This window comes from Bartonella sp. AP11XZML, assembly GCF_042196445.1.
In the GTDB taxonomy this organism is placed as follows: domain Bacteria; phylum Pseudomonadota; class Alphaproteobacteria; order Rhizobiales; family Rhizobiaceae; genus Bartonella.
In genome coordinates, this window is record NZ_JBHIQF010000090.1 from 1 (window position 1) to 115,343 (window position 115,343).

At 36.4% G+C, this 115,343-nt stretch carries 79 protein-coding genes, 3 tRNA genes and 5 pseudogenes (1 of these 87 running past the window's edge); 40 read left to right on the forward strand and 47 right to left on the reverse strand.

Annotation, left to right across the window (positions count from 1 at the left end; genetic code table 11):
- Nucleotides 1-1,970: 1,970 nt before the first annotated feature.
- From ACFIMG_RS08700 to ACFIMG_RS08720, 5 genes are all read right to left on the reverse strand, one after another.
- Nucleotides 1,971-2,047, reverse strand: a tRNA-Arg gene (locus ACFIMG_RS08700).
- A 39-nt stretch (nucleotides 2,048-2,086) separates the two neighbouring features.
- Nucleotides 2,087-2,392 (reverse strand): ETC complex I subunit, encoded by a 306-nt coding sequence (locus ACFIMG_RS08705; RefSeq protein WP_375611556.1) that lies wholly within the window; start codon nucleotides 2,390-2,392, stop codon nucleotides 2,087-2,089.
- 89 nt (nucleotides 2,393-2,481) lie between these two features.
- A tRNA-Pro gene (locus ACFIMG_RS08710) sits at nucleotides 2,482-2,558 on the reverse strand.
- A 711-nt stretch (nucleotides 2,559-3,269) separates the two neighbouring features.
- Nucleotides 3,270-3,959, reverse strand: coding sequence for a DnaA regulatory inactivator HdaA (gene hdaA / locus ACFIMG_RS08715; RefSeq protein WP_375617798.1), 690 nt, complete (start codon nucleotides 3,957-3,959; stop codon nucleotides 3,270-3,272).
- Nucleotides 3,956-5,167 carry an AI-2E family transporter gene (locus ACFIMG_RS08720; protein ID WP_375632188.1) on the reverse strand — a complete coding sequence of 404 codons (1,212 nt, stop codon included), beginning with the start codon at nucleotides 5,165-5,167 and terminating at the stop codon, nucleotides 3,956-3,958. The genes hdaA and ACFIMG_RS08720 overlap by 4 nt, the downstream gene beginning before the upstream one ends.
- A gap of 158 nt (nucleotides 5,168-5,325) precedes the next feature.
- Between ACFIMG_RS08720 and purM the strand changes: the two genes are divergently transcribed.
- Both purM and purN read left to right on the forward strand, forming a co-directional pair.
- Nucleotides 5,326-6,435, forward strand: coding sequence for a phosphoribosylformylglycinamidine cyclo-ligase (gene purM, locus ACFIMG_RS08725; RefSeq protein ID WP_375679240.1), 1,110 nt, complete (start codon nucleotides 5,326-5,328; stop codon nucleotides 6,433-6,435).
- Nucleotides 6,432-7,043: a phosphoribosylglycinamide formyltransferase gene (gene purN, locus ACFIMG_RS08730; RefSeq protein WP_375679239.1), complete on the forward strand. Its 612-nt coding sequence runs from the start codon at nucleotides 6,432-6,434 to the stop codon at nucleotides 7,041-7,043. Before purM ends, purN begins: the two co-directional genes overlap by 4 nt.
- Nucleotides 7,044-7,323: 280 nt before the next feature.
- Here purN and ACFIMG_RS08735 read toward each other — a convergent pair whose 3' ends face one another.
- Nucleotides 7,324-9,858, reverse strand: a complete 2,535-nt coding sequence (locus tag ACFIMG_RS08735; RefSeq protein WP_375679238.1) for a response regulator — start codon at nucleotides 9,856-9,858, stop codon at nucleotides 7,324-7,326.
- A gap of 217 nt (nucleotides 9,859-10,075) precedes the next feature.
- Here ACFIMG_RS08735 and ACFIMG_RS08740 point away from each other — a divergent pair, with 217 nt between their 5' ends.
- On the forward strand, nucleotides 10,076-10,552 hold the full coding sequence (locus ACFIMG_RS08740; RefSeq protein WP_375679237.1) for a hypothetical protein: 477 nt from the start codon (nucleotides 10,076-10,078) through the stop codon (nucleotides 10,550-10,552).
- A 52-nt stretch (nucleotides 10,553-10,604) separates the two neighbouring features.
- Here the strand turns inward: ACFIMG_RS08740 and dksA are convergent, their stop codons facing one another.
- Complete coding sequence (gene dksA, locus ACFIMG_RS08745) at nucleotides 10,605-11,021, reverse strand: RNA polymerase-binding protein DksA (protein ID WP_015856486.1); 417 nt, start codon at nucleotides 11,019-11,021, stop codon at nucleotides 10,605-10,607.
- Between the two features lie 307 nt (nucleotides 11,022-11,328).
- Entirely contained in the window at nucleotides 11,329-11,868 is a 540-nt protein-coding gene (locus tag ACFIMG_RS08750) for a flavin reductase (protein ID WP_375611549.1), read from the reverse strand.
- A gap of 146 nt (nucleotides 11,869-12,014) precedes the next feature.
- On the opposite strand from ACFIMG_RS08750, the gene rpe reads away from it, so the two are divergent.
- From rpe to ACFIMG_RS08800, 10 genes and pseudogenes are all read left to right on the forward strand, one after another.
- Nucleotides 12,015-12,701, forward strand: a complete 687-nt coding sequence (gene rpe / locus ACFIMG_RS08755) for a ribulose-phosphate 3-epimerase (protein WP_375679236.1) — start codon at nucleotides 12,015-12,017, stop codon at nucleotides 12,699-12,701.
- Nucleotides 12,701-14,008: an adenylosuccinate lyase gene (purB, locus tag ACFIMG_RS08760; RefSeq protein WP_375679244.1), complete on the forward strand. Its 1,308-nt coding sequence runs from the start codon at nucleotides 12,701-12,703 to the stop codon at nucleotides 14,006-14,008. Before rpe ends, purB begins: the two co-directional genes overlap by 1 nt.
- Before the next feature lie 69 nt (nucleotides 14,009-14,077).
- A complete protein-coding gene (locus tag ACFIMG_RS08765) occupies nucleotides 14,078-14,626 on the forward strand; it encodes an RBBP9/YdeN family alpha/beta hydrolase (RefSeq protein WP_375611547.1) in 549 nt (182 codons plus the stop codon).
- Between the two features lie 173 nt (nucleotides 14,627-14,799).
- Nucleotides 14,800-15,564, forward strand: coding sequence for a phosphoribosylaminoimidazolesuccinocarboxamide synthase (gene purC / locus ACFIMG_RS08770; RefSeq protein WP_375679243.1), 765 nt, complete (start codon nucleotides 14,800-14,802; stop codon nucleotides 15,562-15,564).
- 78 nt (nucleotides 15,565-15,642) lie between these two features.
- Nucleotides 15,643-15,882, forward strand: a complete 240-nt coding sequence (gene purS / locus ACFIMG_RS08775; RefSeq protein ID WP_273791180.1) for a phosphoribosylformylglycinamidine synthase subunit PurS — start codon at nucleotides 15,643-15,645, stop codon at nucleotides 15,880-15,882.
- Between the two features lie 11 nt (nucleotides 15,883-15,893).
- Nucleotides 15,894-16,565, forward strand: coding sequence for a phosphoribosylformylglycinamidine synthase subunit PurQ (purQ, locus tag ACFIMG_RS08780; RefSeq protein WP_375613086.1), 672 nt, complete (start codon nucleotides 15,894-15,896; stop codon nucleotides 16,563-16,565).
- 292 nt (nucleotides 16,566-16,857) lie between these two features.
- Nucleotides 16,858-19,067 (forward strand): annotated as a pseudogene (gene purL, locus ACFIMG_RS08785) (phosphoribosylformylglycinamidine synthase subunit PurL).
- Nucleotides 19,068-19,126: 59 nt separating this feature from the next.
- Complete coding sequence (locus ACFIMG_RS08790; protein WP_273791183.1) at nucleotides 19,127-19,360, forward strand: BolA family transcriptional regulator; 234 nt, start codon at nucleotides 19,127-19,129, stop codon at nucleotides 19,358-19,360.
- Between the two features lie 98 nt (nucleotides 19,361-19,458).
- On the forward strand, nucleotides 19,459-19,791 hold the full coding sequence (grxD, locus tag ACFIMG_RS08795) for a Grx4 family monothiol glutaredoxin (protein ID WP_375606638.1): 333 nt from the start codon (nucleotides 19,459-19,461) through the stop codon (nucleotides 19,789-19,791).
- Nucleotides 19,792-19,862: 71 nt separating this feature from the next.
- Nucleotides 19,863-21,119, forward strand: coding sequence for a multidrug effflux MFS transporter (locus tag ACFIMG_RS08800; RefSeq protein WP_375679234.1), 1,257 nt, complete (start codon nucleotides 19,863-19,865; stop codon nucleotides 21,117-21,119).
- Nucleotides 21,120-21,596: 477 nt separating this feature from the next.
- Here the strand turns inward: ACFIMG_RS08800 and parC are convergent, their stop codons facing one another.
- Both parC and aspS read right to left on the reverse strand, forming a co-directional pair.
- Nucleotides 21,597-23,846, reverse strand: coding sequence for a DNA topoisomerase IV subunit A (parC, locus tag ACFIMG_RS08805; RefSeq protein WP_375679233.1), 2,250 nt, complete (start codon nucleotides 23,844-23,846; stop codon nucleotides 21,597-21,599).
- 776 nt (nucleotides 23,847-24,622) lie between these two features.
- The gene (gene aspS, locus ACFIMG_RS08810; protein WP_375679232.1) at nucleotides 24,623-26,416 is read right to left on the reverse strand and encodes an aspartate--tRNA ligase; all 1,794 of its coding nucleotides are present in this window, start codon (nucleotides 26,414-26,416) and stop codon (nucleotides 24,623-24,625) included.
- A gap of 132 nt (nucleotides 26,417-26,548) precedes the next feature.
- Between aspS and rnd the strand changes: the two genes are divergently transcribed.
- Nucleotides 26,549-27,703: a ribonuclease D gene (gene rnd / locus ACFIMG_RS08815; RefSeq protein ID WP_375679231.1), complete on the forward strand. Its 1,155-nt coding sequence runs from the start codon at nucleotides 26,549-26,551 to the stop codon at nucleotides 27,701-27,703.
- 644 nt (nucleotides 27,704-28,347) lie between these two features.
- Nucleotides 28,348-28,533 (forward strand): annotated as a pseudogene (locus ACFIMG_RS08820) (helix-turn-helix transcriptional regulator).
- Between the two features lie 274 nt (nucleotides 28,534-28,807).
- Here the strand turns inward: ACFIMG_RS08820 and ppx are convergent.
- Together ppx and ACFIMG_RS08830 are read right to left on the reverse strand one after the other, a co-directional pair.
- On the reverse strand, nucleotides 28,808-30,325 hold the full coding sequence (gene ppx, locus ACFIMG_RS08825; RefSeq protein ID WP_375611538.1) for an exopolyphosphatase: 1,518 nt from the start codon (nucleotides 30,323-30,325) through the stop codon (nucleotides 28,808-28,810).
- 6 nt (nucleotides 30,326-30,331) lie between these two features.
- The gene (locus tag ACFIMG_RS08830) at nucleotides 30,332-32,512 is read right to left on the reverse strand and encodes an RNA degradosome polyphosphate kinase (RefSeq protein ID WP_375679230.1); all 2,181 of its coding nucleotides are present in this window, start codon (nucleotides 32,510-32,512) and stop codon (nucleotides 30,332-30,334) included.
- 325 nt (nucleotides 32,513-32,837) lie between these two features.
- On the opposite strand from ACFIMG_RS08830, the gene ACFIMG_RS08835 reads away from it, so the two are divergent.
- Together ACFIMG_RS08835 and ACFIMG_RS08840 are read left to right on the forward strand one after the other, a co-directional pair.
- Nucleotides 32,838-33,086 (forward strand): zinc-finger domain-containing protein, encoded by a 249-nt coding sequence (locus ACFIMG_RS08835; protein WP_375611536.1) that lies wholly within the window; start codon nucleotides 32,838-32,840, stop codon nucleotides 33,084-33,086.
- A 52-nt stretch (nucleotides 33,087-33,138) separates the two neighbouring features.
- Entirely contained in the window at nucleotides 33,139-34,386 is a 1,248-nt protein-coding gene (locus ACFIMG_RS08840) for an FAD-binding protein (protein WP_375679229.1), read from the forward strand.
- 192 nt (nucleotides 34,387-34,578) lie between these two features.
- Here the strand turns inward: ACFIMG_RS08840 and dnaE are convergent, their stop codons facing one another.
- Complete coding sequence (dnaE, locus tag ACFIMG_RS08845; protein ID WP_375679242.1) at nucleotides 34,579-38,046, reverse strand: DNA polymerase III subunit alpha; 3,468 nt, start codon at nucleotides 38,044-38,046, stop codon at nucleotides 34,579-34,581.
- A 402-nt stretch (nucleotides 38,047-38,448) separates the two neighbouring features.
- Here dnaE and recG point away from each other — a divergent pair, with 402 nt between their 5' ends.
- Complete coding sequence (gene recG, locus ACFIMG_RS08850) at nucleotides 38,449-40,557, forward strand: ATP-dependent DNA helicase RecG (protein ID WP_375679228.1); 2,109 nt, start codon at nucleotides 38,449-38,451, stop codon at nucleotides 40,555-40,557.
- Nucleotides 40,558-40,911: 354 nt separating this feature from the next.
- Here the strand turns inward: recG and glmS are convergent, their stop codons facing one another.
- The 5 genes from glmS to ACFIMG_RS08875 all read right to left on the reverse strand — a co-directional run bounded on the left by glmS (nucleotide 40,912) and on the right by ACFIMG_RS08875 (nucleotide 46,457).
- On the reverse strand, nucleotides 40,912-42,735 hold the full coding sequence (glmS, locus tag ACFIMG_RS08855; RefSeq protein WP_375679227.1) for a glutamine--fructose-6-phosphate transaminase (isomerizing): 1,824 nt from the start codon (nucleotides 42,733-42,735) through the stop codon (nucleotides 40,912-40,914).
- 173 nt (nucleotides 42,736-42,908) lie between these two features.
- Entirely contained in the window at nucleotides 42,909-44,258 is a 1,350-nt protein-coding gene (gene glmU, locus ACFIMG_RS08860; RefSeq protein ID WP_375679226.1) for a bifunctional UDP-N-acetylglucosamine diphosphorylase/glucosamine-1-phosphate N-acetyltransferase GlmU, read from the reverse strand.
- 14 nt (nucleotides 44,259-44,272) lie between these two features.
- Nucleotides 44,273-45,061, reverse strand: a complete 789-nt coding sequence (locus tag ACFIMG_RS08865; protein ID WP_375610470.1) for a cytochrome c biogenesis CcdA family protein — start codon at nucleotides 45,059-45,061, stop codon at nucleotides 44,273-44,275.
- A gap of 43 nt (nucleotides 45,062-45,104) precedes the next feature.
- Nucleotides 45,105-46,094: a carboxypeptidase regulatory-like domain-containing protein gene (locus ACFIMG_RS08870; RefSeq protein ID WP_375679241.1), complete on the reverse strand. Its 990-nt coding sequence runs from the start codon at nucleotides 46,092-46,094 to the stop codon at nucleotides 45,105-45,107.
- Nucleotides 46,095-46,133: 39 nt separating this feature from the next.
- Nucleotides 46,134-46,457 (reverse strand): iron-sulfur cluster assembly accessory protein, encoded by a 324-nt coding sequence (locus ACFIMG_RS08875; protein ID WP_273791197.1) that lies wholly within the window; start codon nucleotides 46,455-46,457, stop codon nucleotides 46,134-46,136.
- Nucleotides 46,458-46,565: 108 nt separating this feature from the next.
- On the opposite strand from ACFIMG_RS08875, the gene ACFIMG_RS08880 reads away from it, so the two are divergent.
- The 3 genes from ACFIMG_RS08880 (at nucleotide 46,566) to ACFIMG_RS08890 (ending at nucleotide 52,224) form a co-directional block, all read left to right on the forward strand.
- Complete coding sequence (locus tag ACFIMG_RS08880; protein ID WP_375679225.1) at nucleotides 46,566-47,768, forward strand: deoxyguanosinetriphosphate triphosphohydrolase; 1,203 nt, start codon at nucleotides 46,566-46,568, stop codon at nucleotides 47,766-47,768.
- 30 nt (nucleotides 47,769-47,798) lie between these two features.
- Nucleotides 47,799-49,556, forward strand: coding sequence for an arginine--tRNA ligase (argS, locus tag ACFIMG_RS08885; protein ID WP_375679224.1), 1,758 nt, complete (start codon nucleotides 47,799-47,801; stop codon nucleotides 49,554-49,556).
- Between the two features lie 151 nt (nucleotides 49,557-49,707).
- A complete protein-coding gene (locus ACFIMG_RS08890) occupies nucleotides 49,708-52,224 on the forward strand; it encodes an SPOR domain-containing protein (protein WP_375679223.1) in 2,517 nt (838 codons plus the stop codon).
- A 177-nt stretch (nucleotides 52,225-52,401) separates the two neighbouring features.
- Here ACFIMG_RS08890 and ACFIMG_RS08895 read toward each other — a convergent pair whose 3' ends face one another.
- On the reverse strand, nucleotides 52,402-52,677 hold the full coding sequence (locus ACFIMG_RS08895) for a hypothetical protein (RefSeq protein WP_375611528.1): 276 nt from the start codon (nucleotides 52,675-52,677) through the stop codon (nucleotides 52,402-52,404).
- 310 nt (nucleotides 52,678-52,987) lie between these two features.
- On the opposite strand from ACFIMG_RS08895, the gene ACFIMG_RS08900 reads away from it, so the two are divergent.
- On the forward strand, nucleotides 52,988-54,094 hold the full coding sequence (locus ACFIMG_RS08900; protein ID WP_375679222.1) for a branched-chain amino acid aminotransferase: 1,107 nt from the start codon (nucleotides 52,988-52,990) through the stop codon (nucleotides 54,092-54,094).
- A 105-nt stretch (nucleotides 54,095-54,199) separates the two neighbouring features.
- On the opposite strand, the gene glpX is transcribed toward ACFIMG_RS08900, so the two are convergent.
- Both glpX and ACFIMG_RS08910 read right to left on the reverse strand, forming a co-directional pair.
- A complete protein-coding gene (glpX, locus tag ACFIMG_RS08905) occupies nucleotides 54,200-55,186 on the reverse strand; it encodes a class II fructose-bisphosphatase (RefSeq protein WP_375679221.1) in 987 nt (328 codons plus the stop codon).
- A gap of 141 nt (nucleotides 55,187-55,327) precedes the next feature.
- On the reverse strand, nucleotides 55,328-56,644 hold the full coding sequence (locus ACFIMG_RS08910; RefSeq protein ID WP_375679220.1) for a homoserine dehydrogenase: 1,317 nt from the start codon (nucleotides 56,642-56,644) through the stop codon (nucleotides 55,328-55,330).
- A 1,342-nt stretch (nucleotides 56,645-57,986) separates the two neighbouring features.
- Here ACFIMG_RS08910 and ACFIMG_RS08915 point away from each other — a divergent pair.
- The 3 genes from ACFIMG_RS08915 (at nucleotide 57,987) to ACFIMG_RS08925 (ending at nucleotide 61,612) form a co-directional block, all read left to right on the forward strand.
- Nucleotides 57,987-58,061 (forward strand) — tRNA-Glu (locus tag ACFIMG_RS08915).
- 790 nt (nucleotides 58,062-58,851) lie between these two features.
- The gene (locus tag ACFIMG_RS08920; RefSeq protein WP_375679219.1) at nucleotides 58,852-60,066 is read left to right on the forward strand and encodes an NADP-dependent isocitrate dehydrogenase; all 1,215 of its coding nucleotides are present in this window, start codon (nucleotides 58,852-58,854) and stop codon (nucleotides 60,064-60,066) included.
- A gap of 118 nt (nucleotides 60,067-60,184) precedes the next feature.
- Entirely contained in the window at nucleotides 60,185-61,612 is a 1,428-nt protein-coding gene (locus tag ACFIMG_RS08925; RefSeq protein WP_375629058.1) for an MFS transporter, read from the forward strand.
- 44 nt (nucleotides 61,613-61,656) lie between these two features.
- Here ACFIMG_RS08925 and ACFIMG_RS08930 read toward each other — a convergent pair whose 3' ends face one another.
- The 7 genes from ACFIMG_RS08930 to ssb all read right to left on the reverse strand — a co-directional run bounded on the left by ACFIMG_RS08930 (nucleotide 61,657) and on the right by ssb (nucleotide 71,890).
- On the reverse strand, nucleotides 61,657-62,856 hold the full coding sequence (locus tag ACFIMG_RS08930) for an MFS transporter (RefSeq protein WP_375679218.1): 1,200 nt from the start codon (nucleotides 62,854-62,856) through the stop codon (nucleotides 61,657-61,659).
- A gap of 1,284 nt (nucleotides 62,857-64,140) precedes the next feature.
- Nucleotides 64,141-65,259 carry a tRNA guanosine(34) transglycosylase Tgt gene (gene tgt, locus ACFIMG_RS08935; RefSeq protein ID WP_375679217.1) on the reverse strand — a complete coding sequence of 373 codons (1,119 nt, stop codon included), beginning with the start codon at nucleotides 65,257-65,259 and terminating at the stop codon, nucleotides 64,141-64,143.
- A gap of 1,453 nt (nucleotides 65,260-66,712) precedes the next feature.
- Entirely contained in the window at nucleotides 66,713-67,225 is a 513-nt protein-coding gene (locus ACFIMG_RS08940) for a peptidylprolyl isomerase (protein WP_375679216.1), read from the reverse strand.
- A gap of 18 nt (nucleotides 67,226-67,243) precedes the next feature.
- On the reverse strand, nucleotides 67,244-67,837 hold the full coding sequence (locus ACFIMG_RS08945) for a peptidylprolyl isomerase (RefSeq protein ID WP_375679215.1): 594 nt from the start codon (nucleotides 67,835-67,837) through the stop codon (nucleotides 67,244-67,246).
- Nucleotides 67,827-68,345, reverse strand: coding sequence for a pantetheine-phosphate adenylyltransferase (gene coaD / locus ACFIMG_RS08950; RefSeq protein WP_375679214.1), 519 nt, complete (start codon nucleotides 68,343-68,345; stop codon nucleotides 67,827-67,829). Before coaD ends, ACFIMG_RS08945 begins: the two co-directional genes overlap by 11 nt.
- A gap of 24 nt (nucleotides 68,346-68,369) precedes the next feature.
- Nucleotides 68,370-71,153 (reverse strand): DNA gyrase subunit A, encoded by a 2,784-nt coding sequence (gene gyrA, locus ACFIMG_RS08955; protein WP_375679213.1) that lies wholly within the window; start codon nucleotides 71,151-71,153, stop codon nucleotides 68,370-68,372.
- Nucleotides 71,154-71,383: 230 nt separating this feature from the next.
- A complete protein-coding gene (gene ssb, locus ACFIMG_RS08960) occupies nucleotides 71,384-71,890 on the reverse strand; it encodes a single-stranded DNA-binding protein (RefSeq protein ID WP_375611516.1) in 507 nt (168 codons plus the stop codon).
- A gap of 330 nt (nucleotides 71,891-72,220) precedes the next feature.
- Between ssb and uvrA the strand changes: the two genes are divergently transcribed.
- The 4 genes from uvrA to ACFIMG_RS08980 all read left to right on the forward strand — a co-directional run bounded on the left by uvrA (nucleotide 72,221) and on the right by ACFIMG_RS08980 (nucleotide 78,709).
- On the forward strand, nucleotides 72,221-75,136 hold the full coding sequence (gene uvrA, locus ACFIMG_RS08965) for an excinuclease ABC subunit UvrA (protein WP_375679212.1): 2,916 nt from the start codon (nucleotides 72,221-72,223) through the stop codon (nucleotides 75,134-75,136).
- Nucleotides 75,137-76,199: 1,063 nt separating this feature from the next.
- Nucleotides 76,200-76,538, forward strand: coding sequence for a P-II family nitrogen regulator (locus ACFIMG_RS08970; RefSeq protein ID WP_375606671.1), 339 nt, complete (start codon nucleotides 76,200-76,202; stop codon nucleotides 76,536-76,538).
- 59 nt (nucleotides 76,539-76,597) lie between these two features.
- Complete coding sequence (glnA, locus tag ACFIMG_RS08975) at nucleotides 76,598-78,007, forward strand: type I glutamate--ammonia ligase (RefSeq protein ID WP_375679211.1); 1,410 nt, start codon at nucleotides 76,598-76,600, stop codon at nucleotides 78,005-78,007.
- A 156-nt stretch (nucleotides 78,008-78,163) separates the two neighbouring features.
- Nucleotides 78,164-78,709, forward strand: coding sequence for a hypothetical protein (locus ACFIMG_RS08980; protein WP_375679210.1), 546 nt, complete (start codon nucleotides 78,164-78,166; stop codon nucleotides 78,707-78,709).
- Nucleotides 78,710-78,743: 34 nt separating this feature from the next.
- On the opposite strand, the gene ACFIMG_RS08985 is transcribed toward ACFIMG_RS08980, so the two are convergent.
- Nucleotides 78,744-79,526, reverse strand: coding sequence for an ATP12 family chaperone protein (locus ACFIMG_RS08985; protein WP_375679209.1), 783 nt, complete (start codon nucleotides 79,524-79,526; stop codon nucleotides 78,744-78,746).
- Between the two features lie 665 nt (nucleotides 79,527-80,191).
- Between ACFIMG_RS08985 and ACFIMG_RS08990 the strand changes: the two genes are divergently transcribed.
- The 4 genes from ACFIMG_RS08990 (at nucleotide 80,192) to ACFIMG_RS09005 (ending at nucleotide 84,147) form a co-directional block, all read left to right on the forward strand.
- Complete coding sequence (locus tag ACFIMG_RS08990) at nucleotides 80,192-80,752, forward strand: prephenate dehydratase domain-containing protein (RefSeq protein ID WP_375679208.1); 561 nt, start codon at nucleotides 80,192-80,194, stop codon at nucleotides 80,750-80,752.
- The gene (locus tag ACFIMG_RS08995; RefSeq protein ID WP_375679207.1) at nucleotides 80,739-81,944 is read left to right on the forward strand and encodes a DUF6421 family protein; all 1,206 of its coding nucleotides are present in this window, start codon (nucleotides 80,739-80,741) and stop codon (nucleotides 81,942-81,944) included. The genes ACFIMG_RS08990 and ACFIMG_RS08995 overlap by 14 nt, the downstream gene beginning before the upstream one ends.
- An 80-nt stretch (nucleotides 81,945-82,024) precedes the next feature.
- Complete coding sequence (locus tag ACFIMG_RS09000; RefSeq protein ID WP_375693603.1) at nucleotides 82,025-82,888, forward strand: DMT family transporter; 864 nt, start codon at nucleotides 82,025-82,027, stop codon at nucleotides 82,886-82,888.
- Nucleotides 82,885-84,147, forward strand: a complete 1,263-nt coding sequence (locus ACFIMG_RS09005) for an acetyl-CoA carboxylase biotin carboxylase subunit family protein (RefSeq protein WP_375679205.1) — start codon at nucleotides 82,885-82,887, stop codon at nucleotides 84,145-84,147. The genes ACFIMG_RS09000 and ACFIMG_RS09005 overlap by 4 nt, the downstream gene beginning before the upstream one ends.
- Nucleotides 84,148-84,417: 270 nt before the next feature.
- Here ACFIMG_RS09005 and ACFIMG_RS09010 read toward each other — a convergent pair whose 3' ends face one another.
- From ACFIMG_RS09010 to ACFIMG_RS09060, 11 genes and pseudogenes are all read right to left on the reverse strand, one after another.
- Nucleotides 84,418-87,171, reverse strand: a complete 2,754-nt coding sequence (locus tag ACFIMG_RS09010; protein WP_375679204.1) for an autotransporter outer membrane beta-barrel domain-containing protein — start codon at nucleotides 87,169-87,171, stop codon at nucleotides 84,418-84,420.
- 948 nt (nucleotides 87,172-88,119) lie between these two features.
- Nucleotides 88,120-88,569: a hypothetical protein gene (locus ACFIMG_RS09015; RefSeq protein WP_375679203.1), complete on the reverse strand. Its 450-nt coding sequence runs from the start codon at nucleotides 88,567-88,569 to the stop codon at nucleotides 88,120-88,122.
- Nucleotides 88,570-88,729: 160 nt separating this feature from the next.
- Nucleotides 88,730-89,131, reverse strand: coding sequence for a hypothetical protein (locus ACFIMG_RS09020; RefSeq protein ID WP_375679202.1), 402 nt, complete (start codon nucleotides 89,129-89,131; stop codon nucleotides 88,730-88,732).
- 363 nt (nucleotides 89,132-89,494) lie between these two features.
- Entirely contained in the window at nucleotides 89,495-89,899 is a 405-nt protein-coding gene (locus ACFIMG_RS09025; protein WP_375679201.1) for a hypothetical protein, read from the reverse strand.
- Entirely contained in the window at nucleotides 89,896-90,639 is a 744-nt protein-coding gene (locus ACFIMG_RS09030) for a filamentous hemagglutinin (RefSeq protein WP_375679200.1), read from the reverse strand. The genes ACFIMG_RS09025 and ACFIMG_RS09030 overlap by 4 nt, the downstream gene beginning before the upstream one ends.
- A 36-nt stretch (nucleotides 90,640-90,675) precedes the next feature.
- Nucleotides 90,676-91,078: pseudogene (locus tag ACFIMG_RS09035) on the reverse strand (hypothetical protein).
- 113 nt (nucleotides 91,079-91,191) lie between these two features.
- A complete protein-coding gene (locus ACFIMG_RS09040; RefSeq protein ID WP_375617748.1) occupies nucleotides 91,192-91,353 on the reverse strand; it encodes a hypothetical protein in 162 nt (53 codons plus the stop codon).
- Between the two features lie 958 nt (nucleotides 91,354-92,311).
- A complete protein-coding gene (locus ACFIMG_RS09045; protein WP_375632398.1) occupies nucleotides 92,312-93,688 on the reverse strand; it encodes an amino acid permease in 1,377 nt (458 codons plus the stop codon).
- Between the two features lie 448 nt (nucleotides 93,689-94,136).
- Entirely contained in the window at nucleotides 94,137-94,496 is a 360-nt protein-coding gene (locus ACFIMG_RS09050; protein ID WP_375693602.1) for a hypothetical protein, read from the reverse strand.
- 399 nt (nucleotides 94,497-94,895) lie between these two features.
- Nucleotides 94,896-96,434 (reverse strand): histidine ammonia-lyase, encoded by a 1,539-nt coding sequence (gene hutH / locus ACFIMG_RS09055; RefSeq protein ID WP_375679199.1) that lies wholly within the window; start codon nucleotides 96,432-96,434, stop codon nucleotides 94,896-94,898.
- 1,334 nt (nucleotides 96,435-97,768) lie between these two features.
- A pseudogene (locus tag ACFIMG_RS09060) lies at nucleotides 97,769-98,546 on the reverse strand (class I SAM-dependent methyltransferase).
- A 422-nt stretch (nucleotides 98,547-98,968) separates the two neighbouring features.
- On the opposite strand from ACFIMG_RS09060, the gene ACFIMG_RS09065 reads away from it, so the two are divergent.
- The 4 genes from ACFIMG_RS09065 (at nucleotide 98,969) to parE (ending at nucleotide 103,478) form a co-directional block, all read left to right on the forward strand.
- Nucleotides 98,969-99,595: a LemA family protein gene (locus ACFIMG_RS09065; protein WP_375617744.1), complete on the forward strand. Its 627-nt coding sequence runs from the start codon at nucleotides 98,969-98,971 to the stop codon at nucleotides 99,593-99,595.
- Complete coding sequence (locus ACFIMG_RS09070) at nucleotides 99,595-100,446, forward strand: TPM domain-containing protein (protein ID WP_375679198.1); 852 nt, start codon at nucleotides 99,595-99,597, stop codon at nucleotides 100,444-100,446. The genes ACFIMG_RS09065 and ACFIMG_RS09070 overlap by 1 nt, the downstream gene beginning before the upstream one ends.
- A gap of 146 nt (nucleotides 100,447-100,592) precedes the next feature.
- Entirely contained in the window at nucleotides 100,593-101,330 is a 738-nt protein-coding gene (gene lipB, locus ACFIMG_RS09075) for a lipoyl(octanoyl) transferase LipB (RefSeq protein ID WP_375679197.1), read from the forward strand.
- Between the two features lie 81 nt (nucleotides 101,331-101,411).
- The gene (parE, locus tag ACFIMG_RS09080) at nucleotides 101,412-103,478 is read left to right on the forward strand and encodes a DNA topoisomerase IV subunit B (RefSeq protein WP_375621422.1); all 2,067 of its coding nucleotides are present in this window, start codon (nucleotides 101,412-101,414) and stop codon (nucleotides 103,476-103,478) included.
- 17 nt (nucleotides 103,479-103,495) lie between these two features.
- On the opposite strand, the gene recJ is transcribed toward parE, so the two are convergent.
- Nucleotides 103,496-105,280: a single-stranded-DNA-specific exonuclease RecJ gene (gene recJ, locus ACFIMG_RS09085; RefSeq protein WP_375679196.1), complete on the reverse strand. Its 1,785-nt coding sequence runs from the start codon at nucleotides 105,278-105,280 to the stop codon at nucleotides 103,496-103,498.
- A 296-nt stretch (nucleotides 105,281-105,576) separates the two neighbouring features.
- Between recJ and rplM the strand changes: the two genes are divergently transcribed.
- Together rplM and rpsI are read left to right on the forward strand one after the other, a co-directional pair.
- Nucleotides 105,577-106,041 carry a 50S ribosomal protein L13 gene (gene rplM, locus ACFIMG_RS09090; RefSeq protein ID WP_015856544.1) on the forward strand — a complete coding sequence of 155 codons (465 nt, stop codon included), beginning with the start codon at nucleotides 105,577-105,579 and terminating at the stop codon, nucleotides 106,039-106,041.
- 2 nt (nucleotides 106,042-106,043) lie between these two features.
- The gene (gene rpsI, locus ACFIMG_RS09095) at nucleotides 106,044-106,529 is read left to right on the forward strand and encodes a 30S ribosomal protein S9 (protein ID WP_015856545.1); all 486 of its coding nucleotides are present in this window, start codon (nucleotides 106,044-106,046) and stop codon (nucleotides 106,527-106,529) included.
- Between the two features lie 311 nt (nucleotides 106,530-106,840).
- On the opposite strand, the gene ACFIMG_RS09100 is transcribed toward rpsI, so the two are convergent.
- The 6 genes and pseudogenes from ACFIMG_RS09100 to ACFIMG_RS09125 form a co-directional block, all read right to left on the reverse strand.
- The gene (locus ACFIMG_RS09100) at nucleotides 106,841-107,206 is read right to left on the reverse strand and encodes a response regulator (RefSeq protein ID WP_273724078.1); all 366 of its coding nucleotides are present in this window, start codon (nucleotides 107,204-107,206) and stop codon (nucleotides 106,841-106,843) included.
- A gap of 545 nt (nucleotides 107,207-107,751) precedes the next feature.
- Complete coding sequence (locus ACFIMG_RS09105) at nucleotides 107,752-108,111, reverse strand: hypothetical protein (protein WP_375613153.1); 360 nt, start codon at nucleotides 108,109-108,111, stop codon at nucleotides 107,752-107,754.
- Between the two features lie 2,436 nt (nucleotides 108,112-110,547).
- Nucleotides 110,548-111,326: pseudogene (locus tag ACFIMG_RS09110) on the reverse strand (ABC-2 family transporter protein).
- Nucleotides 111,310-112,134 (reverse strand): ABC-2 family transporter protein, encoded by an 825-nt coding sequence (locus ACFIMG_RS09115; protein ID WP_375679195.1) that lies wholly within the window; start codon nucleotides 112,132-112,134, stop codon nucleotides 111,310-111,312. The pseudogene ACFIMG_RS09110 and the gene ACFIMG_RS09115 overlap by 17 nt, the downstream one beginning before the upstream one ends.
- Nucleotides 112,109-113,128, reverse strand: a complete 1,020-nt coding sequence (locus tag ACFIMG_RS09120; RefSeq protein WP_375679194.1) for an ATP-binding cassette domain-containing protein — start codon at nucleotides 113,126-113,128, stop codon at nucleotides 112,109-112,111. The genes ACFIMG_RS09115 and ACFIMG_RS09120 overlap by 26 nt, the downstream gene beginning before the upstream one ends.
- Before the next feature lie 795 nt (nucleotides 113,129-113,923).
- Nucleotides 113,924-114,907 (reverse strand): RluA family pseudouridine synthase, encoded by a 984-nt coding sequence (locus ACFIMG_RS09125; protein WP_375679193.1) that lies wholly within the window; start codon nucleotides 114,905-114,907, stop codon nucleotides 113,924-113,926.
- A 196-nt stretch (nucleotides 114,908-115,103) separates the two neighbouring features.
- Between ACFIMG_RS09125 and ACFIMG_RS09130 the strand changes: the two genes are divergently transcribed.
- Nucleotides 115,104-115,343, forward strand: the 5' portion of a protein-coding gene (locus ACFIMG_RS09130; protein WP_375679192.1) for a glucan ABC transporter ATP-binding protein/ permease. Its footprint extends 1,548 nt past the window's final position; 240 of the gene's 1,788 nt are visible here — the first part of the coding sequence; it begins with the start codon at nucleotides 115,104-115,106; its stop codon lies beyond the right edge, outside the window.

Here is a 115,343-nt window from a genome sequence, read left to right on the forward strand (position 1 = left end):
AAAAAACTCAATAGAATCAAGATTCACCTATTCCCTTATATTAGACATAACTATTTTATTTTACTTGCTTTTTATTTGCCTGTCACGCCCACCATTCAACTTTATAGTATAAATAAATTATCGAATTATCGTATTCTTCCAAGGTACGGGATGCGTAAATAAAGATTCGGAAATAAGATTTTGCAACATGCCTCTACAAAGGGCATACTTTACGGAGTGTTTCTAATATTTTTTACGTTCTGATAGCGCCTCTTAGGGGAAGCCATCTAAAAGTATCACAAACGTAATAACAGCCTCATTTTGCAACAGATTAGAAGTTTGATTTTAAAATTCTTTCCACAAGCATAGGCTTCCGTTCTAAAAAATATTGTTTGTTTCCTGATCTATCCCCTGTTTTTTTTAATTCTTTCATGTCTATTGGTATACAACTTGTTGTCCAAACAGTTAGATATAACCACAGTCACTTCGATAGATATAAAACACTTAACCTTAGAGCTGTATTTTGAGTTTACCAATTACAGATTATAATAAAATATTAAAAAGAGTAAAAAACACGATAAAAGCAAATTTTTTCATTCTAAAAATACATTTGATTTATAATCATGTTTTATTGTTTGCCATGTTGAATGAGAAATCCGAATATCGTAATGTTTTCTCATTTCAAACCTATTTATATTGAATTAAACAAAACCGTCTCTCTTACACGTCATAAGAGGAATTAGTATTAAGTAAAAATTGTATAAAAAAGCACAAAAATGCCGATAAATGCCTCAAGTGCTGAGATCTATTGCAACATCGGAGGCTGACAAATAGGCAAAGTGTATGATAATGTCAGCTTATTTCATCATAAGTGTAAAGATGATGGAGCTCAATGGATTTATCATTGTACCATTCACGAGCGCCAGCGTGAAGTGAGCTTTAAGAGATATCTCTTAAAATAAAGCCTGTAAAATGGCATTCTCCTCACACTGTATTCCTATTGAAATAATGATCACCTTGAACCGTGTGAGTTTAGATCTTCAAAGCTCATCTACATAACATTTTAATGTGATTGTTATCCAATATTAAAATACTTCTAACATGATGTACAAACTATTAAAGAAATAAGAAAAAACATTTGAAAATGTAAATATGAAATCTAAAAATTTAACTCTAAGATACAATCTATCTTCATTCATATAAATATACAGTATACATTCTTAAACCTATAAGACTAAGAAAACCTAAACATTGATGAAACCTATAACCCTACCTGAGAAACAGTGACAATCATGTTAAATTAAATTGTCCGCAAGTGTCTCTCATTGAAAAAAACAATATCTTATCTGGACGGCACATATAACATCTTTTTATACGAAAAAACTATAAAGAATTAATTCGTTATGAATCACAGCTTCCAAGACAAGAAGATATTTTCCACCTCTTGTGCCATCTGTAAATTCTCATCATAAACAGATATCGTTTTTATTCTTCAATGTTTCATAAACTGTTCTAAATCGAATCCATCATGCCTTGTATATAATCAAAGTCGATTTTACTAAAGATCATGCTGAAAAACATAATAATATTATTCATAAAAAATAAAAAAATTACAATAGATGTTTTTTTTTGCAATTTCACCAGCATTAACCGCAATGCTTAAATCTAATCTAAGAAATAAAATATTCATTTTCAGAAAGATGAAAAGAATCTCTTAAAAAAGAATTTTTACAATCTGTTTCCTAAAGCATGTAATGTAGTAGCAACACGCGGCAAGAAAACGCAATGCCACAAGTTTCAGTAATCAAAAGCAATTTTTACTGAAAAAGAGAAAACAGCATCATTTTATACTAAAACAGTCAACAGAAAACGTGTAGCAACAAAATAAACCAAAAAACATCAAAAAGGTTCGGGATTATACAGAAAAATAAGCTAGTAGAATAAAAGGAAAACTCTTTAACTTTTTATAGCCTATAAATATCATTTAAACATGGTGATCCCGACAGGATTCGAACCTGTGACCCACGGCTTAGAAGGCCGTTGCTCTATCCAGCTGAGCTACGGGACCCAACTGATTATTTTCTCAATTCAAAATAGCATCTTCAATTCAATGTGTCCAAGAATGCTGCCGATCACTGCGAAAATTATCAGAATAAGAAATAGCACGTCGAATCGATGTATGTTTCTTTTCTACACGGTAAGAGATAGCATTCTTACGTGCAAAAGCAATCGCTTCTTCCTTCCTATTAAATCGAATCTTTACCTGATTATTCATATCAGACGTTGCCGTGTAGCCCATAAGAGGTTCAAGCATTTTTGCTTTCATTGGCTCATACTCTAGAATCCAAAAACCTGTATTCCCCTTACCTGACTGCATAGCTGTCTTAGCAGGACTATAAATACGTGCGATCATGCCTTTTTCCTTCAGATTACACAACGCTTGGATGATAGTTTCTCACCACACGTACCCAATTGGGTCATTCTCACACACTCAATCAAATATGGTCGGAGCGATAGGATTCGAACCTACGACCCCCTGATCCCAAATCAGGTGCGCTACCAGGCTGCGCTACGCTCCGCCATTTACATTTACTTGATGCACATTTCCTAAAATTTTCACAACAGAAGTGCAAGAGAAAAACACACTTTTTTTTAATTTTGTTGCATTTCTTTACAAAAAAGCACATTTTTTAATTTTTCCCCCTACTCAATAACAAATTTATTGACAAATAGTAGAAAATAACTTCCGTAAGAAAATCCAATCTATATTAAAAAATAACGAATTTCTTTATAAGGATTTCATAATTTTTATCCTGTTTTAAGCAAGCTCTCATTGTATCAAAACACATTCCACAGATACAATTTTAGAAAAAAATGACTTAAATATCATAGAAAAACTTTCCCAAAGAAAACATAAGCCAAAAAACTCAGCTGTATTAAGCTTTTTTCCCCTCTTTTTCTATCTTCCCAAGGATTCTTTTATTAAAAATTCTAGAATCTTCTACAATCCAAACCCATAAACAACAAACATTTTTTCAAAGCACAAAGGTTTTATTATAAATAAAATAAAGCGCTCTTTTTAGAAAAATTTTCAAATGCGAAGATGGTAAGAATTCAACATCATACAATAAAATCTCAAAGCTATTTAAAATAAAAACACGATAAGAGTAAAAAACACTATTTTTTACTCTTATATAGATATCCCAAAAGAAGAAAATTTAAATGACTTGTCTTCCACATATTGAAACGATAATAGAAGGACAGAATAAGTAAGCCATGATAAGGAGTATTTACGGATTTCTTCTATTTAAAACTTCAGCAATAACAGCACGTGTTATTTTTCTTTTTCTTTGTAATGCCAACTGATCAACAGAATCAATAACACGCTTCAATGAAAATAAAGAACGTTCACAACGGCTTACAAGATAATAAACCGTATCTGGATGTACAATAAGTTGCCTATCGGAAAAAAGCTTAAATGCAACAGCTGTTAACAATGCATCATCAGGCTGATTAATTTCAACGAACATCACCGAATTAAGACGACTTTTTAGATCATTTAACATTAAATTCCAAGCGGAAGGAAGTGTTTGTGCCGTCATCAATAAAGTAGCCTGTCGTGCATCAAGATTTGCTTGCTTAATACTGTTAATTAAATGAAAAAGTTCTGTCTCATTGATTTCACCTGTATCAATATCCTCTATTAAAAATGATCTGCCTAAAGAAGCCATAGTAACAGCCTGATCAAGTTCATTGTGCTGAATCCTGAAAGCATCTGCTTTTTGGAGCCATATATTAGAAAAATGCGTTTTTCCAGATCCTTCTTTACCAACCAAAACTGCAATAGGTAAGCTCCAATTGGGCCAGTGATCAATAAGCTGAAAAGCCATACGATTGCTTTCCGTTACCACTAAATCCTCAAATTGAAAAATCGGATCATAAGGAAAATTTAAAGATAATTGCGTTTCACGCCCATTCATTTTAGCGGCTCCGAATTTCCGCTTCGCGAATACATCTGAGAACTCAGATAAGTATGAAGAGCAAAACGAACTAAAACGCCAACAGCCGCTGCCGCAGGAACAGCAACAAGCATACCAGTAAAACCAAAGAGTGAAGAAAAAGCAAAAAGTGAAAACATCAACCATACGGGATGTAATCCCACTGATGAACCTACAAGCTTGGGTTGAAGAATATAACCTTCAATAAATTGACCAATTAAAAAAAGTGCCATCACAACAATGATTCCCCCCCAATTATTGGGATAAAACTGGACCCATGCAATACCAACAGAAAGGACCAAACCACTCATTGTGCCGATATAAGGAACAAAGCTAATAAGACCAATAAACATACCAATCAAAAGACTAAAATTGAGTCCTGCAATCGTTAAACCAATAGCATAATAGCCTCCCAATATGAGACAAACTGTTCCTTGTCCACGAACAAAGCCTGCAATAGCTCTATCCATTTCATGAAAAATACTACGAACGGTTTCCAGATGATCCCGCGGTATTAACGAATCGATTGCTGTTACCATACGTGGCCAATCTAATAACATATAAAATGCCACCACAGGTGCCACAACAAATAGGCTAACGATATTAACGATTGATTTTCCTGACTTTAAAAGTGAATTCAAAAGAGACGTGATAAAATCCGAACCTTCTCCCAAAAATCCTTTAATATTATTCCGTAATTCATTTGGATCACTTCCAAAATAGCGCCTTAACCAATCAAAATCATGCTCAACAAAAAAGGTTTGAATACGATTAATATAGACAGGTAAACCATCACTCATAAATTGCTGTATTTGCCAACTAATAACAGGAATCAAAATAACTAAAGCAGCAACAAAGGTAATAACAATAAATAAGGTAATAAGGACAGTCCCAAACACACGACGAATACCAAATTTTTCAAGTAATTGAACAATGGGATTGAGAAAATAAGCCAACACAATCCCTGCCACAAAAGGAAGCAAAATCGATCCAAAAACAAACATAAAAAGAATGAAAAAAATTAGCGTACCAAGCCAAAAAAAGATTTGCCTTTTCATATTATTCGGCAACGGTAATTGAGTATACGCTGGCACATAAGTCTTATAACGATCACGAGATGTATTCTCACTCACTTTCTTTTTCATAAGTTGCCAAGAAGACTGTCCGTGATTATCTGATATCTTGCTCATAAAATATCCTAAAAAAATCTTCACAAAAAATTATAAACAACTTCAAAATAAGGTACAAGAAAAGTTGCTTATTTTCTTATCAATATCTCTTGCAGAGAGAACTCTATCATGGCATTGCATAATATCAAAACCTGATTTTCCATTAAAGGAAGGCTCCAATGAGCAATCAAGATCTTACAAATAATAAATCCAAGGCTGGGGATAAATTAAAAGCTGGTCTTACCTACGCAAAAGCCGGTGTAAACATCGATATGGGTAATGCTATGGTAGAAAAAATCAAACCTTTTATACGCGCGACAAAACGAGCCGGAGCAGATGCAGAAATTGGCGGGTTTGGTGGCCTTTTTGATTTAAAAGCAGCTGGCTTTACAGATCCTATCCTAGTAGCAGCCAATGATGGTGTGGGAACAAAATTAAAAATTGCCATTGAAGTGGGGCACCATAACACTGTAGGTATTGACCTTGTAGCTATGTGTGTCAATGATTTACTCGTACAAGGAGCTGAACCTCTCTTTTTTCTGGATTATTTTGCAACTGGAAAGCTCGACCCTGAACAAGGTGCTGCGATTGTTTCTGGTATTGCAGAAGGATGTAAACAAGCCGGTGCTGCTCTTATTGGAGGAGAAACTGCAGAAATGCCAGGAATGTATGCAGAGGGAGATTATGATCTAGCCGGTTTTGCTGTAGGAGCATGCGAACGCAGCAAGCTACTCCCTTCAAAAGATTTGATAGAAGGTGATGTTATATTAGGTCTAAGCTCCTCTGGAATTCATTCCAATGGCTTTTCGCTTGTTCGACGAATCATCCAGCAAAATTATCTCAAATGGAATGACCCTGCCCCTTTTTCCCCCGAAAACAGCCTTGGTATAGCACTTCTTACACCAACACGCATTTATGTAAAATCGCTTCTTCCCATCATGCGAAAATATGAAGGGATTAAAGCTCTTGCTCATATTACGGGTGGAGGCTTTCCTGAAAATATTCCACGTGTCCTTCCATCCTCTCTCTGCGCTGAAATTAATCTTTCTAGCATCAATGTTCCAGCAGTATTTTCATGGATTGCCAAACAAGGTAAAATAGAAGAAACAGAAATGTTAAGAACATTTAATTGTGGTATTGGCATGATCATTATCGTAGCACAGCATGCAGCTGAAACAATTACACAAGCTCTTGAAAGAAAAGGAGAGACTGTAACTCCCCTTGGCATTTTAACAAAATGCCAAGATCAAAATAAAGGAATACTTTATAAAGGGGTACTGCATTTATGAAAAAACAAATCGTCGTTTTCATTTCTGGTAATGGGTCCAATATGGTCGCCCTTGCTCAAGCTAGTCAACAAACGGAATATCCTGCTGAAATCGTCGCGGTTATTTGCGATAATCCGCATGCAAACGGTATTGAAAAGGCGCAAAACCATAACTTACCTATTCATATTGTTGATCGTAAAATTTACAAAACAAAAGAAGAGCATGAAGAAAATATTTTTACAATTTTAAATCAATATAAACCGGATTTTCTCTGCTTTGCAGGGTATATGCGCCTTATCTCACCACGTTTTGTAAAACTTTATGAAGGACGAATTTTAAACATTCATCCTTCTCTTTTGCCTTCATTTAAAGGCTTAAACACACATGAAAAAGCTTTACAAGCAGGTGTAAAAATCACGGGTTGCACTGTTCATCTTGTTACAGAAGACATGGATGCAGGAAAAATCCTTGCCCAAGCAGCCGTTCCAGTCTATCCCCATGATACTGCTGAGTGCTTAGCACAAAGAGTTCTTAAAGCAGAGCATAAACTCTATCCCGAAGCCTTAAAAGCATTTATTGAAGGAAAGAGCAAAATGATAGATACGCAACAACAGCTTTTATCTCTTTGAGTGTATCAACAATCTATTAATCAGCATATTTCAATGCTTTACACATAGTTTTTGCTCAGTATCTACAATTGAAAATCTCTATGAAATGTTGACATAATAGAGTCCATCTCTTCATAAATTTTTGCACAAAACATATGATTTTTTTGAATTTTAGTTCATTTTCAAAATTCTTCTTTATTCAGTTCTATGACATTATCATAAACACTATTTATCAAAATGCTCTGGTATTTAGCCTAAAAAATCTTAAAATACGCAATTTTTCTACTGCATAAATTTTTACTCATGATGAAAGTGTTTCTTTAACTGTTACAGCTAACTGTTTGAGTGTAAAAGGTTTAGATAAAAAACCAAAAACAGCATCTTGTGGAAGATTTTTAGCAAAAGCATCTTTTGCATATCCAGAAACGAAAAGAAATTTGATACCAGGATAGTTTTTACAGACTTCCTTCAATAAAGTGGGCCCATCCATTTCTGGCATCACCACATCGGAAACAATAATATCAACATCTCCTTTTTGTTCCTCAAGAATAGAGAGTGCTTCCACCCCACTTGCTGCCTCTAAAACCGTATATCCTCTCATTTGAAGAGCTCTTACCCCCCCCATTCTGACCGCATCTTCATCTTCAACCAATAAAACAGTCGCAGATCCTGTTAAGTCTATATTTTTATCTTTCTCTTCATCTTTTTCAATCTTTTGAGAAATTTCTCCTTTTATATTGGGGATATAACGGGGAAGAAAAATATGAAATGTTGCTCCTTCACCTTCTTTACTTTCACAATAAATATACCCACCGCTCTGCTTGACAATTCCATAAACCATTGATAAACCAAGTCCTGTTCCTTTTCCAACTTCTTTTGTTGTAAAAAATGGCTCAAACATTTTTTCTTGTATAGCAGCAGATATACCAGCCCCTGTATCTGAAATAGTCAATTGCACATACTCGCCAATTGCTAATCCAAGATGATTAAATTCAGCACTTTGTTGCTTTGTAATATTATTAGTCGCAATCGTAACAATACCTCCATCTAACATGGCATCACGCGCATTAATAACCAAATTCATAATAACACGCTGAAAAGATGCTTGATCAACTTCAACGCTCCACAAATCTCTTCCATGGATAATTTTTAACTGAATATTATTCCCCAAAAGTGGTAAAATAAGATTGCGGATATCTGATAAAAAATCAGTAAAATCAACTTCTTCAGGTCGAAGTGTTTGCTTTCTAGAAAAAGCTAATAATTGCTGGACAAGAGCAGCTGCACGATTAGCATTGTTTTTAATATTGATCAGATCAGCATGAGCAGGATCAGAACTACGATGCGTATTTAAAAGAAGATCACACGACATTAAAATTGCTGTTAAAACATTATTAAAATCATGAGCAATGCCGCCAGCCAATTGTCCTACAGCTTGCATCTTCTGACTTTGCATCATTTTATCTTCAAGAGTTTTTTGTTCGGTTGTTTCAATCACAGAGATAATAAGCAAATCTTGCAATGCATCACCGTGATAGGGCGGTACAGACATAATATGGAGCCGTAAATGGCATTCTTCATTTTTTTCTAAAACAGTTTCTAGAGAAACAAAATAATTTTCATTTGTCGCAATTCTCTGAAAAGAACGCTCTAACTGCACACAATCACGACGAGAAATAACATCATAAAAATTGACAGCTTTGTCCATACATCCCGTGAGTGATGAAAAAGCTTTATTCATATGAACCAATTGCCCTGCATGATCCACCACAGCTATTGCAAAAGGACTCGCATCAAAATATTCTCCTAATATACTGGGTAATTTTAATTGATCATCCTCTTCTTTTTGTATTTGTTGTGGAATGATCACAACACGATAAATGGCTTCCTCTTCTAAGAGAGAAGAAACAGATATAAGACAATGGAATATTTTCTCACAAGTCGTGTGTGAATTTAAACATAACGAAAACCTATAAGGTAAAGAGTAACCTGAACTTTGATATCTGTTGGTTTGTAAACAGATATCACTCCATGAGCTCTTAGCGCCAACGCTATCAAATAACGAATCAAAATTATGTTGACCAATTGAGAAATTCGCTAAATCAATTGAAAACCATTCTGCAAAAGTCGCATTGGCATAAAGAATAGTTCCTTGTCTATTAACGGATACAAAACCAATAGAAGCTTGATCCAAGTGATTGATAGCCTCTTGAAGGTTCGAGAAAAAAACTTCTCGCGTTTGTTGTAAGTGCGAAATATCAGTAATACGCCAAAATAAAAGCTTTTTTTTCTGTTTTGTGATAGGTTGAACGGAAATATTATACCAAACAGCTTTTTTGGGTGTAGAATCGGTAAAAATTGGCTGTTCTACTCTTAATTCCTCTTGCGCTGCAAGATTATTACAGGCTGCAACCTTTAAGCGGTACGAGAGTGCACCAGCTCCTGGCAGATCTGCAATAACCCTATAACAAGACACTTCAGGCTTATAGGTCAGAATTTTTCGATAGTTTTGATTAGAATAATAAACAAAACCAGAAAGATCAGAGATTACAATTGCATCATCGCTCCTATTAAAGATGCTAAAATCAAAATCTTCATGCGACCACACATGATATCTTAAAATTCCCATTCCACACAAAACGAGTGTTGCAACACCGATCATTGCTAGAATCAAAAAAGATATTGATATCGCCTGTTGCAAATAGTTTTGTGGATAAAAAAAACCTAAAATACCCACAATGAAAAGAAAACCTAATACAAAAACAACACCAAAAATCACAACTCTCCGGTGAAACGAAGACGCTGATCTTTCATTATTCTCAAAATCTTTATCCATCTCTCTTTGCCTTAGCTTATAGCTATTTCTTATGTCACAAACTTCCTTTATATTCGTTGTTATGTTGTTATAAAGTATATACTATGATATTATCTAAGATAAACTCGCTTAATATTCAAAAGTTTATTTCTTACATTATAAGTGAATCTTTTGAGGGTATGTTTATAAATTTATCTCAATAAAAAATAATATTTCCATCCAAAATGGGAGAAGATCTATGTATATCTGGTTATCAGAGCAGATAGGTGTATCTGCTGCAAACATAACGATAAGCTTTTTGCTTTTTATAATAACAATCGCAGCTATTACCGTAATTATCGTGTTTTTACGTCGCTTAAGTACAGGAAGATACAGCATTAATAGAAAAAAAAGTCTATCACGATTAGCATTATGTGAAGTAATTTCTATAGATCGAGCACGCCGCCTTGTTTTAGTCCGTTGCGATAATAAAGAACATTTGCTCCTTATTGGCGGATTAACAGATGTGGTTGTAGAATCCGATATTACTGGTACATCAAAAATACAAAAAAGAGAAACAGACACACATCTAAATTCCGCTCCTCCAGAAAGAAACGATGTATCGGATAAAAATCCCTCTCCTTTTACGAATCAAGCGGTAAAAGATTCAGCCATCACCGCCGAAATTGAGGGGCGGCAAGAACCATCTTTATTCATTCCTACCCCTCAAAAATAAAAATATACAATTTCATCACCACGAATTTCATTTGTTTATCATCTCAATAACCTTAATCATCGCGATAAACTCTTTCACGTCGTTCGTGACGTTCTTGCGCTTCCAATGACAAAACGGCTATCGGCCGAGCCTCAAGACGCTTGATACTAATGGGTTCGCCGGTTTCTTCACAAAAACCGTATGTCCCATTATCAATGCGCTCTAAAGCAGCATCTATTTTTGAAATAAGTTTCCTCTGACGATCACGAGCACGTAATTCGATTGTACGATCAGTTTCACAAGAAGCCCGATCAGTCAAATCGGGCTGACCAACATTCTCTTCCTGCAAATTTTCCAAAGTCTCACGAGCTTCTTTTAATATATCATTCTTCCAAGAAACCAATTTAGCACGAAAATACGCCTTTTGCCGCTCATTCATAAAAGGCTCATCTTCACTAGGGCGATATTGACCATCAATCTCTTCGCTCATGCAATAAAAAACCTCCACATATGCTATGTGCGGTCTATATATTGTGCAATACCCATCAACACAAGAGTAAAATGTTTTTTCATAACAATCGACGAATATATCTAAATGCACTGTTTAGGTTTGATCGCTTTTTTATGTAGATTGAATTCTTGATCAAATCTCATCCAGAATCATTTTTCTCGCTTATTGAAAAACTTTAAAAAGAAGGAAATCAGATATCAGAGCCATCCCTCCCCTACTCTCTACATTGTTTAAAATCTAAATGAAGCAACAATAAATCATTTCATCAATGCAAAAAATAAAATCTTTATAAAGGCAAAGTGTGATATTCACGTTTCAAATACATCAAAGCATCTTTTTCTTTATTACAGTTGATTGCAACAACCTCACCAATCAAAACACAATGGGTTGCGTGTTCGTGCCAACAAATCAAACGACAATCAAACGACGCTAGAGCGTCTGAAAGACTAGGCGCCCCCGTTTGCAAAGCTCCCCATTGAGCAACATCAAAACGCTCATTTTGTGTAGAATTGCAACGCCTCGAAAAAACATCCGCTAATGAGCGATGTTTTCCTGCCAAGCTATTAACACAAAAATTTCCATTCTCCATAAACACCTGATTCTTTAAATTATGACGCATGAGACAAACAAGAAGGGTTGGAGGATCATCAGATAAAGAACAACACGCCGAAACAGTCACCCCACGTCTTCCCTTAATACCATTTGTTGTCACAATATGCACAGCTCCTGCAAAAAGACTCATGGCATCTCGATATTCTTGAGAAGAAACCGCAATAGTATGTTTATGTTGAAGTTCAGGCATCAAATATGTTTTATGATTCGACATATCTTTCACTTATAAAGCTTTAAAATTTCAAGCAATCTTTCCATAAAAAGACCTATAATACATATTTTTTCTTTTCCGTCATAACACAAAAAATATTTGTGTATACACAGCGATATGATAAAAACTGCCAATCTAAGGAGATTTTAATGCCCCATTCTCATCTCATTTCGCCTTCTCTCTTGGCTTCTGATTTTTCTAAACTTGGACAAGAAATGTTAGATGTTGTTGATGCTGGTGCAGATTGGCTTCATCTTGATATTATGGATGGGCACTTTGTTCCTAACATCACCTTTGGTCCTGAAATCGTCAAAGCTCTACGCCCATTAACAAAAGCAATATTTGATGTCCACCTGATGATCGCACCAGTAGACCCTTATTTAGAAGCTTTTGCAAAAGCAGGTTCAGATATTATAACTATTCATGCTGAAGCAGGTCCACATCTTCATCGTTCATTACAAACAATCAAAAAAATGGGGAAAAAAGCAGGAATCGCACTCAATCCAAGCACCCCTGAACATGTACTTGAATATTTGCTTGATCAATTAGATCTCATTCTCATCATGACGGTCAATCCCGGTTTTGGTGGACAAAGTTTTATTCCAGAAATAAAAAATAAAATTAAGCGCGTTAAAAACATGATTGCAAACCGCCCTATTGATCTTGAAGTTGATGGTGGTATCACCGTTGATACAATTGGGATAGCTGCAAAAGCTGGTGCAAATGTATTTGTCGCAGGCTCTGCAATTTATAAAGATGGAAATAAAGAGCTTTACAAAACACGTATTAGTGCATTGCGCCAAGCCGCAATCCTCTCACAACAAGGAAAAAAATGATGATCGCACGTTATTCCCGCCCTGCAATGGTAACAATTTGGTCTCCCGAAACAAAATATCGTATTTGGTTTGAAATTGAAGCCCATGCCTGTGATGCCCTTGCTCACTTAGGGATTATTCCGAAAGAAGCCGCCAAAGTCATTTGGGAAAAAGGGGCAGCAGCTAAATTTGATGTCAATCGCATTGATGAAATTGAAGCAATTACCAAACATGATGTTATCGCATTTCTAACCCACCTAGCTGAATTCATTGGACCAGAGGCACGTTTTATCCACCAAGGCATGACATCATCTGATGTTCTCGATACAACGCTGAACATTCAATTGATGCGTGCGAGTGATATTTTGCTAGAGGATATAGATCAACTTCTTGAAGCATTAAAAAGACGTGCTTTTGAGCATAAAGAGACAATCACCATTGGGCGGAGTCATGGCATTCATGCTGAACCGACAACATTTGGAATCAAGTTTGCTCTTGCATACGCTGAATTTTCCCGTTGTCGCAAACGTCTTCTTGCTGCACGAGAAGAAATTTCTACTTGCGCGATTTCAGGAGCTGTAGGAACTTTTGCTAATATCGATCCACGCGTTGAAGAACATGTAGCAAAAGCCTTGAAGATGCGTGCTGAACCGGTTTCCACCCAAGTAATACCAAGAGATCGTCATGCTATGTTTTTTGCAACACTTGGTGTTATTGCTTCCTCTATTGAAAGGCTAGCAATAGAAATACGCCACTTACAACGAACAGAAGTTCTTGAAGCAGAGGAACATTTCTCACCTGGGCAAAAAGGTTCATCGGCAATGCCTCATAAACGTAATCCAGTTTTAACAGAAAATTTAACTGGATTAGCCCGTATGGTACGTGCATTTGCACTCCCAGCCATGGAAAATGTAGCTCTTTGGCATGAACGTGATATTTCCCATTCATCTGTTGAGCGTTATATTGCTCCAGATGCGACTATTACACTTGATTTTGCTCTTTCTCGCCTCACATCTGTCATTGAAAATCTCATTGTCTATCCAGAAAATATGCAAAAAAATCTCAATAAATTCCGCGGTCTTGTTCACTCACAACGGGTTCTTTTAGCACTCACACAAGTAGGGATTAGTCGTGAAGATTCTTATCGGATTGTACAACGAAATGCGATGAAAGTTTGGGAACAAGGAAAAGATTTTTTAGAAGAACTCCTCAACGACAAAGATGTTACCAAAGCTTTAAGTGAAGAAGAACTTCGCGAAAAATTTGATCTTTCTTACCACACCAAACATATCAATACGATTTTTAAACGTGTTTTTGAAGAACAATAAAGTGACATAGAAAACCAAAATCCATTCAACCTATGATCAAAAATCTGTTGTAACAAAGAAAAACAATTCATGAAAGCAAATCAACTCGATATTCTTATTGTTCCTGGCTACAAAGGATCTGGTCCAGATCATTGGCAAACACGCTGGGAAAAAAAATTGTCGACAGCCAGCCGCATTGAACAACTCCATTGGTCAAAGCCTGTTTGTGAAGAGTGGGTTAACAAAGTTAAAACCGCCATCGCAAAAGCTCAAAGGCCTGTTATGCTTATTGCTCATTCATTAGGAGTTCCCAGTGTTATTCATGCAACTGTACAAAATACAGAAAAAATTTGTGGCGCTTTCTTTGTTGCACCTCCAGATGTCGCCAATGAAAAAATACGTCCCAAACATTTAATGACATTTGGCCCCTATCATCGCCAAAAGCTTCCTTTTCCTTCTATTGTCATAGCCAGTCGCAACGATGAGTTTTGTCAATTTTCAGTAGCAGAAAAAATTGCCAATGATTGGGGATCACTCTTTGTTGATGCTGGGTATTCTGGCCATATTAACGCAGAATCCGGACACGGACCTTGGCCTGAAGGGCTTATGGTCCTCTCTCACTTTCTTGCAAAAATTTGATCCAAAAGAGGTGATCTTCTTTCTCATCGCTTATGTATCTTCACCTTTGGGTAAACGTGTAATGATAAAAATTATAAAAGTATCATAGCAATATCATTGAGAAATTCTATCAATTAGGATAGTATCATTTATCAATGTTATTAAAAACCTCTCAAGATAAATAGAGAATCATGATGAATCGTCGCCACCGTATTTATGAAGGCAAGGCTAAAATTTTATATGAAGGACCTGAACCAGGGACTTATATTCAATTTTTTAAAGATGATGCAACTGCCTTTAATGCAAAAAAACATGAAATTATCGACGGAAAGGGGGTTTTAAACAACCGAATTTCGGAACATATTTTTGGCCATCTTGGACGTTTGGGCATCCCAACACATTTTATCAAACGTATAAACATGCGCGAACAGCTTATTAAAGCGGTGGAAATCATTCCATTGGAAGTTGTTGTTCGCAATGTTGCTGCCGGCTCTCTTGCTAAGCGTTTAGGACTGGAAGAAGGAACCCCGCTTCCGCAATCCATCATTGAATTCTACTATAAAAATGATTCTCTCGATGATCCTATGGTAACGGAAGAACATATCACAGCTTTTGGGTGGGCTGTCCCACAAGAGATAGAAGATATCATGCAACTTTCAATTCGTATTAATGATTTTCTTTCTGGGCTTTTTGCCGGTGTTAACATCCAATTAATTGATTTTAAAATGGAATTTGGTCGCCTGTGGGAAGATGAAACAATGCGCATTGTTCTTGCTGATGAAATCTCTCCTGATTCTGCACGACTATGGGATATGCACACACAAGAAAAAATGGATAAAGACCGTTTTCGTCGTGATATGGGAGGGCTTATTAATGCCTATCAAGAAGTTGCCAAACGTCTTGGTATTATGAATGAAAACGAACCAACACGACCAAGTGGTCCCGTTCTCGTAAAGTAAAAACAAGGTAAAAAACATCACCTTATACAAACACCCCTCTTCAAAGGAGAGGTTCTTTTAAAAAGCAGGAAGCAAAAAATGAAAGCACGCATTACAGTTACTTTAAGAGAAAGCGTTCTTGATCCACAAGGAGAAGCAATTGTCGGTGCTTTAAAAAGTTTAGCTTTCGAAGGCATTCAATCCATTCGTCAAGGAAAGGTTTTTGATATTGTTCTTGATGAACTACCTTCTGAAACCGCAAAGAAAAAACTTGAACAAATGTGTGAAGAGTTACTCGCAAATACTGTCATTGAAAATTATACAATCGAACTTTTTTAAGTGAAATGCTCATGAAAACTGCCATCATTCAACTTCCTGGATTAAATCGTGATCGAGATATGGTTGCAGCATTACATCATATAACGGGAGTTGAGCCACTAAAAATTTGGCAAACAGAAACAACAATTCCAGATGTAGATGTTATTATTATTCCTGGTGGTTTTTCCTATGGCGACTACTTAAGATGTGGTGCGATTGGAGCGCGAACTCCCGTCTTAAAAGCCATTCGTGAAAAAGCACAAGAAGGTACGACAATTATAGGTATCTGTAATGGATTTCAAATTTTGTTGGAAGCAGGATTATTACCCGGTACTTTAATGCGTAACGCTTCTTTAAAATTTGTTTGTCGTGAAATCAAACTTGAAGTCGTTAACGCCAAGACAAAATTTTCTCGATATTATTCTAAAGGACAAATTATTCGTTGTCCTGTTGCCCATCATGACGGAAATTATTTTGTTGATAGTGAAACATTGAAACAAATGGAAGACAATGAACAAATTGTTTTTCGCTATGCAGAAAATACAAACCCGAACGGCTCAATGAAAGATATTGCTGGTATTGTTAATAAAGCTGGTAATATTCTTGGTATGATGCCCCACCCTGAAAACTTTATTGAACCCGCCCACGGAGGTACTGACGGTCGTTTACTTTTTCAAAGTGCTTTAGAGTTAGTAAATGGATAATGCTGCAAAAATACTCGCGCTCCATAATTAAAAAAAACAAAGAATTATACCATTTCTCGCATCATAAATCTATAAACAAAGCTCTTCACAAACAACAATGGATATTATTTTCTAAACACATAATTATTTAAGACCATTTTTAGTCTTAAATCCCACCAAACAAACGGACAAAATCTTCAGCTTACTGTCTATAAATATTTTTATTATTAAACAACATTATTGTTTATAATATAAGCTGCTAGGTAAAAAAATAAAAATACTAAATTTCGATTAATTTGACGGATAAATACTCATGAAGCCTTGCAATAACATCACTATTACACCAGAACTCATTGCACAACACGGGCTAAAAGAAGATGAATATCAACGTATCCTGACGTTAATCGGTAGAGAACCCACATTTACTGAACTAGGAATTTTTTCTGCAATGTGGAACGAGCATTGTTCCTATAAATCATCTAAAAAATGGCTAAAAACTCTTCCGACAGAAGGAAAATGTGTCATCCAAGGACCTGGTGAAAATGCTGGTGTTGTCGATATTGGCGAAGGACAATGTGTTGTTTTCAAAATGGAAAGCCATAACCACCCTTCTTATATTGAACCTTATCAAGGTGCAGCGACAGGTGTTGGTGGTATTTTACGTGATGTCTTTACAATGGGAGCCCGTCCTGTTGCTGCTATAAATGCATTGCGATTTGGTGCTCCTGATCACCCACGAACACGCCATCTTGTTTCTGGTGTTGTTTCTGGAATAGGTGGTTACAGCAATTCTTTTGGTGTTCCAACGGTTGGTGGAGAAGTAAATTTTGATGAGCGTTATAATGGCAATATCCTTGTTAACGCTTTTGTCGCCGGTATTGCAAAGACAGACGCCCTTTTTTATTCTAAAGCACAAGGTATTGGACTCCCTGTTGTTTATCTGGGTGCAAAAACAGGACGTGATGGTGTCGGTGGAGCAACAATGGCTTCTGCTGAATTTGATTCTTCAATCAGTGAAAAACGTCCAACCGTTCAAGTCGGTGATCCTTTTACAGAAAAATGTCTCCTTGAAGCATGTTTAGAGCTCATGGAACTTGGAGCCGTAGTTGCTATTCAAGATATGGGGGCAGCAGGACTCACCTCTTCTGCCGTTGAAATGGGAGCAAAAGGAAATCTGGGGATACAGCTTAATCTTGATACAGTTCCTGTTCGAGAAGAAAACATGACAGCCTATGAAATGATGCTTTCTGAAAGTCAAGAGCGTATGCTCATGGTCCTTAAACCAGAACTAGAAAAGCAAGCAGAAGCAATTTTTCATAAGTGGGGACTACATTTTTCTATCATTGGAAAAACAACCGATGATTTACGTTTTCGTGTATTTCATCAAGGGGAAGAAGTTGTCAATCTTCCCATCAAAGAGCTTGGTGATGAAGCGCCTGTTTATGATCGTCCTTGGAGTGAGCCGGCAAAAAAAACACCCTTGAAAGCAGAAGACGTCAAAAAAGTTGAAAATCTTGGTGATGCGCTTCTGAGCTTATTGAATTCTGCTGATCAAAGTTCTCGGCGATGGGTTTATGAACAATATGATACCCTTATCCAAGGAAATAGCCTTATTCGCCCAGGAGGTGATGCAGGCGTTATCCGTGTAGGAAACAACAGCAAACGTGCTCTTGCTTTTTCTTCTGATGTAACACCTCGCTATTGTGAAGCAGACCCTTATGAAGGGGGGAAACAAGCTGTCGCAGAATGCTGGCGAAACATTAGTACGACAGGTGCAACACCACTGGCTGCTACAGATAATCTCAATTTTGGTAACCCTGAAAAACCTGAAATTATGGGACAGCTGGTTTTTGCTATTAAAGGTATAGGAGAAGCTTGTAGAATCCTTGATTTTCCTATCGTTTCAGGCAATGTTTCTCTTTACAACGAAACAAATGGGGAAGCCATTCTTCCAACCCCCACAATTGCTGGGGTAGGCCTTCTTAATGATTGGTCTAAAATGGTAACAATAAGTGGTATGCAAAATGGAGATATTCTTGTTTTAGTAGGAAATTGCGGCTCCCATTTAGGACAATCAATCTATGCACGTAACATTTTAAATATTGATGCAGCCCCCCCCCCCCTGTAGATTTACAACTTGAAAAAAAGCATGGTCAATTTGTTCGAGATGTCATACATCGTGGTTTTATTCACGCCGCCCATGACCTTTCTGACGGAGGATTAGCGATAGCACTTGCTGAAATGGTCATTAAAGCAGGTAAAGGAATCAAAGTAAAATTAAGCAATAAATCACCCCATCATGCAGAACTTTTTGGAGAAGACCAAGGACGTTATCTTTTAGCCGTCAAACCTCACTCTCTTAATAGTCTTAAAGAGCTCGCACAAATAAGTGCAGTTTCTTTAACAGAGCTAGGTCAAGTTGCAGGTGATGCACTTGATATAGATGGAATACTAAAACTTTCTATAGACAAACTCACAAAAGCCTATGAAAACTGGTTTCCACAATTTATGGGTGAAGAATAAAAATTGTTTTTTCTCTTAAACAGCCTTTATAAAAAAATGAACAACATAGGAGAATAATGATGGCAATGAGTGCTCATGCAATTGAAACGCTTATTCGTGAAGGCATTCCTGATGCTACTGTAACAATTCGTGATCTTGCTGGAGATGGGGAACATTATGCTGCAGAAGTTATTTCTGAAAGTTTTCGTGGTAAAACCCGTGTTCAACAACATAAAATGGTCTATGATGCCCTTAAAGGCAATATGGGAAATGACCTTCACGCCTTAATGTTGCAAACAAATGTCCCAAAATAATCTAAAATTTCTTCTTGCATTCACACATTTAATACGATTAAAAGCAGTATGAATATAAATTACACACTGATAAAAATCTGAAATATCGAGGGATAAAAATGACCACTGTTCATGATTTTATTGACAACGAAATTAAAACAAACGACGTCATTTTATTCATGAAAGGAACACCTGACGCTCCGCAATGCGGGTTTTCAGGACAAGTTGTTCAAATTCTTGATTATTTAGGATTGAATTATAAAGGGATTAATATCTTAACTTCTAACGAATTGCGTCAAGGGATTAAAGATTACTCAAATTGGCCAACAATTCCACAGCTTTATATCAAAGGTGAATTTATCGGAGGCTGTGATATTGTTAAAGAGATGTTTCAAAACAATGAGTTACAGGAACTTTTGAAAGAAAAAAATATTCCATGTAATCAATCATAGGTATCTTTCATTTTATTCAGACTCTTAAAAAGAGCTGTTTTCAGACGAAATTTTTATTTCAAGGATGCCATATGTCATATTCAGTCGATGAACAAACGCATAGAGATGCGATTAGAAACAAAATTGGCTATAAAGAATTTGTTATTCTTATTGCTTCGCTCATGGCTATTAACGCTATAGCTGTTGATATTATGCTGCCAGCTATGCCCGATATTTTAGACGGCTTAAATGTTCTCAATGAAAATGATCAACATTATATCATTTCGAGTTATCTTATTAGCTATGGTATTGCTCAAATATTTTTCGGTCCAATAAGCGATAGGTATGGACGACGTAAACTTATTCTTCTCGGGCTTGCTTTTTATTCATTTACGGCGATTGGCTGTGCCTTTGTAACTGATTTTTCTCTCTTACTTATTTTACGTATCTTGCAAGGAATTGGAGGGGCTGCTATGCGAGTTCTTACAGTTTCCGTCGTACGTGATCTTTACAGTGGTCGAAAAATGGCAGAAGTTATGTCTATTGTTATGATGGTTTTTCTTGTTGCACCAATGATTGGTCCCGCAACAGGACAGATCATTTTACTGCTTGGACATTGGCAATATATTTTTATTTTCATGGCAATGATTGGTTTAGGACTGATGATTTGGATTCAACTGCGCTTGCCTGAAACTCTTTATGCGCAACGCTCTCTTTCCTTTTCTTCAGTTAAACACAACTTATGGATTGTAATAACCAATCGTACAACACTTTGCTATACACTTGCAACTTCCATTATTTTAGGCTGTATCTTTACCGCCGTTAATACATCACAACAAACATATGAAGGGATCTATAATCTAGGACTTTGGTTCCCTATTGCTTTTGCAGTTGGTGCTGCATTTCAAGCTCTATCATCATTCTTTAACTCTCAACTCGTTGGACGCCTTGGAATGCGGCGTATTGCTCATACTATGCTTTTGCTCTTTTGTGCCGCTTCATGCATTTGGTTTATTGGGTCCATCTTAGCAGGTGGTGTTATCCCTTTTCCTTTTTATATGACGTTATATTGTATATTAATGTTTACCTGCGGTGGTATTATGGCCAATTTCAATACACTCGCTCTTGAACCTGTAGGAGAAATAGCTGGAACAGCTTCTTCTGTATCCGGCTTTCTTCAAACATCTATCGGTGCAGGACTTAGCTTTTTTATTGCCCAACAATTTGATGAAACAACCATCCCAAACTCAGCAGGATTTTTCTTTCTGAGTCTCACTGCCATACTTCTCGTCTTATGGGCTGAACGTGGTCATCTTTTTAGACAATATCATAGTAATCCTAACGAATAAATATTACTATGAAAGATTAATAACATCTCTCTTGAACAATAAGAAACAATAAGAAGATAAACCTATCAGACAAAATAAAACATCTCCAAATAGAACACTCTTGTGTTAACATTCACATTGTTTGTTTAAAGGTACAGCTCTCGAAATATCAAATCATTTCACGACAGCACCCATAAATGGTATAATGTAAAAAAACAAACATACCTATTGTTGCAACAACTCTTGTATGTGAAACGGTTTATTAAAAAATATTTTTATTCTTTTCTTCAATAGTTTTTATGAAGACGGGCTGGTCTCTCATCTCATGATAGGCAAACAAACAGTTTTGATTGATTTAACCTGAACAAGATCGAAATAAGAGAAAAACTTACGCTTTAGGTCTTTTTTTCAATATAAAAAATAATAAATTATCCTTATAAATTAATATCTTAAACAATCATAAAACTATAGGGAATTTTCCCCATTTATAAAATACATTTAATTGATAAATTTTCCTGATTTTGGAAATCCTTTTGGAACCAAACGCCCAACTCCCGCACGCGTTCCCATCCATTCAAAGAGATCGTCCGCCTGACGGTTAAAGATTCGTTCAGCTGTATCTTGCCAACTTAAGCCTTCTGATAAATTAAAAGTCTTGGCATCAACAACACCACCTTCTTTATAACGCTGTAAACGAACACCTTTACCGCGATTCATTTCTGGTATTTGTTCAATAGAAAAAATAAGCATTTTACGGTTTTCACCAACTACAGCCACATGATCACCATTTACCGGAACACAAAGCTTTACCTTATCAGGAGCTTTCACATTCATCACTTGCTTTCCTTTTCGTGTATTGGCGATCACTTCTGCAGAAGAAACAATAAAACCATTACCGTGAGATGAAACCAAGAGCAATTTTTCCTCGGCGTGATGCACAAAAGCTGTGAGAACATCGTGCTCATCATCCATATCAACTAAAAGACGAATAGGTTCACCATGTCCCCGCCCTCCAGGTAAACTATTTGCACCAATAGCAAAAAACTTTCCACCCGTACTGATCAGCACAATCTTGTCGGTTGTAAATGCCGGAAATGCTAACTTTAAACTGTCTCCTTCTTTAAAAGAAAGCGCTTTATAATCGGTCAAATGTCCCTTCAAAGCGCGCATCCACCCCTTTTCAGAAATAACAATAGTAATCGGTTCTTTTTCGATCATTGCTTGTTGAATATCATCAAGATCATGTCTTGGTGCCTCTTCAAACGTCGTACGTCTTTTCCCCAAGAGTGTTTCAGGACCAAAAGTGTTTCGAACTTTTTTGATTTCTTCTGAAATTATTTTCCACTGTTTTATAGGAGAAGCTAACAAATTCTGTAGCTTTTCTTTTTCAGCTTTCAAACTTTCAAATTCTTTACGAATTTCAAATTCCTCAAGCTTACGCAAAGAACGCAAGCGCATATTAAGAATAGCTTCAGCTTGATTTTCTGTTAATTCAAACCGATTAATCAGCTTCTTTTTCGGTTCATCCTCTTCACGAATAATCTGAATGACCTCATCGAGATTTAAATAGGCAATAAGATATCCATGAAGAATTTCCAATCGGCTATCAATTTGATCAAGCCGATAATGAGAGCGACGAATAAGCACTTCTTGACGATGTTCAAGCCATTGCTGCAAACTTTCTCGTAAAGAAAGAACATTGGGTATTTTTCCCAAAGACAAAACATTCAGATTGAGGGGAAATCTTACTTCAAAGTCAGTCAATTTAAAAAGAGACTCCATAAGGAGCTCCGGATCAACCGACCGATTTTTAGGAACCAGCACGATTCTGATATCTTCTGCTGATTCATCTTGGATATCCTCAAGCATTGGCAATCGGCGTGCAAGCAATAACTCTGCTGTTTTTTCAATAAGACGTGACTTTTGAATCTGATAGGGAATTTCAGTTACAACAATCACATAAGAACCACGGCTACCAGATTCCTGATGCCAACGTGAACGCAAGCGAAAGAATCCACGCCCAACACGATAGGATTCCTCAATACTTTTTTTAGGTTCAACTAAAATTCCCCCCGTCGGAAAATCAGGACCAAGAACAAATTGATTTAATTCCTCATCATTTACATCGGGATGCGCAATCAAATGGAGTGCTGCATCACAAAGCTCAGCAACATTATGGGGGGGAATAGATGTTGCCATACCAACAGCAATACCAGAAGAACCATTTGCTAAAAGATTAGGGAAAGCTCCTGGTAAAACAACAGGCTCTTCATCTTCCTCATTATAGGTTAAACGAAAATCAATAGCATTCTCATTAATTCCTTCAAGTAACAATGCAGCCACTTCAGTCATACGTGCTTCCGTATAACGCATGGCAGCAGCATTATCACCATCAATATTACCAAAATTGCCTTGCCCATCAACCAACGGATAACGAACAGCAAAACTTTGAGCCAAGCGCACCAAGGCATCATAAATAGATGCATCCCCATGAGGATGAAATTTTCCCATGACATCACCAACAATCCGCGCACATTTCGCATAAGACTGTCCAGGATTTAGTTTGAGAAGACGCATCGCATGAACAATCCGCCGGTGGACCGGCTTCAATCCATCACGTACATCAGGCAATGCACGGTGTGTAATCGTAGAAAGTGCATAAGCCAAATAACGTTCCTGTAAAGCAGAACGTAATTCTATTGGTTCAATATGTTCTTTATCAAAAGGTAAATTCATTTTATCAGACATAGTATTAAAACAACAATTCCCACAATAATAAGAAATTATTTTATAGGATTTATTTAATGAAATCTTCTATGAGTCGACTTTTTTATTAAAAGTCAATTACATAAAAACAAACGCTGCAATTAGAACATGAACAGAAAATTATATCAATTTGAAAAATTTATACATGTCCTTCCCCCTTGTCCTAAGTAATTTATTGAAAGCTTTGTCAAATTCGACGATAATTTAACTGCCCACAAAGAGTTATTTCATCTTTTCTGAAATGACAAAAGCACCTTTCAAACATCATCTTTTATTATAAAGATAAATTGTATAACAACCCCATTCAGTTTTTCTACGAAAAACCAAAAAAATGTTCAAAGCTTATGAAATTTAAACTTTTCAGAGTAAGTCCATAGAATGGAAAACCACATTATTCTCATAAAAACGAAGAGACACAATTCTCTGCTACAACGTTATAAAAACTTCAATAAAAAATAAATAATATATTGACATATAAAGATAATTAATTTTTTTTAACTAAAATGAGGCTCCCGAATATTATAGAATTCTTTTATTTCTAATTTATTCATGATCAAGCAATTATAATTATTTCCTCACCTATCACAAGGGGAAAAGCCACTATAGAAACAAGGAATAAAAATGCCTCATAAAGAATCAACACAATAGCGTTTTGCCTATCTAAATTTCACAAACAGTACACGCACACACCGTTGACTCTTGAAAGGCATCAAAACTTCACTCTACGTAGAAAAAGACGAAAACAATCCATTATCAACTTATGAGCTATTTTTGTGAGTAGGAGCCATGCGAATTCCTAAATCACGTAATTGTGTAGGAGAAACATCAGACGGAGCGCTCATTAAAAGATCAAGCGCCTGTTGGTTCATAGGGAATAAAGCAACTTCACGCAAATTTTTAACACCTTGTAACAGCATAATAATGCGGTCAATTCCCGCAGCCATGCCACCATGTGGCGGAGCCCCATAATGGAATGCACGATAAAGACCACCGAAACGATCTTTCACAACTTCCTTAGAAAGTCCTACAAGTTCAAAAACTTTAAGCATCATTTCTGGTAAGTGATTACGAATTCCACCTGATGCAATTTCATAACCATTGCAAACAAGATCATATTGAAAAGCTTTAATAGTAAGAGGATCTTGGCAGGCAAGGGCATTTTCTCCCCCTTGAGGCATGGAAAAAGGATTATGTCCAAAATCAATCTTTTTTTCATCTTCATTCCATTCAAAAAATGGAAAATCAACAATCCACGCCAAAGAGAAACTATCTCTATCAAGAAGATCTAATTCTTCCCCTACCCTTGTGCGTGCTGCTCCGGCAAAAGATGAAAACTTTTTTGGATCGCCAGCTACAAAAAAACAGGCATCCCCACTTTCAAGACCAAGCTGTATACGGATTGCTTCAGTCCTCTGTTCACCAATATTTTTGGCGATAGGCCCTGCTCCTTCAAATTTTCCTTCTTCTTCACGCCAGAAAATATAGCCGAGCCCTGGTTGCCCCTCGCCTTGTGCCCATACATTCATACGATCACAAAAAGCACGACTTCCACCCGTTTTAGCTGGAATAGCCCACACTTGTGCATTCTCATCATTCGCTAAAATTTGAGCAAAGACTTTGAAACCAGAATTATAAAAATGCTGAGAAACATCTTCCATAATGATCGGATTACGCAGATCAGGCTTATCAGAACCATATTTTCGCATTGCTTCATCATAGGAAATGCGAGGAAAGCTTTGTGTCACAGTCTTTCCATCTGCAAATTCTTCAAAAATAGAACGCATAATAGGTTCCATAGTTGCTAAAACATCTTCTTGCTCAACAAAACTCATTTCAACATCTAATTGATAAAATTCACCAGGAAGACGGTCGGCCCTTGGATCTTCATCTCTAAAACATGGAGCAATCTGAAAATAACGATCAAAACCTGACATCATCAATAACTGTTTATATTGCTGTGGTGCTTGCGGTAGCGCATAAAATTTTCCCTGATGAACACGACTTGGAACCAAAAAATCACGTGCACCTTCCGGCGATGAAGCTGTCAAAAGTGGCGTCGTAAATTCCGTAAAACCATTATTTTGCATAGCTCGTCTCATAGCCACAATAATTTCAGTCCGACGCATGATATTTTTGTGCATAGTCTCCCGACGCAAATCAAGAAAACGATATTTTAATCGAATATCTTCTGGATAATCAGGCTCACCAAAAACCGGTAAAGGAAGCTCATCAGATTTTGAAAGAATTTCTACCTCTTGTGCAAAAATTTCAATCTCACCTGTTGGAAGCGTTGCATTAATAACCTCATCAGAACGAGCACATACCTCCCCATCCACACGAATAACCCATTCAGAACGCACTTTTTCAATAACTTTAAAAGCTGGTGAAGCAGGGTCAGCAACAATTTGTGTGATTCCAAAATGATCACGTAAATCCACAAAAAGAATCCCTCCATGATCACGAACACGATGAACCCACCCCGAAAGACGAACTTGTGTTCCTACATCACATCTACGGAGAGCCGCACAATGATGACTGCGATAACGGTGCATGTTTTTTGCCTTTGATTATAATATTCACATGCGCTACAAACGCTTTTTAATAACCATTTGTCAAGATATGAGAATAAAAACTCAAAAATAAAGTCAACAAAGGACAAATTTAATTTATCGAATTATAATAAAATGATGAATCTTATTACACAAACAACAGATCTTGAAATTGCACTTAACGCTCTACGTACCTCTAATTTTGTAACAGTCGATACTGAGTTTATCCGCGAAACAACTTTTTGGCCTCAACTGTGTTTAATACAGCTCGCCTCACCAGATGTTACAGTTTTGATTGATCCCATAGCACCAGATATTGATTTACAACCATTTTTTGACCTTATGGTCGATAAAAAAGTTGTAAAAGTTTTTCATGCTGCGCGCCAAGATATTGAAACAATTTATCATCTTGGAGGTGTTATTCCTTCCCCTCTCTTTGATACGCAAATAGCAGGATCCATTTGTGGATTTGGTGATTCTATCTCCTATGATCAAATTGTACAACGCTGTACAGGGCATCATCTTGATAAATCCTCCCGCTTTACAGACTGGAGTTACCGCCCTTTGTCTGAAAAACAACTGCTCTATGCACTTTCCGATGTAACTTACTTAAGAGATGTTTACTTGTTATTGAAAAAAAGGTTAGAGAAAAATCAACGAGCTCACTGGATGGATGATGAAATAACAATCCTTTTAAATCCTAAAACCTATGATATGCCAGAAGATGAAGCATGGAAAAAAGTGAAAGGAAAAATTAAAAAGCCACGTGAACTTGCTGTATTACAAAAGATAGCAGCTTGGCGGGAACGTGAAGCACGAAAATACAATATGCCACGTCGTCATATCATAAAAGATGAATGTCTTATAGAAATAGCAACCCAACAACCAAAAGATGAATCTGCATTAAAACGGTTGCGCAGTCTTAATAAGAACTGGGATAAACTCTCAATTGCTCAATCATTAATCAAAGCTGTCCACGAAGGATTAGAGGTGGATCTTTCTACTTTACCCCCCATTCCTAAACATAATCCACTCAATGATACGACAGCCGCTGTTATCGATCTACTCAAAGTGTTATTAAAAATTGTTGCAAATGAAAACAGCATTGCCCCTAAAATTATTGCAACATCTAATGATTTAGAAAAAATTGCCAATGGAGGAATAAAGAAAAATATTCCCGCTATGAATGGCTGGCGCTATGAAATATTTGGACAAAAAGCCGAACAACTGCTAAAGGGCCAGATAGGGTTTTACTTTAACGATGGAAAAATAAGCACAAAACAGCTTTAATTTACATTTTCATTTTGAAAAATCCATTACGCTACTCATTATCTACATCAATTGGTATGCCCTATAGGCCAACGCAAACAGGATAAATAAAGCCTACTTCTGACAAAGTTAAAAAATTAAATAGTAAACTCTTATTAAAATGATAGCTAAATCTTTATCAGGTCAATTAAATAGAAATCCCATTAAAAATAATCTAAAAAAACAGACAGTTCCTTATTTAAAAGTTTTGAAAAAAAAAGTTCTGATAATAAAAGCGCATTCATTACAAAAATAGCAGCCTAGAAATAGGAACAAACAAAGATATAATGCCTCACGTCACCATATCCGTATTAAAAACTACCAAGATTGCAATCTAACAATCAAAAACGAGCCAGCATAACAACTAAAATACCTAACAAAAGCAATATATTGATTTCTAACGATAATCTAGCGTTATTTATATTGAATTAGACCTCCGAATATCGTAAGATTCTCTCATTCCATCTCAATAAGACTCATAAAGTTTCACATAAGAAATTATATGATAAAGCGCTGTTTTTTATAAATTAAACACCTTTCAAAGGATTCGAAAATCATGGTTAATAAATAGTTGTGATTTATTTCTATTTTTTATAGTGAAAGGATTTTATAATGACTGAAATGATATTCTTTTGACAGACCGTGAAAGTGCAAAACTGTTTCATATGAGTATTTCAACATTCCAGCGTCATGTAACCAATGGATCTCTCCCAAAATCTTTAAAACTTGTTTTTTATCGCGTTGGTTACAATCGTAATCTTATGAAGATAATCGAGCAAGCTAAACAGAAACGTTATAACGACACAGCATAAAAAGAAAACCTTTTCACGTAAAAATGGACAAAACTTTTCATTTTCACATGAAGCTTATGAAGTGAAAAATCCATCCTGTGATGCAAGTAACAGAATAAAAAAATTATGTTTTCTTTTATGAATGCTTAGGCATTACAAATGCTTTGCGTGGTGTCTAGCATGGGCGTTATGGAACAAGTCCTATTGTCCAGCTCATGATGATAGGCTACCTAGTTTATCCCTCGTCAATGGCCCTATTATTAAGACATAAAACACGAATAAATTAGGAAAAAAATCAAAAAATTTCAAAAGCGAGAGGTTGTTTTATTATTTTTGATAACTTCTGTAATCGTCCAAGAGGACGTTCTCCTAATAACCCAGCGTAATTCTTTGGGATCTGCAGGATAATATGATCTGCTTTTTTATGCCACAATAAATGAGGTAAAATTCCTGCAACAGAAGCACTAAAAAGATGAGCAATACGCATAGTTTCGCCAAGAATACGTGCTTTTTCAATTATATTTTGAGTTGCTAATTGAAAAATGGGAAGAGATTCTTTATCAACCAATAAACTCGTATTGCGAAAAAAAACAGCAAGCGCCGCATAAAGGCGCCCTTCATGAGAAATTCCTGGATAAGATCCTAAAGCTATTTGATTTGCTGCTTCATTGCCTCGATAATCTGGATGTATACGCCAACCAATATCCGCAAGAAGACAAGCGGCTTGACGATAACGGCATTCATTTTCGGTTTCTGAAATTCCAAAAACTTCAAAAGCATTCGTCGTAAAATCAATGAGTTCTTCTGCTTGTTTTGGTGAACGTGCCCGTAAAATAGCCATTTCTGTGCATGCTGCAATGAGAGGATCTGAAAGTCGAATCGCCTGCGGCAATCGTGAATAAAGAAAACCTTCACGAACGCCAGCACCAGAAAAGATTATCTTTTCAAACTCCATACACTGAATGAGTTCAATAAGAACTATTGCCCCATAAGATAAAAGTTTTCGACGGTTCTGAGAAACCGCTGCAATCCCTCTCATATTATCAATATTGCCACGTGCTACAAGACGTAAAAAGTTCTCCATTTCAACAGCATCAACTTCATAGCCATGCATAACAGGGAGCCGATAGTGTTTCATTGCCATATGGAGTTTTGCCAAATTACGCCATGTCCCCCCTACTGCATAAAAATAACGTGCTATACCTTTACGAGCACGAACAACAGACGATTTATAAAATTGCTCATGTACAATTTTTGTAGCTACAGCACTATCATTATTTGACATATACTGTAGCCTTAAACCACCCAATGGGAGCGTTATCCCTTCACCAACATCAGAATGATCAATATCAATCAGCTCAAGACTTCCACCACCAAGATCCCCAGAAATACCTTTTGGTTGATAAAAAGTAGACACAACTCCATATGCTGAATACATAGCTTCTTCACTTCCTGAAAGAAGATATATTTTATTTTGCAAAATATCTTCAGCATGCTGAATAAATGCTACGCCATTCTGTGCATCTCGTGCTGCTGCTGTTGCTAAAGTATAGACCTCATCTGCCCCAATCTGTCGACAAAGCGTACGAAACCGTTTCAGTGTTTGCAACGCCATTTTCATCGATTTTTCTTCTAAAAATCCTGTTTTCGCCACACCATGACCGAGACCACAAAGAATCTTTTCATTAAATAAAACTGTTGGTGATCGAACAAGCCCCTCATAAATAACCAACCGAACAGAATTTGAGCCAATGTCAATAACAGCAACAGGCTTACGCCCTTTTAACCGACCTTGAGCATCTCTATATGTCATTGGATTTTAGTCTTTATGTATTTCAGCTTGTTGCCGATGCAACGCAACCAAGCGCGAAACAGAAGACTCAAAAGACTCATTTCCCCCCGCAAAACTTGTATTGGCCATAAAATACTCCTGCGCATTAAATAGACTTTCACCTATCTGCGGTGTAATACGTTTTGATGTTCCATCCTTAAGTATATCAAAGCTTTGTTGATTATCAATGATATTAGCTAACATAATCTGTAAAAGAATTTTTTGACGCACTATTTTATTAAAAACCGGAACCAATATTTCAATACGATAGTCCAAATTACGAGGCATCATATCAGCAGAGCCTAAGTAAACGAGTGCATTTTCATTAGGCAAATCTTGACCATTCCCAAAACAAAAAATGCGACTATGTTCAAGAAAACGCCCGACAATTGATTTTACACGAATATTATCCGAAATTCCTAGAATACCAGGACGTAAACAACATATCCCCCGCACAACCAAATCAATTTGCACCCCTGCTTGACTGGCACGATATAAAGCATCAATAATTTCAGGATCAACCAATGCATTAACTTTCATCCAAATAGCAGCAAACCTTCCCTGTTGTGCATGAACAATTTCTCCCTCAATATGCTCTAAGATACGACCACGCAATGTTAAGGGTGAAAAAGCAATCTTCATTGTTTCATTTGGACGCTCATATTGCGCAATATAATTGAACAATAACGCAACATCATGAGCGATATCATCATCCGTGGAAAAAAAAGAAAGATCGGTATAAGTTTTAGCGTTAATGGGATGATAATTTCCTGTCCCAAGATGAACATAAGAGCGAAGACGTTTTCCCTCACGTCTCACAGCTAATGACATCTTAGCATGCGTTTTTAATGCAATAAAACCAAAAATAACTTGAACCCCAGCACATTCAAGATCCCGGGCCCAACGAATATTTGCTTCCTCATCAAAACGTGCTTTAAGTTCTACCAAAGCAGTCACAGACTTTCCCTGTTCAGCTGCTTCAATCAAAGCGCCAACAATTGGACTATCATTTGATGTACGATAAAGTGTTTGTTTGATTTCCACAACATCAGGATCGCAAGCAGCTTGACGTAAAAATTGGACAACAACATCAAATGTCTCATAGGGGTGATGAATCACAATATCATTTTCACGAATAGCCGCAAAACAATCTCCTTTATGTTCACGAATACATTCTGGAACACGAGAAATATAAGGAATAAATTTGAGATCATCACGGGGAATAGAAACAATTTCTGATACCGTATTAAGCGCTAAAAATCCATCAAGAACATTAATACAATTATCAGGAACAGCGAGACTATTCGCTATAAATTGGCGTAAACTCTCTGGCATTTTTGCGTCAAACTCAACTCGAATAACCTGCCCACGGCGCCGCCTTTTAAGAGCAGTTTCAAAAAAATGAACAAGATCCTCAGCTTCTTCTTCTACTTCAATATCACTATCTCGGATTACTCTAAATGTACCAATTTCTTTAACCTCATAGTTAGGAAATACATATTTAATAAAAAGGCAAATAACATCTTCAGATGCAATAAAACGAAAATGATTACCTTCTTGAGGAAGAAGAACGAAACGCCTTAAAAGCATTGAAATAGACAACAACACTGTGGGTGAGTTCTGATCAGTTTCTCCAGACAATTGAAGCGCAATAGAAAGCCCTAAATTAGGAATAAATGGAAAAGGATGAGTAGGATCAACAGGCAAAGGTTTTAAAACAGGAAAAATTGTCTCAAGAAAATATTTTTCAAGCCATGACTTTTCAATTTCTGAAAGATCATCAGAGCAAATAATTTCAATATCATACTTTTTTAATTCATCACGTAAAACATTCAATTCTCGTAGTTGGTGAGCCTGCAGCTTTGAAATCTCAGCTAATACAATATCAAGTTGTTCCTGTGGAGTGTGCCCATCTGCACTGCACGCTGTAACGCGAGCACGAATTTGAGCTGCTAGTCCTGCAACACGAACCATAAAAAACTCATCAAGATTTGCAGCTGAAATAGAAAGAAATTGTAGACGTTCTAATAAAGGATGTTTCGAATTAGCCGCTTCCATCAAAACACGATTATTAAATTGTAGCCATGAAAACTCTCGATTAATAAACCGTACCGGATTTTTCATTGTTATATTCGATATAGAAATTTTATCTACCACCCTCTGTTCCATATATCCTAAATAATTTTCTTTTATATTTTCTAAAATCCTTGACGAAATATCTCACATAACATTTGATAATATGTTATCATCATAATAATATATCAATGCCTAACTTCCCTCATCATTTTTCCATTTAATATTTAAAAATACTTGGAATTATTGCTATGCGCAAAGCACTAAAAGTAAGACAACTATTCTAATATAGCATAAAAGAAGAGAAATTTGTCTTAAAAAGCATCTTGCATTATTATACGCTTTATTACAAACTCACGCCTATAAAATAGAAGAGCCCAATCATAGCTGATGAGAAAATTTATTCTGGAGTTTGTATGCCATGGCTGATCACAATATTCCTCATTTCCAAAATGACCTTGGATATAAAACAATCGAAATTGGTGTGAAAGAATTTATGTGTGTAGGCGCTACACACCCATTCGATCATCCTCATATCTTTATCGATATGGGAGCAGCAGATGAGAAAATTTGCCCTTACTGCTCAACCCTTTATCGTTATGTTCCCTCGCTATCATACGATCAAACAAACCCAACAGGATGCTTATATCATCCAGAAAAGCTATTATAATTGCGTTTTTTGGCTTTCTTAATAACCCCTCTTTTAATTCTGCTTGTTTAATATGAAATCATTTGTGGAACAATCACCCATCATCGTTGGAGGAGGGATTGCTGGTTTAAGCACTGCTTTAGCACTCGCTCATAAAGGAATTGCAAGCACCATTATCGAAAAGTGTAAGCAACTTGAAACGATAGGCGCTGGTATTCAACTGACACCAAATGCAACATCTATTCTTGCTCGCTGGAAACTTCTTAACAAACTCACTGAAGTCGCGACAATCCCATATTTTCTTGAGTTAAAAGATGGATTATCTTTAAAAATACATCTACGGGCTCATCTTATTAATCTAACAGAAAAATATTGGAAAGCCCCTTATATGACGATTCACCGCGCGGCTTTACAAAAAATTTTATATAATGCAGTGATTGAAAATCCTTTGATCAAATACAAAGTAGGCGAAACGATTGTATCTTCTACCCAATCTGCAAGCAACATTAAAATCACGACAATAAAAACAGATACGGCAACAGAACAGCTTTATTCAACGCCCCTCCTGATCGGATGTGATGGCGTTTGGTCAACATTACGGCAACAATCTCCTTTTCATGAAAAAGCAAATTTTAGTGGCTTTATTGCTTGGCGTGCAACAACAACATCTGATAATCTTCCTCAAAACTTTCGTTCTTCATTGCAAAATATGAAGACAATTACGGCTTGGATGGGATCAAAAAATCATCTTGTTGTCTACCCCATTCAATCGTCAGAAAAAATTTTTAATTTTGTCGCCATTACGCATGGAGAAAATTCAAAAGAAGGATGGGCCCATAAAGGAGATAAAGAAAAACTCAAATCTCTTTTTAAAGATTGGAATTCAAAAATCTTAGAAATCTTTGATCATATTGATGAATGGAGCTATTGGCCACTCTTTCAAATGAAACAAAATCGTTTTATCGGTTTAGAGAGACAAGTATTTGTTGGCGATTGCGCACATGCTGCCTTACCTTTTGCAGCACAAGGTGCCGCTATGGCAATCGAAGATGCCGCCACATTAGCAAAAGCACTTTCATTGAAAGATTTTTCATTAACGAAAGCACTTTCGCTTTACGAAACAATACGCACCCCCCGTATTGCAGCAGTAAAAAAACGCGCAGATTTCAATAGATTAGCCTATCACGCAACCGGTCCCATAGCAATTGCACGCAATCTCATGATGAAAATTCGTACACCAGAGAGCATTATGTCAGATCTCAATTGGCTTTACATGTATGATGCGATGAATTCTATAAAAAATAATGATAAAAACTTATAAAATTCTTCCGGCACTTTGAATATTACGAAAGAACGAGATTTTTTTAATTTTATGACACTAAAAAAATATCATAATTTACTCAAATAAAAGCAATATTTTTCGAAATCTACAATCCGATTTTAAAAGCTCAATTTTTAGCTCTCCTAAAAGCAAAAACACCACTCAAAATCAGCTCCCATCTTTAATCTTTTTTTAACTCAATTCTACATCAACAACACCCTGAATTAATTTCATAGCATTTGCGACATGTGAATTTACCTTATATCGCTTAGGAAGCGCAATTTCGACTTCTCGCAATCCATCCTCTTGAATTAAAATAAGCCCAACCTCTCCATTCCCCCCAAGATTTAAATTTTGTTCAATTTGTGGAAGCATATCAACTGTTTTTATAAAAAGACGCATCATTTTATGCTGTTGTAATGATTCATTTTCCAAAGACTGAATTGTTTCAATTCGCAAACTAACTCCTTCAGAACGATTTTCTGCGCTCACCGTAATAATAAAAGATTTTCCGGGTTCTAGCATCTCTTCATAATCCGAGAGTGCCTCAGAAAAGAGAACTGCTTCATATTGTCCACTTGTATCAGAAAAATGAATAATTCCCATTTTTTTACCAGATTTTGTTTTGCGCACGCTTTTTGCCACAACAGTTCCAGCAAGCCGTGCAGCTGTTGCTCCTCCTTTAACGGCATTGGCAAAATTACCCCAAGTCTGAATGCGTTTTTTGTCCAGAATAGCTTGATACTCCTCCAAAGGATGCGCAGAAAAGTAAAAACCTATAGCTTGAAATTCTCGATAAAGTTTCTCAGCCGGCAACCAAGGGGTTGTTTGCGATAAAATCAATGGTTCTTTTAATCCGCCTGCCATTCCAAATATATCAACCTGCCCGCTAGAATTGTCATCGAGAATACGAAGTGCACGCGCATGAAGGGTTCCAAGATTGGCTAATAAAACCTCACGTGCAATGTTAAAACAATCAAAAGCACCAGCACAAACTAAACTTTCCATCGCACGCTTATTAACAATACGAGGATCAACACGCGCACAAAAATCTTCCAAATCCTTAAAAATCTTATTCCCACGACAAGAAACAATATGATCTACAACAGTTTCTCCCACACCTTTAATGGCAGCAAGAGAATAATAAATACAGTTATCACCAACCTCAAAAACACGATGAGATGTTTGTATAGAAGGTGCAATAACTTCAATACCCAACCTTAATGCTTCGCGTCGAAAATCATTGAGCTTATCTGTATTCGTCATATCATATGTCATTGAAGCAGCTAAAAACTCAACGGGATAGTTTGCTTTCATATAAGCTGTTTGGTAAGAAACAATTGCATAAGCAGCAGCGTGCGATTTATTAAAACCATAATCGGCAAATTTTGCTAAAAGATCAAAGATAATATCAGCTTGATCTTTATCCACACCACCTGCAACAGCTCCATTGATAAAACGCGTACGCTGTTTTTGCATTTCAGCATGAATTTTTTTCCCCATAGCACGACGTAGTAAATCAGCTTCTCCAAGCGAATAGCCAGCAAGAACCTGAGCAATCTGCATCACCTGTTCTTGATAGACAATAACACCTTGTGTTTCTTTAATCAGATGATCTATCTTAGGATGAATAGAAGCAATTTCCTCTTCCTCATGTTTGCGTGCATTATAGGTTGGAATATTCTCCATTGGACCTGGACGATAAAGTGCAACCAGCGCAATAATATCTTCAATACGGTCTGGCTTCATTCCAATCAACGCCTTGCGCATACCAGAACTTTCCACCTGAAACACGCCAACCGTTTCACCACGTGCCATCATAGCATAGGTTGCTTCATCATTCAGAGGAATATTTGATAAATCTATTTTAATCCCCTTTCTGGCAACAAAATCGACTGCCATTTTCAAAACAGTAAGCGTTTTTAATCCAAGAAAATCAAATTTTACCAGCCCCGCCTGTTCCACATATTTCATGTTAAATTGTGTAACAGGCATATCAGAACGAGGATCACGATACATCGGGACAAGCTCCCAAAGTGGACGATCTCCGATAACAATCCCAGCAGCATGAGTTGAAGCATGACGATAAAGTCCCTCCAACTGAAGTGCTATATCTAATGCGCGGCCAACAACGGGATCTTTTTTCTTTTCCTCTTCAAATTTAGGTTCATCCTTAATAGCATCAGCTAATTCTACCTGACTTCCTGGCGTGGCAGGAATTAATTTTGTAAGATAATCCACCTGACGATAAGGAACTTCTAAAACACGCCCCACATCACGCAAAACTGCACGTGCCTGTAACTTACCAAAGGTAATAATTTGAGCAACTTGATCACGTCCATATTTTTTTTGAACATATTGAATAACTTCTTCGCGCCGCTCTTGACAAAAGTCGATATCAAAATCTGGCATCGAAACACGATCTGGGTTGAGAAAACGTTCAAAGAGAAGAGAAAACCGCAAGGGATCCACATCAGTAATTGTCAATGCATAAGCAACAAGTGAACCAGCACCAGAACCCCGTCCTGGTCCAACGGGAATGTCATGAACCTTTGCCCATTTTATGAAATCTGAAACGATAAGAAAATATCCAGAAAATTGCATACGCGTAATAACTGAAATTTCATAATCAAGCCGCTGTTCATAATCTGCAATCGTATACCCTTCAGCCAACCCTATTGTTTCAAGCCGCATCTTCAAACCAACTTTAGCCTGATTTAACAACTCACTATCTTCTATTTCTAAAGTAGTTTCTGAATTAACAGATTGTTCTATAAAACGAGGCAATATCGGTTTTCGAAGAGGCGAGGCAATATGACAACGCAATGCAATTTCAACACTATTTTCCAAAGCTTCTGGAAGATCAGAAAACAGTGTAACCATTTCATCTTGTGACTTCAAATAATGATCTGGTGTCACACGTTTGCGATCTGGATTAGAGACAATTTGTCCTTCTGAAACAGCCATCAGCGCATCATGCGCTTCATACCCTTCTCTTTTCAGAAAAAAGGCTTCATTCGTTGCTACAAGAGGAATTTCATGCGCATAAGCCAATTCAATAAGATCAGCTTCTACTCTCCGGTCATAAGAGCCATGCCGTTGTAACTCCACATAAAGACGATCAGCAAAAGATTTTTTCAAATAAATTAAGCGCTCAACAGCATGTTCTTTTTTCTCTTCTGCCAAAGAAAGATTAATAGGTCCTCCCTTTCCACCCGTTAAAGCGATTATGCCATCACTGTGTTCTGACAACCAATCAGCTTTAATATGAGGAGGATCAGTATCACACTTATCAAGATAAGCACGGCTCACAAGACGAACCAAATGAGCATAACCGGTTTCGCTAGCAGCCAAAAGAACAATAGAGCAAAAATCAGAAGGATTACGCCATTTAGCCAAACGTGAATGATCATTTTCATCACAAAAATCAACAGTAAGCTGACAACCAATAATAGGTTGGACCCCATGAGAAAGACAATGCTGTGAAAATTCCAAAGCACCAAATAAATTATTGGTATCGGTAATAGCAACCGCTGGTGCATGATCTGAAATCGTCTGTTGAATAATTTGGGGGATTTTTAAAGCCCCTTCGAGCAAGGAATAAGCTGAATGCACTCTCAAATGAATAAAGCGAGGAAGAGAATTTTTGTTCTCTTGCATTTGCATTTTATTTTTTACCACTCTCACAATTTCCCACTACAAAATAAATGCTAAACAGCACCCCTTATAAAAGAAAAAACTTCTGTTTATCATCAAACTTTAAAGCTATAAATTCATCATCCTACATAGGAGCAATATCCCAATTTTATTAATATTTATAAGAGAGTTCTATCAAGAAAATGCTTCTATTCACAGCAAATAAACACCTAAAATAAAAAGAAAAACAATATACCTCATCTAAGCACTTTAATTTTTGACCATTTAATTGTATTTTTCTTTAAATATTAATTTCTCTTCCTAAAGTTCAATGTGTAAATAAAGCAACCTTGTCTTTATGACTTTATCCCCAAAAAGCTCTTCTAAAGGTCTAGAAAAAACAAAAAGGGCAGGTTAAATTTGCTCATGCCTCCAAGTCTTCTTACCCCACTTTTTAATTCTATCCGAACTCTTTCTGGTATTACACCTAAAGTCTATGGTTTATTGACCAAACTCTTAGATGTTAATCCCACACAACGCGAAGCAACCCTTATTGACCTTCTTCAATTAATGCCCCATTCCGTTATAGACCGCAGAATGCGTCCCAACATTGCTTGTGCAAAAGAAGGAGATACTGTTACGCTCGAAATTATCATCGATCAGCATCAACCACCACCCCGTGGTCACAACCGAATTCCCTATCGTGTTATTGCCCATGATCACACAGGAAAAATAAATTTAGTCTTTTTTCATGCTCAACCTCTTTGGCTAAAAAAACAACTCCCCGAAGGAAAAAAAGTCATTATATCAGGAAAAGTTGAATGGTTTAATGGACAGCTTTCAATGGCGCATCCAGACTATATTGCCCCAAGCGAACAATCAAATCAGATACCTCTGATCGAACCTGTCTATCCCTCTACTGCCGGACTAACTGTAAAGACACTAAGACGCGCCATACAAAACGCTCTTGATTTTATTCCTCTTCTACCAGAATGGATAGATGAAAATGTAAAAAAGCAGCAAAATTTTCCTTCTTTTTCTGTTGCTTTACGCCGTATCCATGCGCCCATTAACCCCAATGATCTATCCTTAGAAAGTACAGCACGCAAACGTCTTGCCTATGATGAATTGCTCGCTTGTCAATTGGCACTAGGACTCGTGCGTTTGAAAACTAAATCTCTTGTTGGCACTTCTCGACCATCAACAGGAATTTATACTAAAAAATTGCTTAATATCCTCCCCTTTCAACTCACAACCGGACAAAAAAAAGCAGTAGAAGATATCGCAAATGATCTTGCTTCACCAGAACCGATGCTAAGACTACTTCAAGGTGATGTAGGCGCAGGAAAAACTGTTGTTGCATTGATGGCAATGGCACAAATTGCTGAAAATTCAGGACAATCAGCTTTAATGGCACCAACTGAAGTGCTTGCTAGGCAACATTTTGCCACCATCGCTCCTCTTGCCGAAAAGGTCGGATTACAAACAACGCTTTTAACAGGACGAGAAAAAGGGAAATTGCGGACAAACATCGTGAATGATATTTTGTCAGGTCAAGTTTCTATTGTCATCGGAACCCATGCTCTCATACAAAACAGTGTTACTTATAATAATCTCGCTTTAACCATTATCGATGAACAACACCGTTTTGGTGTCCATCAACGTATCGCTCTTACAGAAAAAGGCAATAAAGCTGATATGCTGGTTATGACCGCCACGCCCATTCCGCGCACACTTGTCTTAACAGCTTTTGGTGATATGGATGTCTCTAAAATTACCGAAAAACCAATGGGACGACAACCCATTACAACAGCAACGCTTTCTTTGAAACGTCTTCATGAGCTTATAGAGAGAATCGCAATTGCATTAGAAAAAGGAGAAAAACTCTATTGGATTTGTCCTTTAGTAGAGGAATCGACAGCTCTTGATCTCACTTCAATTGAAAACCGCTTTGCATTTCTCCATGAGCGCTTTGGAGCACACGTTGGTATGATCCATGGAAAAATGTCTACAGCAGAAAAAGAAGCCGCTATGGCATCTTTTAAATGTGGAAATACACGTATTTTAGTTGCAACCACAGTCATTGAAGTGGGAGTAGATATTCCAGATGCTTCGATCATTATCATCGAACACGCGGAACATTTTGGCCTTTCACAATTGCACCAATTACGTGGACGTGTAGGACGAGGCGATAAAAAGTCTTCCTGCATTTTGCTCTATAAAGATCCACTGACTAAAACAGCAGCAACACGCCTTAATATTATCCGCAATACAGAAGATGGTTTTGAAATCGCTGAAGAAGATTGGCGCCTACGAGGCGAAGGAGAGCTTTTAGGTACAAAACAATCTGGAGTCCCTGAATTTCATATAGCAAACCTTGCAGTTCATAGCGATCTTTTGTCAATGGCAAGAAAAGATGCTCGTTTATTTTTACAACGCGATCCTCATCTTTCTTCTGAGCAAGGACAAGCTTTACGGTTGCTCCTTTATCTTTTCGGACACAACGATGCTGCACGCCTCTTACGAGCAGGATAACAAAGACCCTCTAATAAAAAACTTAAATATCTCTCTGTTCAAATATGGTTTTTTCTTAGAATTACCCATAAATGATCTACGCAGTCTCTTACCATCTTTATGCTTCATGAACGAATAACAAATCAACTGCATTAAAACAGTAGAAGCAATATTGCGTCTTTTTTACCATTATATTCACATAGCTGATCCATTTTTTGATAGGTAAGAAAATATTTTTCGTTTTATCGTAAAGGATTGAGAAAGAAAAAAACTGTCTACAGCATTCTCGTTCAACAGAGAAAATGAAAAAATAAGTTTCATTATAAATCAATTTCTTACACTTGATTATTCTCCAAAAGATTCAGAAATATACTTTTATTCAACCGTGACTGATTTTGCTAAATTACGGGGTTGATCAACATCTGTTCCTAATAAAACAGCCGTATGATAAGCGATTAACTGAACAGGGAGTGCATAAATAATAGGAGAAATAAATTCTGGAACATCTGGCAAAGTGATCGTTGATAAAGTCTTAAGACAAGCCACCTCTGCTCCTTTTTTATCGGTTATTAAAATAATACGACCATTACGCGCTACCACTTCTTGCATATTAGAAAAAGTTTTTTCAAACCACCGATCATAAGGTGCAACAACAATAACGGGTATTGTCTCATCCACCAGAGCAATTGGTCCATGCTTTAATTCACCTGCCGCATAACCTTCAGCATGAATATAAGAAAGCTCTTTCAGTTTAAGAGCTCCCTCCAAAGCAATCGGATAAGAAGTTCCACGTCCCAGATAAAGAACACTTTTTGCATTCACCAAATCACGACAAATACATTCAATTTTTCTCTCTAATTTTAAGACCTCATTTAAAATACGTGGAACTTCTGCCAACTGTTGAACCAGTTGCTTTTCTATTTGAGCCGAGAGATAGCCACGTTGTTTAGCCGCACTAAGAGCGAGTGAAGCAAGCGTTGCCAATTGACAGGTAAAAGCTTTTGTTGAAGCAACACCTATTTCCGGTCCGGCAAGTGTTGGGAGAATAAAATCAGCCTCCCTTGCCATTGTTGATTGCTCTACATTCACAATTGTTGCTGTTTTTACACCCCGCTCACGACAATAACGCAAAGAAGCCAATGTATCAGCTGTCTCACCAGATTGAGAAACAAACAGCGATAACACATCAGACGTTATAGGAGGTTCACGATAACGAAACTCCGAAGCAACATCATTATCAACACTTAAAGCGGCAAATTTCTCAAACCAATAGCGCGCAACTAAGGTTGAATAATAAGCCGTTCCACAACTCGCAAAAAGGAGACGATGAATATTTTTCCAATCAATCAAATTCTCAAGGGGTCGAACGACATAATTTCCAAGATCAAGATAATGCGCCAAATTATGAGAAATCACTTCAGGTTGTTCAAACATTTCCTTGTGCATAAAATGACGATGATTACCCTTAGAAATCAATAAAGCCCCTTCAAGTAATGTCGTCACAGGACGTTTTACCGGTTGATTATTAGCATCATAAATTGTAACACCTTCCCGTGTGAGAACAGCCCAATCCCCATCTTCCATATAGCTAATATAATCAACGAATGGTGCCAAAGCTATGGCATCTGACCCCACAAAAAATTCATCTTTTCCATAACCAATTGCCAGAGGTGGACCAGAACAAGCCGCAATCATAAGGTTATCTTCACCTTCGAAAATAAGAGCAATAGCAAAAGCCCCCTGCAGCCTTTTCCAACTGGTACGTATGGCTTCTTGCGGAGAAAGACCATCTTTTAATGCACGCGTTATTAAATGTGCAATAACTTCCGTATCCGTCTCTGTTTCAAAGATACAACCATCCTCTATGAGTTCCTTTTGCAGTTCTACAAAATTTTCAATAATACCATTATGAACAATCGCAAGCTTTTCAGTCACATGGGGATGCGCATTGCGTTCAACAGCAATTCCATGCGTAGCCCAACGGGTATGACCAATCCCTAAACTTCCCTCCAGAGGTGTTTTTTTTAATTTTTCTTCTAAATGAACAAGCTTCCCCTCAGCACGTACACGATAAAGATGCCCATTATAGACCGTTGCCACCCCAGATGAATCATACCCTCTATATTCAAGACGTTTTAACCCCTCAACCAAAGAGGACGTAACACACCTCTTTCCAAGAACTCCAATAATTCCACACATTAAAAAGCTCCAACCCACATCTTAAGATTCAAATTTTACAAAACAATCCAACAGCCTTTATTTAAAACTATAAATAATAAAAATAATTCAAACATGGAATACGGCAATCTTTAAGAATAAATCTTCCATCCATCGTTAGATTAACACGAAACAAAAGAATAAGCTGAAAATAATCATTTTTTCTGTTTGTTTTCTAACAAACGCTCTCGAAATTTTGTCGCATAGCCCTCTTTTATAACCTGTCGTGCACGCCCAAAAGCCATACTGTTCATAGGAATATTTTCAGTAATAACACTTCCTGAAGCAACATAAGAGCCATCCCCTATTACCAATGGGGAAACAAGTGCCGTATTAGACCCAACAAAAGCATGATCACCAATCATGGTTTTATATTTGTTAAATCCATCATAATTGCAAGTAATCGTACCGGCTCCAATATTGGTATGTGCACCAATTTCGGCATCACCAATATAACTTAAATGATTGATTTTAGAAGATTCTCCTACCTTAGCTTGTTTGACTTCACAAAAATTTCCAATCTTTACGGACTTAGCCAACTCTGTTCCAGGACGCAAACGTGCATAGGGACCAATCTGTGCATCTCTACCAACCACAGCACCTTCGAGATAACTAAATGCATGAATAACCGCACCAGATTGTACTTTTACGTTTAACCCAAAATAAACATTTGGTTCTATCACCACCCCTGGTGCAATTTCTGTATCATAAGAAAAATAGAGTGTTTCTGGCTTTAAGAGTGTAACACCCGATAACATTAAATCGCGCGCTTTACGTTTTTGCCACAAAGAATCAGCCTCAGAAAGCTCAAAACCGTCGTTAATTCCTACAATATCTTCAAAAGGAACTTCAACAACACGCACATCTAATCCTTCGCGTGTTGCAAGAGAAGCAATATCTGTTAAGTAATATTCTTTTTTCACATTATTATTACCAACTTTCTCTAAAAGAGAAAGTGCATGTTTTCCACGCATAGCGAGTATTCCACCGTTACAAAAAGAAATCTTTTTTTCTTCATCGCTAGCGTCTTTTTCTTCTACAATTGCAATCAATTGACCATTTTTCTCGAGAAGACGCCCATAACCTGTTGGATGTTTGGTATGAAAACCTGCAAAAACAACATCTGCTCCATCAGCAAGCTGTGCACGCATTTGGTGCAATGAATCTTGCTGAATGAGAGGAGTATCCCCAAAAACAATGAGCACATCATCCACCTCCTTTTGCAAAGCTAAACGAGCAGACAAAACAGCATGGGCAGTTCCTAAACGCTCTTTTTGTTCAAAAATCATTACATCTTTTACAAATGACTGAACAACGTGCATAACCTCCTTAGCACCATATCCCACAACAACCGCTAATTGTGAAGAGCCTGCCAATTCTATTTGTTTTAGAACATGGCATATAAGAGGCAATCCAGCAATTTTATGAAGTACCTTAGGCAGAGACGATTTCATGCGCGTCCCCTCACCTGCGGCAAGAACAATAGAAAGACAGCTTCTAACCATAAAAACACATAAGACTAACGAGAAAATCCAAAAAAATTCATAATACTGTGCCAACGAATATCTTCAATATAACTCAACGAAGGATAATGTTCTAAAAGCCAAAATGAAAGATCCTGCATAGAACCTGTTAAAAACAAAATCCCTGTAAGAATAAGAAAAACACCAATGATTTTTTCAACTTTTCCTAAATGAATACGAAAAGCTCCTAAAAATCGCATAAAACTGCTCGAAAATAAAGCTGCTAACATAAAAGGAATAGCAAGACCTAATGCATAAACCGCTAAGAGAACAGCTCCCTCTCCCACAGTTTCTTTTGTTCCAGCAAGCGTTATAATAGGACCTAAAATAGGGCCAATACACGGTGTCCAACCAAAGGCAAAAGCTAAACCGATAATATACGCGCCTAAAGGACCAGCAGGTGTTTTTTTGGTCTGAAAACGCGCCTCACGAAATAAAAAAGCGATCTTGAAAATCCCCAAAAAATTTAAACCAAAAATAATAATGACAATTCCAGCAGCAAGGGCAAACCAATCACGATAATAACCGATGAATTTCCCAATTGTACTAGCACTGGCACCTAAAGCAACAAAAACAGTCGTAAACCCAAGAACAAAAGCAATAACAGAAGATAATAAAGCCCACCGGATAAAGACTTTCTCATCAGGCTTTTCTGAACGAAAATCATCAATACCAACCCCTGCCATATAGCACAAATAAGGAGGAACTAATGGCAAAACGCATGGTGACAAAAAAGAGAGTGCCCCAGCAAAAAACACACCAACTGTTGAAATTTCAATCAAAATTCATACCCCGTCTTTCATCATAGTTTACCCCCATGAACAACGATCAATCCACATCTTCATCAATTTGTTGCATATTTTCTTCATTCGCTACCACACTTATATCTTCATCATGACCAGAAACGACTGAAAAAACTTTTTGATAGATTTTATCTTTATTTTTAGCAATTGCAATATACTCTCCCTCCGCTAACACGAGTGAAACATACGCACCTACTGTTTCATAAACGATATCACCAGAATCATTGGCAAGAGACCAACTTGTATCTGCAAGCGCTTCCCCTCCTTCTTGTCGTACCAGTTTTAAGACAATCTGAGCGGCCTGATGTTCAAGAGTAACTTCTGTTATTTTACCAGCATCCACTTGAATATCCGAACGAGCCGTCGCATTAATGGAACCATAATGGGAAGCAACATGGTAGCGGCCAGCTTTTAAACGCACAACTGATTGGGGTTTAACATTTGATATAATCACTCCCGTATCATCATTTTCTTTTTCATCCTCATAAATAGTAAAACGGAGTTCCTTTTCATTCATTACGCCATTGAGAAGTGTTGCATTTAAAATGACACCACCAGCCTCAAGATTAAAGTTTTTTACAAGACTCTGCCCATTTTCTAAACGAATATGGCGCACAGCACTCATATGACCAAATGAGACATGAACAAGATAATTTCCTGGTTCGAGATCAAAACGTGCACTTCCCCCCTTATAGGTTGCCACTAATGGTAATTTATTATCAATCCCTAGAATAGGGGCATAAACCCGCCAGACAAGCCCTTCTTCAATATCCGGATGACTATTTGTTAATCGAGCATTCAAAATGAGTTGTGTTTGAGATGCTAAGTTTTCGTTCTCCTGCTCTTGAGTCTTTACAATAAAACTCCTTGATTGTCTCTGCTGCTGATCTTGCCCTTCTCCTGCTTCAGAAAAAGCACAGTGGCTCCAAGTCAATAAAGCAAGCACCACGCACAACCATACACATCGGTGCACTATTTTTATAAGAATACCCATTTTTGCATTGTTGACCAACATGATCTTTTTTTCAAGAAACAATATCACACAGCCATCATTTTAAATTGAGAAACTTACACCACAACCACATGATGAAACAGCATTGGGATTGTGGATTTGAAAAGATTGCCCCATAAGATCATCAACAAAATCAATCTCAGCTCCTTCCATAAAAGGAAGTGATAGTAAATCAATAAACACAACTGCCCCGTCTTTTTTGAGGACGAGGTCATCTTCACACATTTCAGAAACCAAGTCATATTTATAAGAAAAACCAGAACACCCACCACCTTCAACAGAAATACGTAATGCTATTTTATCGGGTTCACGCAAAAGTATCTGTGCAATTTTTTTGGCAGCAACATCTGAAATTTTCACATTCATTTTATATATCCTTGCATTAAACCATCAAGAAAGAGTATCCTACACTCAAAGAGCAGTTTATTTCTCATAAACCACTCTCAATTTTAAGATGATAATAGACAGCTTGCAATGGATATAGGCAATATCAACTTCAATTACCAATCTCGAGCAGTATACAGTGCTCATCCACAAACAAGCCGTGGTCGATTATACCATGAAACGATGAGCACCACACGCTCACTTTTTCAACGAGATAGAGATCGTATTATCCATTCTAATGCATTTCGACGTCTTAAACATAAAACGCAAGTGTTTATTGCTGATGAAAGCGATCATTACCGTACTCGCCTAACCCATTCCATAGAGGTTTCTCAAATTGCACGAACATTAGCCCGCGCCCTGTGTCTTGATGAAGACCTTGCCGAAGCCATTGCCCTTGTTCACGACTTTGGACACACACCCTTTGGCCATGCAGGAGAAGATGCTCTTAATGAAGCCATGACACCCTATGGCGGCTTTGACCATAATGCACAAGCATTACGCATTGTCACAAAACTAGAACAGCGCTATGCAAATTTTGATGGACTTAACCTTACATGGGAAACCCTCGAAGGACTTGTAAAGCATAATGGCCCCCTTTTAGGTCCTTACGCGAAGAATAAGGAGGTTCCTATCGATATTTTACAATACAATGCGAAACAAGACCTTGCACTTGATTGTTTTGCAGGACTAGAAGCGCAATGTGCTGCTATTGCAGATGATATCGCATACAATGCGCATGATATTGATGATGGTCTACGTTCGCAATTTTTAACACTTGATCAATTTGAACATGTTTCACTAACAGCAGCAATATTAAAAGATATAACAGATGAGCATCCCCACCTCGACCAAGCGCGTCGCGGTTACACACTTGTACGAAGACAAATAACAACCATGGTTGAAGATGTTATCAAACAATCACAAGAAAATTTAGCACGAATCAAACCAACAAGCATAAACGATATTCACCAAGCAAAACAAACCATTGTCACCTTTTCACCGACAATGACCGTTTATGAAAAAGAACTAAAAAACTTTTTATTTAAAAATCTTTACTACCATGAACAAGTTCTTAGTCGTCGCAATACAGCAAAATGCATTGTACAAAAATTATTCAATTGTTATTATGAAAATCCAAATACAATGCCTGAAAGTTGGCAGAGCAAAACAGTGCACTTAAAAAATCAAGAGTTAGCACGTTTGATTGCTGACTTTCTTTCAGGCATGACGGATCACTACGCTCTACGTGAATATCAGCGTTTATTTGACCATATAGATAATTTCGTTTAATGGCTTTTGGCATCATCATGGAAGCTAAATATGAATATCTTTAAAAACTTCGAAAAAAAAATTAAGAGATCAATTGAATTATCTGATATAAAAGGAAAAAATGGAGAAGATCTAGATTTATCAAAAATCACTGTTGATCCTCCGCGTGATTCCTCCCACGGTCATTTATCAACCAATGCTGCTATGGTGCTTGCAAAATCTATTGGAATCAATCCACGTGCACTTGCAGATAAAATCATAGAACTTCTTAAAAATGATTCCTCTATCGAAAATATAGATGTTGCCGGTCCTGGTTTTATAAACATAAAGCTTACAAAATTGTTTTGGCAAGATGCTATAAAATCTATGCTTGAATTAGGCACTTCTTATGGTCGTATTCCAATGGGACAAGGAAAATGCGTCAATGTTGAATATGTCTCAGCAAATCCCACTGGACCAATGCATGTAGGACACTGCCGCGGAGCAGTTGTTGGGGATGTTCTCTCCAATTTGCTACAATTTACGGGCTATAACATTACAAAAGAGTATTATATCAATGATGCGGGTCAACAAATCGAAGTCCTCGCCCATTCGGTACTATTGCGCTATCGTGAAGCTCTTGGGCAAGAAATTAATGAAATTCCAGAAGGACTCTATCCTGGAGAATACTTGATACCATTGGGTCAATCGCTTGCTCAAGAGTTTGGTGACCAACTCCTCACGATGGATAAAGATGAAACCTTATCTCTTGTGAAAGAACGTGCAATTCATGCAATGATGTCCATGATTCGCGAAGATTTGGCTGCTCTTAATATTTATCATGATATCTTTTTCTCTGAGCGAATGCTTTATGCAGATAATGCACGCGCCATTCGTAACACCATCAACGACCTCACTTTAAATGGTTATATCTACAAAGGAAAACTCCCCCCTCCCAAAGGACAAAATACAGAAGACTGGGAACCAAGCGAACAAACTTTGTTCCGTTCAACAAATGTCGGTGATGACCAAGACCGTGTTTTAGTCAAATCTGACGGTTCTTACACTTATTTTGCTGCTGATGTTGCTTATTTTCGGGATAAATTTAATCGTCATTTTGATGAAATGATTTATATTCTAGGCGCAGACCATGCTGGCTATGTAAAGCGGCTAGAGGCAATGGCAAAAGCAATTTCTGGGGATAAAGCTAAATTAAGTGTCTTCTTGTGTCAATTGGTAAAACTTTTTCGCAACGGTCATCCTGTACGCATGTCAAAAAGAGCAGGATCTTTTGTCACTCTACGGGATGTTGTCGAAGAGGTTGGGCGTGATCCTGTGCGTTTTATGATGCTATACCGTAAGTGTGAAGCACCTCTTGATTTTGATTTTGCAAAAGTAACAGAACAATCAAAAGATAACCCCATCTTTTACGTACAATATGCAAGTGCACGTTGTCACTCAGTCTTTCGTCAAGCACAAGAAGCGCTTCATATTAAAAGCTTTTCAAATAATACATTGATTGCCCATCTTCATCGATTAACAGATGACCATGAAATATTGTTAATACGCAAACTTTCTGAATATCCACGTATCATTGAACAGGCCGTAATTCATAAAGAACCGCATCGATTAGCGTTTTACCTTTATGACCTTGCCTCCAGCTTTCACACCCATTGGAATAAAGGGAGTGAAAATCTCAATTTACGCTTTATTCAACCTGATGATAAAGAGTTATCCTTTGCAAGATTAGGATTGATACAAGCTGTTATCAATATTTTATCATCAGGGCTTACCATCATAGGAGTCGAAGCACCCATAGAAATGCGTTGAAAAAGTTCTATAAATACATACAATAGGTACTCTATTGATAAACTTTTTCATGTATCATTGCATGAGAGGGGGAAAATTTATAATTTTAATATAACAAATCAAAATCAACCATTGATTGCACGTAAGTGCAAACCACCATGTGAGAAAAGCTATGAGCGATAACGATCGCAAAAATCTACACGAAACAAAACACGATCATGAACACCATGATCCTTTAGAAAGGCTTACGCGCATTTTTAATCCGCACAAACAAAGCGGAAACAAAAATGAGCAATCTTCTTTAAAAACAGAACGATCAACATCTCACCCCGAAATATCATCCCATGATGATGATTTTGATTTGTCCTTTCTAGAAGAGGAACTTGAAAATAATTTAGCACATGACTTACCGTTTGATGATCAAAAAAAACAATGGGACTTGCATGCAACCAGCAACGCAACAGCCTCAGATATTGCACAATCTTCTTCTTTCAACCATTCAAAACAAAATAATTTATCTGAAGAGAAATATTCTTCACCTAGCAGTCATGATGAAGAACAAATTTTAGATGAGCTTTCTCCATTACCAATCCCAAAGAATCAATCACATCAACAGAAAAAAACAGCAACCAGTGCAGATCCTTTTCTTGAAAAAAGTAATCTTATGTCACAATCAGAATCAGAAAATTTCTTTTTTGATAAATCTGAAAGGCACGAAAATAAGAGAGAGACGCCAGAAGATGTTGAACAAACCAATCGTTTTTCACAAATAAATTCACAACAACCTGAGACTACGAATATACAAAAAACTTATGAGGACAATCAAAACCTCTATGACACTCCTATAAACCATCCCTATAAAATTTCAGCTGATCAAGAAATTTGGATTAAAAAAGATTATCCTGATGTCTCCTCTTCTACAGAGGAAAATGAGTTTTTCTCATCTTCTAATCTTGTGTCAGAAAGACAAAACACTGCAAGAAATCAAACAACAAGTACCTTCTCCTCACCTTTAGATTCTCCACCAGTTGATAGACAATCTTATTTAAAGGGGGCTTCACAAGAAGATCATACAATCAATTATCCCCATTTTTTTGCAGAAAACCCCTCACAACAAGAAACTTATGGCGAAAAAGTTCCGATATATGATGAGGCTCGAGCCCAATACATCAATAACGCCGAAGGTGCCTCTAACCCAAATAGAGAAATTTCATATAATGAAAATAATTTAGATGAGTTTCTTTCCTCATCCCCCTCTTTAAATACAAAACAAACGGATGGCTTTTTTGCCCATAACTATACGCACAGAGATACTCCCCCTCCCAATGTTGATACTTATAAATTTTCAGAGGAAATCGTAGAAAAAACTGGTCCTATTATGGTTCCAGAAGTCCCGTATGAAGCACCAGAATATGATGTGCCAACTAATGGTGGTTTAGAAGAAGAATTTGCTGATGTACTCAATGTAGGGAATGTCCCAACGGATAATTTTTCTCAAAAACAACAGAAAAATGAGGTTTTTAGTGAAGTTTTTCATCAGTCTATGCAAAATTCAAAAGAAGGTGTTTATATAAACTCTAAAGAACAAAATTCCGACTATTTTTCTTCTGCCAATATGGAATATAATTTTCCCACTTTTAGCGAGAATTCATCATACACAAACTCAGATGAGGTTCCCACACCTCCATCAGCTCCTCCTCCCTTAAAAAGTTTTATTTTTGGTAAAACTTTCATTAAAGGTTTTTTTATACTTATTTTAATAGGACTTGGGTTTGCTGGTTATTCTCATTTTTTTATGCCATCACAAAAAAATGAAGAAACGGTCATTATCCACGCTGATAATACGCCTTTTAAATTCAAACCAGAAACAACTGAAACGAAAAATGATGTTGCACATAATTTAGATATCTATAAACAAACAACTGAACAAAATGAGAAACAAGAAAATACACAACAATTTCTTATTGATAACTCTGAACAACCTGAAAATTTAAAAGAATTAAACCCTGAAGAATCTTCAAGCGTTTCCTCATCGTCTTTAAATGAATCTGATGTTGAAGATGCAGTCACAGAAGCCATAAATCATACTATTCCAATGCGAGAAGTACAAACTGTTATTGTCAATCAAGATGGTACAGTTACACTAGTCCCCGCGCATCAAACAAACAGCAAAACTGCTGCTCAATCTGAAGAAAGCATTGATCAAACTTCTAATGAACTTCAAGATTCGTCCCTTGTTTCGTCGCATGATTCTGATATAAACGACCAAGAAAGAGATCATGATCTCAAAAATAATATTGATAAAATAATCGCAGAAAATAATTCTAGCTCAAATATTGAAGAAAAATTTATCCCTATCCCTTCCCATGCAGAAAGAAATACACAAGTTGAAACACCAGCCGCGTCTCGCCCCATATCACCAAACAGAGTCGTAGCACAAAATTCAGAAAGTTATTACGTACAACTTGCATCTCAACCAACGTATGAGCTCGCTAGAAATTCTTTAAAAAATATGAAATCTAAATTTGGATTCCTTATCGGTGCCCGTTCTTTAAATATTCAATCCGCTTTTATACCAGGAAAAGGTACTTATTACCGTGTTCGGATTCAAGCGCAAGACCGTAATGAAGCCATAATCCTTTGTGAATCCATTAAAAGTTCTGGTGGAAGCTGCTTCATCACACGCTAAACCAATAATGCAACGGTTTTAACAACCGTTGCATTATTTATTTCCATACCATTTAATTACTTATCAAAAACTTCAGAAATTATAATCATTCCTCTCTTTTTTATGTCTTTGTGCTGACTTTATTCCTTAATCTACGTCGATTTTCGCCCTATCTAAAAGATTATATTTACGAAAAAATTACTCCGTACCCTTATAGGTATAAGGTACAGGAGGAAGTGAATTTAAATCTTTTTTGGGCGTTGTTACACTTTGGCTAGTTTCTGGGGTATTATAACGCGAACTATGTTCAGGAGATTTTGCAAAAAAAGATCCTAAAAAACCAAAAATAAACCAGATAATAACCATCGCAAGAAGAATAGCAAAAATACCCTTAGCGATTGAAACAGGTTGTTCACGACCTCTTCTTTCTGCGGCCATACGTTCTTCATATGTGTGATAATTTTTATCAATCATAGTGGATTCCTTTTCTCAATTCCCTTACCTTTAAATTTCTAGAAAATATGCATATATGAAATTATTCAGATACTTATTGTGAGAAAACGATAATTATAGACAAAAGTTCCAGTTTACTTCATAAAGTTGAGAAAAAGAAGCGAGGATAGAATTAAAATATCTACCCTACTCTAGCCTTTGAATTCTATAATAAACCCCTTTGTATTCTATAATAAAACATTGACACAAAGGTTTTGTTAATAATAGAGTTATAATCAAAATATTTCATTATTTTTATTAATAAAAATGAAACATACTCAAAAGGTTTTTTATGAAATCTCCCATATCATCGCTTCCCTTTAAAATAGAAAAACACCCATCTCCTCTGTCAGAAGAAAAATATGAAGAAATTTTAAAAAGTCCCGGTTTTGGTCAATTTTTTACAGACCACATGTGTACTATTCAATGGACTGAAGACAAAGGCTGGCACAATGCCATCATTTCTCAATACAAAGCTTTAGAAATTAACCCTGCAAGTACCGTTTTACATTACGGACAGGAAATTTTTGAGGGTTTAAAAGCATATCGTGCAAAAGATGGACGCATCTTGCTCTTCCGTCCTGATGCCAATGCACAACGCTTTATAGAATCAGCGAGGCGTTTAGCTATGCCAGAATTGCCAAAAGATATTTTTCTGGATGCCGTTCATCAATTAGTAAAGATTGATCAAAAATGGGTCTCTGATCAGCCCAACGCTAGCCTCTATATCCGTCCATTTATGTTTGGCAATGAAAACTTTTTGGGAGTCCGCCCTTCTCAAGAATATCTTTTTTGTGTCATAGCCTCTCCAGTTGAATCCTATTTCAAAGGAGAAGAAAAATCTGTCAGCGTCTGGATTGAAACAGATTATAGTCGTGCCGGTCCAAGAGGAACAGGGGCTGCCAAATGTGGTGGAAACTATGCAGCAAGCTTACTTGCACAAAAAACTGCAACTGAAAATAATTGTAGCCAAGTACTCTTCCTTGATATGATTGAACATAAATGGATTGAAGAACTTGGTGGTATGAATGTCTGCTTTATTATGGACAATAATACACTTGTAACCCCCCCTCTTAATGGAACTATCCTTCCAGGGATAACCCGTGATTCAATCTTAAGGTTAGCTCAACAAATGGGATTAAAAATAGAAGAGCGTCCTTATTCTTTTACAGCGCTTCAAGAAGATGCAAAGAGTGGACACCTTAAAGAAGCCTTTGCTTGTGGTACAGCTGCCGTTGTCACATCAATTGGTCGTTTTAGATATAAAGGGGGAGAATTTATTATTGGAAATGAAACAGTTGGAGAAGTTACAAAGCAGCTTCGTACACAATTGGTTGGCATTCAAAAAGGGAACATAGAAGATAAAAATGGCTGGGTACATTCTGTCCAGCTCTCATAATATTTAAGGTATTCTCATATCTATAAACGCTTCCATGAAAGTAGATTCATGGAAGCGTTTTTCCTAGAAAAACTCCCTCTATTTTTAGTGACAAAAAAGAAAACATTAATCAAATTTTGAATGATCTCTATGCTGCGCTTTAATATTACGGACTGTACCCGTATGGGAGCGCATTACGAGAGTTTCCGTTTGAATGTAACGAGATGTAAATTTAACACCAGAAAGCATATTGCCATCTGTCACCCCTGTTGCTGAAAACAAAACATCACCCTTTGCCATTTCTTCCATTGTATAAACCTTATTGGGATCACTAATCCCCATTTTAGCTGCACGAGCAATTTTCTCTTCTGTATCTAGCAGCAAACGACCTTGCATCTGTCCTCCAATACAGCGTAAAGCAGCAGAAGCTAAGACACCTTCAGGTGCTCCACCAATCCCCATATAGATATCAATACCTGTTTCTTCTGGATCAGTTGTATCAATAACAGCAGCCACATCTCCATCCCCAATCAAGCGAATCGACGCCCCTGTCGCTCGTACTTCATTAACCAATTTTTCATGACGAGGTCTATCCATAATACAAACAACAATCTGATTAACAGTCACTCCTTTAGCCTTCGCAAGAGCATGTATATTATCGGTAGGACAAGCATCTATATCGACTACTCCCTTTGGATAACCAGGACCAATAGCAATTTTGTTCATATAAACATCAGGTGCATAAAGGAGATTACCCTTTTCAGCAATTGCAACTACTGCCAAAGAATTGGCAATATTTTTAGCACAAAGTGTTGTTCCCTCTAGTGGATCAAGTGCAATATCGATCGCCAATCCACTTTGAAGACCTACTTTTTCTCCAATATAAAGCATAGGCGCTTCATCCCGCTCACCTTCACCAATCACCACTGTACCATCAATAGGCAATCGATTAAGTTCCTGCCGCATTGCATCTACAGCAGCTTGATCCGCTGCCTTTTCATCGCCACGTCCGCGCCAGCGTGCAGCAGCAACAGCAGCACGTTCAGTAACACGTACCAATTCAAGCGTCAAAATACGATCAAGTCCATTTAAAATCTTCTGAGTTGTGGGCATATGAAAAAATCCTACCGAATGAATACCAGAAAAAATATGAGTCCTTATTAAATACTAAGAATAAAGTTTTTTGGCAAAGATGAAAATTTTCCACAAGAGATAAAAGAACTCAAGCGTGCTTTTTTATTATCAAGAAAGTTATCAATTCTTTGCCATAGGTTCAATACGAATAAATTGAGATTTTGCAACAAGATGTCCATCTTTTTCAATTTCTGCAAGTGCCTGTCGTACATTCACCTCTGTTGTTTCGTGCGTAATTAAAATAATTGTTTTTTCAATTTGATCTTCTACAAAAGATCTTTGAACAATCGACTCCAATGAGATGTGATTATCAGCCATATGCCTTGCGACCGCGGCAAAAACACCAGTACGATCATGAACATTTAAACGAATAAAATAACCACCTGCATGATGCGAAATACGTGCTTTTTTATGAGGAGCAAGTTCTAATGCTGGACGTCTTAAAACAGGTGCATACTGAAAACCAGAACGTGCTTTTGCTATATCAGCCAAATCACCAATAACGGCTGATGCTGTTGCCTTTCCTCCGGCGCCAGGACCAGAAAACAGTAATTCACCTAATAAATCACTTTGAATAGAAAGAGCATTGGTTACACCATTTATCTGTGCAATCATTGAGGATGTTGGTACCATTGTTGGATGAACGCGTTGCTCTATTCCAGAATCCGTTTTTAATGCAACCCCTAAAAGCTTAATCCGATACCCCAATTCATCAGCTGCTCGAATATCAATTTGCGAAATATTATGAATTCCTTCAACATAAACATCATCTAACGAAACAGCAGTTCCAAATGCCAAGCTTGTCAACAAAGCTAATTTATGAGCAGTATCATTTCCCTCAATATCAAAACTTGGATCTGCTTCAGCATACCCAAGTCTCTGTGCATCTGCTAAACAATCTTTAAATGAAAGACCTTCCGTAAACATACGTGTTAATATATAATTACAGGTTCCATTGAGAATACCATAAATTCGCGATATGCGATTACTAACAAGTGATTCTCTCATCGCTTTGATAACAGGAATCCCCCCTGCAACAGCTGCTTCAAAATGAAGAAAAACACCTTTTTTTTCTGCAATTATAGCCAGCTCTACTCCATGTCGAGCAAGAAGAGCTTTATTGGCTGTTACAACATGATGTCCCGCCTCAAGCGCTCTCTTAACAGCGGTATACACCACATCCAATTCACCACCAATTAACTCTACAAAAACATCAATCTCATCAGAAGCAGCCAACTCCACAGGTGAATCAAACCATTTTATATCACTAAGATCAATTCCACGATTGCGACCTTTATCACGCGCACTAACAGCAACAACTTTGATGAATCGCCCACATTGACAAGCTAAACTATTCGCTTTTTCACATAGAATTCGAACAACTGAAGTACCAACTGTACCAAGTCCCGCAACACCAACCTTTAAAGATTCTGCCATTATTAACCACTGATCCCTATCTTCATTGAAAAATCGTTTAAATGATGTGCCAATCAACACAAAAAGTACTTATGTTCATAAGAACAAAAGAAATACCCTGCTCTATTTATTTCATTTTCTCTAATAGAATTATCCCCGCTTGTTCAATCAACATTCCTAAAAATATAATATTTATTGTCTTCAAAGATTTCAGAATCTTTATAAAATATCTAATTCAGAATGAAAATCTGTAAAACAGATAAATGCAAGTTTCCATAAAAAAAGTTCTAAAAAATAATCAATAACAAGTTAAAGAATATTGAAGACTTGGTAAGAAAGAATAAAAACATCTCTTCTAAATCAACAAGTATGGAACAAAAAACATTCTTTCATATGATAAATTAGGGAATGGATAAAATGAAAGTAGATCAGTAAATGATAACACATTCCTTCCTACCATTCCATAGCTTTAACTATAAATCTTTAATGCAAAAATCTTAACGCACTCATATATCAAAATAGAACCTTACATTAAAGTAAAAAACAAGACTTAATATGCGCACACCCTAATTCTGAAATATTATAAATATGGAGAATAAATTTGCAAAATTCGAATATTTTATCTCAACTTATTGCCACCTCTTTAAAAAACTAGCGAATTGAAATGAGAAAAAACTCAATCTACCCTTTATCCACACTAATTCATTTTCAAATCAAGAACCTTCTCAATATGTAAAAGAGAAAATGAATGGTTTTTAATTTTAAAAATTTTACAGACATGTAAAAGTAAATATAAAAAAATATTTTCTTCATATATTCTATAAAAATTGATTTAATATTTTCATTTTTAGCATACAGATATCTATTTATATTTTGTTAAACTGCAAATAATCTATGGATTATTCATCAAAAAAACTTTTGTATGATTGGTATTATTTGTTAATTTGGTAATAAATATTGTCTTTCTACTTCATAAATTATACAGTTTTTGCTTTATGATAAGCTCAAATGAGAAATCTTCTGTATAAAGGCTCTTTCAAGCAAGTTAAATAATATTCTCATGTGGTGAGCAAAGATAACAAGCGATAAAATATGCAAAAAATAAATACATAAAAATGCTGTTTTTGATCATTTTTGCCTACTCCTCAAACTGAAAATATCATTCCCTGAGATGATACCCACATCAAAATTTTCTATCAATCATGATAACTTTATATTTTTTCTACAAAAAATCTTAGAAAATAAAATGATCTAAACAGGAATCGCTCAAAAATTATTCAATAAAACACACTTTTTTCAAAAAAAATGACACAGAGGGCTTGCGAAGTAAAAAGATCCTCTCTATAAGCCTCATCATTGGTTTGCGCCCATCGTCTAGCGGTTAGGACATCGCCCTTTCACGGCGGAAACAGGGGTTCGATTCCCCTTGGGCGTACCATGTTTCTTTTTTCTATGTGTAATATATTCATTTTATTTGTGTTTTTAAAAATGAGGGATGCATAAATAAAAATGAGGGAATAAGATTTTAAAAGGAATCTCTTCGTAAAAAGGATACAAGAATCATTAGGTGATTAATTTCTTTGTTGCATTTCGAGGATAGTGCTTTACTGCGCATAGTTAATAACAATAAGAATCGATAAAACATAAGAATTAGAAGATTCTAGCTCGCGATACGGTAATTTATAAGTCATATTTTCGCGTCTGCTGTTAATTTTTAAATTAAAACCAGCCGCATCATTTATACGTTTTTTCCAACCTTCAAAATTGAAGTTTATCCCAAACGCATTTCATATGAATCATTTCTAATTACAGTGCCTTTGTTATCACATTAAACTTTTTATAAACAAACAGACCATAAGCTTAGAATTGAAATAGCAATATAAAAATAGTTTCTTATTCACCTAACACAACAAATCAAGAAACTATAATTCAGAATACGATCAACTTATTAAATGGAATCTCTGATAATAAAAATGCATAATCCCCGTCCCCCGGTGATCTAACTACCTTATCTATTAAACAGATTCTTCATCAATCATAGAATAATTATAGATTTGCAAACACATCACTTCTTTTCAAAAATTAAACCCTCCAACAAAATTTTACACTCTATTGATAATATATTCTAAAAGCTCATATTTGAATGCTTTTTTCCCTTGTTTTTACTTTTCATTATAAACTTGAAAGTGTTATACAAGTAGTATCGCTTAAAAGAAAAAGGATTTCTAATGGTAAAGATCAAAGTAGAAAACCCCGTTGTTGAACTTGATGGGGATGAGATGACCCGCATCATCTGGAAATATATCAAAGATAAATTAATCCATCCCTACCTCGACGTTGATCTAAAATATTATGATCTTTCCGTCGTAAATCGTGATGCAACCAATGATCAGGTAACTATCGATTCTGCCAATGCTATCAAAAAATATGGGGTTGGTATAAAATGCGCAACCATTACACCTGATGAGGCACGCGTTAAAGAATTTAACCTAAAAAAAATGTGGAAATCACCTAATGGCACAATCCGCAATATTTTAGGAGGAGTCATTTTTCGCGAACCCATTATCTGTAAAAATGTCCCTCGCCTTGTTCCTAACTGGACAAAGCCAATTATTATCGGACGTCACGCTTTTGGTGATCAATACAAGGCAACAGATTTTAAATTTCCAGGAAAAGGGAAATTAAGTATTAAATTTGTCGGTGATGATAATCAAGTTATTGAACATGATGTTTTTGATGCTCCAAGCGCAGGGGTTGCCATGGCTATGTATAACCTTGATGAGTCAATTCGTGATTTTGCCCGCGCATCCTTTAATTATGGACTACAACGGAATGTTCCAGTTTATCTTTCAACAAAAAATACCATTCTAAAAACTTACGATGGTCGTTTTAAAGATATCTTTCAAGAAATATTTGATACGGAATTTAAAACTGAATTTGAAAACCGTAAATTATATTACGAACACCGTCTTATTGATGATATGGTTGCTTCTGCATTAAAGTGGTCAGGTGGATACGTATGGGCATGTAAAAACTATGATGGTGATGTCCAATCTGATATTGTTGCCCAAGGCTTTGGTTCTCTGGGTCTCATGACTTCTGTTCTCATGACACCTGACGGCAAAATTGTTGAAGCAGAGGCAGCACACGGCACCGTAACACGCCATTATCGTCAGCATCAAAAGAATGAAGAAACATCAACGAACTCTATTGCATCTATTTTTGCATGGACGCGTGGACTAGCGCACCGTGCTAAACTAGATAACAATGAGAAGTTAAAAAACTTTTCCACGACATTGGAAGAAGTTTGTATTAAAACCGTCGAAGAAGGTTTTATGACCAAAGATCTCGCACTTTTGATTGGGCCTAAACAAAAGTGGCTTTCTACAACAGATTTCCTCGATAAAATTGATGAGAATCTCAAAAAAGCAATGGGCAATTAAATTATTACTTAAATTAAAATTCAAAGCTCTAAACAGAGCTTTGAATTTCTCTTGGCAAATTCAAAGAAGTACCTTATAAGTAAAAAGAGGATAGATTTTTATTAAATAGCAAACAACAGTGAAAAAACAGGGCTGGTCTGCGCTTTTATTGGGTAAAAATGGTCTTTGCTTTTTAACGTTTACAGGTGGAGTTGTGTTACACGCCACCAACGTTTATATTGTTATTACTATTTTACCCTCTCTTATGAATCATATTGGCAGTGAAATATATTATTCTTGGGTGGCTACTGTCTTTATTACAGCTTCACTCGTGGGTACTTCACTTGCAACAAAAATATTAGGGAAATTAGGTCCTCGCAATGCGTATGTTATTTCTGGACTTATCTTCACCCTAGGCACTTTTATGTGCAGCATTTCTTCATCTATGCCATTGTTTTTAATAGGACGCTTTATTCAAGGATTTGGAAGTGGTTCTTTGTTATCCCTATCCTATTCCATGGTACGGATTGTTTTCAGCCCATCTTTATGGTCACATGCATTAAGTATTATCTCTGGAATGTGGGGAATATCAACCTTGTTAGGACCAGCAATCGGGGGGCTTTCTGTATATTATGGCCTATGGCGAGCATCCTTTTTGATCATTGGCGTATTAGCTATATTTTTCTCACTCATCGCCTTTAAATTTTTACCAAAAAAGAATGAAAACGATGTTCCAACACCCCCTCTTCCTCTTCTCCAGCTTTTCACACTCACCTTATTGATTTTTATTATTTCTGTTGGAGGGGCTATGGAGTCTACAATAGCAAAAATTTGCGGATTAGTTATCGGACTTAGTCTTCTCTTTGTTCTAGCAAAAATCGAATCATCTACCCCTCATCCTATGTTGCCCCGCAAATCCTTTTCTTTCTCTTCTGAAATCTTTTCTGTTTACGCATTGATACTCGTTATGACAACAGTCGTATACAGTATAGAACTTTATTTTCCACTTTTTCTTCAAGAGCTTCATGGGCAAGCTCCACTTATTGCTGGTTATATAGCAGCACTTATGAGCCTAGGGTGGACATGTGGAGCCATCTCAAGTGCTGGTCTCTCCACAAAAAAAATTCGCAACATCATTGTATACTCGCCCCTATTAAAACTGTTAGGCATAATGATTCTTTTATGGCTCATCCCAACAGAAGTTTCCGCGCTTGAATATATTTTTATTATTTGCTTAGCACTGTTTTCTATTGGAATCAGTGCGGGCATAGCATGGCCACATTTGCTCACAAGGATCTTACAATGTGCAAATGATGAAGATGCTCTCCGTGCCAGTGAATCCCTTACCTCTGTACAACTATTTTCAGCGGCCTTAAGTGCAACTCTAGCAGGAGTCATCACCAATCTTGCAGGCCTCTTTAATCCTGGAGGAACAATAGGAATGATCTTAGCAGCAAAAACTCTTCTTATAGTGCTCATGGGTCTTTTATTTTGTCTTGCTATTCCATTAGCACTGCGCATTTCTTACTTCATATTGAAAAACCCAACAGGACATTCCAACAACTAAAAATAAATATAAAAATTCCTTCTTCATTTAAAAAATGAAAAACATTAAGCATGCTTCTCCATATACCATGAGATGCAAAAAACCATTAATCCACACAAAGTTAGAACACTTCCTAAAACAGCTGTATATTCATAACTATAGCCCAATTTTAAAACTAATGCTCCAGATTCAGCACCAAGAGCGTTGGCAATATTAAAAGCAGACTGCATTAATGCTCCTGCCAAAATCTGTCCCTGTAGTGCAACATCCATAATTTTTGTTTGTATAGAAGGCATAGCAGCAAAAGAAGTTCCAACAAAAAAGCATCCTATTGCCGCTGTTAACGGAGCATAGGATAAAAAGAAAAAAAGAAAAAAAACAAATACGCTCCAAAGCATAGAGAAAAATATCATCGGTGAAATGCCAATTTTAACAGCTAATTTAGGCCCCAAGAGATTTCCTATCACCATTCCCAATCCAACTAACGGCATAATAAATGGTACCCACTCAAGTGAAACACCAGAAATATGCATTAATGTTGGCTTGATATAAGTGAAAACAGAAAATAATCCTGACGCTCCCACCGACACCATCAACAAAAGAAGCCACACCTGCTTTTGCTTTAATACACCCATTTCTTGCAAAGGATTCGTTTTTGGAAAACTTGAATCACAAGGAAAAAAATTCCAAATAAGCAAACAACATAATAAAGCGATCATCCCCACAAGGACAAAAGCAATCTGCCAACCAATAAGTTGACCAATCCAAGTAGCACTGGGTGCTCCCAAAACGGTTGCAATTGTTAAGCCAAGCATAACATATCCAACAGCTTTAGAACGTTCTTTCATTTCTACCATTGAAGAAGCAACCATAGCCGCAAGTCCAAAATAGATTCCATGGGGAAGTCCACTGAGAAAGCGTAATACTACTAATATGCTAAAATAAGAAAAAAAGGCACTAGCAATATTTGCTAAAGCATAAAAAAGCATCAATCCTATCAAAACAGTTTTGCGTGATACCTGAGCTGTTGCCACAGCTAAAAGAGGTGCTCCAATCACAACTCCTAATGCATAAGCAGAAATATATTGACCAGCGGTAGGAATATCAACATAGGAACTTCGTGCCATCTCTGGTAATAGCCCCATTGCGACAAACTCTGCAGTACCAATAGCAAAACTCCCCACAGCAAGAGCAAAAATTATTAAACGCCGTATTCTCGAATCAATTCCCAATGCAAGAACCTTTTGTTGATAAGAATCCCTCATATCATCACTTCTGGATAGGAGTTTTAACCGTAGATATCTGTAATACACACAAACAAAAATTCAAAACATTGTTATACGTATGCCCAATAGTCCCCAATAAAGTTTTAGAAATATTTTGATATATAAAGCATTTTATGGAGTTTTAAGTAAGATTCTTTAATGAAAAACCTTTGAAAACCTCAAGGTCACAGACGTATTCACCTATTTTTATCAGATCTGCCAGATAATAAACTTTGTCTCCTCTTTTCAGCCATTGTAATTTTACAGTGAAAACTTTATTTTGCAACGATATACTATATCCTATAAATAATTCTAAAATTTGCCGAAGAATGCATTTCAAACAAGTGAATAATATCTCATCATTATCTTGATACAAAGATAAAACTTCTCCCCCAAAATTATTGTTGCTTTATTTTGCTACCTGAATACAGATCCCCCAAATCGATAAGCTATAATTTCAACTTTAGGCCATTCTTATAAATGATTATAGAGTCTTTTAAAAATTCTCATGATAATAGTGCTTGGTTTCTAGATTTATTAAATACCCTCTTTTAGACATCTTTACCCCTCCCTCATCTAACAGAGGAATCGCATCAAATATCTAACTCACTATCTGTAAATTAAAATATTCACGTAAATATATTATGATTATTTTCAGATAAATTCTATAAACAAAGCAAAAAACAAATATAATAAATTTTGTATAAGTATGTTTATTGCTATTTTATAAATATGACAATTACCGTGATTAATATTTAATTTATTATGACATAATATCTATAGTTTTATTATATAAATAATATTACATAAATCTATTTTAAAGAATATTTATATATAAAAACTTAAAAAATAAAATTACAACATTTTAAATGTTGTAATTTTATTTTAGTTTTATTTTAATTTTCTAAAAATTTATCTGTTCGATTGTATATAATCCATTCTTTACCTTTAGTAATAAAAAACACAAAGTAGCTCATAAAAATACAATTTTCATACTTCTTTAAGAGTTCGCTAACGCCTCATTAACATTGTTGCTGTAAACAGTCATCAGAAACAGAAAAACTGTTTTTCTCCGGATCAGGTAGCGCGTACCGGAGTAACAGTTTCTGTTTTTATATAGTACTTAGAAAAGAATATGTACCCTATAAAACCGCACTGTTATATTTTAAGATAGTGAAATTTTATAATTTTGGAAGATGTTTCTAATTTCATATTTTTAACTAAATTTGTAAGTGCGAGAATAAATTCAATAAAAAAATGAGGTGCTATATTACGATTAATATTTTAGCGTCCTTGTGCCCATAGAGCACGCGTTTCAGCGCAAAAATCGGCATAACAGCCTTCCTCAATGGCATCACGAATTCCCTGCATAAGTTGTTGATAATAAAAAAGATTATTCCAAGTCAACAACATCCCCCCAAGAGATTCACCAGATTTAATCAAATGATGCAAATAAGCACAACTATAATCATGTGCTGCTGGACAAAGTGACTGTGGATCAAGAGGAAGTGGATCTTCTGCATAACGCGCATTACGCAAATTAATTCTACCAAAGCGGGTAAAAGCTAAACCATGACGTCCTGCACGCGTCGGCATAACACAATCAAACATATCAACACCACGAGCAACACTTTGTAAAATATCATCAGGTGTCCCTACTCCCATAAGATAGCGTGGTTTATCCTCTGGTAAAATCGGACAAGTAGTATCCAATACTGCTGTCATAACACTCTGCGGCTCACCAACAGCAAGCCCTCCAATAGCGTAACCTTTTAAATCGATTTCTTTTAATGCTTGAGCAGAACGTTCACGCAGTTTCATATTATCACCACCCTGAACAATCCCAAACAATGCTTTATCTGGCTGATCTCCAAAAGCTGTTTTACAACGCAGCGCCCACCGCAATGAAAGTTCCATAGCTTCTTCCATTTCTTTTTCAGTTGCGGGTAATGCAATACATTGATCCAACTGCATCTGGATATCTGCACCAAGAAGTCCTTGAATTTCGATAGAACGCTCTGGACTCATTTCATAGTAGGCTCCATTAATGTAAGAGCGAAAAATCACACCTTGTTCAGTAATTTTACGGATTCCCGCCAATGACATAACCTGAAAGCCACCAGAATCGGTTAAAATAGGTCCGCTCCAGCGTGAAAATTCATGTAATCCTCCTAAACGCGCAACACGTTCAGCTCCTGGACGTAACATTAAATGATAAGTATTCCCCAAAATGATATCTGCACCAAGATCACGAATTTGATCCATATACATAGCCTTAACGGTTCCTGCCGTCCCAACAGGCATAAATGCGGGTGTACGAACACACCCTCGCCCCGTTATAATTTCGCCTCGACGTGCATACCCATCTTGAGCAATTTTTCTATAATGAAATGTCTTTATCATAACTCTCGTCTTTTTGATTCCATCAATGCATATCTCTATAGAAAGAAAAAAGATATCCCCTTACGAGCATTGTCAAAAGCTTTATGAATTAATTTTTGATTCGCTCAATATTGTAACCAGCATCAAAAATTAAACGAGATAAAAGAACATTTCTTGTTAAGAAATCACCATAATAAAAGTGATAATCTAACTCTAGAAAAATAGTAAAATCCTTATAATATCATACCTCAAAATACCTACGCTTATCCTTAACAGAACTGCAACATTATTATCACAATAATTTCATCTTCACATACTTCCATAAGCAGTAACTTTGTACCCATAGAAGAAAATTTTGAACGCATTGTACAGCTTACAATATTCTTTAACTTTTACAGATAAAAATTTTTCATCTACTGGGCACAGCGATCCTCACGCTTAATAAAAGCGCAAATGAGCATAATCATTTATCCACTCACAATATTGAGATAGCTCTTGGCATTAGAGATAATTCACAAAAGAAATTAACGTGTAAATAAAAATACTTTAAAAAACTAAAAATGCTTTTTGTAAAGATTCTCAAATACCAAAAGCTCTATCGTAACATTAGAGGCTGAAAAAGCGTATGATGGTACCCGCTTGCTCCTTCATAAGCTTTAAAGAAGGTGGTGCATAATAGATTTTATACTATTTATAGCTTTAAAACTATACACGCCATGAATGTCATCGTGGAAGTGAATGTTGATATGTACTAAGAAATGCTTCTTAAAAAAACACGTAAATACGCAACACAAGTGTATTCCGTTTGGAGCATTCCTCTATTAAAAAACGAGAAAAATAAAAGCGTAAGTCCCTGCATAATCTTCATTATTTAAAAGATATTGCATTAGATACTTTTAAAAAAGTAAAGTTGAATTAAAAAGGAGATGGCAAAACTAGCCATTTGTTTCACTTCTGCGCCTTTATTATATTCTTCTAAGATTAAACTGTCTTCTTATTTTAAAGATTACGCCAATATATATAAATGCTGGTTTTCCACCTTGCTAGGAAAACTGGATGAGCTAGTAAAGCTCTTATCCATCTTAATATGTGTTTCAAACATGCTTCTGCATTAGGATTGGATGTTGATTTACGAGCAGAAACAAAAGCACACGCTCTCTTAAGAAAGTAACATCATAAAACCATTAAGACCGACAATGGATTGAAGAGAAATGCCGAATTTTTTATAAAACACTTTGCCAAACAACAACCATAATACAACAGACTTTGCGTTTTCTTATTCTGACAGGTGTTTGTACAAATCCGTTGCGTTATATTCTTCAGGAAGATCCGATTGAAGAAAATATATGGACAATGCTTAGCTCAAAATTATAAAAGGTAAGCGTGATACTACAAAAGAGTTTCGTGTGCCTTTATTGATCAGAAAAGTGTACTTTTTCTTAGAAACTTACAATTGAAATCAGTATAGTTTATACTATTCTACATCCGCAGCAATAATGGCTTTGGTAATTGAATCTGGATCTGCAACAGGTTCACCACGTTTAATTTTATCAACATTTTCCATACCTTCAACAACCTGCCCCCATATAGAATATTGACGATCAAGCCACGGAGCATCTGCAAAACAAATAAAAAATTGAGAGTTAGCAGAATTTGGATTCTGACTACGCGCCATAGAAACTGTACCACGCTTATGAGAAAGATTTGAAAACTCTGCTGTTAAATTTGGTTTTTCTGCCCCCCCCATACCAGCACGTGATAAATTGAATTTTTCACTATCCTTCTTTCCAAATTGCACATCTCCAGTCTGCGCCATAAAGCCATCAATAACGCGATGAAAAATAACATTATCATAAGCACCTTCACGGACAAGTTCTTTAATACGTGCAACATGACAAGGTGCTAAATCAGCAAAAAGATCAATAACAACTCTGCCCTTTGTTGTTTCAAGAATTAAAGTATTCTCTGGATTTTTATTCTCAGCCATATGGAAAGCTCCCTTGATTCATTTCTCAACTTGTAAAGTAGCAGCATTAATAACATCAGGATTTTCTACAGATCCATTATTACTTGTGGTACCTTTTTTAATTTTATCAACAACATCCATCCCCTTTATTACTTCCCCAATAACCGTATACTGACCGTTTAAAAAAGCAGCATCATCAAAACAAATGAAGAACTGAGAATTCGCAGAATCTGGATCTTGTGAACGTGCCATCCCAACAGTACCACGCTTAAATGGCTGCTTTGAAAACTCAGCCGGTATATTGGGATAATTTGATCCCCCTATACCAACGCGTTTTAGATCAAAATCTCTACTGCCTTTTTTTCCAAATTCTACATCACCAGTTTGCGCCATAAAGCCAGGAATTACACGATGAAAAACAACATTATTATAGGCCCCTTCCTCTGTTAGTTTTTTGATTTGCGCAACATGTTTTGGTGCCAAATCAGGACGCAGGCGAATAATGACATCACCATCTTTGAGAGATAAAACAAGAAGACTTGCATCATTTGCAGGGCTAGAATTACCAGCGACAGCGGACAATGAAAAAAAACAAAACACACATATCAAAACAGCAAAAATTCTACGAGACACACTTATTCTCCTTTAAAGACTGGAATTTCGAGCGCAAAGCTTGTGCAACATTGGGCGGCACAAATGGTGTCACATCACCTCCCATAGAGGCAATTTGACGTACCAATGTAGACGTTATCGCACGCCCAGAAACACTTGCGGGCAAAAAAACAGTTTGCAATTCAGGAGCCAGAATGCCATTCATCCCTGCCATTTGCATTTCATAATCAAGATCAGTACCATCACGCAATCCGCGAACGAGAAATGAAGCACCAACTTCACGTGCCTTGTCAATGAGAAGGTTATTAAATGAAAGAACCTGCAACCGATTAGAATCTGCACCGAAAAAGTCTTTCCCTACTTGGGTAATAAAACCAACACGCTCTTCAAAGCTAAAGAGTGCTTTTTTGTCACCCTGTATACCTATAGCGACGACCACCTTATTAGCTAACACAAAACACCCTTTTAAAACATCAAGATGACCATTTGTAAGAGGATCAAAAGAACCCGCGTAAAAAGCAATTTTCATGACTTTACTCCTTCCTCTTAAAAATTATTTTTCTTCGCTCATATCAACTGTATCAGAATGCTTCTCACCTTCATCATCTAATGAACTCGTATCATCTTCAGGTTCAGAAATACGTTCAACCGATACGACTCTTTCACCTTTGGCTGTATTAAAAATTGTGACTCCCTTAGTTGAGCGCCCAGCAGTACGAATTCCCTCAACAGGGACACGAATAAGCTGCCCCCCATCTGATACCAACATAATTTGATCTTGCGCCTTCACCGGAAAAGCCGCTACTAATTTACCAATTTCAGCTGTTTTAGATGGATCTGTTGCGCGAATCCCCTTTCCGCCACGTCCCGAAATCCGGAACTCATAGGAAGAAGAACGTTTACCATAACCAAACTCACTCACTGTCAAAAGCATTTGTTCACGTGCATGAAGTTCTGCATAACGTTCATCTGTTAACTCTGTTTCAGCACCCCCATCTTCTTCATCAAAAGTTATAACATCTTCAACATCAGCATCTGCACCAGAAGCACGCCGTTCATTCATTACACGTTTAATATAAGCAGAACGCTCAATGGACGTCGCCTCGACATGCTCTAAAATTGTCATCGAAATGACTTTATCGCCTTTAGCTAAATTGATACCACGAACTCCCACAGAATTACGCCCAGCAAAGACCCGAACATCAACAACTGGAAAACGGATACATTGTCCATTGGCTGTTGTTAGAACAACATCATCATGTTCTGTACAGGTTTCAACAGAAAGAATTTCATCTTCTTCATCAAGTTTCATCGCAATTTTACCATTACGATTAACCTGAACGAAATCTGATAATTTATTACGACGCACAGTTCCACGTGTTGTCGCAAACATAATATCTAATGCACTCCAGCTCGCTTCATCTTCAGGCAAAGGCATAATCGTTGTAATACGCTCACCTTGTTGTAAAGGAAGCATATTGATCAAAGCCCGCCCACGCGATTGGGGTGTCCCCAGCGGCAGCCGCCAAACTTTTTCCTTATAAACAATCCCACGTGATGAAAAGAAAAGAACCGGAGTATGCGTATTGGCAACAAACAACCGCGTTACAAAATCCTCATCCTTCGTGGACATACCAGAACGCCCCTTACCACCACGTCGCTGTGCACGATAGGTATTAAGAGGCACACGCTTAATATAGCCACTATGGCTTACCGTTACCACCATATCCTCTGGTGCGATCAGATCTTCACTCTCCATCTCAGCGCTACCAAAACCAAATACGGTACGTCGCGGCGTTGCAAATTCCTCACGAAGAGCACGCAACTCATCCTTAACAATAGACATAATGCGTACGCGTGATGCCAAGATCTCAAGATAGTCAGCGATATCCACGCCAATTTTATTCAATTCATCAGCGATTTCATCACGCCCAAGGGCTGTCAATCGTTGCAAACGCAATTCTAAAATAGCACGCGCCTGTTCTTCAGAGAGGTTATAAGTACCATCCTCATGAATAATATGACGAGGATCATCAATAAGTTTAATCAAAGGCGCGACATCCATCGCTGGCCAGCGTCGCTCCATTAACTGTGCACGTGCTGTCTGCGGATCAGGAGCTTTGCGAATAAGCGCTATAATTTCATCAATATTGGCAACAGCAAGGGCAAGGCCAACCAAAACATGTGCTCGCTCACGCGCTTTACGCAAAAGATATTTTGTTCGCCGACTGACAACTTCTTCCCGAAAAGAAACAAATGCACGAAGCATATCAAGCAACGTCATCTGTTCGGGTTTTCCTCCATTCAAAGCAACCATATTACAACCAAAGGAAGTTTGTAGCGGCGTATACCGATATAATTGGTTTAAAACAACTTCCGCAACAACATCTTTCTTCAGCTCAATAACAACCCGATATCCATCACGATCAGATTCGTCACGCAAATCAGAGATTCCCTCAATGCGTTTATCGCGCACCAATTCAGCCATTTTCTCAATCATTGTTGCCTTATTAACTTGATAAGGGATCTCACTCACAATAATTGCTTGTCGACCACTGCGAATTTCTTCGATCTCAACTTTAGCACGCATAATGATTGAGCCACGCCCTGTTTCATAAGCTGCACGAACACCAGAGTGGCCAAGGATAATACCCCCTGTAGGAAAATCCGGACCAGGAATAATTTCAATTATTTTATCGAGTGTGATATCGGGATTATCAATCAAAGCGATACAACCATCAACGACTTCACCAAGATTATGGGGAGGAATATTGGTTGCCATTCCCACAGCAATTCCCCCTGACCCATTAACCAAAAGATTGGGAAAACGCGCTGGTAAGACAACCGGTTCACGCTCACGCCCATCGTAATTATCCTGAAAATCAACAGTATCTTTATCAATATCAGCTAAAAGTTCTTCTGAAACTTTTTCTAAACGACACTCAGTATAGCGCATAGCCGCGGGTGGATCACCATCAACGGAACCAAAATTTCCCTGACCATCAATTAATGGATTTCTTAAAGAAAAGTCCTGCGCCATACGCACTAATGCATCGTAAATTGAAGCATCACCATGGGGATGAAATTTCCCCATAACCTCACCAACAACACCAGCAGATTTACGATACGACTTATTGAAAGAAAGCCCCATCTCATTCATAGCATGAAGGATACGTCGATGAACAGGCTTAAGACCATCACGGACATCAGGGAGTGCACGTGAAACAATCACGCTCATCGCATAATCGAGATAGGAGCGTTGCATTTCATCAATAATACTGATTGGTTCAATACCGGTTAGCACATCACGTTCTGGGTGTGGAGTAAGATCGGTCACAATTTCAAAACTTTCAAAAAAGAATCATTTCACTTTATTTATAGCGAAAAATATACAAAAATGCTAATTTCTCTCCCATGACAAAAAAGAAATTTAACAATATTTTTCAAGATGTTATTAATTTATATTTTAAATTACCAATAATAATTAACAATTTTCACTTCGCTAAACTTCAAAAATCTGAAACAAGCAAACCATAAAATGATCATAATACTGCAATTTAAAGACTCTTAAAAAGGGACGTCATCATCTAATTTGTGTGAAAAACTTTCTCCCAATTGATTATTATTTTGACCAAAAGCATTTCTCTGATTTGAGTGACTATCGGCAAAGCCACCACTATAACTCCCCCCTTGACTTGCTCCTTGCTCCCCGCTCGCAGCTCCCCGCCCATCAAGCATTTGTAATTCGCCACGGTACTTTTGCAAAACAATCTCTGTTGTATAACGGTCATTTCCATTTTGATCTTGCCATTTTCGTGTCTGTAACTGCCCCTCAATATAAATTTTGCTGCCTTTTTTTAAATATTGCTCTGCAACTTTGACAAGGTTTTCATTAAAAATAACAATACTATGCCACTCAGTGCGTTCTTTTCGCTCATTTGTATTCCGATCGCGCCAACTTTCTGAAGTAGCAATACGCAGATTTGCCACTTGATCACCAGAATTCAAACGGCGGATTTCAGGATCCGCACCAAGATTACCAATCAAAATAACTTTATTAAGGCTACCAGCCATCGCATAAACTCCAAAATTTTAATTTGTAAAATACTCTGTTCTATAACAGTTATAACCCTCTTGACCTTCAATTTACATGTCGCAATTGACCATCAATATGGGTATTGCTATCCTTTACCAATATTGTATTCAGTGTAATTATAACAAAAGATGATAAAAACGCATAGTTTATTCCACCACGAGAGAATAAAAAGCTGCTCATTTGTATTTTTTTCACAAAACTTATACCTTCCTTTTGCATTAAAGCAGTTAAACACATTATAATTCTAAAAAAACAGTTTTATTCCATTTTAGGTGCTCAATTTTTGCCACATATGCCAAGGATAAAGTATGACTCATCAAAAATATATCTCCATTCGCGGTGCTCGTGAGCATAACCTTAAAAATATTGATCTCGATCTGCCTCGTGATAAACTCATTGTTATAACAGGACTTTCTGGATCAGGGAAATCATCCTTAGCGTTTGATACAATTTACGCTGAAGGACAACGCCGTTATGTCGAAAGCCTTTCAGCCTATGCACGCCAATTTTTGGAAGTCATGCAAAAACCCGATGTCGACCGCATAGACGGTCTCTCTCCAGCTATCTCCATTGAACAAAAAACCACCAGTCGCAATCCTCGTTCAACAGTAGGTACCGTTACTGAAATCCACGATTACATGCGTCTTCTCTTTGCACGTATTGGTATTCCTCATTCTCCTGTGACAGGACTTCCTATTGAAAGCCAGACAGTAAGCCAAATGGTGGATCAAATTATGGCCTTATCAGAAGGAACGCGAATTTTTATTATGGCCCCTTTGGTGCGAGGACGAAAGGGAGAATATAAAAAAGAGTTAACAGAACTTTTAAAAAGAGGATTTCAACGCGCTAAAGTTGATGGAAAATTCTATGAAATCGCCGATATTCCACCTCTGGATAAAAAATATAAACACGACATCGATGTCGTGGTAGACCGCATTGTTGTACAGAAGGATATCACCTCTCGCTTGGCTGATAGTATAGAAACCTGTTTACAGCTAGCAAATGGGCTTGCCATTGCTGAAATGGCAGACCAACCCTTAGCACAAAAAGAAACGACAAAGGAATCTGCTCATAAATCAAAAAATGATACACACAAACGACTCATTTTTTCAGAAAAGTTTTCCTGCCCTGTATCGGGTTTTTCTATTCCTGAAATTGAACCACGCCTTTTTTCGTTCAATAATCCTTTTGGCGCCTGTCCTCTCTGCGATGGACTGGGCATAAAAAAAGCAATGGATCCACTGAAAATTGTGCCCAATAAAAATCTTACCCTCAAGAATGGCGCCATTGCCCCTTGGGCTAAATCAGATTCACTTTACTATAAACAAACCTTAGAAGCATTAGGAAAAGCTTACGGTTTCAAACTCACAGATCAATGGTGTGAACTCTCTAATGAAGCACAACAGGCTATTCTCTACGGTACAAAAAGAGATGAAATTTCTTTTATCTATAAAAATAATTCTGGTTCGCATAAAATGACCCAACCTTTTGAAGGAATCATCCCTAATATGGAGAGACGCTGGAAAGAAACCGATTCTGCTTGGTCTCGAGAAGAAATCGAACGTTATATGTCTTCTTCGCCCTGCCCAGCTTGTCACGGTTATCGTTTAAAACCAGAGGCACTTGCTGTAAAAATCAACGGAATGCATATTGGGCAAATATCAGATCTTTCTATTCTAAAAGCAGATGATTGGTTTGCCAATGTTCATCAACATCTCACAGAAAAACAACGTAATATCGCCGTACGTATTTTAAAAGAAATTCGTGAACGTTTGGCTTTTTTAAATCATGTAGGATTGGAATATCTTACCTTGTCTCGAAATTCAGGAACGCTTTCAGGGGGAGAAAGCCAACGCATTCGGTTGGCATCTCAAATTGGTTCTGGTCTTACAGGCGTTCTTTATATTTTAGATGAACCATCTATCGGTTTACACCAACGCGATAACGAACGCCTGTTGGAAATGCTGCGCCATTTGCGCAATCTTGGCAATACAGTTATTGTTGTTGAACATGATGAAGATGCTATTCTCACAGCAGACTATGTTGTCGATATGGGGCCTGCCGCGGGCGTTCATGGTGGAGAAATCATAGCGCAAGGAACACCGCAGGAAATTATAGAAAATTCAGCCTCTCTCACAGGCCAATACCTTTCAGGAAAAATGGCTGTTAAAATGCCTACAGAGCGACGCAAAATATCAAAAACGAAAACACTTAAAGTCATCGGCGCCAAAGGCAATAACCTAAAAAATATCAATGCGAATATTCCTCTTGGAACCTTCACATGCATAACTGGTGTTTCTGGAGGAGGAAAATCAACATTTCTTATTGAAACGCTTTTCAAAGCAGCATCACATCATATCATGGGCTCTCATCACAGCCCTGCCAGCTATGACAAAATTGAAGGATTAGAATTTCTTGATAAAGTCATCGATATCAACCAGTCTCCTATTGGACGCACCCCACGCTCTAATCCCGCAACCTATACAGGTGCTTTTACACCGATTCGTGAGTGGTTTGCTGATCTTCCAGAATCAAAAGCCCGCGGTTACAAAGCTGGGCGTTTTTCATTTAATGTTAAAGGAGGACGGTGCGAAGCGTGTCAAGGTGATGGAGTCATCAAAATTGAAATGCACTTTTTACCTGATGTCTATGTTACTTGCGATGTCTGTAAAGGAAAACGCTATAACCGAGAAACACTAGAAATAAAATTCAAAGGACAGTCTATAGCCGATATTCTGGATATGACAATTGAAAAGGCAGAGGAATTTTTCCAAGCTATTCCCGCTATTCATAATAAAATGGAAACTCTCATTAAAGTAGGATTGGGTTACATAAAAGTAGGACAGCAAGCAACCACACTTTCTGGTGGGGAAGCACAACGTGTAAAACTTGCGAAAGAACTTTCTCGTAAAACAACGGGACGTACACTCTATATTTTGGATGAACCGACAACAGGTTTACATTTTCATGACATTTCCAAACTTCTTGAAGTGCTTCACGAACTAGTCGAGCAAGGCAACACAGTTATAGTCATTGAACATAACCTTGATGTTATAAAGACAGCCGACTGGATTATTGATTTAGGACCAGAAGGTGGAGATCGCGGTGGTGAAATTGTTGCAATTGGACGCCCTGAAGACATCATTAAGGTTCCGGCTTCCTATACGGGAAAATTTCTAAAACATGTTTTACTGCGCCCATCTCTCTATAATTCCAATTCTTAGAAACGCTTTCTATTGTAAAATACAGCATACTAACAAAGCCTGTACTTTTATTATTACCTGTAAACCAACACCTAATTCCAGTGGTGCAACACGTTTGAAGCAAAGACTAAAAACAATTTAGCGCTTTATAAGCTGTTTCAGTTGTCGTATTGCCAAATAGGAACGCGCACATAATTGCGTATTTATTCTCTGTTTTGTTTATACCTGAAACGACCAGACAACCTAAACTGGGAAGTATATGAAGTTTTAAGGGTATAAATAAATTTCTATATTTCCATTTCCTTTTAATTTATCTTTATGATTTTCCAAGGCATCCACAGCAATATCTTATAATGAAGATTGCCATTGCTTCACACTTTTATTTATCGCGTTCCTTAATGAAGATCACATTCCTCACGAAGGAACAAAACGCCCCAAACGGAATATATTTGCGTTGCCAATTCCCACATCTGTTTTAAAGAAACATTTCTCAATGCTCTCAAGCCCATTTCACAACGGCTCCTATGAATGCTATAATGATAAACTCATTATTGTACACCACCATCTTTACATTTATGAATCGGCATCATCACACTCTTTTCCAATATTTGTCTTCCCTACTCCCTAATATTGTAAAGCCTTTAATTATCGAAAGCTTTCATAAAAAGCATTTTATTTCTTTTTTCAAATGTTGTTATCCACACACTCATAACTATTTATGATATATAAAAGTATCGTTTTGATTGATTGACGATAAAAAGATCTAAAATGAGAAAATCTTACGCTATTAGAGTTTCTCATTCAATGTGGAGAGCGTCTAATTATCCTTATAAGTCAAGATATTATCTAATAAAAAAGAAACAAAACTCTTTTATTATATTATTTGAATTCTGTATAAGAATTGTAAGTTTTTTTCCCAAAAAACAGTATTTGGCTGTATTCTACAAAAAAACTCTCCTAACAGAGCATAGAGTGTCATTATTTTCGACTTTTTGTGCACAAAGTATCTGTTGGACATCTTACAGTTGTCAATATAATGTGATGCAGTCTAAAAAGACAAAATAACGTTGGAGATAATTTCAGCATGAAAAAAATTGAAGCCATTATAAAACCTTTCAAACTTGATGAAGTGAAAGAAGCGCTTCAAAAAATAGGGCTCCATGGTATTACAGTAACAGAAGCGAAAGGTTTTGGTCGTCAAAGGGAACATACAGAACTTTACCGTGGGACGAAATATGTTGTTGACTTTCTCCCTAAAGTAAAAATTGAAATTGTCGTGTCCGATGACAAACTGGAACAAACTGTTGATGCAATACGTAAAGCAGCCCAAACTAAACATATAGGAGATGGAAAAATATTTGTCTTTTCCATTGATGATGCCATTCGTATAGGGACTGACGAAACTGGGATCGATGCCCTTTAATAAATAACGAGAAAATTCACTTTTTTATCCACCTCAACGCCATATTAAGGAAATTGAATATGACAACCGCATCAGATATTATCAAACAGATTACAGACAACGAAATCCGTTTTGTTGATTTACGTTTTACTGATCCACGAGGAAAATTGCATCACATTACAATGGATATCGCAGAGATCAGCGAGGATACTTTTAGTGATGGTGTCATGTTTGATGGTTCTTCAATTGCTGGTTGGAAAACAATTAATGAATCTGACATGGTTTTAATGCCAGATCCAGCAACAGCACATATTGATCCTTTTTTTGCTCAATCTACTTTGGTCATATTTTGTGATGTACTTGATCCTGTCTCTGGTGAGTTTTATCGTAGAGATCCTCGTTCTATCGCCAAAAGGGCTGAGGTGTATATGAAATCTTTAAACATTGGAGATACGATCAATGTAGGTCCAGAAGCAGAGTTTTTTATCTTTGATGATGTGCGCTATAAAACGGACCCTTACAACACAGGGTTTAAACTCGATTCAAGTGAACTTCCCTCTAATGATGATACGGAATATGAAACAGGAAATCTAGGGCATCGCCCACGAATAAAGGGAGGCTACCTTCCTGTTCCGCCGATTGATTCCTGCCAAGATATGCGTTCTGAAATGCTCACAGCACTCAAGGATATGGGTGTACAGGTCGAAAAACACCATCACGAAGTAGCAGCAGGCCAACATGAATTGGGTATTCGTTTTGATACACTTGTTCGCGAGGCTGACAAGATGCAAATTTTTAAATATGTTGTACATCAAATAGCAAACAGTTATGGGAAAACAGCAACCTTCATGCCAAAACCAGTTTTTGGTGATAACGGCTCTGGAATGCATATCCACATTTCCATTTGGAAAGATGGCAAACCCATTTTTGCAGGAAATGAATATGCCGGACTATCAGAAACCTGTTTGTTTTTTATCGGCGGTGTTATTAAGCACGCAAAAGCAATAAATGCTTTTACCAACCCATCCACAAACTCCTATAAACGTTTGGTTCCTGGTTATGAAGCTCCTGTTCTTCTTGCCTATTCAGCACGTAATCGTTCTGCATCTTGCCGTATTCCTATGAGCTCCTCACCAAATTCAAAACGCGTAGAAGTTCGTTTTCCAGACCCAACAGCAAATCCCTATTTGGCATTTGCAGCCCTTTTAATGGCTGGTCTTGATGGCATCAAAAACAAAATTCATCCCGGACATGCTATGGATAAAGATCTTTATGATCTTCCCTTAAAGGAACTTAAAGAAATCCCTACTGTTTCAGGAAGCCTGCGTGAAGCGCTTGAAGCACTTGACAAAGATCGTGGCTTTCTTAAAGCTGGCGACGTTTTTGATGATGATCAGATTAATTCCTTCATTCAAGTAAAGATGCAAGAAGTCTTGCGTTACGAAACAACACCCCATCCTGTTGAATTTGATATGTACTATTCTGTTTAAACAATCAATACGCATTCTTTTGATTTTTAAAATGGAGGCAAAAGCCTCCATTTTTGTGGATATTCGTCTCATGCAAAAGCGCAAGAGGCTTTTTGCTCGTCCGCTTTTCCTTTATAATGTGTTGAATCTCTTCAAATGAATTAACAAAGGTTTCTAATGCCGCGAATTTGTTTTCTCGTTCTCGTTCTTTTATGCATTGTCTTTATCACATCAACAACTGAAGCACATACAATAACCAACCAAAAACTTACAACTCTTGAGAAAGCAACATCTGCTTATAGTAAAGCACTTAAAAATGCCGATGCAAATGCCATCTTAAATGCTATTCCTCCCCAAGTCATCAACCACTTAACCGCCAAAAAAAATCTTAATCAATCACAATTTCTACAAATCATGAAAAGCCAAATAGAACGGTTGGCAGAAAGTTACAAGATTGAAACGATCAACATTGATCAAAAACAAAAACGTGAAGGTACCCTTGATAATGGTACCCCTTATTTTGTTATACCCGTGGAGCTTGTAACCACAACAAATGCTGGGAAAAAATGCTCTATTCAAACTGAAATTATTGCCCTACTTCACGATAACCAATGGTATTTTATCCGTGGCAATGACGAAGCGCTCTTAACCATAACCAATGAAATATTTCCTGGACTTGATAAAGTAAAAACCAATCCTCAAAAAGTCACAAAAATACTCTGAGCGAAAAGAATGCACGTAAATAAAAGATTTTCCCCTATAAACAAGTTGTAACAATTGTAGCAGCAGCATTAAATTCAACTTTTTTATGAGCACGGCGTGCTATTGTTTCTTTATCCGTTCCCCATTGCTCCATCATCCAATCTTCATCTAAATGGGTAATAGACCATGCATGATCAGCATCAATCTTTCCCGCAGCAACAGCAAGAGCAATGAGAGCAGATCCTGTTAAGGTCGTCATCAGATGAAGTGCAGCAAGCATATAAGGAGATTCAACTCTACGTAAATAATTACTGACTGCTTGAAGCGCTTCTGGTGATTGTTCCACATGCATTAGCCCTTCTGTCAAATAAAACCGCGCACCCAATTTTTCTTCTGCCCAATCTAATAAAGGATCCCATTGTTCAGATTGTTTTTGCACCAACTCTTTAGGTGTCTGCGCACGATAAAAGATCATATCACATGCAACGAAACGCAATAAATCTTCAAACACAGCCTGCATATCATCAGCGATACCATCAATAACAGTATTAACCAAACGCGTCATCGGCATTTTTGCCGGATCAACAACGTGGTGTTGGCTCTCAAATTCCTGAGCAACGAATTCAGCAAACACTTGCGTTGGCACATGAAAATGACGCCTTGCGGGCGTTTTAACAGAATGTCCATCTAATAAGAGAGTAAAACCTCCTTCCTCACGAGCAATTTTTACTTGTTTATAAAATCGTTTTGGTAACGGCTGACATGAAAGATTTTGAGTCTGTTGAACAGAAATCTTTTTATTCAATGGCATATTAAAGTGATCCAAAATCTCACGCATATTGTTTACCTCTGATCTTTTTAAGAAAGAGACTATTTTTCTAAATTTTATATATTTTAATAAGATTTAATCCACCCTTCCCACATCTCAAAGAAGGAAAAAGACTTGCCAACCCCACTCTAATCTAAGAGTTATATTTCATCTTTCTTTCACAAACAAGCCAATGATGATACCTTTTCATATATTCAATACAGTCACAACTGTAGAATATTTTTTAAAAATATTATTTTAATTAAAAAGTTAAATATACTGAATGAGATGGTAAAGGCAATCATGCTTTACCACTTTTCTTATTATCTACCTACAATAGTGCACTCGATACGAACAGCTTCAAAAATACTTTTTGCAAAATTTTAAAGTAGAAAAAGGCTTATTATCCCCAAAAGAGCAGTGTGCTTTACACATCCTCCACCTTTCTTCACCATTCCAATCATTCGTCATATCCAACAAATATTCCCTGCGCAGAATTTTTTCTCCCTAATAACTCCCCTAAACAACGATCTTGTATGGCAATAGGATAATAACAAGACAAAATTATATCGTAAATTTTCTTTCACATATGCATATGTTTTTTAAAGCACTAAATTATTTAACTTATTTTTCTTGTTATACTTCACATATTGCACTAGTCTAAATTTAGGCACATAATTAAAAGAATAGAGATCATGCAATTTGAAAATAATACTTTTATCTATACACTTGGCCCTGCAGACACTAACTGTGCAGCTGCGGCTCGATGGTGGCTTGACAGTCATAATCAAAACATTTTTTCCTCTGATTCAGAATCGCGTATTATCTTATACGCAACTCTTGAAGAAGCCTTTGATGAACTCGCTCAGAAAAAGGATGGTTACCTCCTAAGCTGTGCGGCTTACCCCGACTTGCATACACTCATATTCACCCGTTTAGGTGATTTGCAATTATTTGATAGCTTTATCATGCCTACTCACTCTATGGTTTTAGCTAAACACAATAACGCTGATGAAATTAAAACTGTCGCCACTCATCCTGCTCCGCAATCTCTAGTGGCTCCTCAATATGACAAAATATTTGCCAACAGCAATGCTGATGCAGCCGTTCTTTGTGAGGCTAAAAAAGCAGATGCTTGTATCACAACATCGGTTGCAGCAAACCGTTATAAGCTGAATATTATGAAAAATTTTGGACAAGTGCCAATGGCTTTCTTGCTCCATTCGCTAAAGTCAGCTCATCATGAAACAATCTGAAGCACTTCTTTCTATTGTTAACTTGGTTGACAAATTTCGTGTGCGCCAAGAACGAGATGGAAGCATTAAAGAACCAACTTCAGCAGATAGTGATATAATCAATGAATTGATCACTCTGCTCAATCATCATGCAGATATAATTGACGGATTATCTCCGGAACTTTTGGTGACCACTTCTGATGATCTTCATCAGTGGATGCTCAACGGTTTAAGTACTCCTCCTAAATTTGATAACACCTTGGCTGCTTTCAAAGCGCCATTACCAGATGCTCCCCTATTTTTCTTGGCTCCAATGCGTGCAACGAATGGTCCTGATCCAGAAGGTTTCCGGCTGGAATTAGTTACAGGCTACCGTCATGAAACGGACTATCTTGCCGACGCTTCAAAATATACAAAGAATTATGTATCACCTTTTCAATGTATAAAAATGGGAAGAGCATCAAAAGGTTTTTTAGAAGGCAATTGCATTGTTCTATTCCCAGAATCTGTGGCGACTGCTCAAAAAATTGACAAACAAGCATTTGCTTTGTTTTTTTTCAGCAAATTCTTTGATATTTACAACAAGCAAACAATTGTGGAAGCTGAACGTTTGCTTGGTAGAGACAGTAAATTCCTATTCGGTCAATTGTATAGTCGTAATTTATCTAAAGAGGATATGTATGATATTCGCTGTTTGTGGGGCTATTATCATGACTATGCACATCATACAGGACCACGACCATTAGATAAGAATCTGTATATAAAATTAAATTGGTTTACAGGTCTTCTAGAGGAAACTAAAGTTGACTTAATTACAGTGCGTATTATGCTAGAAAACTGTCCAAAGTTTTGGAGAGAAATAACTGAGTTTGTTCTCTTAGAACGCATATTTCGTTATCCAAAAGGTTCTGATCAGCATATGACATTCGATGCTGGTACAGGGATTTTGCTTTTTGAAATATTGATGCGGAATAAAGCATTGATTGAAACAAATCAAGGTTATCTTCAATTTGACTTGGAGCGTCTTAAGCAAGTAATAGCATTAATGATTGCAGATATAGAAGCACTTGAAGCTTTAGATGATGATGCTTATTTAGCAGAGGCTAAGGATTATATCCAAAATAATCTTGGAAGACCGCAAACCTCAAAATCACGATTTAATTTTTCAACATCATCTTATGCACAGTACGTTATTGGGGGATTAAATCATTGAGTGTCTTAAAAGGACGGTTATTCCTATTTACCTTTGCTATTCTAGCATTGTTTTCCATAAGTTGGTTATTATCTAAAAATTTGGTTAGCAATATACCTGTCATGCATGCAGTTGGACTTAGATTATGTGCCACTGCTGCCGCCTTATGGTTAATTGCACTATTTCGTGAGAAAGCCATTTTCAGATCCCTACCATTGCTTTCCATGATACCTGCTTTTTTTATTCTCTCACTATTAGGATTCTCGCTGTACTTTGTATGCAGTTTTGGTGCATTAAAATCACTCAAAGCCAGTGATTTAACCATGGTGCTCGCTACTATTCCAGGGATTACTTATATATTAGGTGCATTGACAAATGTCCTTAAATTCTCATGGCTGAAGTTTAGCGGAGTGATAATTGTCAGTGTAGCAGCTGTAGCATTCAATATAAACAGTGGAGAAGGTGGATATTATAACCTGATAGGAGTAGGTCTTGCCTTAACAGCAGCGCTTTCTTACTCTGCTTATGGCTTATTGTCTAAACATTATCTTAAAAATTTACCTTTGCTCACCTCTCTGGCTTGGATTACGACAATTTCTGCCGCATCATTTATACCATTATTCATTTTTGATCCTACCCCACTCTTCTATCTTAATTTGGAAGATCTATTTAAGATATTGATTTTAGGAACTGTTTGCTCGGCACCAGTTTACGTTTTGTACCAAAAAGTTTTAGCTGAAGGAGGTGTATTATACGCCAACACTATTGGCGTATTATCCCCTTTTGCAGTGGTTACATGTGAATGGATAACCGGCTCGAGTCCTTCTCTCAACATTATCAAAATAATTGCTATGATGATGGCTGTTATAGGAATGACATTCTTATTTATAGATGCATCAAAGATATCTGAATGGCAACAAAAACGTCGTGCCCAAAATTCCAAATTTAATAAGGAAACAAAATGAAAAAACTCGCATTAGTTTGCCAGCGCAATACAAAGTTCCCGTTTATATTTGAAGCAGCACAAGCAGCTAATATCGAATTAGTAATGATCTATGATACCGCTGAAAGCGCTCCTATTCAAAACCCCGCAGCAGTCACTGCAACTTGGAAACTTCCTGTTTTTGATAAGCCAGAGGCAGCTCTAGACGCTTTTGCAGCAGGCGTAAAAGAACGCAATATTGCTGGGGTTATGACCCTTCGCGAAGAAGCTATCCTATGGACAGCTTTGGCTGCAAAAAAAATCAATACTCCAAGTATTGAACCAGAAGTAGCAGCATTAACCAGAAACAAATATCTCATGCGTCAAGCTTTTGCTAAAGCAGGCTTAAGAACACCAAAATTTCTGTATATAGATAATCCAGAAGACCTATCACAAACACAAACCTTAGACTATCCGCTCGTTATTAAACCCGTCTCTGGATGGGCGAGTACAGGCGTCATGTTAGCTAAAAATCCTGAAGAATTTTCTAAGCTCATCAAAGCTGTATGGAATGTTCAGTATAAAGACATGGCACGTTTTAATGATAAAAATAAACCTGTAGGTTTAATTGTAGAACAATATTTGCCAGGAAAAGAATTTGTCGTAGAATGTTTTGTTGATACAACAGGTGTGCATGTTTTAGCTGTTGGCGACAAAGGACAACCTGAAGGACCATGGTTTGAAGAAACAATTTATCGTCAACGCTGTGATATAGATGATCCTTTAATTATTGCTTTATGTGAGGCTGCATGCTCTGGAGTCAAAGCTCTTGGTATAAATATGGGTGCTGCCCATGTAGAGCTACGCCTAGATGCTCATAATTTACCTTATATCATTGAGATTGGCGCTCGTATAGGTGGATCAGGTGTCTCCCATTTTATTGTTGAGCAAGGTACAGGGATTTCATTTGCAAAACTATGTATGAATGCCGCTTTAGCTGAAAAAAACTTAGACCTTCCCGATATACTCCCAGCTAAAAAAGTGGCGGCAAATTATATTATTCCTCTTCATGGGTATGGACGGTTTTCTGGATTTTTAGGTCTAGATAAGGTTGCACAGCATCCTCAAACCGCCAGAACTATCATTTTTTTTGAAACCAATCACATTTCACCACCTCCACCAGCATTTGGTGGATATCCTGGTTTTATTTTCTCTGTTCATAACTCAAACGAAGAAGCACGCAATTACCATAAATGGCTCGATGATACCTTAAGCATCATATGGCAAAATACTGATTTATAATGATAATTTAGCGTTATTCATATTGAACGAGAACCCCGATATCGTAGGATTTTCTCATTTTAAATCTGTTTATCAGATGGACAAATTTTTTAAAGCATTTGAAAAATGCTATAGTAGATAAAACTAAATCAACACAATATTTTCATATTTATTAAAACACATGATATCATTATTAAAAGAAGCAACTAAAATTCTGCACAAACAATGGTTTTAATTCCGATAGTAGAACAAGACTTTGAAAATCACATTTATTATTTTTTAAAAGATTTATTAAAAATGATAGCGCAATCCACCAGAAAAATGAACTCCAGAAAAACCAGCCTTGGTTAACGTGTGCTGATAGCTAAGATCACTGTGAAGTGTAACTTTAGAAGAAAACTGTGAATTGACACCCAAGCCAACTTCTAAGGAAGAACCAAAAGAACTCAACTGAAAAACATCTTTAAAATGAACAAATTGTTCTTTACCAAAACAATGAGCAAGATGAATATTGCCATAAAAAGAAATGATACGATCCTTTTCAGAGGCTGTAAATGTTTTACTTAAACGCCCACCAACACGCATAAACCATTGATCTATTTTTTTCATCTCAACATCAAATCCATCAATATCACGAAACTTATCAAATTGAAGATGTTGATAAATAAGCTGAAGTTGCGGATCAAAAATAAGATCTTTATATCCTGTCATAAACGTTTTACCAGCAGAAAACGACACGTTCAAAGGATTTGCTTTTAATGTCGCCGTCTTACCCCAAACATGGCTACGCACATCCCCTTTAAACAAACCATAAGATAAAAGACTATCTATATAAAAACCAGTTTTGTGTTCCACACTACCGTATGCCGTAAATGACCATTTATTAAATGTACTCTTTTGACTTTGTTCCACGTTATGAGGTTGTAAGGAAAGCTTTCCATAGGTTCCCATAATCCCAAAAGATGTCGTACTATATGCGCTCTCTATTGTTTTGAGCAAAATATCTGTTTTTATAGCGTTATAATCAACATGACCATCGCACCCATATTTAAGTGTAGAAAGATCTGAGACATAACGATAACGTCCACCATAATCGTGGACAGATAAAGCAAAGTTCCCTTCAACTTTTAATAATTTACGAGGAATAGACCGCCTAACTTGCAACTGCTTTTGTTGATGACTAATATCCATGAGCCCAACATGAAACAAAGCATTTGGTAACAAAAGATAGGTCGGAACTTGTGGAACAACCTCTCTGACCTTTAACTCAGAAGGGGGAATAGCAGACACCTCTAAAGCAGGCTGAATATATTTACTTTCAAGGCGAAAATCCCAAAAATCTCCATCTCCTTCAACCAATCTTTGAGAAGTTTGTGCATTTCCAAGAGCAGAAGCTGGACCATAAGCATGAAGATAATATTGGTAAGGCAAACCCTCTAATGCGATATAAGCACGATTTAACTGAAAAGAATCCTCTGCCGCTTTTCCAGAAACCTGAATAAGTGAAATACTATGAGCATTTTCACCGGTTGCTATCTCACCCTGATTTTCTGCAACAAATTGCACATAAACTGTTGTTTTTCCAGAAACATCACCATGTATTAAAAGCCGATCAGTTTTTGTATTATCGAGCAAACCATCACTACTGAGATGCGTATTGAGATAAATATCTGCCCTATCTTGCGCACTATAAACTTCTTTTTCTCCCTTCCCAATATGAAGTGTCTGATACTCCTGAAACATTGGAGTCTCAAAAGCAATAAAACTATCAGAAACTTTCACAAATGAAATAGACGAACTTGTACGGTTTGCAACTTGCAAATCGATCTCTCTTCTTTTTGTCAAAAACCATTTTGATCCCCCTGTTAAATAAAGCTCAGCAATAGAATCATCGGCAACACGAGTCCCTCCTATCAATGAAGAAGAATTAGCCAAAATCGCTACACTTCCCCCTTTTTCAGCTGTTAATAATAAGTCACCAAAAATTTTTGTACCTTCTGTTACTCCAATATAAATACGACTGTTATGACTATGAACAGCTGTCCCATCTGGAACCTCAAAAATCGTCCTTTTCAAAAAGACAAGCCCCTGTTCATATGCATCATTTTCCTCATCCCTCTCAAAATACATACCATGTTTGTTACCTATTGCTTTAATTGTTGAATCTTCAATATTAACCCGCGAAATTAAAATATTTCCTTCCCTGCCGTTATTGGATGGCGTGTTAGAATCTTGTCCAACTGTTAAAACATGAACATCCGTAGAAATAATATTCGTATTTTTTACATAAACAGAACCCTGATGTTTTACATTGAAAACTGTATGTGTAATTTTTTCATTTGTATTTTCTTTGTCTTCTGTTTTTTGATATTTTGAAGCAATGGTAACACCATCTAAAGTCGCACTCCCCCCTCTCCCCACATAAAGCGCAGCAGCATCATTCACATCAATAAATCCACTTTTCATCTGAATACCCGCATCAGCCCTAACGAAAAGAGCACTCTCTTGACCGATACCCAAACCTTCCACTTTAATTTTTGTATTCGTTAACGTAACAGATGCTCCTCGCTTCTCTGCATAAGCAGCAATCTGAGAAGCCTCAATTGTTCCACGATTAACCTCAATCATTCCACTATCAGCTTTAAGACCTATTGATACATTTTTTAAAGCTGAATCGCTCAAAACAATTTTTCCCCCTCGTGATACAAAAACACCATAAATATCTTCTATACTTGCAGTCCCTTCAACCTCTACACGCATTGCCTGAATAACTGTATTTGGCTCCTGTACTACTATAGCAGCAGGTAACATGAGAGAACGATCCTCCCCATTCTTTTCTTTAACAGGCGCCGTGAATTTATATACTTTATCACTAATTGTATGCTTTGAACCATCACTGCATTCATAAGGTAATTTGTTTTTGTCACATGACAGTGATGTATATGAATGAGAATGTGCCTCAATATTTATATTTAACAAAAAAGAAAAAATAGCTGCTGTAAAAACGCACGAATACAAGTGATTGTTAGATACCTTGATTATCATTGTTTTTCAAAACTTTCTTTTTTCAACAAAAACAAAAAATGCTGGCAAAAAAATAAACCACAAATTAAACACAACAAGAATAAAACAAACAAAATTATTTTATTTTTTATGATAAAATCATAGCATTCAATAATATGTTTTGTGTTTTATGTAAAGAAAGAACAAAAAGTTTAAAAATACCATTTAGGATGAAAATCCCTTTAAAGAATGCATCTCAAAAACTGCTGGAAACTGTAATTACAAAAGGCCAAAAAAACAATCTTAAAAAAACGTGAAAAAATGCGAATTTTGAAGAGATATAATATTCAATTTATCTCACCACCAAAAAATAAAAATACAACAAAATGAGAATAACTTTTAAGATTAAACGATTAAAACGTTTTAATAAAACACAGCACAAAAAGATACAGTATACGAAATCTATAACCGCATCATCTCTTCAACTACAACAAAAAAACAAGAAATTGCACACTAATGTATAAGCTAATGTACACAATTTCTATATTAAAAATGCTAGATATCTAACAAAGAAATTTGAATAAATAAAAAACTTCTCCTAATACCCTATCATCAATGATTTGAATTAATAAATGTAATATTTTAGATCTTTTGATAAAATCTAAAATACAGTAAAATACTCAGCATTCTGAACTTAAAAAACACCAAAATAAAATTTCATCAAAATTAGCTCTATGAAAGCTATCTGTTTATTATCGTTAAAGCAGATATTTTAGCAAAGCTATTATTTGCCATTCTTTATATTGAATAAATTTCTCTAAACAACAACTCACTATCCTCCGCTAGCATCATCTGACAACAACACTATTGCCAATCTCGTAGCTGATGAATATAACTACATTGGAGACAAAAGAGCTATATTTCTCTCTTCTCCCGTTTAATATTTTTATTTAATTATTGCTTTAAAAATCAACGTTCTACTGTTGATGATCACTTATGCAAAGCTTTTTTTATTTTCTGGCGCTTTTTATCATTTTCAAAACGTAACATCAAATTTCGCTCTTGTTGTGTCGAATTGGTTACACCAAAAGTATCATTGTCCATAACCTGCTGATACCCTGCTACCATTAAATTGACTAAAAATGAATCACTTCGCGGCGTTGATGAAAAATAGATTCCCTTTGAATCTTGTAATTTGTACCGATAACCTGCTTTAGTCATGCACTCATAAACTGCTGCAAAATCACTTGCACGCGAATCCATATTTTCAGAAGAAGCGTAGATTGGTTTCCAACCACATTTTGACAGTGCTTGTTGGACCATAGACTTACTGACACCGGACTTTTCCCATAATTCTAACGTCGATGGGGGAGGTTTGCTAATACACCCAGCAGAGCTTAATAAAATTATAGCACTCAATAATTTCAATGTTTTTTTCATTTCCCCCTCCGTCAATATTTACGATAGAAAGACTGATAAGTCTTCTAATATTTACTCACACGCAAGATGACTTTTGTTAGCATATAGATATTGAAGAAACAATCCCACCCCCATACAAAAACAAGAATATAAGGATTTTTGATTACAGCAGCCTCAATACTTAAGGTTGACATTCAGGTTGTTCTTTATGCTCTTCACAATGAGGACTATTCAAACGCCTCTCGACACTTCGCTGAGGAATAACTGCATCAGGCTGACAAATTGGAAGATTTTTATATTTCTCACACCACTTCATTCTTCCCAATTTATCTTGGAAACCTGCTTGGATCATACATGCATTCACAGACTCCTCAGCATTGAATTTCTCATCAGTACTTGTTTCTGTATCAAGACGACCATCAAGATGATGTATTCCACATTCTAACAGAGCTTTTTTGATCTCAAGCTGATCTGCACCGGATTTTTCCCATGCATCTACAGCTGTTCGAGAAGGCTGCTCAGGGTAGCATCCAGCCATAACAAATAAGGTTATCCCGCTTAATAATTTTAAAATCTGCTTCATTTTCCTATCCTTGAGTAATTTTGATATTACGAAACAATCTATAAATTATTTTACATGCTGTTTTTTATTTCCAAAACAATGATGAACATTATCAACCTATATTATTTTTATCTTTCCGAAGATTATGCCATAATTATTATATCAAAAATACGGTAAAATTATTACTAAAATCATCTATCTATCAACGATATGCTTATAATTATTATCAATATTTTGATTATAACCAAAATAGATATTTTATATTATTGCGCCAACAGTTGTGGTACCCATAAATAAATAGCATTGACATGCTGAATTAAGCCCCCCGCGTGCGGGTATGAGAAACATGAAGGTAGGGATTGTGATCGTCACAAACAGCAAGACTTAAGGTTTGCATTCAGGTGCATTTTTATATTTTTTACAAAAAGGGCTGTTCACGCGCTTCTTGACACTGCGCCTCGGGATGACAGCGCCTGGACGACAAATGGGCAAGTTTTCGGCTCTATGATTCTCGCACCAAGTCCCTCCCCCCACTTTATCACGAAAACCTGATTGAACCATACAAGCATCAATAGTTGCCCATGCATTGTAGCTGAGTTTTCTGTTTTCTGGATCGGCATCAATAAGGCTCGGCATTCCACATTCTAACAAGGCTTTTCCTACCTCAGTAAAATCAGTAACACCATTTTTCTCCCACGTAGCCACCTCTCCTGGAGGAGGTTTATCGATATTACATCCAGTTATAATTAACAAAGTTACAGTGCTTAATAATTTTAGAGTTTGTTTCATTTTTTACTCCTTGATTTACTTAAAGAAAATTGTTCACGATGAGATGTACCATAAAACTTTTGGCATTTTGGACCCACGTCTCCAAGACAGGTATGGGAACTTATGGGATTCTTGATCACTCTCCTCCATTCTTTCCAAACGTTACTACCAGCAGGTATCGTCTCGTAGGTATAGCCATTACCGCCAATAATTCTGCTTACAAAGTCAAATCTATTCCCATCAAAGCCAATAGTGGTTTGTTTGCCATCACTCACATAACCTAACAGACCGTATGCAACTAAAACATTAAAGGCTGGTCCATAGAAATTGATATTCGTGTTGTCGGCTATCCCGCGAACACCTTCTTGTTTGAAATAATACAGCATATTCCCCAATGTTATGGTACCGCGGCTATGTCCATAAAGTTCCAACCCTGTAATACCATGGCTATACACCAAATCTTTTGCTTCTTGTGTTGAATTGGTCAAACCCCAAAAGTTATTTTCCATAAACTTCTGATAGCCCGCGACCAGAAGTTCTGAGATAGCAGAATCGGCTTCTGGGAACACAACAAAATAAAGCGGATTATTTTTATCCTTCGCATGTTGCTCTGTATAAACAGCGGCTTCCTCTGGTGGAGTAAAGATGCCATTAAAGGACACATGCACCTTGCCATCAGAACCTTCTTGCAAATGCTGCTTTTCTTCATCCGTTAAATAATGAAAGAGAGAGAACAATCCCGCCATTCCAAGCGAAGGCAAGGATAGCGGATTGTTGCTTATCACTAGCTGCAAGATTTAAAGATAGCACTCATATTGTTCTGGATGCTTTTTACAAAAAGGGCTGTTTAAGCGCTTCTTGACACTGCGCCTCGGGATGACAGCGCCTGGACGACAAATCGGCAAGTTTTCGGCTTTATGATTTCCACACCAGCCCCCCTATCATATTTATCATGGAAACCAGCTTGAATCATACAAGCTTCTATGGTTGCCCATGCATTGTTGCTTAAATTTCTATTTTCCGGAAACACATCATAAGGAGTTGGCATTTCACATTCTAAAAGTGCTTTTTTTTTACCTCAAACCGATCTGCTCCTGATTTCTCCCACACCGTGAAGTATCCTTCAGGAGGTTTATTAAACTGGCATCCCATTATAACTAATAAAGCTATGCAACTCAATAATTTTAAACTTTGTTTCATTTTTTCCTCCTTAAAGGGACTTGTACTCGATTGAATGAGCCATGAACATACCGACATGCTTAGCTCGCATCTCCAAAGCAAGTATGGGGATTTATGGGATTTGTAGCCACTCTCTACCATTCTATCCAAACGTTACTGCCGGCAGGTATCGTCTCGTAGGTATAGCCATTACCGCTAATAATTCTGCTTACAAAGTCAAATCTATTCCCATCAAAACCTGTTTCACGCGTCTGTGAATGGCTGCTATGATGGTCTGTCATGCCAACAATCGTCATACTTTCTCCCATTACATTGATATCTTGACCGGAAATCAGATGAGAAGCAATAATCGTAGCATCTCATTGTACATCCATATCAACATTGCCTGTTGCCTCAAGGATAGAGAGAATTGTTGTTGTGTGTGTTCAGAGCTATTGGAAGATTTCTCGTGTAAAAAGCCACTTTCCGATGATTGTTTTTGCTAGTCGTAGTGTTCTTGAGCGCCTTTTATGGTAATATTGAATAATTTTGCACCGAAATACAGTTGCGGAGTGCATTTTGTCCGCCTCCACTTGTAATAAAAATTACTCTTGTATCAATATTAAAAAATAAGTTTGATCCTTCCTCTTGTGAGAGCAATAACAATAAGAATCGTAAAACTGTCACACGTTCATTGTTCTCTTTAATTTACTCTTCTATGAGATTTTATTGTAATACCTTGCTGGCTGTTTATTAAAGTTTTTGCAAATACAATCATACAATGCCTCATGTAACTTTGTTATCCACTATTTTCTACCAACGCCAATCCTCTTTGAGAAAAAATACATAAAGAACTTTATCTTCGCTTCTAAAAGCAATAGTAGTTTTCTAAACAACAAAATTTAAACAACCAATTTTTTAAAGAGCTTAAAAAACAATTCTTACAATAACTTCTTTCGTGAAACAGAACTTCATTAATACGTTTAGAAAGAGATATCTGCCTATAATCATGTATCTGGTAAAATCTATTTGCACTGTTAGGCATTTTAACCTGAAAGACTTATATTGATGGCACAGCTCACCATCAAAAAAACGCCTAATATTTATATGATTTTGTCGTTACCGTAAGCAATGGCTCACAAAAACTTCCAAAGCAAAATAATAACGAGCAGATTTTTTCAATCTAGATTGTTCTAACCTTTAGAGAAAACAATCAAACACCTGTTTTCCTGATGACATCAGCTATTTGTTTTGAGCTTTATCTCTATTCACATTTTATTGCTGTTTCTTTTGCTTAAAATTATAAAGTTTAAGTGCATAGAAACAAATAACAAGCCAAGCAATCCAAATAACACCTATAATTAAAACTGGTCGTGTCTCATCAAAGTACCATAGGAGAATAAAAATAAAAACCATAAATAAAATAGAAAAAATCGATCCTATTGGCCAAAATGGAATGGGAAATTTTAAACCATTCTGAGCTTCTTTAGGCATCTTAATTCGCATAAAAAATTGTGAAAGTAGAATCATCATCCAAACAAAAACTGTCGCAAATGTTGCCATTGCAGCAATAAGAAAAAAAAGCTTTTCATGATAAAAATAATTAAGGACAGCACCAAGAAGAAAAATACCGAAGATCATCAAAATAACAAAAACTGGTATACCGTTTTTTGATAAATATTGAAACTTTTTTAAAGCATAACCTTCCTGCGATAAACCATGGATCATACGACAAGCACCATACATTCCACTATTCATTGCTGAAATAGCCGCTGTAACAACAACAATATTTAAAATATTTGCTGCATATGAAATCCCAAGATTTTCAAAAATGGATACAAAAGGGCTATCCATGAGACCAATCTCATTCCAAGGATAAAGAGACATTAAAATAGCTAACGTCATGACGTAAAAAAGCAAAATACGAACTGGAGTAGAATTAATTGCCTTTGAAATCGTTTGATGAGGGTTTTGAACTTCCATAACTGCCATGCCAATGATTTCTATGCCACCAAAAGCAAAAACAACAACACTAAAGCAAGCTAAAAAACCAAACCAACCATTGGGAAAAAGTCCACCATTTTTCCATAAATTATGAACAGTAACGGTAGAAAAATCTGCACCTTCACCCCACCCCCAAAAAATAATTGCTATTCCTAAAATAATCATCGCAATGATAGCGATAACTTTAATAGAAGATAGCCAAAACTCTAGTTCACCATAGACTTCTACAGCCGCTAAATTAATACCTGTGATGATTAATGTAATACTCAGTGCCCATACCCAAGGAGCAACATCAGGATACCAAAACCCCATATAAGTCGCAAAAGCTGTAATATCAGCCAAACCAACAAGAATCATCTCAAATACATATGTCCATCCCGTTAAAAAACCTGCTAATGGTGATATGTAATTTGCCGCATAACGAGCAAAAGAACCAGGCAATGGATTATGAAGTATCATCTCTCCTAGAGCCCGCATAACCATAAAAATAGCTAAACCAGCAATACAATAGGCAATCAAAACACTAGGACCCGCAAGCTTAATTGCCTGTGCAGACCCATAAAAAAGACCTGTTCCAATAGCAGAACCAAGAGCTAAAAAAATAACTTGGCGCTTACTCATCCCTCTTTTCAGTTCATTTATTGCCATTTCTTTCCTTACTTTTTGAAATGCTGACAATCCACACCACGATAACAGCTCTATGAGAAATAAAGCCTCATGTTTCTTTCACAAATATATTTCAAAAAACATCGAAGACCAGCCAGTCCAACACTTTGCTCTAAACAATGAAAAAATACTTTTATTGCGAATTATTCAGCTTTTATAGCCTGCAATTTCGTATTATTTTATTCAAATAAAGTGATAATGAATTTTTTCATAATTGTCATTTAATTCATTCCGTATTCTCTAGTTTTTTACAGAGAAAATTAACCTTAATGTAATCTAAACTTTTAGGCTTCTATTTCAGTGTACTGAAATAGAAGCCTAAAAATTCATAACAAACACATTAACTATGCATACAATTAATTTTTTGTTACTTTAAGCCAACTTTCTTTGAGCTTATAAAAAAACTTTTTACGCCAATTGAATAGCTCAATTAATGATAATACGAATCTCGCAAGTTTTCAAAAGTATGAGAAAGTGTATCTACAACCCATCTTTTAAGGACTCCAGCTGCCTTAACGACAAGCTTTCCAATGAAAAAAAAATATACGGTAAAAAGAGCATCTTTGATTGTTGGTCCGATGATAGCGTTCTCCTTACCTCTGGGAATTTGCCCTGATATAGCAATAAAATCTTTGTTTTTCGCTGAAATAAGAGGCTCTTTCTCTTGGGCCACTATCATAATGAAAACTTCCTCTAGAAAGCTACCTCTCCTAAAATTTGCATGAATCTCAAGAATTTGAGAGAAAAAAAGAACTGTTATTGAAACACATAATTTAGAACTTTTAAACATTCCTTTCTCCTTTTTTATTTTAAATATCAAAAATGAACTATAAAATTCATAAAGTATTAACAAATAAGAATAATATAAAATAAAACTTTTATTTTTACTCGATACAATACATATATTATAATTTATATTTATAGAAATATAATATCACGAATATATAATTCGTGGATATTATTTAACTTATATTAAAATTTCTGATATAAATCAGAAAATATAGGTGCTTTAAGTTTATAGTTTCTATAAAATAACATAATATCTAGTTAACTACAAAAATCAGATATATACAGTAATAAATATATGATTTATTAAATAATTCAAATATTGTATCGCTCCTCTATATTTTCATATGAGGAAGTTTTAAAATTCAATATCCGCCCTTCAGCATTGACCTTAAAACAAATACTATTGAAAACTTAATGAAGGAAAAATTGTTTCTGGTAAAACAGATAATAAGTGCCCTTCACGCACAAGTATATGTGCTTGATGAAGATCTGGAGCCAGATAGCGATCTTCCTTAAGAGAAGCAACATTTTTTCGTAGACATTCCATAACAGATTGCAAAAAAGTACTTGTTCTTAAAGGTGCACGATATTCAATTCCTTGTGCTGCAACAAGCGTTTCAATGCCAATAAGTGTAAAAAGATTTTCGCTCATTACCAATAACCGACGCGCTCCATGGCAAGCCATTGAAACATGATCTTCTTGATTGGCAGAAGTTGGGGTTGAATCAACGGAAGCAGGATGGGCCATTTGCTTATTTTCAGACATCAAAGCTGCCGCTGTTACTTCAGCAATCATAAAACCTGAATTAAGACCCGCATTATGCGCTAAAAAAGCTGGAAGTCCATAAGAAACTGCTGGATCAACCATAAGAGCAATACGCCGTTGAGAAATAGATCCTATTTCACATAAAGCAAGAGCAATCTGATCAGCGGCAAACGCTACAGGTTCAGCATGAAAATTCCCACCTGATACAACTTCACCATTCCTTAAAATCAATGGATTATCTGTAACAGCATTTGCTTCAATAATCAGTGTTTTTGCTGCTGCCAGCAAAATATCAAAACATGCCCCCATGACCTGTGGCTGGCAACGTATACAATAAGGATCTTGTACACGCTCATCACCCCGTAAATGTGCTGCACGAATTTCTGAATCCTCTACAAGCTTTTCTAATGTTTTCGATACAGCAATCTGCCCATAATGTCCTCGTAAAATATGGATATCAGGATGAAATGGCGCCGTTGATCCCATGATAGCATCTGTCGTCAAAGCCCCTGCCAACAATCCACCACACAATGCCCGATAACCTCGAAAAAGACCAGAAAGTGCAAGGGCTGTTGATGTTTGAGTCCCATTAATAAGAGCTAGACCTTCCTTTGCCTCTAAAATAATAGGGGACAATCCCGCTTTCTCTAATGCAACCGCCCCACTCATACGAATATTTTGAAAAAATGCTTCTCCTTCTCCCATCATAACAGCCGCCATGTGAGCAAGTGGAGCTAGATCACCTGAAGCACCAACAGACCCTTTTTCAGGGATGACAGGAATGACGCCCTTTGCAAGCATATTTTCCAGCAAATTTACCAATTCTAGACGAACTCCTGAAGCCCCTCTTCCTAAAGAGATAAGCTTTAAGCTCATTATCAAACGCACAATATTTTCAGCTAAAGGCTCTCCTACCCCACAACAATGGGACAAAATAAGGTTTCTCTGTAAAACAGCGACATCGTCCGCATCAATTTTAATGGAAGCCAACTTCCCAAAACCAGTATTAATACCGTACACAGGCTCACTTCCAGCAGCAATTTCAGCAATGCGTTGAGCTCCTTTCTCGATAGCTAAATGCGTGTCATTATGAAGTTTACTCACTTCACCATTAAAATAAATAGCTGCAAGCTCACTAAGCGTCACCTCGCTCGGTTTCAGTATAATAGTCATAATTTACTTTCTTTTTTTATCAAAGTATAACGTTTAGCATTATTGATCCTTCTATAAAACAAAAAAAACTATAACGACTCTTTAAAGCGAGAATGCTTTCTTAAAGGTATTCCTTACAATGGAGTTATTATCCAAAAGTAGAATAGTTTACGATAAATGAAAATGAAATATTGACAAGCTCAACCAAGGTCATGGATTTTAAAAATAGATAACGCATTAATTTATAATTATAATCTAGCATGATTCATATTAAATGAGAGAGCGGAATATCTTTAGACTCTCTCATTCCAAATCTGTGTATGTTGAATCAATCAAAACCATTCGCTTGCACGTCATAAGCGAGACTGTCGTATGGATAAAACTGTACAAAAAAGGACTAAAAACTCCTCTTATAAACCATGTCAAGGGCTGTCGCAACATTGGGAAATGACAAAGTGTGTGATGGTGCAAGCTTATTCTTTTATGAAGCGTAAAGATGGAGAACTCAATGGATTTATCATCAAGCTATTCCTACTAAACTTATAAAAACCTTAAATAGATAGCTGTCACAATCTATCATGATTGCAAAAATTAAACTCTATAGAAAATTAAAAAACTTATTCAACACATCACAACAGAGACAAAATTGAGCTTATTTGCTTGAGCTTATTTGCCACTTCTAAAATTGTATTTAAAGCGCCAGATTAAACCTTGAAAAACACATCTTCAATAAAACCACATAAGACTCGGACTAACCCGTTATTTAAAATAGAAAATAAAAGAAGTTTTCTTATATCAAAAAAAAATTAATTAATATATTGTTTTTATATTATATCTTCTAAAAAGAGAAATGCTTCATATAGTATATTTATATTTTACTTTTTGTTATATTCAATCTGAATTTAGAGATAATTTCAAAATGAGTTGTTTTTTAAAGGTTCTTCCAAGCCATTACCTTTTTTACTACAAATTTCTGATTATGATAATTTTTTGTACTTTTTCAGTTATTTTTGTCAAAATTTATTAAAAACACTCTCATTTAATAATAAAAAGCAATCATAAAAACAAAGAATTATCAAACATTTCTATTCAATCTACCTCTTTCCATTTTATAAAATAATCTGTTGTTAAACTGCAGTAAAGAAAGCGCTTCGATGCTATAATGCAGTGCATAAATTTTCTATTTAAACTCTCTCATATTAAATGAACAATGAAAATCAGCGGTAATAAGATGTCAATGTGAATGCTGAAGAAAAAAACTTTCCCCCTCAAAGTCTGCCTTAATAATGCGTTAATTTCCTGAATAACGCCCACTCTGATGTGCTAAAAGAGCAAAAGCAATCATCGATATCGGATTATCCTGCATACATATAGAGCTCACTTCGATACAAAAGCTCCAAATTGCCTTGCACTTCATATTTCTTTATCAATGCGACCAATTGCCGCAAATATTCTTCCCCATAGCAAGCAATAGCGCGTTGCGCTTGCGCTGAAGAGCGGCTCATTCCAATAAAAGCTTCAGATGGGATCATCATCGTCCAATTGTGCGTATGAAAAAAAATCTTTTCTGGATCTACCCCAAGGCCATCACTCATTTCCTGTAAAAAATCAAAATTACGATAATACCGAGAATAGTTCGGACTCATTTTCTCTAACAATGTCTCATAAGCGTCTAGAAATTCGCTATGCTGGAAATCGCGATTATTTTGAATAACCGCCATGACACCATTGACCCGAAGTTGATCTGAAACAGAACAAAGCAACTTAGAACGATCCATCTACTGGAAACGCTTGCGCTGCAATGACAAGATCAACCTCGCCAATTTGAGGCAATAGGTCTTCGGCACGGCCCTGATACCACTGCACCGTAGGAAATTTTTTTCGCTCCTGCTTAATCATATCTGCCGATACATCGATAGCATGATATTGGTGCTCATTTCCTAAAAATTTAACAATTCCCTCTAATGCGATGCCTATCCCAGCACCCACATCCACAATGGACAAATGCTTTTTGTTCTTAAAAGGATGGAGCATGGTTTTAAATAAAGTAAGGGGATAGCGAGGACGATAACGATCATAATCATTAGCCAATCCATCAAACTTTTCACTTTGCCGCTGAACACTTTCTATCATAGGACTTTCACCCTCCTTCTCAATTACTACCATACATAATAAAAAAGCCTTTTTTATCCAATGTATTAAACATAACTTCTAAAGGAGGAAAATAAGAACTGCCCTGACCTTCTATCTTTCCATAAGATTGATACTTACATTTTTCTCTTTTTCAATTGTTATCTGCACGTTGCGAAATCCAAAACTCCTACGAAAATAATATATTTTTCTGTAATAATAATTGATATAAATATTATTGATCTTTTATAAGATGACATCTATATTACTATTATTATTTTAATATCAACAAGTCACTTAAGCGTACCTAAAACGCATAGAGATATCAATTTATTGATAAATACGCCTGTTTATAAAGTTCAAAATACTTTCCACCAAGAAAATAAACCCTATATAATACATAAAATATCTGTGGAGACATCTTTATGTTAAATGTACAAACTTCTTCAATGTTTAAAATATTAAAAAAATTTCCAATCGTGATTTTTTTGGCATGGTTAGTGCCATTTTTAAGTGGGTGCGGATTTAATACGATACCAACAAATGAAGAAAAAGCACATGCAGCATGGAGTGAAGTGCTCAATCAATATCAACGTCGTACAGATCTCATCCCCAATCTTGTAGAAACAGTTAAAGCTTACGCAGCTCATGAACAAAGCGTTTTCACAAATGTAATTGAAGCACGCGCCAAAGCAACGCAAGTCAACATTAATGCAGATATGTTGAATAATCCAGAAGTTATGCAGCAATATCTCAAAAATCAAGCAAATTTATCAAGTGCACTTTCGCGACTTATGGCTGTTGTTGAAAACTATCCGGACCTTAAAGCAAACCAAAACTTTCTTGCTCTTCAATCACAATTAGAAGGAACAGAAAACCGTATTTCCGTTGCACGCCGCGATTATATTGAAACAGTACGTGCCTACAATACTGCACTCAAAACAATGCCGACGATGATTTGGGCAAAATTCTGGTTTCGTGATGCTAAACCTATGCCAACTTTTACCATCGATACTGATAGCCAACAAACACCAAAGGTTAATTTTAATTAATGAAATCATTTCGATACTCTTTGCAACGTATTGTATTTCCAAAATTATGGGCTTTTATCTGCTCTTTGTATTTAGTTGCTGAATTGGGAAGTATCGCTTGTTCGCAAATAAAATTTCCTCATTTAACAGGTTATGTTAATGATGTGGCTCATTTGCTCGATAATGCAACCAAGGAAGACTTGACAAAAAAACTGGCAGCACTCGAAGAGAAAACGGGAGATCAAATTGTTCTTGTGACACTCCCTACTCTTTCGGGCAACGATATAGAAACATACAGCAATTCTCTTTTTCGTACATGGGGATTAGGCCAAAAGAAGATCAATAATGGTGTATTACTGGTCATTGCACCGAATGAACGCACAGCACGTATCGAAGTTGGATATGGTTTGGAAGGAGAGCTAACAGATGCTCTTTCCTCTGTCATTATTAATAGCTTCATGATTCCTAATTTTCGCGAAGGAAATTATCAAAAAGGAATTGCTGAAGCAGTTGATGCAATTATCAAAGTTATTACAGAAAGTGATTCTGATTTTACTTTTCGCATCAAAGAAAAAGCTAAAATCGTTGAAGAACAACGTAAACAAGCTGAAAAAGAAGAAATGGTAATCAATGCAATTATGTTTCTCATTCTCTTTATAGTCGTTGGTTTGCCCATTCTTGCAATGATTTTTGGTAAAAAAGTGGGGCCACAAAAGTATCTCTGGCTGGGGATCATCTTCACACCTTGGTTTCTTAACTTAAGTGCCGGTGGCAGATATCCTGGTGGAAGATTCGGAGGTCCTCGAGGTGGAGGGGGATTTAGGGGTGGTGGTGGATCATCAGGTGGTGGCGGTGCAACAGGAAGATGGTAAAAGGAACGTGGATTTTTAAGCGTAGCAAATCTTCTTAAGATAAAATTTATGAACGTATTCTCTTTTATTCAACAATTCTATACCTTACTCTGTAATCACTTTTATTGATTACAAAATAAACTCAAACATCAAGATAAATATTACCAATGACATTTGAATTGAAACATACAGATCGTAATCACTTATCACATCATTTTAATGCAATTCTAGGAAATCCACCCGTTGAATGGAAGATAAGTGATCATCTAGTTGAGTATCCTGAAGCTCTGCGTTATATGCAAGAACGTGTAGAAAAAATTCTTGCAAAAACTGCGCATGAACAAGTTTGGCTTCTCGAACACCCTTCCCTTTATACAGCGGGGACGAGTGCCAATAAAAAAGATCTTTTAGCACCCCATTTATTCCCTGTTTATGAGGCAGGTCGTGGCGGTGAATTTACATATCATGGTCCAGGACAGCGTATTGCTTATATTATGCTTGATCTTAAACGCCGAAAACAAGACATTCGTGCTTTCATTAGTGCATTAGAAGAATGGATCATACAGATGCTTGCAAATTTTAATATTAAAGGCGAACGTAGAGAAGATCGCGTTGGTGTCTGGGTTAAACAGTCTCATTGCCCATCAAAACAAAATGATCTTTCTTCCGAAGATAAAATTGCAGCTATTGGCATTCGAGTGCGCAAATGGATAAGTTTTCATGGAGTTTCTATCAATGTTAATCCTAATTTAGCCCATTATTCAGGAATTGTTCCTTGTGGAATTACAAACCACGGTGTAACAAGCTTTCTTGATCTAGGTTGCCCTGTAGCAATGCATGATATTGATATTGCTCTCAAACACGCTTTTGAAAAAATTTTTGGTCCAACAATCGATGTTTCCTAAGTGCATTGATTTTTAAATAAAAAACAGGCATAAAATTATTTTAATAAATATTTGATTTTATGAGGTGGATAGTTAAACGCTATGAGCGATAACAAAAAGGATCTTTTTAGTGTTTTAAATAAAGCCCAATCTCGGGTAAATACAAAAGAAAACACTCTGCAGTCTCCAATGAAATCAAACGCAATGATTTCAAGAAAAAGTGCAAAAGATACGCAAGAAGATGACTATAATGCCCTCTCTATTCGAGTTCTTGAGGGTTTAGAGCCGGTACGTTTACGCCCCGGAATGTATATTGGTGGAACAGACAGTAAAGCGCTTCATCACTTATTTGCCGAAATTATTGATAACGCGATGGATGAAGCTGTTGCGGGTTATGCAGATTCTATTGAGGTCTCATTAGATAGGAACGGTTATATAACCGTTACAGATAATGGACGCGGTATTCCTGTTGAAAATCATCCTCAAATGCCTGAGAAATCGACTCTTGAAGTTATTATGACACAACTCCACTCAGGGGGAAAATTTGATGGAAAGGCTTATCAAACTGCAGGTGGACTTCATGGAGTAGGAATTTCTGTCGTCAATGCTCTTTCTGATGATATGGAAGTTGAAGTTGCACGAGAACGAAAACTTTACCGCCAACGTTTCTCACGCGGTATTCCTCAATCTGGATTGGAAGATCTGGGAGATGTTTATAATCGTCGTGGTACGCGCGTTCGTTTTCATCCTGATCATGAAATTTTTGGTGAAAAAGCAGCTTTTGATCCAGAAAAAATCTATAAGATGACATGCTCCAAAGCCTATCTTTTTGGTGGCGTAAAAATTCGCTGGTCTTGTGATCCCGTCATACTTGAAGGCGCAAAAAATATTCCTGAAAAAGCTGTTTTTCATTTTCCCGATGGGCTTAAAGACTATTTACTTTCGTCACTAAAAGATGAATATCGAGTAACGTCAGAAATTTTTTCTGGCAAAACACAACACAATAATGGCCATGGCTCCGTTGAGTGGGCTATCGCTTGGCATGGTGGTGATTCTTGTGTGCAATCTTACTGCAATACGATTCCTACAGGAGAAGGCGGAACACATGAAATAGGATTACGTCAAGCTCTTTTGCGTGGATTGAAATCCTACGCTGAGTTAATAGGAAACAAGCGCGCAACGATTATTACGTCTGACGATATTATGATTTCAACAGCCGCAATACTTTCAGTCTTTATCAGTAACCCTGAATTTGTTGGACAAACAAAAGATCGATTAGCAACCATTGAAGCACAGCGTATCGTTGAGAATGCAATCCGCGATCCCTTTGATCATTGGTTAGCAAATTCCCCACAAGAAGCAACAAAACTTCTCGATTGGGTTATTGAACGTGCTGAAGAACGTGTTAGACGACGCCAAGATAGAGAAATAAGTCGAAAAACTGCTGTCCGTAAATTACGTCTGCCCGGTAAACTTGCAGATTGTAGCCAGAACCATGCTGTGGGTGCTGAACTATTCATTGTTGAAGGGGATTCTGCAGGAGGATCTGCTAAACAAGCAAGAAATAGAGCAAACCAAGCAATTTTACCTCTTCGTGGTAAAATCTTAAATGTCGCCAGTGCTGCACATGAAAAAATGAACTCAAGCCAAACAATTAGCGATCTTATCCTTGCTCTTGGATGTGGAACACGCTCCAAGTATCGTGAAAAAGATCTCAGATATGAACGTATTATCATCATGACAGATGCTGATGTTGATGGTGCTCATATTGCGTCACTGCTCATTACCTTCTTCTTTCAAGAAATGCCTGACCTTATTCATCAGGGACATTTATATCTTGCCGTCCCTCCCCTTTATAGAATATCGCAAGGAGGAAAAGTTGCTTATGCTCGTGACGACATTCATAAGGATGAATTGCTCAAAACTGAATTTACTGGAAAAGCTAAAATCGAAATCGGGCGTTTTAAAGGGCTGGGTGAAATGCGCGCAGAACAACTTAAAGAAACGACTATGCATCCTCAAAAACGTACATTGCTTCGTGTTTCTATTGATGCCGTGGAAATGCAAGAAACGAAAAAGACTGTAGAAAGTCTCATGGGAACAAAACCAGAAGCACGATTTCGTTTCATACAAGAAAACTCTACTTTTGCTTCTAATCTAGACATCTAATATAAAAAATATCCCTTTCAAACCACTGCGGCTGCGTCAATCACGCGCAGTTGCGGATTGATCGTTCCATTCCAATAATTCAAACTAAGATGACCAGCTAAATGAATCATTTCACCAATATTTTCAAAAAGAAAATCACCTAGCGATGTCCCTACAGCACGAAAAGCTATTCCTTGTAGTTTTTTTCCTTCAACATTAGATACAATGAGGCGAAGATGTCCTTTACCAACTTCAGATAGATTCACCAGTCGATGAGAGGGAAGAACAAAAACAGGTGTTGCATTCCCTGCCCCAAATGGCCCTGCTTTTTCAAGCAATTCAAACAGCGCTTCATTAACACCAGAAGCAGAAAGAGAACCATCTATACTAAGAGATTTTTTTGCACGCAACTGTGAAACCATTAAAGAAACTTTTTCTTCTAGCCATTTTCGAAAAATTTCAATTTTTGTTGATTGAATTGTAATTCCTGCTGCCATACTATGCCCCCCTCCTTTTTCTAATAAATTGAGTGTAACAGCTTCACGAACGATTGCTCCTAAATCTATACCATTAATTGAGCGTCCCGACCCTACGCCATTTCCATCTTCTTTCAAAGCAATAGCAAAAACAGGACAAAAAAAACGCTCTTTGAGGCGGGAAGCAAGAATACCAATAATCCCCGGATGCCATTCTTTATGAGAAATGACAAGTGACAATGGTGTTTCTTGACCTTGATAAAGAGAAGCAATATAGGATTCCGCTTGTGCTAATTGAATGTTCTCCATTTCTTGGCGTTCTTGATTAAGCCGATCTAATTGTTCTGCTATTCTGTCCGCTTCATCTTTATTCTCACAGCTAAGCAAACGTGCTCCCAAAGCTTGATCACCAATGCGCCCTCCTGCATTAATTCTAGGACCTAATAAAAAACCTAAATGAAAACTATTAAGCGGCTCCCCTATTCGTGCAACCTTTGTTAAAGCTGTTATTCCTAGATTATGCATAGAACGAGCAACTTGAAGCCCTTTTATCACAAAAGCACGGTTAACCCCCTGTAATGGCACGACATCACATATGGTTGCCAATGCAACAAGATCAAGCATACTTAAAAGATCAGGCAGCGGCCCTTGGAATTGTTTTTTCCGCAGCAAATGATGAACCCAAGCTAACGTAACAAAAACAACGCCAGCTGCACATAAATGCCCCTGTTTAGAAAAATCATCAGGACGATTAGGATTGACAAGAGCAACAGCTTCTTGATGAATCTCTGACATTTGATGATGATCTAAAATCACAACATCAGCACCAGCAAGCCTCGCTGCTTTTACGGCATCAGGACTGTTTGCGCCACAATCAACAGTGATAATTAACCGAGCGCCTTCTTGCACAAGCATCCTCATTGCTTGTTCATTCGGACCATAGCCTTCAACAATACGATCAGGAATATAAATTTTGACTTCAATACCAAAATAACGAAAAAAACGTGCTATGAGTGCCGATGAACAAGCACCATCAACATCATAATCACCAAAAACAGCAACCTGTTCTTGATTGAGAAGAGCCTTAACAATACGCTCTGCAGCGCATTGCATATCCCTAAAACTTTCTGGATCAGGCATAAGCGTACGTAATGTTGGATTAATAAAAGCAACAGCCTCAGCTTCATCCACATCTCTTGCTGAAAGTACTCGAGCTAACTGATCTGGAAAGCCAAATTTTTGAGAAATAGCGCGCGCGTTATTTATCCCTTGAACATCAAGGGCATCTAACCAAGCTTGACCACAAGCAGAAGATTCAACATTGAGAAAATAACGAGACCACTGCATTATTTCTTATTTTATAATGAAGAACGATAAAATACAATCATGCGTTAAAGATAAAATAGTCTTTTGCAACATTCATTTTAAGTTTAAATGGTCTACAAACTTCTTTTAATGGGGTATTATAATACCTTTCTTGTAACATGTTGTTTTATAAAGTTTTTATTTTCTCTTGACGTCAATCAAAAGACATTATATCAGAGCAAGTAGTATGCGTTAAATATTTCGCTATGGTAACAATTTTCAACGCAAAACAGTAAAAATTCCCTTCTATTAAAAGGGTTCTAATAAAGGATACTTCTATGGCAACTTTTTCACAAAAGCCAACTGAAGTGGTGAAAAAATGGGTTATTATTGACGCAGAAAACCTTGTTTTGGGTCGTCTTGCCACATTTGTTGCTAACCGCTTACGTGGCAAACATAAGGCTACATTTACTCCACATGTTGATGATGGTGACAACGTTATTGTCATTAATGCAGATAAAATAGCTCTCACTGGCAAAAAATATACGGATAAAAAATATTATTGGCATACCGGCTATATTGGTGGAATCAAACAACGTACAGCACGTCAACTTCTTGAGGGGCGTTTTCCCGAACGCGTTATTGAAAAAGCAGTAGAGCGCATGATTCCTCGAGGGCCCCTTGGTCGCCGTCAATTGAAGAATCTACGTGTTTACGCTGGAAGCCAACATCCACATGAAGCACAACAGCCTGAATCTCTTGACGTTGGTGCTTTAAACCGCAAAAACAAAAGGATTGCTTGATTATGGCTGAAATTAATTCTCTTTCTGAGCTTAGCATAGTAACAAGTATTACAGAAACACATGAAAATGTTGTTCCTGTTCACGTGCAGAAGCTTGATTCACAAGGACGTGCTTACGCAACAGGAAAGCGTAAAGACGCTGTTGCGCGTGTATGGATTAAACCAGGTTCTGGAAAAATCACGATCAACAATAAGGAATTTGACAAATATTTTGCTCGTCCTGTTCTTAGAATGATTCTTCGTCAACCAATTGTTGCAACAAATAGGGATACCCAGTTTGATATTATTGCAACCGTTGCAGGCGGCGGTCTTTCTGGACAAGCCGGCGCAGTGCGCCATGGCATTTCCAAAGCTTTAACCTATTACGAACCAGAACTTCGCTCAATCTTGAAAAAAGGTGGGTTTCTTACCCGTGATAGTCGTGTTGTTGAACGTAAAAAATACGGTAAAGCAAAAGCACGTCGTTCTTTCCAATTCTCAAAGCGTTAATTTCAATTTTTGCAATGCATAAAGCCTCGGACAAAAACGGGGCTTTTTTAAACTGCTAAAACAGACTTTTAGATGAATGTAGGAACAAATCTATACCGATTAGAAAAAACAAGAATGCAAAACAACCTCTTCTCTTAAGATAAAAGGCAAGAAAAATAGACCGAAAAAATTCAAAACTTCAGTTTCAATTTTTTAAATCTGTTTTACTAACTTGTAATATATCGACGTGCTAAAGCACAAAAATATTTACGCGACAACTTTAGCAATCTTATAAGCTTTTCAATATTTTTTCTATCATCACTTAACAAACTTTAGTCCAAGAAATGCTTTACCATTGTAATAAAATGAGGGACAGAAATAGGCTTTGACATATATTCTTCACATCCACTGGCACGAATTCGCTCCTCATCGCCTTTCATAGCAAAAGCTGTTACAGCAACAACGGGGATTGATCGAAGTTCTTCATCTTCTTTTAATTGTTTAATAACATCTATTCCAGAGACCTCTGGCAACTGGATATCCACAAGGATAAGAGATGGCATTGATGAACGCGCCAAATCTAATGCCATAAGACCATTACGCGTTTCAACGGTTTCATAACCACTCGCTTCTACAAGATCGCGAAATAACTTCATATTAAGCTCATTATCTTCCACGATCATGACTTTTTTTGACATTCGTATAACTCCACCCTTCTCAGATAAAATAGAGAAATAGAAATGAATCCACATTCTCTTTGCTTAAGATAAAATGATAAAATGAATTGTAAACCACAAAGAGATTAAAAGATTCCAATAAAAGCATTTTTGCAAATATTTGTAAGACGCATCGCTATACTTATTCAGTTCATCAACATAAAACCCACAAATAGTCGTAAGATTGTGTGACCTTGTATTTTTTGAGTTGATATACAAAGTTTATGGATATCTCAATTAATGCATTCGCGTTTTCATCATAAAAAAAATATCAACCACAAACTTAGCTCAAATGCGCATTTTGAAGAGAAAAAAATTTAAGTAAATTTAAAAAGCAACTGATTAGCTGAATTTAATGCACCATATACTGGCATCCACAAAACAATATCTTAATGATATAAAAGGATAAACTTATCAAGGTCATTAAGATTAAAAAAAATAAATAAACCGTGATTAAATATCACGGTTTATTTAATATAAAACATTCAATAACAGCATAATTCAAAGTTTATCAAGGATAATATCTTTTAATTCAAAGCCCATGAACTATGAGCAAAAGCATCGAATGTTCTTCCACCTGTCTCTCTGTTAGGACTCGGTGGCTTTCTAGTAAAGAAATATACAAGATATGCGATGAGACCAAAAATCGCTGTCTCCAACCCCATTAAACCCGCAACTTTTTGGACATTTTTCTCAGCCCCTTGTCCTCCAAACTGGCTAATAATCATATCAACAGCTTTAATAACTCTATTTTCCTGTGTCATTACAGAAATAAAACCAGCATTTTGAAATCTGCCATTTAAAGAATCAGCATTGGCTCTTAAAATCTGTGAAAAGAAAATCGCTACTGCAACAAAACATACTATACAATGCTTGAATATTTTCATCATAACCACCTAATTACAATATTTAGTAAAATAAATTTTCTTTACCGCCCCCCTCTAAATAGAAAACATTCCGTTATCTATCGATAAAGTATATTTATCTTCTGATAATAAAAATATAATACAAAATTTAATTAATAATTTTATTTTAATTGTTATTTTTATATTATATTACACTTACAATATATCAGTTACATGTTTATTTAATAATTGTCAATTATTTTATTTGTACTTTACATTATGTAGTTTAATGATAAAAATATATTAAAATAAAATTATTTTATTGTTTTTATTATAAATTTAGCTTTATTATCATAAATATTATTATGATTTTATAATATATAAAAATATCAATATGTTGTTTTTTAGTTACACATAATATTTTTATTTTTTTGTATAATATAGTAAAATAAATATTTTTATAAAATAATTTTTCCTTAGGATAGATTGAGAAAAAATATTTGCCCCAGCTACAATTAGCGTAAGCACCAGCTTAACTCTTTGATTGAAAAAGCTAAATTAGGTAAGATAAGGGATAACTTTGGTGAATGCGCCAAATCTAATGCCATAAGCTATTACACATTTCAACGATTTCACAGCCATGCGTTTCTACAAGAACGTGGAATAATTTTAATAAAGTTCATTGTCTTCCACAATTATAAATTTCTAACATTAATATAATTCCACGACTTTAAGATAAAATAGAGAAATAAAAATGAATACACCTTCTTTCTAACCAAGATAAAATGATTAAAAATATAAATCATAAAAAATTTAATAATGTCCAATAAAAGCATTTTTTGCAAATATTTGTAAGACGCATCGCTATACTTATTCAGTTTATCAAAATGATAATCTAGAATAGCCGTAAAATGATGTGATCGTATATTTTTTGAGTTAATACGAAAAATTTATGGATATTCAAATCAGCTCATGCCCCTTTTCATCTTAGAAAAGATATCAATCACGAAAATTAACATAGATATATATTTTGGAAAAAAATTTAAATAACGTTGATATGGATAGATTATTTGCTAGCAAACAATCTTCTCTATTAAATCAGAGTGTTCACTACTGTGATATTGTAATCTCAATCACGACAACACTTCAATAACAGACTAAAATATAGATTCACTATAAGCTTAAAATAAAAATTTTGGAATTGATCATACATACAATGAATTAACCGTAAAATACAAAAGTAATCATAACACTAAAAAATGAAAAAGCTTATCACTCTTGTTCACTATTCCTTCCTCTCTCATTTTTTCTGTGTTATTTTTAAAGTCTTGTAAAAGATATGAATTACATGCAAAAAAATTTAGCCCTTTGTAATCTCTACGCCATCAATCACATTAGTTTTATTAATGATAAGCAATAACATCTATATAGCTCTAAGTTTAGAGAGCAACACCAGATTAAAGTATCACTTTTATTTATTGTAAAAGAGGATGTAAAACTTCATTTTTCTCTGATCATTGTTAAGAAAAATTGAAAAATGATCTTATTAAGATTTAAAAAATAGAAAATAATTTTTTACAAAATAATATCTTATTTAATTAATTTTTAAAATAACCTATTTAAAATAATATAAATATATTATGTTTATATTGTATGTGTTTAAATTGTATATTTTTAATTAAATAATAATATTTATAATAACACTAAAATATTACATAATAATTATCTTTCTATTAACTAATATTATAACATAAAATAAGAAATTCACAATAAAATCAAGTATAATTCTCTTGGTTTACCAAGAAAAAAAGAAATATATTTAATTATGTTATTGAACTCAGTTGCGTTGCCATCGTTTTTGCCTACTTGGCTTAGTGGATCCTTTTATTTCCAAGCAATTATTAATTGAATTTTGACTGCTCAGCATGCTGAAAAATCTCTATGTGATTGTTGTCTTGATAATTGCTATCATGTTGTTTGGCGAAGCTCTTAGCTTTCTATCGGACAACTTAAAAGCTTTATTCTGTCAATGTTCTTATTGTTTAAGCAAAAACTCCTCCATGTAATAATATATTGAATGCACCAACAAAATCCGCACGAATAACCACATTTTGCACATATAAAAATTACCCATCTTTGACAATTTTTTAGCACTATAAACGCAACAAAAATAAATTTTGCTCGGATGAGAAAGCACTACTAATATTGTACACCATTTTACCATTGGCTTGTGTCATCAAGCAGCCATCTAAACTCAAACTAATCTAAAAACAAGAAATTTAATTCTCTGATTTTTATTGTAAATTCTTTGCTTATAGCTATAGAAATACAACCGATTTTATGCATGAATATGTCTAATAAAAAATCCTCATGTGTAAATTTTACATGACTTATACCGCCAGCATAAATAACGATATTTTACAGTACGATAGAATTTTTACTCAATTTTTTATTTTTATAATCATGATGACTTTTATATTATCCCCCTAATCCATTAAATTTACGCATTGTTTTCTTATAACTTATGAAAGTCATGACCATGGAAAGAAAAGCGCTCAACAGAAGATATCCAATATTCCATTCGCCTTTACCAAATAACAATGACACAGGCAAGGAAGCAAAAAAAGCCATGGGAAGCATAAACAAAAGCCATTTTACGATGCTTAAAGGATAAATTCCTATTGGCACAAATGAAAGCTCACAAATCATTTCATGAAAATATTCGACAGGCATCTTACGGCTAATAATAAATGTTATAAAATTGAACATCATGAAAAAACAAATATTGACGATAAAAACACAAAATATTGCAACAATAAAAGAGATCCATCTTAGCTTAAGATCAGAAATATTCGGTAATGATACAAATAAATAGGCACTAACATAAAGGACAAAGAGCTTGATCAAATTAAGAGGTTTACACCAACCAAACAACATCAACAACCAGATTGAAACGGGCTTTATCAAGTATGGTTCAATTTTACCATCCGCTACTTTTTCAAAAAACGTTTCAATAGAATTAGTAAAAATATTCCAAGTAAAACAAAGACAACAAAGATGAAATGGATTTCATCTCTGCTATAGTTACCGATCTTTCCTGAAAAAGAAGATATTCTATCAATAAATATGAATTGAATAAAATAATAACATAGAGAAAGAATAAACTCCCCAGCCAAATTCTTACCATAAACAATCTGTCGGCGGATATTCAAACTGATAAAATGAAGGATTATTTTCATCTCAACCACCCGCTCCATTATATGCTTTCATCCCTTTATTCCAAGCAATATAAATTAAGAATAAAAAACACAAAATATAAGTAAAACTTCCGAAAATAAACTGCTGAAACAACGCTAAATTTTGCGTCGCGAAAAACTCGGCAGGAGCTGATATCATGAAACGATAAGGATTAAATTGCATAAGTGGAATAAGCCACACCGGCCAAAAAGATGGTGGTAAAAGAACACCCCCAAGAAGCGTTGAACTGAGAATACTGAAAGAGAGTAATATATTGTACTCAATCACCCAAAAGCTTAATAAGGCAATTCCAAAAGAGAGTAAAAAACAAAGTAATTGTGATAGAAAAACAACCAGAAAAAAGAACAGAAAAGCGATGACCAATCCCAGAATATTTTCATAGGATAAAACAAGCTTAACAACAAAAAGAGCCAATAACGGGATGCTATATAATACACTCTCCCCTAAAAAAGTAAAAAGCATTTGTGTCATATAACTAAAGGGCTTTGTAAGATATACTTCTAATTGACCTTCTTTAACATGATGAGAGAAAAACTTAATCACATTATAACCATTATTTAAGCGACCTAGGACTAAAGCAAAAGCATAATAATACATCATATCATAAAAGCTAAAGCCATTGATGGTGTTGCCCGTATCAGAGAAAAGTGCATTCCATAATAGAAGTTGAATAACAAATGGCGAAAGTGTCCCAATGATAATATCGGTAAAAAACATTGCTCTATCACTTAGAACAGTGAGTAATCCATTCTTGGCAAAAAGAAACATACCAAAGCAGTGGTTAGATAAATTCTTTAAATTTAACACGGAGCATCTCTTCAAGTGAGGGAGTGGATACAGAGAACGTACAGTTCAATTTGGTTGTAATTTCGCGTACAAAACGCGCAAAATCCTCACGGGGCAGCGAAACCTCCAGCGAGCATTCTTCAGCGTTAAAGTGCTTATCTTTTAAAGAAGTAGATAATTTCAACGCAATCTCATCAATTTTTTCTACAACAGCTGAAGGTGCCGCCAAGTGTTCACAAAAAAACGTTATTCTCACCAAAGAAGGAATGACATTTTTAAGCGCATGAAGATTACCATGAAACTGTTTCTTTCCTTTATGCAAGAGAATAATATCATCAACGTATCCATCAATATCTCCCATATCATGACTTGTGATGATATATCCAGTGCCACGCTCCTTTTTCAGTTTTTTAAGAAGCTCCCTGATTTCATGCTTAGATGTAATATCAAGACCAATACTTGGCTCATCGAGAAACAACAGTTTAGGTTTAAAGGAGAGATTAAATGCCAATTCACTTTTCACTCTCTCACCCAGACTAAGCATCCGCACTGGCTTATCCATAATATGCTCAAGGCCCAGTAACTCAGCGATCTCTTTAAGATCACGGGTAAAAGAGGCGCGTTCAAGACCATATAATGGTTGAACCATATCCAGACTGTAGCGTAAGGGCAAATCCCACCATAAACAATTCTTATGACCAAAGACCACACCCAAAGACTTGAACAGATTTTTCTTCGCTTTATAAGGATCAACACCAAGGACTTTAACACATCCCTCATCAGCGCATTGTATACCAGAAAGTATTTTAATCAGTGTCGATTTACCCGCTCCGTTAGGGCCAAGAATTGCTAACGATTGCCCTGAAAAGAGAGTGAAACTCATGTCTTTTAACACATGATGATTTGTATAAACCGGCTTGAAGAGAGAAAAGACCTTGTTTTTAAAACCAATTCCTCTGTCAATGTTGCGATATATTTTTGAGACGTTATTAACGTCAATCAATAATGATCCCATCAGTCACTCCTAATTTCAACTTATCCCCCCTTTGAATGTTTCCATAATAAATATCTGTTTTTGTTCACTAGAAAAAACAAAAGTGTTCAAGCCCTCCTTAGAGCAATAAAACGCGCCTGACGTTTTATCTCCAATTTTTTGTCTAGATATTTTTTCAATGTGACGAGTTCACTTCAATGAAGCATTAAGATACTAAAAACTTATTTCTTCTTTTATGAAAGATAATCTTTTGGATAAACTAAGTAAGTAGAAAAATAATTGGTCATTGAAAGGAGAGCTTTGCTAAGAAGGCTTCATTGTGTAAGCAAAGATACAAAGCATAAATCTATACTATAAGCATATCAAACCACATTGATAACAAAACAAAAATCCTTGACAACAGGAATTTTTTGAGAGGCTACTTTCCCTCAGCATTACTATAAAATGCCTCCATTATTCCCCATGAAAAAACTAAAATTGCTTTCACTATTTTAGTAAATATCTTTCAGATTTTATCTAACTCATCTCCCTCAACAGACACGCCTCCCCAATATATGACCTCTGTAGATAATTCAAAGGAGCAGCTTCATAAACTCAGATTATTAAACGATACATCATATCCAAAATAACAATACAATCAATATGGATAAAGAGCTGTAGAAAGAAAGCCATGATATTCGAAAATTTCATCACTCAAAAACACAATTTTCTCATAGCTATTGACTTATCAAAAACTTTCTTCAAATGATGCCCTATTCATCTTATCAAATTTATAGATAAAATTTGTATCAATCAAAAAGAACAAATGAAGTTTGTTTAGTCGGTTTCAGCATCACTCTCATTAAAAGATAAAAGATTAAAACTTTGGACCATATGAGGTGGTAAAGGTGCAACAATGTCCAATATTCCTCCTGAAGGATGCGGAATACGAATACGACGTGCATGAAGATGAAGACGATTTTGAATTCCTCCTGGTAATGTCCAATTACTATCAGAAAAAAAATACTTTGTATCGCCAATGATAGGATGATCCATATGGGCTGCATGCACACGAAGCTGATGTGTTCTCCCTGTATAGGGTTCCATTTCAAGCCACGAAAGAGCCCGCCCTCGCGTATCTAAAACGCGATAGTAAGAAACCGCATGATGTGAATCTGGCTCCCCATGTTCACAAACACGCATTTTGTCACCTTGTGCAGTCATTTCCTTAACCATCCACGTTGAAATTTTGTCCTGCTTTTTTTTAGGCACGCCCCGAACCAACGCCCAATAAGTCTTTTTTGTTTCTCGCGCTCTAAAAGCAGCAGTTAAGGACTGAGCAGCTCCCCTTGATCGCGCAACAATAAGCACACCCGACGTCTCACGATCAAGACGATGAACCAAACGCGGCTTTTCACCTTTTTTATTGCGCCATACCTCAAGCATACTATCCATATGACGTGTTAAACCAGAGCCTCCTTGTACAGCCAACCCAGCTGGTTTATTAAAAACAAATACCTTTGGATCTTCATAAAGCAGCATTTTTTTCAAAACGGTCCCATCATCCTGCCCACGAAGTGTTTTATCCGTTATTGGAAGACGTTCTTTGTCATTAATAGGGAGAGGTGGAATACGAACAGACTGCCCTATACAAAGACGCGTATCGGCTTTAACACGTCCACCATCAACCCGTATCTGACCAGAACGCAACAATTTTTGCAAAATTCCAAACCCAAGTCCTGGATAATGCACTTTAAACCAGCGATCTAAGCGCATTCCATTTTCATCTGCCTCAACTTTTTTTATTTCTACGCCTGCCATAAAAATTCCCTTGCCTGATGTCTATTTTTGCGCCTTTATAAACACAAAAATTCATATTTTAGTTGGTTTTATCACACCATATTACAGTTAGTATCCAAAATTTCCTTTTCTTAACGTCCAAATTTTATTAGCTAAAAACTAAGCGTTGTAAAAATCAACAGCCTTTACGCTTAATAGCGAATGGAGATAATTAACCGTGTCCTTATTCAAAACCTATGCACGTGTTCTCACTTACCTAAATAGAGAGAAAAATGCATCCCTTTTAATCTGTACCGCTAATGTTATATTAGCTATTATCACTATTGCAGAACCTATTTTATTTGGACGCGTTATTGATTCTATTACAGAAAAATCAGGTATCATCCCTACTCTTGCCATTTGGGTTTGTTTTGGACTTTCACATATTATCGCTTATGTCCTTGTTGCTCGCGGTGCA

What these genes read in the sequence shown, in the direction of transcription:
- ACFIMG_RS08705 (WP_375611556.1), bottom strand. Translation starts at nt 2,392, where the DNA reads ATGATCGCACGTATTTATAGTCCTGCTAAGACAGCTATGCAGTCAGGT.
- hdaA (WP_375617798.1), bottom strand. Translation starts at nt 3,959, where the DNA reads ATGAATGGGCGTGAAACGCAATTATCTTTAAATTTTCCTTATGATCCG.
- ACFIMG_RS08720 (WP_375632188.1), bottom strand. Translation starts at nt 5,167, where the DNA reads ATGAGCAAGATATCAGATAATCACGGACAGTCTTCTTGGCAACTTATG.
- purM (WP_375679240.1), top strand. Translation starts at nt 5,326, where the DNA reads ATGAGCAATCAAGATCTTACAAATAATAAATCCAAGGCTGGGGATAAA.
- purN (WP_375679239.1), top strand. Translation starts at nt 6,432, where the DNA reads ATGAAAAAACAAATCGTCGTTTTCATTTCTGGTAATGGGTCCAATATG.
- ACFIMG_RS08735 (WP_375679238.1), bottom strand. Translation starts at nt 9,858, where the DNA reads ATGGATAAAGATTTTGAGAATAATGAAAGATCAGCGTCTTCGTTTCAC.
- ACFIMG_RS08740 (WP_375679237.1), top strand. Translation starts at nt 10,076, where the DNA reads ATGTATATCTGGTTATCAGAGCAGATAGGTGTATCTGCTGCAAACATA.
- dksA (WP_015856486.1), bottom strand. Translation starts at nt 11,021, where the DNA reads ATGAGCGAAGAGATTGATGGTCAATATCGCCCTAGTGAAGATGAGCCT.
- ACFIMG_RS08750 (WP_375611549.1), bottom strand. Translation starts at nt 11,868, where the DNA reads ATGTCGAATCATAAAACATATTTGATGCCTGAACTTCAACATAAACAT.
- rpe (WP_375679236.1), top strand. Translation starts at nt 12,015, where the DNA reads ATGCCCCATTCTCATCTCATTTCGCCTTCTCTCTTGGCTTCTGATTTT.
- purB (WP_375679244.1), top strand. Translation starts at nt 12,701, where the DNA reads ATGATCGCACGTTATTCCCGCCCTGCAATGGTAACAATTTGGTCTCCC.
- ACFIMG_RS08765 (WP_375611547.1), top strand. Translation starts at nt 14,078, where the DNA reads ATGAAAGCAAATCAACTCGATATTCTTATTGTTCCTGGCTACAAAGGA.
- purC (WP_375679243.1), top strand. Translation starts at nt 14,800, where the DNA reads ATGAATCGTCGCCACCGTATTTATGAAGGCAAGGCTAAAATTTTATAT.
- purS (WP_273791180.1), top strand. Translation starts at nt 15,643, where the DNA reads ATGAAAGCACGCATTACAGTTACTTTAAGAGAAAGCGTTCTTGATCCA.
- purQ (WP_375613086.1), top strand. Translation starts at nt 15,894, where the DNA reads ATGAAAACTGCCATCATTCAACTTCCTGGATTAAATCGTGATCGAGAT.
- ACFIMG_RS08790 (WP_273791183.1), top strand. Translation starts at nt 19,127, where the DNA reads ATGGCAATGAGTGCTCATGCAATTGAAACGCTTATTCGTGAAGGCATT.
- grxD (WP_375606638.1), top strand. Translation starts at nt 19,459, where the DNA reads ATGACCACTGTTCATGATTTTATTGACAACGAAATTAAAACAAACGAC.
- ACFIMG_RS08800 (WP_375679234.1), top strand. Translation starts at nt 19,863, where the DNA reads ATGTCATATTCAGTCGATGAACAAACGCATAGAGATGCGATTAGAAAC.
- parC (WP_375679233.1), bottom strand. Translation starts at nt 23,846, where the DNA reads ATGTCTGATAAAATGAATTTACCTTTTGATAAAGAACATATTGAACCA.
- aspS (WP_375679232.1), bottom strand. Translation starts at nt 26,416, where the DNA reads ATGCACCGTTATCGCAGTCATCATTGTGCGGCTCTCCGTAGATGTGAT.
- rnd (WP_375679231.1), top strand. Translation starts at nt 26,549, where the DNA reads ATGATGAATCTTATTACACAAACAACAGATCTTGAAATTGCACTTAAC.
- ppx (WP_375611538.1), bottom strand. Translation starts at nt 30,325, where the DNA reads ATGACATATAGAGATGCTCAAGGTCGGTTAAAAGGGCGTAAGCCTGTT.
- ACFIMG_RS08830 (WP_375679230.1), bottom strand. Translation starts at nt 32,512, where the DNA reads ATGGAACAGAGGGTGGTAGATAAAATTTCTATATCGAATATAACAATG.
- ACFIMG_RS08835 (WP_375611536.1), top strand. Translation starts at nt 32,838, where the DNA reads ATGGCTGATCACAATATTCCTCATTTCCAAAATGACCTTGGATATAAA.
- ACFIMG_RS08840 (WP_375679229.1), top strand. Translation starts at nt 33,139, where the DNA reads ATGAAATCATTTGTGGAACAATCACCCATCATCGTTGGAGGAGGGATT.
- dnaE (WP_375679242.1), bottom strand. Translation starts at nt 38,046, where the DNA reads ATGCAAGAGAACAAAAATTCTCTTCCTCGCTTTATTCATTTGAGAGTG.
- recG (WP_375679228.1), top strand. Translation starts at nt 38,449, where the DNA reads ATGCCTCCAAGTCTTCTTACCCCACTTTTTAATTCTATCCGAACTCTT.
- glmS (WP_375679227.1), bottom strand. Translation starts at nt 42,735, where the DNA reads ATGTGTGGAATTATTGGAGTTCTTGGAAAGAGGTGTGTTACGTCCTCT.
- glmU (WP_375679226.1), bottom strand. Translation starts at nt 44,258, where the DNA reads ATGGTTAGAAGCTGTCTTTCTATTGTTCTTGCCGCAGGTGAGGGGACG.
- ACFIMG_RS08870 (WP_375679241.1), bottom strand. Translation starts at nt 46,094, where the DNA reads ATGTTGGTCAACAATGCAAAAATGGGTATTCTTATAAAAATAGTGCAC.
- ACFIMG_RS08875 (WP_273791197.1), bottom strand. Translation starts at nt 46,457, where the DNA reads ATGAATGTGAAAATTTCAGATGTTGCTGCCAAAAAAATTGCACAGATA.
- ACFIMG_RS08880 (WP_375679225.1), top strand. Translation starts at nt 46,566, where the DNA reads ATGGATATAGGCAATATCAACTTCAATTACCAATCTCGAGCAGTATAC.
- argS (WP_375679224.1), top strand. Translation starts at nt 47,799, where the DNA reads ATGAATATCTTTAAAAACTTCGAAAAAAAAATTAAGAGATCAATTGAA.
- ACFIMG_RS08890 (WP_375679223.1), top strand. Translation starts at nt 49,708, where the DNA reads ATGAGCGATAACGATCGCAAAAATCTACACGAAACAAAACACGATCAT.
- ACFIMG_RS08895 (WP_375611528.1), bottom strand. Translation starts at nt 52,677, where the DNA reads ATGATTGATAAAAATTATCACACATATGAAGAACGTATGGCCGCAGAA.
- ACFIMG_RS08900 (WP_375679222.1), top strand. Translation starts at nt 52,988, where the DNA reads ATGAAATCTCCCATATCATCGCTTCCCTTTAAAATAGAAAAACACCCA.
- glpX (WP_375679221.1), bottom strand. Translation starts at nt 55,186, where the DNA reads ATGCCCACAACTCAGAAGATTTTAAATGGACTTGATCGTATTTTGACG.
- ACFIMG_RS08910 (WP_375679220.1), bottom strand. Translation starts at nt 56,644, where the DNA reads ATGGCAGAATCTTTAAAGGTTGGTGTTGCGGGACTTGGTACAGTTGGT.
- ACFIMG_RS08920 (WP_375679219.1), top strand. Translation starts at nt 58,852, where the DNA reads ATGGTAAAGATCAAAGTAGAAAACCCCGTTGTTGAACTTGATGGGGAT.
- ACFIMG_RS08930 (WP_375679218.1), bottom strand. Translation starts at nt 62,856, where the DNA reads ATGAGGGATTCTTATCAACAAAAGGTTCTTGCATTGGGAATTGATTCG.
- tgt (WP_375679217.1), bottom strand. Translation starts at nt 65,259, where the DNA reads ATGATAAAGACATTTCATTATAGAAAAATTGCTCAAGATGGGTATGCA.
- ACFIMG_RS08940 (WP_375679216.1), bottom strand. Translation starts at nt 67,225, where the DNA reads ATGGCTGAGAATAAAAATCCAGAGAATACTTTAATTCTTGAAACAACA.
- coaD (WP_375679214.1), bottom strand. Translation starts at nt 68,345, where the DNA reads ATGAAAATTGCTTTTTACGCGGGTTCTTTTGATCCTCTTACAAATGGT.
- ssb (WP_375611516.1), bottom strand. Translation starts at nt 71,890, where the DNA reads ATGGCTGGTAGCCTTAATAAAGTTATTTTGATTGGTAATCTTGGTGCG.
- uvrA (WP_375679212.1), top strand. Translation starts at nt 72,221, where the DNA reads ATGACTCATCAAAAATATATCTCCATTCGCGGTGCTCGTGAGCATAAC.
- ACFIMG_RS08970 (WP_375606671.1), top strand. Translation starts at nt 76,200, where the DNA reads ATGAAAAAAATTGAAGCCATTATAAAACCTTTCAAACTTGATGAAGTG.
- glnA (WP_375679211.1), top strand. Translation starts at nt 76,598, where the DNA reads ATGACAACCGCATCAGATATTATCAAACAGATTACAGACAACGAAATC.
- ACFIMG_RS08980 (WP_375679210.1), top strand. Translation starts at nt 78,164, where the DNA reads ATGCCGCGAATTTGTTTTCTCGTTCTCGTTCTTTTATGCATTGTCTTT.
- ACFIMG_RS08985 (WP_375679209.1), bottom strand. Translation starts at nt 79,526, where the DNA reads ATGCGTGAGATTTTGGATCACTTTAATATGCCATTGAATAAAAAGATT.
- ACFIMG_RS08990 (WP_375679208.1), top strand. Translation starts at nt 80,192, where the DNA reads ATGCAATTTGAAAATAATACTTTTATCTATACACTTGGCCCTGCAGAC.
- ACFIMG_RS08995 (WP_375679207.1), top strand. Translation starts at nt 80,739, where the DNA reads ATGAAACAATCTGAAGCACTTCTTTCTATTGTTAACTTGGTTGACAAA.
- ACFIMG_RS09005 (WP_375679205.1), top strand. Translation starts at nt 82,885, where the DNA reads ATGAAAAAACTCGCATTAGTTTGCCAGCGCAATACAAAGTTCCCGTTT.
- ACFIMG_RS09010 (WP_375679204.1), bottom strand. Translation starts at nt 87,171, where the DNA reads ATGATAATCAAGGTATCTAACAATCACTTGTATTCGTGCGTTTTTACA.
- ACFIMG_RS09015 (WP_375679203.1), bottom strand. Translation starts at nt 88,569, where the DNA reads ATGAAAAAAACATTGAAATTATTGAGTGCTATAATTTTATTAAGCTCT.
- ACFIMG_RS09020 (WP_375679202.1), bottom strand. Translation starts at nt 89,131, where the DNA reads ATGAAGCAGATTTTAAAATTATTAAGCGGGATAACCTTATTTGTTATG.
- ACFIMG_RS09025 (WP_375679201.1), bottom strand. Translation starts at nt 89,899, where the DNA reads ATGAAACAAACTCTAAAATTATTAAGCACTGTAACTTTGTTAATTATA.
- ACFIMG_RS09040 (WP_375617748.1), bottom strand. Translation starts at nt 91,353, where the DNA reads ATGACGATTGTTGGCATGACAGACCATCATAGCAGCCATTCACAGACG.
- ACFIMG_RS09045 (WP_375632398.1), bottom strand. Translation starts at nt 93,688, where the DNA reads ATGGCAATAAATGAACTGAAAAGAGGGATGAGTAAGCGCCAAGTTATT.
- ACFIMG_RS09050 (WP_375693602.1), bottom strand. Translation starts at nt 94,496, where the DNA reads ATGTTTAAAAGTTCTAAATTATGTGTTTCAATAACAGTTCTTTTTTTC.
- hutH (WP_375679199.1), bottom strand. Translation starts at nt 96,434, where the DNA reads ATGACTATTATACTGAAACCGAGCGAGGTGACGCTTAGTGAGCTTGCA.
- ACFIMG_RS09065 (WP_375617744.1), top strand. Translation starts at nt 98,969, where the DNA reads ATGTTAAATGTACAAACTTCTTCAATGTTTAAAATATTAAAAAAATTT.
- ACFIMG_RS09070 (WP_375679198.1), top strand. Translation starts at nt 99,595, where the DNA reads ATGAAATCATTTCGATACTCTTTGCAACGTATTGTATTTCCAAAATTA.
- lipB (WP_375679197.1), top strand. Translation starts at nt 100,593, where the DNA reads ATGACATTTGAATTGAAACATACAGATCGTAATCACTTATCACATCAT.
- parE (WP_375621422.1), top strand. Translation starts at nt 101,412, where the DNA reads ATGAGCGATAACAAAAAGGATCTTTTTAGTGTTTTAAATAAAGCCCAA.
- recJ (WP_375679196.1), bottom strand. Translation starts at nt 105,280, where the DNA reads ATGCAGTGGTCTCGTTATTTTCTCAATGTTGAATCTTCTGCTTGTGGT.
- rplM (WP_015856544.1), top strand. Translation starts at nt 105,577, where the DNA reads ATGGCAACTTTTTCACAAAAGCCAACTGAAGTGGTGAAAAAATGGGTT.
- rpsI (WP_015856545.1), top strand. Translation starts at nt 106,044, where the DNA reads ATGGCTGAAATTAATTCTCTTTCTGAGCTTAGCATAGTAACAAGTATT.
- ACFIMG_RS09100 (WP_273724078.1), bottom strand. Translation starts at nt 107,206, where the DNA reads ATGTCAAAAAAAGTCATGATCGTGGAAGATAATGAGCTTAATATGAAG.
- ACFIMG_RS09105 (WP_375613153.1), bottom strand. Translation starts at nt 108,111, where the DNA reads ATGAAAATATTCAAGCATTGTATAGTATGTTTTGTTGCAGTAGCGATT.
- ACFIMG_RS09120 (WP_375679194.1), bottom strand. Translation starts at nt 113,128, where the DNA reads ATGGGATCATTATTGATTGACGTTAATAACGTCTCAAAAATATATCGC.
- ACFIMG_RS09125 (WP_375679193.1), bottom strand. Translation starts at nt 114,907, where the DNA reads ATGGCAGGCGTAGAAATAAAAAAAGTTGAGGCAGATGAAAATGGAATG.